Source organism: Lentzea sp. NPDC020367 (assembly GCF_044387305.1).
Lineage (GTDB): Bacteria > Actinomycetota > Actinomycetes > Mycobacteriales > Pseudonocardiaceae > Lentzea.
Genome location: NZ_JBIRVV010000003.1, coordinates 799,593 through 913,794, shown reverse-complemented (window position 1 = coordinate 913,794; position 114,202 = coordinate 799,593). Strand labels below are relative to the sequence as shown.

109 protein-coding genes, 3 tRNA genes and 2 pseudogenes (2 of these 114 only partly in view) are annotated in these 114,202 nt (G+C 68.1%); 58 read left to right on the top strand and 56 right to left on the bottom strand.

What is annotated here, in order from left to right; all coding sequences use genetic code 11:
* The 4 genes in view from ACH413_RS16795 to ACH413_RS16780 are tightly spaced (at most 45 nt apart) and all read left to right on the top strand, a layout consistent with a single transcriptional unit that may run on beyond the window.
* Positions 1-698 carry the end of a BTAD domain-containing putative transcriptional regulator gene (locus ACH413_RS16795; protein WP_360047127.1) on the top strand. It extends 2,092 nt beyond the left edge of the window, so only the last 698 of its 2,790 coding nucleotides appear in the window; its start codon lies off the left edge, out of view; its stop codon occupies positions 696-698.
* A gap of 39 nt (positions 699-737) precedes the next feature.
* The gene (locus tag ACH413_RS16790; protein WP_360047126.1) at positions 738-1,367 is read left to right on the top strand and encodes a hypothetical protein; all 630 of its coding nucleotides are present in this window, start codon (positions 738-740) and stop codon (positions 1,365-1,367) included.
* A 28-nt stretch (positions 1,368-1,395) separates the two neighbouring features.
* Positions 1,396-1,788 carry a contact-dependent growth inhibition system immunity protein gene (locus tag ACH413_RS16785; RefSeq protein WP_360047125.1) on the top strand — a complete coding sequence of 131 codons (393 nt, stop codon included), beginning with the start codon at positions 1,396-1,398 and terminating at the stop codon, positions 1,786-1,788.
* Positions 1,789-1,833: 45 nt separating this feature from the next.
* A complete protein-coding gene (locus ACH413_RS16780) occupies positions 1,834-2,190 on the top strand; it encodes a septal ring lytic transglycosylase RlpA family protein (protein WP_360047124.1) in 357 nt (118 codons plus the stop codon).
* Positions 2,191-2,320: 130 nt separating this feature from the next.
* On the opposite strand, the gene ACH413_RS16775 is transcribed toward ACH413_RS16780, so the two are convergent.
* Together ACH413_RS16775 and ACH413_RS16770 are read right to left on the bottom strand one after the other, a co-directional pair.
* Positions 2,321-2,614 carry a hypothetical protein gene (locus ACH413_RS16775; protein ID WP_360047123.1) on the bottom strand — a complete coding sequence of 98 codons (294 nt, stop codon included), beginning with the start codon at positions 2,612-2,614 and terminating at the stop codon, positions 2,321-2,323.
* Between the two features lie 28 nt (positions 2,615-2,642).
* Positions 2,643-3,605 carry a hypothetical protein gene (locus tag ACH413_RS16770; RefSeq protein ID WP_360047122.1) on the bottom strand — a complete coding sequence of 321 codons (963 nt, stop codon included), beginning with the start codon at positions 3,603-3,605 and terminating at the stop codon, positions 2,643-2,645.
* Positions 3,606-3,720: 115 nt separating this feature from the next.
* On the opposite strand from ACH413_RS16770, the gene ACH413_RS16765 reads away from it, so the two are divergent.
* The 8 genes from ACH413_RS16765 to ACH413_RS16730 all read left to right on the top strand — a co-directional run bounded on the left by ACH413_RS16765 (position 3,721) and on the right by ACH413_RS16730 (position 14,055).
* Positions 3,721-3,963, top strand: coding sequence for a type II toxin-antitoxin system prevent-host-death family antitoxin (locus tag ACH413_RS16765; RefSeq protein WP_360047121.1), 243 nt, complete (start codon positions 3,721-3,723; stop codon positions 3,961-3,963).
* Entirely contained in the window at positions 3,960-4,220 is a 261-nt protein-coding gene (locus tag ACH413_RS16760; RefSeq protein WP_360047120.1) for a Txe/YoeB family addiction module toxin, read from the top strand. Before ACH413_RS16765 ends, ACH413_RS16760 begins: the two co-directional genes overlap by 4 nt.
* A 252-nt stretch (positions 4,221-4,472) precedes the next feature.
* Positions 4,473-5,081, top strand: a complete 609-nt coding sequence (locus ACH413_RS16755) for a hypothetical protein (protein ID WP_360047119.1) — start codon at positions 4,473-4,475, stop codon at positions 5,079-5,081.
* Positions 5,078-5,968, top strand: coding sequence for a hypothetical protein (locus ACH413_RS16750; RefSeq protein ID WP_360047118.1), 891 nt, complete (start codon positions 5,078-5,080; stop codon positions 5,966-5,968). Before ACH413_RS16755 ends, ACH413_RS16750 begins: the two co-directional genes overlap by 4 nt.
* Entirely contained in the window at positions 5,968-7,053 is a 1,086-nt protein-coding gene (locus ACH413_RS16745; protein ID WP_360047117.1) for an acyltransferase, read from the top strand. The genes ACH413_RS16750 and ACH413_RS16745 overlap by 1 nt, the downstream gene beginning before the upstream one ends.
* Positions 7,050-9,413 (top strand): glycosyltransferase family 4 protein, encoded by a 2,364-nt coding sequence (locus ACH413_RS16740; RefSeq protein ID WP_360047116.1) that lies wholly within the window; start codon positions 7,050-7,052, stop codon positions 9,411-9,413. Before ACH413_RS16745 ends, ACH413_RS16740 begins: the two co-directional genes overlap by 4 nt.
* 90 nt (positions 9,414-9,503) lie before the next feature.
* Positions 9,504-10,610, top strand: coding sequence for a hypothetical protein (locus tag ACH413_RS16735; RefSeq protein ID WP_360047115.1), 1,107 nt, complete (start codon positions 9,504-9,506; stop codon positions 10,608-10,610).
* Position 10,611: 1 nt separating this feature from the next.
* Positions 10,612-14,055 (top strand): glycosyltransferase, encoded by a 3,444-nt coding sequence (locus ACH413_RS16730; RefSeq protein ID WP_360047114.1) that lies wholly within the window; start codon positions 10,612-10,614, stop codon positions 14,053-14,055.
* On the opposite strand, the gene ACH413_RS16725 is transcribed toward ACH413_RS16730, so the two are convergent.
* Complete coding sequence (locus ACH413_RS16725) at positions 14,052-15,323, bottom strand: glycosyltransferase family 2 protein (protein ID WP_360047113.1); 1,272 nt, start codon at positions 15,321-15,323, stop codon at positions 14,052-14,054. The genes ACH413_RS16730 and ACH413_RS16725 overlap by 4 nt on opposite strands.
* Positions 15,320-16,549 carry a hypothetical protein gene (locus ACH413_RS16720; protein ID WP_360047112.1) on the bottom strand — a complete coding sequence of 410 codons (1,230 nt, stop codon included), beginning with the start codon at positions 16,547-16,549 and terminating at the stop codon, positions 15,320-15,322. The genes ACH413_RS16725 and ACH413_RS16720 overlap by 4 nt, the downstream gene beginning before the upstream one ends.
* 354 nt (positions 16,550-16,903) lie before the next feature.
* Between ACH413_RS16720 and ACH413_RS16715 the strand changes: the two genes are divergently transcribed.
* The 3 genes from ACH413_RS16715 to ACH413_RS16705 all read left to right on the top strand — a co-directional run bounded on the left by ACH413_RS16715 (position 16,904) and on the right by ACH413_RS16705 (position 18,162).
* Positions 16,904-17,278, top strand: a complete 375-nt coding sequence (locus ACH413_RS16715) for a hypothetical protein (protein ID WP_360047111.1) — start codon at positions 16,904-16,906, stop codon at positions 17,276-17,278.
* Between the two features lie 235 nt (positions 17,279-17,513).
* Positions 17,514-17,858, top strand: a complete 345-nt coding sequence (locus tag ACH413_RS16710; RefSeq protein WP_360047110.1) for a hypothetical protein — start codon at positions 17,514-17,516, stop codon at positions 17,856-17,858.
* A 91-nt stretch (positions 17,859-17,949) separates the two neighbouring features.
* Positions 17,950-18,162, top strand: coding sequence for a hypothetical protein (locus ACH413_RS16705; RefSeq protein ID WP_360047109.1), 213 nt, complete (start codon positions 17,950-17,952; stop codon positions 18,160-18,162).
* Between the two features lie 2 nt (positions 18,163-18,164).
* Here the strand turns inward: ACH413_RS16705 and ACH413_RS16700 are convergent, their stop codons facing one another.
* On the bottom strand, positions 18,165-19,946 hold the full coding sequence (locus ACH413_RS16700) for a gamma-glutamyltransferase family protein (protein ID WP_360047108.1): 1,782 nt from the start codon (positions 19,944-19,946) through the stop codon (positions 18,165-18,167).
* 335 nt (positions 19,947-20,281) lie between these two features.
* Between ACH413_RS16700 and ACH413_RS16695 the strand changes: the two genes are divergently transcribed.
* A complete protein-coding gene (locus ACH413_RS16695) occupies positions 20,282-21,040 on the top strand; it encodes an SDR family NAD(P)-dependent oxidoreductase (RefSeq protein WP_319976311.1) in 759 nt (252 codons plus the stop codon).
* A gap of 10 nt (positions 21,041-21,050) precedes the next feature.
* Here ACH413_RS16695 and ACH413_RS16690 read toward each other — a convergent pair whose 3' ends face one another.
* Positions 21,051-22,694, bottom strand: a complete 1,644-nt coding sequence (locus ACH413_RS16690; RefSeq protein ID WP_360047107.1) for a TM0106 family RecB-like putative nuclease — start codon at positions 22,692-22,694, stop codon at positions 21,051-21,053.
* 82 nt (positions 22,695-22,776) lie between these two features.
* On the opposite strand from ACH413_RS16690, the gene ACH413_RS16685 reads away from it, so the two are divergent.
* Complete coding sequence (locus tag ACH413_RS16685; protein WP_360047106.1) at positions 22,777-23,211, top strand: DUF6474 family protein; 435 nt, start codon at positions 22,777-22,779, stop codon at positions 23,209-23,211.
* On the opposite strand, the gene ACH413_RS16680 is transcribed toward ACH413_RS16685, so the two are convergent.
* The gene (locus tag ACH413_RS16680; protein WP_360047105.1) at positions 23,189-24,838 is read right to left on the bottom strand and encodes a BCCT family transporter; all 1,650 of its coding nucleotides are present in this window, start codon (positions 24,836-24,838) and stop codon (positions 23,189-23,191) included. The genes ACH413_RS16685 and ACH413_RS16680 overlap by 23 nt on opposite strands.
* A 59-nt stretch (positions 24,839-24,897) precedes the next feature.
* On the opposite strand from ACH413_RS16680, the gene ACH413_RS16675 reads away from it, so the two are divergent.
* The 4 genes from ACH413_RS16675 to ACH413_RS16660 are packed head-to-tail and all read left to right on the top strand — an operon-like array spanning position 24,898 to position 27,737.
* Positions 24,898-25,413, top strand: coding sequence for a hypothetical protein (locus tag ACH413_RS16675; protein ID WP_360047104.1), 516 nt, complete (start codon positions 24,898-24,900; stop codon positions 25,411-25,413).
* Positions 25,414-25,462: 49 nt separating this feature from the next.
* Positions 25,463-26,194 (top strand): YcnI family protein, encoded by a 732-nt coding sequence (locus tag ACH413_RS16670; protein WP_360047103.1) that lies wholly within the window; start codon positions 25,463-25,465, stop codon positions 26,192-26,194.
* Positions 26,191-26,721 (top strand): copper resistance CopC family protein, encoded by a 531-nt coding sequence (locus ACH413_RS16665; RefSeq protein ID WP_360047102.1) that lies wholly within the window; start codon positions 26,191-26,193, stop codon positions 26,719-26,721. The genes ACH413_RS16670 and ACH413_RS16665 overlap by 4 nt, the downstream gene beginning before the upstream one ends.
* The gene (locus tag ACH413_RS16660; protein ID WP_360047101.1) at positions 26,718-27,737 is read left to right on the top strand and encodes a CopD family protein; all 1,020 of its coding nucleotides are present in this window, start codon (positions 26,718-26,720) and stop codon (positions 27,735-27,737) included. The genes ACH413_RS16665 and ACH413_RS16660 overlap by 4 nt, the downstream gene beginning before the upstream one ends.
* Here ACH413_RS16660 and ACH413_RS16655 read toward each other — a convergent pair.
* Positions 27,730-28,556, bottom strand: a pseudogene (locus tag ACH413_RS16655) (LysR family transcriptional regulator). The gene ACH413_RS16660 and the pseudogene ACH413_RS16655 sit on opposite strands and share 8 nt — an antisense overlap.
* Positions 28,557-28,643: 87 nt before the next feature.
* Between ACH413_RS16655 and ACH413_RS16650 the strand changes: the two are divergent.
* Entirely contained in the window at positions 28,644-29,354 is a 711-nt protein-coding gene (locus tag ACH413_RS16650; RefSeq protein WP_360047100.1) for an SDR family oxidoreductase, read from the top strand.
* 85 nt (positions 29,355-29,439) lie between these two features.
* Here the strand turns inward: ACH413_RS16650 and ACH413_RS16645 are convergent, their stop codons facing one another.
* Together ACH413_RS16645 and ACH413_RS16640 are read right to left on the bottom strand one after the other, a co-directional pair.
* Positions 29,440-29,721, bottom strand: coding sequence for a hypothetical protein (locus ACH413_RS16645; protein WP_093596166.1), 282 nt, complete (start codon positions 29,719-29,721; stop codon positions 29,440-29,442).
* Between the two features lie 153 nt (positions 29,722-29,874).
* Entirely contained in the window at positions 29,875-31,257 is a 1,383-nt protein-coding gene (locus tag ACH413_RS16640; protein ID WP_319976323.1) for a helix-turn-helix transcriptional regulator, read from the bottom strand.
* A gap of 191 nt (positions 31,258-31,448) precedes the next feature.
* Here ACH413_RS16640 and ACH413_RS16635 point away from each other — a divergent pair, with 191 nt between their 5' ends.
* The gene (locus ACH413_RS16635; protein ID WP_307790106.1) at positions 31,449-31,739 is read left to right on the top strand and encodes a hypothetical protein; all 291 of its coding nucleotides are present in this window, start codon (positions 31,449-31,451) and stop codon (positions 31,737-31,739) included.
* A 13-nt stretch (positions 31,740-31,752) separates the two neighbouring features.
* Positions 31,753-32,112 (top strand): hypothetical protein, encoded by a 360-nt coding sequence (locus tag ACH413_RS16630; RefSeq protein ID WP_030480258.1) that lies wholly within the window; start codon positions 31,753-31,755, stop codon positions 32,110-32,112.
* A gap of 247 nt (positions 32,113-32,359) precedes the next feature.
* Here ACH413_RS16630 and ACH413_RS16625 read toward each other — a convergent pair whose 3' ends face one another.
* From ACH413_RS16625 to ACH413_RS16615, 3 genes are read right to left on the bottom strand one after another with little or no spacing between them, the layout of a single operon-like run.
* A complete protein-coding gene (locus ACH413_RS16625) occupies positions 32,360-33,142 on the bottom strand; it encodes an SDR family NAD(P)-dependent oxidoreductase (RefSeq protein WP_360047099.1) in 783 nt (260 codons plus the stop codon).
* A complete protein-coding gene (locus ACH413_RS16620; protein WP_360047194.1) occupies positions 33,142-34,302 on the bottom strand; it encodes an MFS transporter in 1,161 nt (386 codons plus the stop codon). The genes ACH413_RS16625 and ACH413_RS16620 overlap by 1 nt, the downstream gene beginning before the upstream one ends.
* A gap of 40 nt (positions 34,303-34,342) precedes the next feature.
* Entirely contained in the window at positions 34,343-35,590 is a 1,248-nt protein-coding gene (locus tag ACH413_RS16615) for a GH1 family beta-glucosidase (protein WP_360047098.1), read from the bottom strand.
* Positions 35,591-35,672: 82 nt separating this feature from the next.
* On the opposite strand from ACH413_RS16615, the gene ACH413_RS16610 reads away from it, so the two are divergent.
* Positions 35,673-36,317, top strand: a complete 645-nt coding sequence (locus ACH413_RS16610; protein WP_396425002.1) for a TetR family transcriptional regulator — start codon at positions 35,673-35,675, stop codon at positions 36,315-36,317.
* On the opposite strand, the gene ACH413_RS16605 is transcribed toward ACH413_RS16610, so the two are convergent.
* Positions 36,314-37,495, bottom strand: coding sequence for an amino acid deaminase/aldolase (locus ACH413_RS16605; RefSeq protein ID WP_360047096.1), 1,182 nt, complete (start codon positions 37,493-37,495; stop codon positions 36,314-36,316). The two genes, ACH413_RS16610 and ACH413_RS16605, sit on opposite strands and share 4 nt — an antisense overlap.
* A gap of 86 nt (positions 37,496-37,581) precedes the next feature.
* Here ACH413_RS16605 and ACH413_RS16600 point away from each other — a divergent pair, with 86 nt between their 5' ends.
* Positions 37,582-38,862, top strand: a complete 1,281-nt coding sequence (locus ACH413_RS16600; protein ID WP_360047095.1) for a D-arabinono-1,4-lactone oxidase — start codon at positions 37,582-37,584, stop codon at positions 38,860-38,862.
* A gap of 450 nt (positions 38,863-39,312) precedes the next feature.
* Here the strand turns inward: ACH413_RS16600 and ACH413_RS16595 are convergent, their stop codons facing one another.
* The 4 genes from ACH413_RS16595 to ACH413_RS16580 all read right to left on the bottom strand — a co-directional run bounded on the left by ACH413_RS16595 (position 39,313) and on the right by ACH413_RS16580 (position 41,935).
* The gene (locus ACH413_RS16595; RefSeq protein ID WP_360047572.1) at positions 39,313-39,969 is read right to left on the bottom strand and encodes an NAD(P)H-binding protein; all 657 of its coding nucleotides are present in this window, start codon (positions 39,967-39,969) and stop codon (positions 39,313-39,315) included.
* A 46-nt stretch (positions 39,970-40,015) separates the two neighbouring features.
* Positions 40,016-40,633: a hypothetical protein gene (locus ACH413_RS16590; protein WP_360047570.1), complete on the bottom strand. Its 618-nt coding sequence runs from the start codon at positions 40,631-40,633 to the stop codon at positions 40,016-40,018.
* 316 nt (positions 40,634-40,949) lie between these two features.
* A complete protein-coding gene (locus ACH413_RS16585; protein ID WP_360047569.1) occupies positions 40,950-41,840 on the bottom strand; it encodes an NADP-dependent oxidoreductase in 891 nt (296 codons plus the stop codon).
* Between the two features lie 12 nt (positions 41,841-41,852).
* A tRNA-Leu gene (locus ACH413_RS16580) sits at positions 41,853-41,935 on the bottom strand.
* Between the two features lie 117 nt (positions 41,936-42,052).
* On the opposite strand from ACH413_RS16580, the gene ACH413_RS16575 reads away from it, so the two are divergent.
* The 7 genes from ACH413_RS16575 to pknB are packed head-to-tail and all read left to right on the top strand — an operon-like array spanning position 42,053 to position 51,785.
* Positions 42,053-43,318: a DUF3662 and FHA domain-containing protein gene (locus ACH413_RS16575; RefSeq protein ID WP_360047567.1), complete on the top strand. Its 1,266-nt coding sequence runs from the start codon at positions 42,053-42,055 to the stop codon at positions 43,316-43,318.
* A 51-nt stretch (positions 43,319-43,369) separates the two neighbouring features.
* Positions 43,370-43,831 carry an FHA domain-containing protein gene (locus ACH413_RS16570; protein WP_030465595.1) on the top strand — a complete coding sequence of 154 codons (462 nt, stop codon included), beginning with the start codon at positions 43,370-43,372 and terminating at the stop codon, positions 43,829-43,831.
* Positions 43,828-45,273, top strand: a complete 1,446-nt coding sequence (locus tag ACH413_RS16565) for a PP2C family serine/threonine-protein phosphatase (RefSeq protein WP_360047566.1) — start codon at positions 43,828-43,830, stop codon at positions 45,271-45,273. The genes ACH413_RS16570 and ACH413_RS16565 overlap by 4 nt, the downstream gene beginning before the upstream one ends.
* 3 nt (positions 45,274-45,276) lie before the next feature.
* Positions 45,277-46,749, top strand: coding sequence for an FtsW/RodA/SpoVE family cell cycle protein (locus ACH413_RS16560; protein WP_330271757.1), 1,473 nt, complete (start codon positions 45,277-45,279; stop codon positions 46,747-46,749).
* On the top strand, positions 46,746-48,218 hold the full coding sequence (locus tag ACH413_RS16555) for a penicillin-binding protein 2 (protein WP_360047565.1): 1,473 nt from the start codon (positions 46,746-46,748) through the stop codon (positions 48,216-48,218). The genes ACH413_RS16560 and ACH413_RS16555 overlap by 4 nt, the downstream gene beginning before the upstream one ends.
* Complete coding sequence (locus ACH413_RS16550) at positions 48,218-49,729, top strand: serine/threonine-protein kinase (protein WP_360047563.1); 1,512 nt, start codon at positions 48,218-48,220, stop codon at positions 49,727-49,729. The genes ACH413_RS16555 and ACH413_RS16550 overlap by 1 nt, the downstream gene beginning before the upstream one ends.
* A 55-nt stretch (positions 49,730-49,784) precedes the next feature.
* Positions 49,785-51,785 carry a Stk1 family PASTA domain-containing Ser/Thr kinase gene (gene pknB / locus ACH413_RS16545; protein ID WP_360047561.1) on the top strand — a complete coding sequence of 667 codons (2,001 nt, stop codon included), beginning with the start codon at positions 49,785-49,787 and terminating at the stop codon, positions 51,783-51,785.
* Between the two features lie 49 nt (positions 51,786-51,834).
* On the opposite strand, the gene ACH413_RS16540 is transcribed toward pknB, so the two are convergent.
* A complete protein-coding gene (locus tag ACH413_RS16540; protein WP_360047559.1) occupies positions 51,835-52,476 on the bottom strand; it encodes an aminodeoxychorismate/anthranilate synthase component II in 642 nt (213 codons plus the stop codon).
* Between the two features lie 77 nt (positions 52,477-52,553).
* On the opposite strand from ACH413_RS16540, the gene ACH413_RS16535 reads away from it, so the two are divergent.
* The 3 genes from ACH413_RS16535 (at position 52,554) to ACH413_RS16525 (ending at position 55,756) form a co-directional block, all read left to right on the top strand.
* On the top strand, positions 52,554-53,897 hold the full coding sequence (locus ACH413_RS16535; protein ID WP_360047557.1) for an FAD-dependent oxidoreductase: 1,344 nt from the start codon (positions 52,554-52,556) through the stop codon (positions 53,895-53,897).
* Between the two features lie 535 nt (positions 53,898-54,432).
* Positions 54,433-54,942, top strand: coding sequence for a hypothetical protein (locus ACH413_RS16530; protein ID WP_360047555.1), 510 nt, complete (start codon positions 54,433-54,435; stop codon positions 54,940-54,942).
* Positions 54,943-55,300: 358 nt separating this feature from the next.
* Positions 55,301-55,756: a hypothetical protein gene (locus ACH413_RS16525; protein WP_360047553.1), complete on the top strand. Its 456-nt coding sequence runs from the start codon at positions 55,301-55,303 to the stop codon at positions 55,754-55,756.
* On the opposite strand, the gene ACH413_RS16520 is transcribed toward ACH413_RS16525, so the two are convergent.
* Both ACH413_RS16520 and ACH413_RS16515 read right to left on the bottom strand, forming a co-directional pair.
* Positions 55,743-55,898, bottom strand: a complete 156-nt coding sequence (locus ACH413_RS16520) for a hypothetical protein (protein WP_360047551.1) — start codon at positions 55,896-55,898, stop codon at positions 55,743-55,745. The genes ACH413_RS16525 and ACH413_RS16520 overlap by 14 nt on opposite strands.
* Positions 55,898-56,839 (bottom strand): class E sortase, encoded by a 942-nt coding sequence (locus ACH413_RS16515; protein WP_360047550.1) that lies wholly within the window; start codon positions 56,837-56,839, stop codon positions 55,898-55,900. Before ACH413_RS16515 ends, ACH413_RS16520 begins: the two co-directional genes overlap by 1 nt.
* 452 nt (positions 56,840-57,291) lie before the next feature.
* Here ACH413_RS16515 and crgA point away from each other — a divergent pair, with 452 nt between their 5' ends.
* Both crgA and ACH413_RS16505 read left to right on the top strand, forming a co-directional pair.
* Positions 57,292-57,558, top strand: a complete 267-nt coding sequence (crgA, locus tag ACH413_RS16510; RefSeq protein WP_030465604.1) for a cell division protein CrgA — start codon at positions 57,292-57,294, stop codon at positions 57,556-57,558.
* Positions 57,559-57,792: 234 nt separating this feature from the next.
* A complete protein-coding gene (locus ACH413_RS16505; protein ID WP_360047548.1) occupies positions 57,793-58,188 on the top strand; it encodes a PH domain-containing protein in 396 nt (131 codons plus the stop codon).
* Between the two features lie 7 nt (positions 58,189-58,195).
* Here ACH413_RS16505 and ACH413_RS16500 read toward each other — a convergent pair whose 3' ends face one another.
* Both ACH413_RS16500 and ACH413_RS16495 read right to left on the bottom strand, forming a co-directional pair.
* Positions 58,196-59,113 (bottom strand): rhomboid family intramembrane serine protease, encoded by a 918-nt coding sequence (locus ACH413_RS16500; RefSeq protein ID WP_360047546.1) that lies wholly within the window; start codon positions 59,111-59,113, stop codon positions 58,196-58,198.
* Positions 59,110-59,658 carry a peptidylprolyl isomerase gene (locus ACH413_RS16495; protein WP_360047545.1) on the bottom strand — a complete coding sequence of 183 codons (549 nt, stop codon included), beginning with the start codon at positions 59,656-59,658 and terminating at the stop codon, positions 59,110-59,112. The genes ACH413_RS16500 and ACH413_RS16495 overlap by 4 nt, the downstream gene beginning before the upstream one ends.
* A 94-nt stretch (positions 59,659-59,752) precedes the next feature.
* Between ACH413_RS16495 and ACH413_RS16490 the strand changes: the two genes are divergently transcribed.
* Positions 59,753-60,319, top strand: coding sequence for a hypothetical protein (locus ACH413_RS16490; RefSeq protein WP_360047544.1), 567 nt, complete (start codon positions 59,753-59,755; stop codon positions 60,317-60,319).
* 1 nt (position 60,320) lies between these two features.
* On the opposite strand, the gene ACH413_RS16485 is transcribed toward ACH413_RS16490, so the two are convergent.
* Entirely contained in the window at positions 60,321-60,854 is a 534-nt protein-coding gene (locus tag ACH413_RS16485; protein ID WP_360047543.1) for a DUF2020 domain-containing protein, read from the bottom strand.
* A 109-nt stretch (positions 60,855-60,963) separates the two neighbouring features.
* On the opposite strand from ACH413_RS16485, the gene ACH413_RS16480 reads away from it, so the two are divergent.
* Positions 60,964-61,356 (top strand): DoxX family protein, encoded by a 393-nt coding sequence (locus ACH413_RS16480; protein ID WP_360047542.1) that lies wholly within the window; start codon positions 60,964-60,966, stop codon positions 61,354-61,356.
* 212 nt (positions 61,357-61,568) lie between these two features.
* Here the strand turns inward: ACH413_RS16480 and ACH413_RS16475 are convergent.
* From ACH413_RS16475 to dnaA, 11 genes and pseudogenes are all read right to left on the bottom strand, one after another.
* Positions 61,569-61,641: transfer RNA gene (locus tag ACH413_RS16475), tRNA-Ala, on the bottom strand.
* A gap of 40 nt (positions 61,642-61,681) precedes the next feature.
* Positions 61,682-61,801 (bottom strand): annotated as a pseudogene (locus tag ACH413_RS16470) (DLW-39 family protein); the annotation flags it as partial.
* Positions 61,802-61,936: 135 nt separating this feature from the next.
* Positions 61,937-62,010: transfer RNA gene (locus ACH413_RS16465), tRNA-Ile, on the bottom strand.
* A 73-nt stretch (positions 62,011-62,083) separates the two neighbouring features.
* Positions 62,084-63,154 carry a DUF3566 domain-containing protein gene (locus ACH413_RS16460; protein WP_396425001.1) on the bottom strand — a complete coding sequence of 357 codons (1,071 nt, stop codon included), beginning with the start codon at positions 63,152-63,154 and terminating at the stop codon, positions 62,084-62,086.
* Positions 63,155-63,188: 34 nt separating this feature from the next.
* Positions 63,189-65,732, bottom strand: coding sequence for a DNA gyrase subunit A (gene gyrA, locus ACH413_RS16455; protein WP_360047541.1), 2,544 nt, complete (start codon positions 65,730-65,732; stop codon positions 63,189-63,191).
* Positions 65,733-65,787: 55 nt separating this feature from the next.
* Positions 65,788-67,758: a DNA topoisomerase (ATP-hydrolyzing) subunit B gene (gene gyrB / locus ACH413_RS16450; RefSeq protein WP_360047539.1), complete on the bottom strand. Its 1,971-nt coding sequence runs from the start codon at positions 67,756-67,758 to the stop codon at positions 65,788-65,790.
* A gap of 227 nt (positions 67,759-67,985) precedes the next feature.
* Positions 67,986-68,519: a DciA family protein gene (locus ACH413_RS16445; RefSeq protein WP_360047538.1), complete on the bottom strand. Its 534-nt coding sequence runs from the start codon at positions 68,517-68,519 to the stop codon at positions 67,986-67,988.
* 118 nt (positions 68,520-68,637) lie between these two features.
* Entirely contained in the window at positions 68,638-69,744 is a 1,107-nt protein-coding gene (gene recF, locus ACH413_RS16440) for a DNA replication/repair protein RecF (RefSeq protein WP_360047536.1), read from the bottom strand.
* A gap of 5 nt (positions 69,745-69,749) precedes the next feature.
* The gene (gene gnd / locus ACH413_RS16435) at positions 69,750-70,631 is read right to left on the bottom strand and encodes a phosphogluconate dehydrogenase (NAD(+)-dependent, decarboxylating) (RefSeq protein WP_360047534.1); all 882 of its coding nucleotides are present in this window, start codon (positions 70,629-70,631) and stop codon (positions 69,750-69,752) included.
* A gap of 43 nt (positions 70,632-70,674) precedes the next feature.
* Complete coding sequence (dnaN, locus tag ACH413_RS16430; RefSeq protein ID WP_360047533.1) at positions 70,675-71,799, bottom strand: DNA polymerase III subunit beta; 1,125 nt, start codon at positions 71,797-71,799, stop codon at positions 70,675-70,677.
* An 836-nt stretch (positions 71,800-72,635) separates the two neighbouring features.
* The gene (dnaA, locus tag ACH413_RS16425; RefSeq protein WP_360047532.1) at positions 72,636-74,228 is read right to left on the bottom strand and encodes a chromosomal replication initiator protein DnaA; all 1,593 of its coding nucleotides are present in this window, start codon (positions 74,226-74,228) and stop codon (positions 72,636-72,638) included.
* A 349-nt stretch (positions 74,229-74,577) separates the two neighbouring features.
* Between dnaA and rpmH the strand changes: the two genes are divergently transcribed.
* From rpmH to ACH413_RS16400, 5 genes are read left to right on the top strand one after another with little or no spacing between them, the layout of a single operon-like run.
* Entirely contained in the window at positions 74,578-74,721 is a 144-nt protein-coding gene (gene rpmH / locus ACH413_RS16420) for a 50S ribosomal protein L34 (RefSeq protein WP_030465619.1), read from the top strand.
* 26 nt (positions 74,722-74,747) lie between these two features.
* A complete protein-coding gene (rnpA, locus tag ACH413_RS16415) occupies positions 74,748-75,089 on the top strand; it encodes a ribonuclease P protein component (RefSeq protein ID WP_360047530.1) in 342 nt (113 codons plus the stop codon).
* Positions 75,086-75,343 carry a membrane protein insertion efficiency factor YidD gene (gene yidD, locus ACH413_RS16410; RefSeq protein WP_030465621.1) on the top strand — a complete coding sequence of 86 codons (258 nt, stop codon included), beginning with the start codon at positions 75,086-75,088 and terminating at the stop codon, positions 75,341-75,343. The genes rnpA and yidD overlap by 4 nt, the downstream gene beginning before the upstream one ends.
* Positions 75,344-75,347: 4 nt before the next feature.
* Positions 75,348-76,382 carry a membrane protein insertase YidC gene (gene yidC / locus ACH413_RS16405; RefSeq protein WP_360047528.1) on the top strand — a complete coding sequence of 345 codons (1,035 nt, stop codon included), beginning with the start codon at positions 75,348-75,350 and terminating at the stop codon, positions 76,380-76,382.
* Between the two features lie 30 nt (positions 76,383-76,412).
* Positions 76,413-76,982 carry a R3H domain-containing nucleic acid-binding protein gene (locus tag ACH413_RS16400; protein ID WP_360047527.1) on the top strand — a complete coding sequence of 190 codons (570 nt, stop codon included), beginning with the start codon at positions 76,413-76,415 and terminating at the stop codon, positions 76,980-76,982.
* Positions 76,983-77,837: 855 nt separating this feature from the next.
* Here the strand turns inward: ACH413_RS16400 and ACH413_RS16395 are convergent.
* Positions 77,838-78,275: a hypothetical protein gene (locus ACH413_RS16395; protein WP_360047525.1), complete on the bottom strand. Its 438-nt coding sequence runs from the start codon at positions 78,273-78,275 to the stop codon at positions 77,838-77,840.
* A 209-nt stretch (positions 78,276-78,484) separates the two neighbouring features.
* On the opposite strand from ACH413_RS16395, the gene rsmG reads away from it, so the two are divergent.
* The 3 genes from rsmG (at position 78,485) to ACH413_RS16380 (ending at position 81,059) form a co-directional block, all read left to right on the top strand.
* Positions 78,485-79,132 carry a 16S rRNA (guanine(527)-N(7))-methyltransferase RsmG gene (rsmG, locus tag ACH413_RS16390; RefSeq protein ID WP_093596184.1) on the top strand — a complete coding sequence of 216 codons (648 nt, stop codon included), beginning with the start codon at positions 78,485-78,487 and terminating at the stop codon, positions 79,130-79,132.
* 95 nt (positions 79,133-79,227) lie between these two features.
* The gene (locus tag ACH413_RS16385; RefSeq protein WP_360047578.1) at positions 79,228-80,103 is read left to right on the top strand and encodes a ParA family protein; all 876 of its coding nucleotides are present in this window, start codon (positions 79,228-79,230) and stop codon (positions 80,101-80,103) included.
* Positions 80,100-81,059: a ParB/RepB/Spo0J family partition protein gene (locus ACH413_RS16380; RefSeq protein ID WP_360047523.1), complete on the top strand. Its 960-nt coding sequence runs from the start codon at positions 80,100-80,102 to the stop codon at positions 81,057-81,059. The genes ACH413_RS16385 and ACH413_RS16380 overlap by 4 nt, the downstream gene beginning before the upstream one ends.
* An 86-nt stretch (positions 81,060-81,145) precedes the next feature.
* On the opposite strand, the gene ACH413_RS16375 is transcribed toward ACH413_RS16380, so the two are convergent.
* From ACH413_RS16375 to ACH413_RS16365, 3 genes are read right to left on the bottom strand one after another with little or no spacing between them, the layout of a single operon-like run.
* A complete protein-coding gene (locus ACH413_RS16375) occupies positions 81,146-81,457 on the bottom strand; it encodes a hypothetical protein (protein ID WP_360047521.1) in 312 nt (103 codons plus the stop codon).
* A gap of 55 nt (positions 81,458-81,512) precedes the next feature.
* Complete coding sequence (locus ACH413_RS16370) at positions 81,513-82,457, bottom strand: D-alanine--D-alanine ligase (protein WP_319976360.1); 945 nt, start codon at positions 82,455-82,457, stop codon at positions 81,513-81,515.
* 21 nt (positions 82,458-82,478) lie between these two features.
* Positions 82,479-83,795, bottom strand: a complete 1,317-nt coding sequence (locus ACH413_RS16365; protein ID WP_360047519.1) for a PLP-dependent aminotransferase family protein — start codon at positions 83,793-83,795, stop codon at positions 82,479-82,481.
* A gap of 134 nt (positions 83,796-83,929) precedes the next feature.
* Here ACH413_RS16365 and ACH413_RS16360 point away from each other — a divergent pair, with 134 nt between their 5' ends.
* Positions 83,930-84,562, top strand: a complete 633-nt coding sequence (locus ACH413_RS16360) for a GNAT family N-acetyltransferase (RefSeq protein ID WP_093595118.1) — start codon at positions 83,930-83,932, stop codon at positions 84,560-84,562.
* Positions 84,563-84,632: 70 nt separating this feature from the next.
* On the opposite strand, the gene ACH413_RS16355 is transcribed toward ACH413_RS16360, so the two are convergent.
* The 9 genes from ACH413_RS16355 to ACH413_RS16315 form a co-directional block, all read right to left on the bottom strand.
* On the bottom strand, positions 84,633-85,772 hold the full coding sequence (locus ACH413_RS16355) for an N-acetylmuramoyl-L-alanine amidase (protein ID WP_093595121.1): 1,140 nt from the start codon (positions 85,770-85,772) through the stop codon (positions 84,633-84,635).
* A gap of 220 nt (positions 85,773-85,992) precedes the next feature.
* On the bottom strand, positions 85,993-86,322 hold the full coding sequence (gene trxA, locus ACH413_RS16350) for a thioredoxin (RefSeq protein WP_093595124.1): 330 nt from the start codon (positions 86,320-86,322) through the stop codon (positions 85,993-85,995).
* Positions 86,323-86,356: 34 nt separating this feature from the next.
* On the bottom strand, positions 86,357-87,331 hold the full coding sequence (trxB, locus tag ACH413_RS16345; protein WP_360047576.1) for a thioredoxin-disulfide reductase: 975 nt from the start codon (positions 87,329-87,331) through the stop codon (positions 86,357-86,359).
* Positions 87,332-87,414: 83 nt separating this feature from the next.
* Positions 87,415-88,155, bottom strand: a complete 741-nt coding sequence (locus ACH413_RS16340) for a hypothetical protein (protein WP_360047516.1) — start codon at positions 88,153-88,155, stop codon at positions 87,415-87,417.
* On the bottom strand, positions 88,152-88,769 hold the full coding sequence (sigM, locus tag ACH413_RS16335; protein ID WP_360047514.1) for an RNA polymerase sigma factor SigM: 618 nt from the start codon (positions 88,767-88,769) through the stop codon (positions 88,152-88,154). Before sigM ends, ACH413_RS16340 begins: the two co-directional genes overlap by 4 nt.
* A 67-nt stretch (positions 88,770-88,836) precedes the next feature.
* Complete coding sequence (locus tag ACH413_RS16330) at positions 88,837-90,354, bottom strand: protein kinase family protein (protein WP_360047513.1); 1,518 nt, start codon at positions 90,352-90,354, stop codon at positions 88,837-88,839.
* A gap of 37 nt (positions 90,355-90,391) precedes the next feature.
* On the bottom strand, positions 90,392-92,041 hold the full coding sequence (gene murJ / locus ACH413_RS16325; RefSeq protein ID WP_360047511.1) for a murein biosynthesis integral membrane protein MurJ: 1,650 nt from the start codon (positions 92,039-92,041) through the stop codon (positions 90,392-90,394).
* Positions 92,038-94,335 carry a DUF6049 family protein gene (locus ACH413_RS16320; RefSeq protein WP_360047510.1) on the bottom strand — a complete coding sequence of 766 codons (2,298 nt, stop codon included), beginning with the start codon at positions 94,333-94,335 and terminating at the stop codon, positions 92,038-92,040. The genes murJ and ACH413_RS16320 overlap by 4 nt, the downstream gene beginning before the upstream one ends.
* Complete coding sequence (locus ACH413_RS16315) at positions 94,332-94,847, bottom strand: NUDIX hydrolase (RefSeq protein WP_360047508.1); 516 nt, start codon at positions 94,845-94,847, stop codon at positions 94,332-94,334. Before ACH413_RS16315 ends, ACH413_RS16320 begins: the two co-directional genes overlap by 4 nt.
* Before the next feature lie 42 nt (positions 94,848-94,889).
* Between ACH413_RS16315 and ACH413_RS16310 the strand changes: the two genes are divergently transcribed.
* Both ACH413_RS16310 and ACH413_RS16305 read left to right on the top strand, forming a co-directional pair.
* Complete coding sequence (locus ACH413_RS16310; protein ID WP_360047507.1) at positions 94,890-96,326, top strand: CCA tRNA nucleotidyltransferase; 1,437 nt, start codon at positions 94,890-94,892, stop codon at positions 96,324-96,326.
* A 95-nt stretch (positions 96,327-96,421) separates the two neighbouring features.
* On the top strand, positions 96,422-96,676 hold the full coding sequence (locus ACH413_RS16305; protein WP_360047506.1) for a LuxR C-terminal-related transcriptional regulator: 255 nt from the start codon (positions 96,422-96,424) through the stop codon (positions 96,674-96,676).
* Here the strand turns inward: ACH413_RS16305 and ACH413_RS16300 are convergent.
* Positions 96,605-97,945 (bottom strand): MFS transporter, encoded by a 1,341-nt coding sequence (locus ACH413_RS16300; RefSeq protein WP_360047505.1) that lies wholly within the window; start codon positions 97,943-97,945, stop codon positions 96,605-96,607. The genes ACH413_RS16305 and ACH413_RS16300 overlap by 72 nt on opposite strands.
* 237 nt (positions 97,946-98,182) lie before the next feature.
* Between ACH413_RS16300 and ACH413_RS16295 the strand changes: the two genes are divergently transcribed.
* On the top strand, positions 98,183-98,761 hold the full coding sequence (locus ACH413_RS16295) for a YqgE/AlgH family protein (protein WP_360047504.1): 579 nt from the start codon (positions 98,183-98,185) through the stop codon (positions 98,759-98,761).
* 18 nt (positions 98,762-98,779) lie between these two features.
* Here ACH413_RS16295 and ACH413_RS16290 read toward each other — a convergent pair whose 3' ends face one another.
* Positions 98,780-99,184, bottom strand: coding sequence for an SdpI family protein (locus ACH413_RS16290; protein WP_360047503.1), 405 nt, complete (start codon positions 99,182-99,184; stop codon positions 98,780-98,782).
* A gap of 249 nt (positions 99,185-99,433) precedes the next feature.
* Between ACH413_RS16290 and leuS the strand changes: the two genes are divergently transcribed.
* Positions 99,434-102,211, top strand: coding sequence for a leucine--tRNA ligase (gene leuS / locus ACH413_RS16285; RefSeq protein WP_360047502.1), 2,778 nt, complete (start codon positions 99,434-99,436; stop codon positions 102,209-102,211).
* Positions 102,212-102,232: 21 nt separating this feature from the next.
* Here leuS and ACH413_RS16280 read toward each other — a convergent pair whose 3' ends face one another.
* Complete coding sequence (locus tag ACH413_RS16280) at positions 102,233-102,826, bottom strand: hypothetical protein (protein ID WP_360047501.1); 594 nt, start codon at positions 102,824-102,826, stop codon at positions 102,233-102,235.
* A 73-nt stretch (positions 102,827-102,899) separates the two neighbouring features.
* Positions 102,900-103,622: a TetR/AcrR family transcriptional regulator gene (locus tag ACH413_RS16275; RefSeq protein ID WP_360047500.1), complete on the bottom strand. Its 723-nt coding sequence runs from the start codon at positions 103,620-103,622 to the stop codon at positions 102,900-102,902.
* A gap of 112 nt (positions 103,623-103,734) precedes the next feature.
* Here ACH413_RS16275 and ACH413_RS16270 point away from each other — a divergent pair, with 112 nt between their 5' ends.
* Positions 103,735-105,858 carry an MMPL family transporter gene (locus ACH413_RS16270; RefSeq protein WP_360047499.1) on the top strand — a complete coding sequence of 708 codons (2,124 nt, stop codon included), beginning with the start codon at positions 103,735-103,737 and terminating at the stop codon, positions 105,856-105,858.
* Here ACH413_RS16270 and ACH413_RS16265 read toward each other — a convergent pair.
* From ACH413_RS16265 to ACH413_RS16250, 4 genes are all read right to left on the bottom strand, one after another.
* Positions 105,789-106,871, bottom strand: a complete 1,083-nt coding sequence (locus ACH413_RS16265) for a hypothetical protein (protein ID WP_360047498.1) — start codon at positions 106,869-106,871, stop codon at positions 105,789-105,791. The genes ACH413_RS16270 and ACH413_RS16265 overlap by 70 nt on opposite strands.
* An 86-nt stretch (positions 106,872-106,957) precedes the next feature.
* Complete coding sequence (locus tag ACH413_RS16260) at positions 106,958-107,533, bottom strand: nuclear transport factor 2 family protein (protein ID WP_360047497.1); 576 nt, start codon at positions 107,531-107,533, stop codon at positions 106,958-106,960.
* Between the two features lie 57 nt (positions 107,534-107,590).
* Complete coding sequence (locus ACH413_RS16255; RefSeq protein WP_360047496.1) at positions 107,591-108,292, bottom strand: WYL domain-containing protein; 702 nt, start codon at positions 108,290-108,292, stop codon at positions 107,591-107,593.
* Positions 108,289-110,301, bottom strand: a complete 2,013-nt coding sequence (locus ACH413_RS16250) for a DUF2339 domain-containing protein (RefSeq protein WP_360047495.1) — start codon at positions 110,299-110,301, stop codon at positions 108,289-108,291. The genes ACH413_RS16255 and ACH413_RS16250 overlap by 4 nt, the downstream gene beginning before the upstream one ends.
* Before the next feature lie 112 nt (positions 110,302-110,413).
* Between ACH413_RS16250 and ACH413_RS16245 the strand changes: the two genes are divergently transcribed.
* The 4 genes in view from ACH413_RS16245 to ACH413_RS16230 are tightly spaced (at most 28 nt apart) and all read left to right on the top strand, a layout consistent with a single transcriptional unit that may run on beyond the window.
* Complete coding sequence (locus tag ACH413_RS16245; protein WP_360047494.1) at positions 110,414-111,379, top strand: LacI family DNA-binding transcriptional regulator; 966 nt, start codon at positions 110,414-110,416, stop codon at positions 111,377-111,379.
* Positions 111,376-112,785 carry a sugar ABC transporter ATP-binding protein gene (locus ACH413_RS16240; protein ID WP_360047493.1) on the top strand — a complete coding sequence of 470 codons (1,410 nt, stop codon included), beginning with the start codon at positions 111,376-111,378 and terminating at the stop codon, positions 112,783-112,785. Before ACH413_RS16245 ends, ACH413_RS16240 begins: the two co-directional genes overlap by 4 nt.
* Positions 112,782-113,687, top strand: coding sequence for an ABC transporter permease (locus ACH413_RS16235; RefSeq protein ID WP_360047492.1), 906 nt, complete (start codon positions 112,782-112,784; stop codon positions 113,685-113,687). Before ACH413_RS16240 ends, ACH413_RS16235 begins: the two co-directional genes overlap by 4 nt.
* Positions 113,688-113,715: 28 nt before the next feature.
* Positions 113,716-114,202, top strand: partial view of a substrate-binding domain-containing protein gene (locus tag ACH413_RS16230; RefSeq protein WP_360047491.1) — the 5' portion only. Its footprint extends 434 nt past the window's final position; the window shows 487 of its 921 coding nt (coding positions 1-487); it begins with the start codon at positions 113,716-113,718; its stop codon lies off the right edge, out of view.

The following is a 114,202-nucleotide window of genomic DNA, read 5'->3' as shown; positions in this document are numbered from 1 at the left end:
GCAACACCTCCGCGGTGCCGGCGTTGCTGGAGCAGTGCCGTGCCGAGGCCGCGTTGCTGGAAGACGAGGACGCCGACGTCTACGCGACCTATGTGCAGGGCGCCGCAGCGGTGTTCGACGACGATCTGCCGTTGGGGGCGACGTTGCTGGCCGAGGCCGACCGCCGGCACGCCGCGCTCGGGCACATGGACAGCAACGTGGTCATGGCTCGGGTGGCGTTGGCGATCACCGTGGCGTTCGGCGGCGAACTCGACCGTGCGGCGGAGATCTGCGCCAAGGCACGGGACGTGTGTGAGGAGAACGGTGAGCTGTGGGCGCGCGCGTTCGCGTTGTACGTCCTGGCTTTTGTCGCGATGGGACGCGGTGACGTCGCCGAGGCCCGTGAGCTGGCTACTACCGCGCTGCGCATCAAGGAGAAGTTCAACGATCTGCTGGGCATCGCGGTGTCCGTGGAGCTGCTGGCGTTGATCTCGGTGGTCACCGGGTCCGCAGCGCATGCCGCGTTGTTGCTGGGTGGTGCGGACCGGGTCTGGCAGTCGGTCGGCTTGCCGCTGTTCGGATCCGCGAACTTCGCCGCATCGCACGACCAATGCGTGGCGTTGTGCCGGCAGGCGTTGGGACCGGAGTCGTACGAAGAACACTTCTCGCGCGGTGCGGCGATGACCGTGACCTCGGTGGTTGCGGCCGCGCAGTCGTGATGCAGGTTCCGCGCAACCGCTCGTGAGCAGGCTGTCCGGATGAGGACCAGCGTGCGCACGCCAGACGCGGGAACCGTCGAGGAAGTGCTGAAACTCGCCGCCAGGGCACCGTCGTTCGGCATCGTTCCGCCGTGGCGATGGCGAACCGGAAACGAGTGCCTTGAGCTCGTGACGACACGCAAGGACCAGACAGCGTTGCTCGCGTGCGGTGCCGTGCTGCACCACGTGCGGGTCGCGTTGTCGGCGATGGGCTGGGACTGTCACGTGCTGCGGACTCCTCAGCCGGACGGCCAGGTCGCGTCGGTGCACCCGCGCTGGGAGCTCGACCCGTTCTCGTGCGAGGTGGCCTCGGCGGCCGCGATCTCGTTGCGCAGGGCCGATCCGCGGCCCTACTCGGCCGACGAGGTGCCGGACTCCGCGCTGACGTGGCTGCTGCATGCGGCCCGCGCGGAGAACTGCGACATCGAACTGGTCGCGCGGCGCAACGGTGTCCTGCTGCGGATGCTCGGGAACGACTGGCTGAGCGTCGGCGAGGCCGTGAGCGGAGTGCTGCTGGCGTCGACGGTGTGGGGCCTGGCATCGCAGGTGCTGCTGCACGAGGGCGAGGTGCTCGTCCGCGTGGGCTGGCAGTCGCCCAATGCCGAACCGTTGCCTCAGTCAGCCCGCTAGGGCGTCCTTTTGCGTGGACCATGGGTGCGTGGACCGGGACAACACGCTCGCGCACCTGAGCGAAGACGACTGGCGCAGACCCGACTCGTCGTCGACCCAGCTCTACCGCGACCTCTGTGCGTTGCGCGACCTGCCGGTGGGACAGCTGACGCCGACGTCGTTGCACCTGCTCGTGACGCATCAGGTGGGGCTGGACGTGACCGCGCTGCTGGCGCTGGAACACGTCGAGGGCGACCCGCTGCGATCGGTCGCCCTGTACCCCGGTGACCTGCTCGCAGCTCTACTGAGAGTAGACCACTCCTTCTGGGCTGATCACCCTGCGTTACTGGCCAGGATGTCCGGAATCCTTGATCGGCTTCGCACGCTGCCGGACGGCGACTGGCACCTCCTGGTGTCCGCGGCCGAGCAGTTTCCCGGTTAGGCGCGCGTTAGGCGACTCTTTGCCGGGGCCTGAGTTCCTTGCAACATGGCAAAGACTCTCGCGGCCGCCGGCCTCACGCTGGCCTCCCTCGCCGCCACCGCTGTGCTCTTCTCCCCCGTGGCCTCTGCGGAGACCTGCAAGGCTTCCTACTACTCCGGCGGTGGCACGACGGCCAGCGGCGAGCGCTTCGACCCCAACAAGCTCACCGCCGCGCACAAGACGCTTCCGTTCGGCACGCGCGTGAAGGTGAAGAACCGGTCCAACGGCAAGACGGTGACCGTGCGGATCAACGACCGCGGCCCGTTCATCACCGGCCGATGCGTCGACCTGACCCCGAAGGCCTTCAAGACGATCGCGACCCTGTCACAGGGCGTAGTCGGCGTAACGGTCACCAAGGTTTGATTGAACCGAAAACAACCGGTTCGCTTGACCCAATCGAGTGAACGGGATAGGCAATCGGGGTGTTGGCGGCGATGAGTGGGCCTGGTCGGCTCGCAACCGGGGCTCTCCTAGGCGTTGTCGTCGCCGCGTTTTACGTGCTCGCACCGCTTGTCGGATCGCTCGCGTCGGGCGATCCGGCAGGGCCGGGAAGCGACAAACCGGCCCGTGTGTCGCTGATCAACACGCCATCTCTGATCCCGACGGAGTCCGAGAGTCCGTCACAGACAGTGGCGTCCAGCTCGTCGTCAGCGCCGTCTTCTTCTTCCAAGACAACGACTACGACGACAACCACGACCACCACAACGGTGACGACGACAACGACCACCAAGGCACCGCCGCCCGTCACCACGACGACCACCCGGCCGCCCACGACAACGACGACCACCAAGCAGTGTGGACTGATCTTCTGCTGATCAGACGGTCGCGCGCCGCTCGTAGATCGCGTCGAACCGGCTCGTGTCGCTGAGCCCGTGCCTGAGCAGCCGTGCGGCGTCCACGAGGTTCTTGTCTTCCCGCGCCATCGGTTCGCTGACGTGGTCAAGACACGCATCGACCAACTCGTCATGGCCGGGCAACGCGAGTTCCGGGTAAAGCTCGTCGATGCGCGCAGCGAACCCCGCACGCAGGTAAGCGATTTCCTTGGGCGTGTACACACCCTTCGCAACGCCGTGGTCCCACATCCAGAAGGCGAGCTCGACGAACACCGCTCGTTCCCGCACTTCGTCATGCGAAGCCGTGCGCCCCGCCAAAAGCCTTGCGCAATAACGCCACCACGACCGGAAGTCCTCCACCGGCCGGTCAGCCCAACGGATCCGCTCCGCCACGGACATCGAGGCAAGCGCTTTCACCTGCTGCCACACCACCCGATGATCGCCGTCGAACGAGATCGTCAGATCCTGCCCGAACGCCGTGAAGATCTTCCGCACGCTGCCGGGCGTGAACTCGGGATCCACCCCCACGTGAACCGTGACCTGAGCCTCCGGCTGCCAGTACGACTGATGCCCGAACTCCACCCCACCGACCGCGACCAGCCCGACCCCACGCCGCCCCAACTCGGCCGCGAGCTCGTCGAACATCACCACCCCACCGAACCGCCCGTACGCAGCGGCCACGGCGTCATCCAGCCAGTCGTCGCCGTACCCCAGCCGATGCGCCTGCACGGCAAGATGCTCGCCCTGCCAGCCCAGCTCACGTTCCCGCCAGTACCAGCCGACCTCGACCAGCCCGTACGACCGCCAGTACGTGCGCCCGCTGCGGTTCTCCCCGCCGAGCCCGCCCATGACCTCGGCCGCGACGTCCGGGCCCAGGTTCGCGTCGAGGCCGAGGACGGTGCCGGTCTGCACGACGTCGGCGAAGAAGCCGGTCCTGGCAGTCATCCGCCCGATCCTGCCAGGAAGGCGGCAGAGGTATGCCGTGCCACAAATCCTTGCCGCTCACCCCGCATCGACGTACAGTATCTTGTACGTCGAAGGGAGGGTGCTAGTGAAGACCATGAGCTACTCCGAGTCTCGCGCGAAGTACGCCGAGACGCTCGACTCCGTGGTCAACGACCGCGAAGAGGTCGTGATCACCCGTGCTGGGCACGAGCCTGTCGTGATCGTGTCGCTTGACGACTACCAGTCGCTCAAGGAGACCGCCTACCTGCTTCGCAGCCCGGAGAACGCGCGACGCCTGATCACGTCCATCGAGCGACTGGAGTCCGGCGGCGGATCACAGCACGAACTCGCTGAATGAAGCTGATCTGGGACGAGCTTTCCTGGGACGACTACCTCTGGTGGCAGACCGAGGACCGCAAGGTCCTCAAACGGATCAACGACCTGATCAAGGACGTCCAGCGGAACGGCAACGAGGGCATCGGCAAGCCTGAGCCCCTCAAACACGGCTTCCAGGGCTACTGGTCGCGCCGCATCACCGACGAGCACCGACTGGTCTACAAGGTCGCGGGCGATGAGATCAGGATCGCCGCATGTCGTTACCACTACGGCAAGTAGTGCAAGAGCGGCTGATCTGCTCCGGGCAGGGGCGGATCAGCCGCTTTTTCGCGTTGCGGGCCAGGGCCGCCGGGTAACGCGTCCGCGGCGGTCACCGACTGAACCGTCGGGCGACCGAACAGGGCCATGACCTGCATCGCAGGAACGCGGCACCGGTGATGTGAGTTAGCACATGAATCCATCTTGTTCGGACACCAGACGATGTGTTGATCAGCGAGAATCGCTGAAACGAGGTTTCTGGGGAGTTCCGTCATGTCCGCTCGCGCCCGCCGTGCCGCGCCTGTCGTGGCCGTGCTCGCGCTCCTCGCCGCCGTCAGCGGGGTGACGTGGGCGGTGTGGGGAGACGGATCGCGGTTCGAGAAGACGATGCAGGCCGCCGATCCGACGCCGCGGCTGCCCTACCTCGTGGACACCAACGTGCTGGTCAAGCTGAGCGGTCAGGTCGTGTTCGACCGGGACGGGCCGGTGGAGAGGTTCGCACGCGGCAACGTGCTGACGCCGGCCGAGATGGAGATCGTCGAAGAAGGTGGCGTGGCGGAGGTCGAGGCGACGATCACGCTGGACGAAGGCGTCACGCTCGGGCTGTGGCGATTCGGCGTTCAGCACGGTGACTCGCCGTGGGGGCTGTTCGGCGCGCTTGACGGTCTTTACGCCGCGGGCCAGCACGAACTGGTGAAGACCTCGCATCCCGACGTGTTGCTCCGCCGGAGCGGGAACACCTTCCACGCGCACTACGTGCGTGGTCAGGACGTGCTGCGGATCGAGGGGTACGGCGAGAACGGGGACGCGGTCACCGCACGGGTCATGAGCCTGCTGGACCGGCAGATCGAGCGGTCGCCGGCGGACGAGCAGCCGATATGACCATGACCGCACCCCAGCGCACGACGATCGCGCCTGCGGTCGCGTTGTTGCAGGCAGGCGCGGGTCTGCTGGCCGTCTACGCCTACCTGATCGGTCAGCACTTCGACCTCGCGGTCATCCGCGCCGTGCTCAACCGGCCGCTCGGGCTCGGTGAGGACTTCGGGCCGCTCGCGCTTCTCGTGCTGCTGGCGACCACCGGCTACACCGCGACGTTCGACCGGTCCCCGCTGGTCAGCAGGCTGCGGCGGACCTACCTGCCGGCCGGCATCGCGGTCGGGCTGGCCGCCGTCCTGGTCACGTTCGGAGTGCCGATCTGGACCTCACCGGACGCCGCCGACGCCTCGCTGCTGACGTTCGCGGGCAATCTTTCGCTGGTCAGCCAGCTCGTCACGGACGCACCGCTGCTCGTGCCGCTCGCCTGGGTGGTTCTGCTTCAACTGGTCGGTGTCGCGACGGCGGAACTCACACGCCGCTTCGGCGTCGTCGTCCCGATCGCCCAGATCATCGTCGTCACGGTCGTGGTGGCGGTCGCACCGACGAGCAGGGCGGCTCTGGTCCTGGTCTTCTACCCGCTCGTCGTCGTCGGTCAGGTCATCGCGCTGCACAGCCGGCGGGTGATCCCCACGTGGATCGCGTCCGGCACCGCGATGCTCTGCGCGATTCCGGTGCTGGGGCTGAACAACACCAACGAGGAGTTCGCGCAGTGGTGGTACCCGGTGGCCTCGCTGATCGCCGCGCTGCTCGTCGCGGTGGCCGTCGTGGTCAGCGGTGAGACCGCGCGACGGCTCGCCGGCCATGTGGCCGTGCGTTGGCTCGCCGACCACGCGATCTGGCTCGTGGTGCTGGCCGGTGTGATCGGCTACCCGCTGCTGGGTGGTGCGCCGTGATGAACAAGCCCGGGTACATGCACGGCCTGGACTTCATGCGCGTCCTGCTGAGCGTCGTCGTGATCTACAACCACTACGCGGGATGGATGCAGGTCGGCAACAGGCCCTGGGGTGCCAGTGAGGCCGTCGACGGCGTGCTGATCGGCCCGCTGCACCTGAACCCGAACCTAGGCTTCGTCGGCGTCAGCGTGTTCATGCTGATCAGCGGCCTGGTCGTCACGCAGGTCTCGTTCCGGGAGACCACCGGTCAGTTCCTGGGCGCCCGCGCCGCCAGGCTGCTGCCCTCCCTGTGGATCGCCACCCTGCTCGCCTGGGCGTTCGCGTCCTGGCAGTGGGTGAACATCAACCGGATCCCCGACTTCGACGACCTGTTCTGGAACCTCCTTCTGGTCCAGTACGCCGTCCCGGAGACCGCGCAGGTGCTCGCCGTCGTGTGGACCCTCATCGTCCAGGTGGTGTTCTACCTCTTCGTCGCCGCCACGATCCCGCTGCTGCGGCGGTGGCCGTGGTTGCCGCCCGCCCTGTCGGTGGCGCTGGTGTCGGTGCTGCTGTCCATCACCCCGCCGGACAACGCCGCGCCGAGCACCGCGGTGCGGATGATCGCGACCTTCCTGCCGGTGCTGTTCATCGGCCAGCTGATCTCGCTGGTGCGACTGGGTAAGCTGCCCGCAGGCGCCGGTGTCGCGTTCGGAACGCTGCACTTCCTGCTCTTCGTCCAGGCGGATCTGACCAGCAAGGTGTGGCCGAACGGGCAGGCGTTCCCGCGCACGCTGCTGATCGTCGTGCTGATCATGCTGCTGGCGATCCGCGCGGACGGGAAGCTCGTCCGGTCACCGGTGGTCGCGGCGATCGCCAAGCGGACCTACGCGGTCTACCTCGTGCACATCCCGATCAGCTTCGCGCTTTTCCACGCGATCACACCTGCTGTGGGATCGTGGCTGGCGATCGCATTCGCTTTGCTCTGTGTGGCAGTCGCGTCGGAATTGCTGTACCGGTTCGTGGAGGATCCGGTGGCGCGGTGGTACCGCCGCCGGACGAAGGCACGCACGGCCAAGCCCGAACTCGTGGGGAACTGGGGAACATGAACGCGGTCGCTTGCACGATCACCAGGGAGAGCGGTCTGCCGCTGGCGACGGTGCTCGCCAAGTCGTACCTGGAGCACCACCCCGGTAGCCGGTTCGTCATCGCCGTGCTCGACGCCGAACCCGGTGCCCGCTCGGAGGACGGCATCACGGTGCTGGGTCCCGGTGCGATCGGGGTGCCTGAGGACGACTACTTCGGGCTGGCCACGGCCTATCCGCCCGAGCAGCTCGCCGAGGCGTTGAAGCCGTTGCTGTTGCGGGAGCTTCTCCTCGAGGCCGACGTCGCCGTGCACCTCACGTCGTCGAGTTTCGTGCTGGCGCCGATGGGCGATCTGCTCGGTGGCGAGCACGCGCTCGTGGTGTCGCCGCACTTCCATCAGCCGTTCGACGACGTGAAGTCCGACGAGGGGCGGCTGGTCGGCACGGGGGTGTTCGACCCCGGGTTCGTCGTGGTCTCGCAGGGTGCGGTGGAGTTCCTGGACAGCTGGGCCCAGGCGGTGCGGACGTTCCACGCCATCGACCTCGGGCGGGGCGTTTGGGCTGATCAGGCGTGGTTCGACCAGGCCGTGAGCCAGCGCGCGCATCACGTCGCCCGCAAGACGATCGGCGTGTGGAACGCCTTCGAGCGGGAGGTCGACGGCGCTCAGGTGATCGACTTCCTCGGGTTCGACGCGACCAGGCCGTGGTTGCTGAGCACGTACCTCAACACGCGGCCTCGCACGTTGCTCTCCGCGCAGCCCGGACTGGCGCCGGTGGTCGCGCGGTACGCGGCGGCGTTGACCGAGGCCGGGTACATCGCGCCGGAGGACGTGGCGCCGTCGTGGCTCAGTGAGCTCTCCGACGGCACGGCGATCACGCCGCTGGTGCGCGCGATCTACCGGCAGGCCGCGGTCGAGGAGGACGAGGAGGTGCCGCACGCGTTCAGCGGCAAGGCCTTCCGCGCGTGGCTCACCGAACCCGAACTCGGCACGCTGAACCGGTGGGCCGCCGCGATCTGGCGCGATCGGGCGGACCTGCGCGGGTACTACAACGACTCGGCGAACCCCGGCTACCTGGACTGGTTGCGGGCGTTCGGCGTGCCGGGCGGCGACCTGCCCTCCTGGGCGATCCCGACGCCGCCCCCGCCGATCGCTCCCGCGGTGGACGAGTTCGGGGTCAACCTCCTCGGACACCTCACCGCGGTGCTCGGCGTCGGCGAACTGGGGCGGTCGCTGCACGACGCGCTCGCGGCGGCGAACGTGCCCACGGCGTCCGTGATCGAGGACGAGTTCGTGGTCAACGAACTGGGCATCGACGCACCCGAAGACGTCAGCAGGCCGCGGTTCCCGGTCAGCGTCCTTTGTGTGAACGCCGACCTCACGCAGGCGGTGCTGCACGCGCATCCCGAGGTCGCCGAGGGACGGCACAAGATCGGCGTGTGGTCGTGGGAGCTCGACGAGTTCCCCGAAGCGATGCACGCGTACGGCAGCGTCGACGAGATCTGGACGATCAGCGAGTTCTGCCGCGAGGCGATCGCCGCGCACACCGACAAGCCGGTGAAGGTGTTCCCCATTCCGGTCAGGAGCAGGGAGGCGGCCGCGAAGAAACCCGGCGGGCGCACCAGGTTCCTCTTCGCGATGGACTTCAACAGCGTCTTCCAGCGCAAGAACCCGCTCGGCACCATCGAAGCGTTCCGGCGCGCCTTCCCCGGCCGCGACGACGTCGAACTGGTGCTGAAGGTGATCAACGGCAAGCAGCACGTCCCCGCCGCCGAACGGTTGCGGGCCGCCGTCGCCGAGGACGACCGGATCACGTTGGTCGAGAAGTACCTGACGGCGCAGGAACTGCACGACCTCTACGCCGGCAGCGACTGCTACGTGTCGCTGCACCGCTCGGAGGGCTTCGGCTTCACGGTCGCCGAGGCGATGTCCATGGGCATCCCGGTGATCAGCACCGACTACTCGGGCACCACCGAGTTCCTGGACCCGGTGAACTGCTGGCCGGTGCCGTACGAGATCGTTGAGGTAGGGCCGGACGCCGCGCCGTATCCATCCGACGCGCACTGGGCCGAACCGGATCTCGACGCGGCCGCGCAGGCGATGCGCGAGGTCGCGGACGATCCCGCACGAGCAGCCGAACGCGGGCTGGCCGCGCGGGAACATCTGCGGCGCACGCGCGGCACCGAAGCCGCCGCGGAGTGGATCCGGGACCAGGTCGGGGAAGCGCTGCGGACCTGGCGGGAGCGCTCTCAACCGGCCGCGCCCGCCGCACCGGAGCCGGATCCGGCAGGGGCACAAGGCGTGACGCCAGTTCTGCGCAAGGCGATACTGCGAGTGGTCAGTCAGGTAGAGCGGTATAGGGCATCCGGCCCAAAGGTCCGGTAGGCCGGATCACGACTTGGCGGTTGGCCGGTCAGCTCTCAGGCACGACATGCACAATGGCCGGGTTCGTACTTGGAGAAAGGGGCTGTCAGCGTGAACTGGCAGGACGAACTGCGCAAGCTGGACGACGAGCTTGCGAGCGGCCGGATCTCGGCTGACGACTACCGGGTTCGCCGCGACCAGGTGCTGTCCTCCAGCAACACGAGCGGCCAACAGGCATCCGGGCAGCAGCCGCGCTGGCAGGCCCAGCCGCCGTCGGCGGGGCCGTCGACCGGTTCCCAGGCGACGCAGTACATCACCCCGGTCGGTGAGCCGCCGAAGCCGAACCCGGACGCGACCCAGGTCGTGACGCCGCGGCCGGCGGACGCGGACCGCACCCAGGTCGTGCCCGGCGGTGGCATGCCCACGCCGAACTACGGCCCGCCCTCACCGGCTCACGGCTTCCAGCAGCCTGGTCCTCCCCCGCCGTGGCAGGCCAGCGACCAGACGCCGCCGTGGGTGACGCCGTCGAACGACAACTGGATGCGCTCCGGTCCCGAGGTGTTCGACGAGAGTTCGTCGGGCAAGGGCAAGAAGGTCTTCGCGATCATCGGCGCGATCCTGGTGGTGGCGCTGATCGGCGGTTCGATCTGGTGGTTCGGCCTGCGTGGCGGCTCCGGTGGCGGCGAGAACACGACGGCCGGCGGCACGACGACGACCTCGTCCAGCGCCAAGCCGAAGACCGCGCTCGAACTGCTGCCCGCCGCGCCCGGCACGGCGGACCCGAACAACGGTGACGCGACGGCCGACAAGCTCGTCACGGCCGGCTTCCTGACCGCGGAGGACGCCGAGGCGCTGACCGCCGCGGGCGTGCAGAAGATCGCGTTCAAGGGCGGCAAGGAAGACGCGTTCGTCTACCACGCCGAGGTCTTCGAGGCCGACTCCGCGGAGAAGGCGACGAAGCTCGCCGCCGATCTCGCCGAAGCGGCGGGCAAGACCGGCATGGTCGAGGGCGCACGTGGCCTGTTGCCCGCGAAGTCCAAGGTGCTCCAGCTGATCAAGCAGAAGCAGAACGGCACGTACCAGATGGTGTACGCGTCCGGGAAGCAGGTCGTGCGCGCCACGACCGTCCAGGAGCCCATCGGCGACAGCGACGCCGACCTGATCAAGAAGTTCCAGGACTACGGCTTCGCGGTGTCGAAGAAGTTCCCGATCGCCTGACATGAGCAACGACGTCGTCGACTACGCGGACGGCGCCGAGGATTCCGTTCTCGAACGGCTCCGCGCGGCGGCGGACGTCAGCGGTGGTTCAGCGGAGCTCGCCACGAACCTCGGTGGTTCGTGGGAGCTCAGCTACCACTTCTCCCCCCAGCGGCTCGCGCTGCTCGCGCCGCTGAACATCCAGCCGGGGCAACGGGTTCTGGACGTCGGCTGCGGCAGCGGCGTCCTGAGCCGGGCCATGGCCGAGGCCGGTGCGGACGTCGTCGGCGTCGAGGGCGTGCCGTTGCGCGCGGCCGCGGCGCGGGAACGCTGCCGCGACCTGCCGGGCGTGCGGATCGTCGACAGTCCCGCCGTCGAACTGAGCAGGCACGGCAAGTTCGACCTCGCGATGGTCTGCGGGGTGCTGGAGTACTGCGACCCCGAGCAGCTGCTGGGTGACGTCGCGGACGCGCTGGACGACGACGGCGCGCTGGTGCTGGCGATCGAGAACCAGATGGGGCTCGGCTACCTGCTCGGCAGGGCGGAGGACCACCGCGGCAAGTCGTGGGTCGGTCCGGCCGGCTATCCGGGTTCCGGTGCGCGGACGTGGAACAGGCAACGGCTCGGTGAGCTGCTCGCGGACGCCGGTTTCACCGCCCAGCGCTGGCTGTTGCCGTACCCGGACTACAAGATCCCGCGGATCGTCGTGGACGCGGCGCTGCACGACCGTCCCGACGCACCCGAACTGATCGACAAGCTCGTGCGGGACCCGTTGCAGGGCGCGTTCGGTGGCACCACCGGCGCTGTGGCCGGAAGGCTGCCGCACCGGCTCGCCGTCGCGGACGGGTTCGGCGCGGCGGTTTCGCCGTCGTTCCTCGTCATCGCGGCGCGCTCGCAGAAGTCCGTCGAACGGACCCTGCGGCCGGGCCTGGCCTGGATGGTCAACAACGGCAGGCTCCCGCAGTGGCGACGCTCGCGGACGCTCACCGCCGACCTCGACCTCGTGATGTCCGACGGCCGCGAGACCGCAGCGGGCTGGCTGCGGCAGGTACTCGTCGAACGCGACCCGGTGTTACCCGGCGTCGCGCTGGACAGCCTGCTGCTCGATGCCTTGGCGGACAACGACCTTCCGGCGCTGCGCGACCGGTTGAAGCGGTGGCGCGAGTACTGCGCGGTCGACGCGCGGCCCGGCACCGACGCGGACTTGCGGCACCCGTTCCTGCCCGGCCGTGACGGCGTCGCGGTGCTGCCACCGGACTGCCTCGACGTACATCCTGGCAACTTCATCGTCGCCGAGGACGGGACGTACCACCGGATCGACCTGGAGTGGCAGGCCGAGTCGGGTGTGGACGCCGAACTGGCGCTGGTGCGGGCTTTGCTGGAGTTCGCTCGCGAGGTCCACCGCAGCGCCGCCGCGCATCCGTGGCCCGCGCAGTGGACGATCCGGCAGCTCACCGAGGAACTGACCGAGCTCGCCGCACTGCCCGCGCCGAGGTGGGACGACCTGCTCCCGGCCGAGGCGACGCTGCAGGAGCTGGTCAGCGGCACGGCGGCGGACGAGGTGCACGCCGCGCTGCTCAGCGAGCTCGACGTGCCCGGCAAGCCCAGGCTCTGGGAAGGGCCCGCGCTCACCGAACTGCAGGACATCGCGAACTCGGTGCCGCAGTTGCACGAGCAGATCACCGACCTGAACGCACAAGCGGTCGAGCTGAACGCGCATGCCGTCGAGCTGACGGAGAAGCTGCACGAACGCTCCCTCGAACTGGACGAGCTGCACGAGCAGTCGAACGCGGCCGCGGACACGCTGCGCAAGGAGATCAGCAGGCTGGACGAGCTGGCCGGCAACTCGCTGATCGAGCTCGCCGACACCGACGCACGCCTCGTCGAGCAGACGGCACGTGCCGAACAGCTCGCCCAGGAGAACGCGGAACTGCGGGCACGCCTGGACAAGCTCAACTCGTCGTCGATCGTCCACATCGGACGCGACTACGTCTGGCCCGCCGCCCGTGCGGTGCGCGGCACGCGTGACCTCCTGCTCGGCAGGGGCGGCGAGGAGACCGACGCGGTGCTGCGCCGGCTGGGCCCGATCGCACCGCTGGTCGGAGGCCGGATCCGCGAGGTGAGCAAGCAGAACCGCGTCGAGCGCATGCGCTACGAGGTCGAGGTGCCGACCGACGAGATCGCGGTCGGCCGCGGCCAGGTCGTCGAGCTCGAAGGCACTGCCGTGCACGACGACCTGCCGGTGCACGCCGTCGCCGTCCGCGCGGACGGCAGGACCTACCCCGGCACGATCGGCCACCCCGGCAACGGAATCCGGCTGCGCGTGCCGGTCCGGGCACGCACGTCACCTGGTTCTGTCACGCTCGAGCTCCTGGTGACGCTGGCGGACGGCACGATCTTCCGCTGCGACCTGCCGCCGTTGCGCGTCCGTCCACAGTCGACAGTGGAGCGCGTTGAGGCCGTCTGGCCCGCCACCGGGCCCAAGGTCGCGCTCTGTCTCGCCACCTACAACCCGCCGCGGCACCACTTCGCCGCCCAGCTCGACTCGATCCGCGCGCAGACCCACGAGAACTGGGTGTGCGTCATCAGCGACGACAGCTCGGACGAGGCCGGCTTGGCCACGTTGCACGACGTCGTGGGCGACGACCCCCGGTTCATCGTCGTCGAGCACGAGAAGAACGCCGGTTTCTACCGCAACTTCGAGCAGGCGCTGCAACTCGTGCCGGCGGACGCGGAGTTCGTCGCGCTGTCCGACCAGGACGACCTGTGGGACGCCGACAAGATCGAGACGATGCTGGCGGAGTTCGCCGACCCGTCGGTGCTGCTGGCGTACTGCAACATGCGGCTGGTCGACGACGACGGCACGGTGATCACCGACCGCGTGTGGAAGGACCGGCCGGACCAGATCACCGATCTGGAGCAGTTGTTGCTGCTCAACACGGTGACCGGCGCGGCGAGCATGGTGCGTGCGGACGTGCTGGCGCAGCGGATGCTGCCGTTGCCGCCGAGCACCCCGGCGTCGTATCACGACCAGTGGCTGGCCGCGTGCGCGTTGTCGATCGGCCGGATCGCGTTCGTCGACCGCGCGCTGCACTCCTACCGCCAGCACGGTGCGAACGTCACCGGCTGGCAGGTGCCGCGTCTCGCCGACGGCCTGCCCGGTCTCAAGGGATTGGCCAGGTACGCGCTCGGCCTGGACCAGAACGCGTTGGCGCACAAGCAACCCGAGCTCGACCACATCGTCGAGCACGAGACGCGCCGGATCGCGCAGTTCGCCACGGTGCTGCTGATGCGCAACCACGACCTGATGCCGCCGGACACGGTCCAGCACGTCTCCCGGCTGACCACGGCCGAACGCCGGCTGTGGCCGCTGGTCCGTCTCGCGCTCGAAGGCGACCGCCCGGACACGGCCGGTGCCGAACGGAGGCTGCTCGCGGCCGCGTTGCTGCGGCGCGCCCAGCGTTAGCGGGTTCGAGCGGGTGCCAGACCGCATTCGACGAGCACGTCGTCCAGCACGTCGTCGCCCGCGCGCATGACGATCTGCGCCCACTCCTCCGCGCTCGCGAGCCGGGCGCGTTCGACGCCCGCACGCACGGCGTCCTCGCGCTTGCGGTCGCGTGCGTACCGCTTCTCCCACTTGAGGTGTGGCAGCACGTCCAGGCGCAGCACCCGGACGGCCTGGGGCTGCCACTCGGTGATCTCCTCCGCGGGCGTGGCAGGGCCGAGCGCGAGGACGACGTCGTAGAGGCCGACGCGTTCGCGGCTCCACGTCGCCGGTTCGGCGTCGGACACGACCTCGATCCCGGCCGATCGCCAGTCCTGCTCGGGTTCCTCCGGCACGAACAGCGTGACGGCGGCCTCGCGGTCCCGTTCCCTGAGCTCGGTGAGCAGGGCGTCGTCGAGTTCCTCGCCGGCGACCACCAGGATCCGCGCGGAGGCGGGGTGGTCGCGCAGCCACCACAGCCGGTGGGTGTGCTCGTGGACGCCCAGCGACGGCGGGCGGTCCGCCAGGTCTTCGGCGTGACGCTTGCGGAACACCTCCCGGTTGATGTCGGAGAGGCGTTCGGCCGTGGCCGTCGAACTGGTGCCGTGCCGCACGTGCAGCACGCGTGACGCGGGCTGGACCCACACCTGCCAGCCGTGCCTGCGCAGCATGAACTGCAGATCGGTGTCCTCGTAGTAGGCGATGTGGTACTCCGGCGAGAACCCGCCGACCTCGTAGAACGCCTTGCGCCGCAACACCAGGCACGCGGCCGACGCGTAGTCGACGACGCGCGGGTAGAACGAGTCGACGTCGTACTGCCCGTCGCCCCAGCCCCTGCTGTACGCGTCACCGCCGAGGAGACTGCCCGCCTCCTGCACCCGTCCGTCGGGGAACACCATCAGCGGCGCGACGGCCGCGGCCTCCGGCCTGCCGTCCAGGAACTCGAGCAGCGGCGGCAGCCAGCCCTCGGTCACCTCGACGTCGGCGTTGAGGAAGCAGACGAACTCGGTACCCGCGTGCTCGACGCCGACGTTGCAGCCGGCACCGAACCCGAGGTTGGTGTCGAGCCGGACGACAGTCGCGTTCGTGAGGTTGTCCTCCAGCCACTGCCCGGTGCCGTCGGGCGACGCGCTGTCGACGACCACGACCTCGTACGGCTGGTCGGTGTGCTCGGCGAGAACCTCCAGGCAGCGCGCGGCCATCGGCCCACCGCCGTAGGTGACCAGCACGAACGTGACGCGCGGGCTCACCGTCCGCGCAGCTTTCCGTAGACGACGCGGGGCAGCCGCGTCCACCGGTAGAGCTTGGTGCCGCGCATCGCCGCGAGCTCGGCCCGTTCCGCGGCCAGCGCGGCGAGCACGTCGCGGTGCCGTTCCGCCAGCTCGGTGTGCAGCCGTCGTTCGGTGGCGAGGTCCGGTCCGACGTCGCCGCTGCGGCTGAGCATGTGCTCGATGACGGCCTCGCGTTCGGCGATCAAGCGCGCGTGCAGCTGCTGGTGCGCCTTGCGCAGCGCACGGTTCTCTGCGGCGAGCATCGCGATGCGCGGTTCGACGGCACCTGTCCGTGCGAACGCATCCTCCGCAAGCCGCGCCACGGCGTTGAGGTGCTCGTCCAGCACCCGGACGGCCTTGGCGGACCTCTCCACCTTGAGCGCGCGCCGCATGGCCGTGACGAGCCTGCTGGGGGCGGTGGCGATCTGCTCCGCGCTGCCGAACTGCTCGACTGCGGGCCGGTCGACGCCCTTCGGGTCGAAGAGCACCCAGGTCCGTTCGAACGACTGCGCGGCCGCCGCGACGTGCTCGTCGCCGGCCACCACCGCGGCCGCGTTCGCGATCAGGGCCAGCCGGTCCTCGACCACCGCGTCGTGCGGCAGCTCCGGCCAGCCGGTGTCCTCGGGTTTCGTGCCGGTGGGCATGACCACGACGTGGTCGATGGCCAGCAGTTCGGCGGCCTTGGCGACCGCGGGCCGCAACCGGACCAGTGGCGTGCTCTCGGTGACGTGCCACAGCAGGTACCGCTGCTCTGGCAGCCTGCCGAGCTGCTGGAGGTGCTGCACGCGAGCCGTGAGGACCTCGGGCTCCACGAGCCGGTTGGCGAGCACGCCGAGGTTCGGCACGGCCTCCGCGTTCGGCCCGCCGTCCCTGGTCGACAGCACCTTGATGCCGGTCTGCCCGCCGCTCCTGACCGCGACCGCCACCGCGTTGCCGGGCAGTTCGGCGATCTCGACCGGCTCGGACGGCGACACGACGATCAGGTGGAAGTCGTCCGGCCCGACCGAGCTGATCGGCAACGCGCCCAGCCCGCCGTCGGCCCGGTGCGAGTGCTCCCGCCGGGCGAGCGGACTGATCCGCCAATCACCGAGGCGTTCGCGCAGCTCCCGTCCGAGGACGCGCACAGGCAACTGGTCGCCAAGCCCGTCCAGCTCGGTGCTGCACAACAAGCCGAGTGCTCCCCCAATGGCGGTTTCTTCACGCACCGGTCGGACTCTACTGGTCAGACCCCGCCAAGACCGGCGAGTCGCCAAGGTGCAACCCAGGACGAGTGCTACACGTCTAGTACGGGTGTAGGAGCCACTCGGAGGCGACACATGTTGATCAGCGTGACATTAGTCACATTGGGCGGTTTGGCGTTCTTGGTGCGAACCGTAGCGGTCCTCCTGGCCGTTTCCTCAACCAAGAAGGCCAACGATTACCCTGCGCCACAAACGTCCGCCAATTGAGATACTCGTTCGGAGTACGTCTTACGGCGGAACGTTGACTTAACGTACGATCCTTTCGGGTCGTATGACTGATCAGTCACCCGAAGGGGACCTCACAGGGGTAGGTGCGCCATGGACCACGCACTGAACAAGGTCATCGAGCTGCGCGAGAGTGGCTTTCAGTTCCTCCACCTGAGGGACGACGCCGGGCAGCTCGACCGAATCATGGCGTTCAAGCAGCGCAGAGGCTTCATCGACTCGATCCTGTTCTGGTCGGAGACGGAAGCGCGCGCAGGACGCCTGCCAGCGGTTCGCGACTCGGCCAGGCCGGCTCAGGCCGTGTGGATTTACGAGGGCCCGTTGGTCGAGGCCGTGGACAGGCTGCTGGACCTGCCTGAGCCCGGCGCTCGCAACGCTCCCATGTTGATGAAGGCGACCGCGTCCGATCTGGCTGTCGTGACAACGCTGCCGTTCAAGCTGAAGCTGCCGCCAGGGGCCATCGCCTAGGTCGGTCAGTCATTTTCAAAGTCGTCGCGGATTGCGGCGACTTTGAACCATGTCCGGGATCAGGCACCTGACAGCCCCGCTCGTCCTGTTCGTCAGTGGACCTCGTGTGTCCAATACGACCAGAATCATGACGTTCGGTAGCAAGCCGTGTTGCGCCCCTAAAGGATGAAGAACTTCCCTCGCCTGAGTTACGCAGCTTGATGTAGAGGGCCCGGACCCAGAAACGTTCGCGCCCATGAACCTCAGGAAGACCGTCGCGGGGGCCGCTGTTGCCCTCGGCAGCGCTACCGTCATGCTCGGCCTGGGTGGTATCGCACATGCGGACACCGGGTCCGCCGCCGCTCACACCGCGCCCGACCTGGGTGGCCAGCTGGGCGACATCGCGCAGGCAGGCGACCTCGCGCACGTCAACACCGCCGACGCCGCGGGCAAGATCCAGGCGATCAACGCGCAGGACGTGGACGTCAACGCGCTCGTCGAGAACGTCGACGCTGGTGCGACCGGCCTTCCGGCCTCCACGCTGCTCGGCCTGAACGAGCCGGCCGGCGTGCCGACCGGTGCCGCGTCCGTCGACATCTGATCTGACTGACCAGCACTTCCTGGCCGGGGCGGCGCCCGATTCCCTCCCCCTCGAATCGGGCGCCGTTCCACTTTTCTAGGAGCGGAACGTCTTGAGCATCAAGAAGATCGTCGCTTCCGCCGGTATCGCCGCGGGTGCGATCGCCGCCATGGCGGGCACCGCGAGTGCCGCGCCGCAGCTTCCCGACGTCGACCCGATCGGCAAGGTCAGCGAGCTCGGCGACAGCGCAGGCGTCAGCACGCTGCACAACTTCGGTGGCAACGTGGAGATGATCCACGACGGCACCCACGTCATCGGCGGCTAGAGCTACCGGCCTGCCGCGTAGCCCTGCGCGCCGCGTGCGTTCGCGCCGGCGCGCAGCAGTCCGTCGAAGGCGTCCCTCGCCACGGCGGACATCCGGCCGAGAGTCCACTCGCCGGCGTCCACGACCTGGTGGCCACGCGACCGCAACGCATCCAGGACGTCCGCGCCGGCGCGGGACTCGATGACGAGTTCACCCGGCGTCCAGGCCCTCGGGTAGAACGAGCTCGGGAACGCGTTCGAGTGCCACATCGGCGAGTCGATCGCCTCCTGCAGGTTCAGGCCCGCGCGGTGCGCCAGCCAGAACCCGAGCTGCCACTGGTCCTGCTGGTCGCCGCCGGGAGTGCCGAACGCCAGCGCCGGACGGCCGTCGCGCAACGCCATCGACGGCGACAGCGTGGTCCGCGGGCGCTTGCCGGGAGCCAGTGAGTTCGGCAGATCCTTGTCCAGCCAGAACATCTGGGCGCGGCTGCCCAGGCAGAAGCCGAGCGACGGGATAGTCGGCGACGACTGCAGCCAGCCGCCGGACGGGGTCGCGGAGACCATGTTGCCCCAGCGGTCCACAACGTCCACGTGCACGGTGTCGCCGCGCGTCACGCCGGAGCGTTCCACGGTCGGTTCGCCGATCGCACCCGTCGGGTCGGAGATCGCGACCGACGGGCCGCTGACGATGTGCTGGGGCAGCAACGGTTCCCGGCCGTCCGGCGAGCCCGGCCGAAGCTCGAGGGACGCCGAGTCGGAGATCAGCGCACGGCGTTCGGAGGCGTAAGCCCGCGACAGCAGGGTTTCCAGCGGCACGTCCGGAGCGTCGCCGTACCAGGCCTCGCGATCGGCGAACGCCAGCTTCGCGGCCTCGACGGCGAGGTGCACGGTCTCGGCGGTGGGCTTGCCGTCCACATAGGACAGGTCGTAGCCCTCCAGCAACCGCAGCTGCTGCGCCAGAACGGGTCCCTGCGTCCACGCGCCGGCCTTGACGAGCGACCACTCACCGAAGTCGGCGACGACCGCGTCCTCGTACGACGCCTCCCACGACGCCATGTCGGCACCGGTCAGCACACCCGCGTGGTCACGACCCGAGTCGTCGCGGAACTCCGAACGGCAGAACTCGTCGATCTGCGCAGCGACGAACCCCTGCGACCACGCCCGGCGCGCGGCCTCGATCTGCGCCTCGCGGTCGGAGCCGGCGGCCTCGGCGGCGGCCAGCAGCCACTCCCAGGTGTCGGCGAGCTTCGGGTTGCGGAAACGGCCGCCGGGAGCCGGCAGGACGCCGTCGGGCATCCACTGCGCGGCGGACGTCGGCCAGTGGTCGCGGAAGAGGTCCGAGACGAGTCCGATGGTGTGCACGGCGCGTTCGACCAGCGGAAAGCCGTCGCGGGCGTACCCGATCGCCCGGTCGAGCACCTCACGCAACGACTTGGTGCCGTGGTCACGCAGCAGAGTGAGCCAGCCGTCCCACGCGCCGGGCACCGTCGCGGCCAGCAGCCCGCTGCCCGGCACCAGCGAAAGACCCAGATCCGTGTAGTGCTCGATCGACGCTCCGGCGGGCGCCACGCCCTGCCCGCAGAGCACGCGCGGGGCCGCTCCAGCAGCCGAGAAGATGATCGGCACCTCGCCGCCGGGGCCGTTGAGGTGGGGTTCCACCACCTGCAACACGAAGCCGGCGGTCACGGCGGCGTCGAAGGCGTTGCCGCCGTCCTCCAGCACCGCCATGGCCGACGCGGAGGCCAGCCAGTGGGTCGAAGCGACCATGCCGAAGGTGCCGACGAGTTCGGGGCGCGTGGTGAACACCCAATAAAGGTATGCGACGCTAACTATTTTGTGTGACTCCAAGTGACGTATGCCCTAGACCCGAACGGAGCAGCACCCGGAGAACGTACGACTTTGGTCGTAGCGGACCGTGACAGATCTCCTACCAGAGGTCTACCGGCGCGGACGATGTTTCGAACACGTTCGAACGGCACAGTTCAGGGCATGGGAATTCTGGGTGTCGCGACGATCTTCATCGGCCTCGCGCTCGTGGCAGCGGTGCCGTTGGTGGCCCTGCTCCACTGGACCGACCGTTGAGTTCGAGGTAACGAGCGTTAACCTCCTCGCGAGCAGTTCGCTTCGAGGAGGATGAAGGCATGGAGATCTCGGGTACCGCGGCCATCGTCACCGGTGGCGCGTCCGGTCTCGGCGGCGCGACCGCACGTGCGCTGGCGGCGCGTGGAGCGCAGGTGTTCGCTCTCGACCTGCCGAGCGCCATCGCGAACGCCGACGCGATCGAGAACGTCACCTACCTGGCCGCCGACGTGACCTCGGGCGAAGAGGTCCAGGCCGCCGTCGACACCGCGGCCGGTTCCGGCGCCCCGCTGCGCATCACGGTGAACTGCGCGGGCATCGGCCCGTCGTCCCGCACCGTCGGCAAGACCGGCCCGCACGACCTCGACCTCTACCGCAAGGTCATCGAGGTCAACCTCATCGGCTCGTTCAACGTCCTGCGCCTGGCCGCCGCGGCCATGGGCAAGACCGAGGAACTGGAGCACGGCGCGCGCGGCGTCATCATCAACACCGCGTCGATCGCCGCGTTCGACGGCCAGATCGGCCAGGTCGCCTACGCCTCGTCCAAGGGCGGCGTCGTCGGCATGACCCTCCCGGCCGCCCGCGACCTGAGCAACGTCGGCATCCGCGTGCTCACCATCGCGCCCGGCATCGTCGACACCCCGATGCTCGCCACGGTCTCCGACGAGTTCCGCGCGGGCCTCGCCGCCGGCGTGCCGTTCCCGAAGCGCCTGGCCCAGCCGTCCGAGTACGCGCAGCTCGCGCTCTCGATCATCGAGCACGACTACCTGAACGGAGAGGTCATCCGCATGGACGGCGCTCTCCGCATGGCACCCCGCTAAAGCTCTCTCGCTAGAGCTCTCCCGCAAACGGCAGACGCGACATGGCGTCCGAGGTCATCCACTCGCGCAGGCGATGGGTGGCCCGGACGTCGTCCTCGTTGTACTCCAGCAACCGCCGCCGCTGATCGGTGTCGAGCGCGTCGCCGTTCATCCCGACCGCGGACCGGTACCAGCGCATGGAGTTCTCGCCGCCGGCCTCGGGATCCCGCCACGAGAACCCGGCCACCGGCGCGATCACCTTCAGGCCCTTGCCGTGCGCGCACAGGAACTGCTCGCGGACGATCCCGAACAGGTCGACCCACGAGTCCGAGTTGATGAACTCCTTGATCTGCGCGATCGTCGGAATGCCGGGCTTGCCCGCGAACCGTTCCGCGGACGCCAGCAGCCAGCGGTTCTCCGCCAGCTCGTTGTAGCAGTAGGCGCGGAACGACAGCCCGCGTGCCTTGGCCCGCAACCGGATCCCGGTCAGCCAGGTCCAGAACTCGGCGAACGACCGTGCCTCGTCGTCGCACGGCAGCGGGTCCCACGTGACGAAGGCGCGGTAGCCGTGCTCCTCGTCGATGTCCTTTCCGGACAGCAGGCAGCCCCACATGTACGCGCCGAGATCGCCGAAGCTCTCCATGTCGACGTCGACCTCGACGTCCGCGCGCGGCACGTTCATCTCGGGCACCCTGCGCACCAGCGTCAGGTCGCGCAGCCACGCCCGCGCCAGCACCACGGCGTCGCCGAACGGCATGCCGACGAGCTGGATCGGACCGGTCGCCGTGGGGTCGAGCTCGGCCAGCTCGTCCACAGTGGACAAGCCGATCTTCCGCAACGCCACCGCGTCCTCGCCGCGCACGACGAGGCTGACGTCCCGGCCACGCCGGAGATCGTTGTCGCAGGTGGGCCACCACGGACAGGTCTTGCAGTCGACGATCCGCGACGGCCGGGCGAGCGGTTCCTGCTCGTTCGCGGCCGCCAGCGCCACGGCCAGCCGGTCGCTGAACCGGGCGTCGTACTCGGCCAGCGCGTTGCGGCCTCCCGGCCACGTCGGCGCCTCCAGGTCGTGCCACAGCACCACGTCGGCGTCCATGCCGATCACGCCACCCGTGGCGCGGCCGTTGCGCGCGTATCCGGCGGCCTGCAGCTGCCGTTGCGCGTGGGCCAGCCGCAGCTGGTCACGGGGCTGGGGACGGACCTTGCGATGCGGGTCCGTGCGGCTGCCGTCGGGCAACGGCATCGTCAACGGGCTCGTGCGCGCGCCCTGGCCGGGATCGGTGATCTTGTGCCGGACCACGAGCACCGGCACGTACCCGGAGGAATCCTTGACCAGCAGGTCGATTCCGCCACGACGGCCACCGCGTGGGTCACGGGGCAGGGCGGCGCCCCAGATGTACTGGGCGCCCATCTCCATCGCCGCGAGCGTCACCCGTTCCCGGTCGGCACTGCGCACATCGGGTCCGCTCGGCACCTCGAAGAGGTTCGAGCCGACGATCCTGCCGAGCGCGTCCGCCACCGCACGCCGATGGTTGGTCGCGTCCGCTTTCCGTTGTTCCGAAGCCGGATCTGGCGCCGCCCTGGGAACGTCGCGCATGTCCGGATCGTTTTCGAGGTGCACCCGCCGCCGACAACGAGTGACCACGCCGGCGTCTAGCTGCACCTGGAAAGTCACAGGACGAGGGTATGTCGCGCGTCGAGGAGATGTGTCGGCAACCTGGGCAGTAAGTTTCACGTGACGGAGGAGGTGTACCCGAATGGCGCGCAAAGCGAAGGCCGGCTTCACGCCCAGCAGGGCCAAGAGCCTGGTCGGTGTCGCGAAGGTGGTGGCGCCCGCGCTCATTCCGGTGCTGGCCCCGGTGATCGCCCGCGGAGCTGGGGTTTTGAGCGAGCAGTACGACCGCTATCGGGCGCGCCGGCTCGGTATCGACGTCGCGGACATCGGTAAGTACTCCGGTTACGGCGCCCGGCTGCACGCGCGAATTGTCGGCTTCTCCGAGTCGTTGGAGACATTGCGGGCGACTGATTCCGATTGGGTTTCGAAGACCGAGTCGCGCCTTGCTCAGCTCCTCGCCGCGGTGCGCGCCTCCGAGCGCATGCCGACGGCCCGGCGCAAAGCGGCGCACCGGGCCGTCGGAACTGATCTGGAGATGCTGGAGCAGGAGTTGCTCAGGCGCCTGAACGTGCGCTGACGTCCGGTTTCCTGCCGGTCACCTCGGCCACGGCCTTGACCGCCGCCTCCTCGACCACCTGACCGGGGTCGAGGTGCGCGGTGACCTCCTCCATCACCTCGGCGACCCGTTCCTCACGCCTGATCATCGGGTCGGAGCGCAGGTCCTTGGCCAGCGAGACGCAGAGCCCGATCATGACGACCATGAACGGCAGCGCCGCGATGATCGTCAGGTTCTGCAGCCCTGTCAGCGCATCGGACCCGCCGACCAGCAGCATCACGGCGGCGACGGCACCGGTCACCACACCCCAGAAGATCACCACGGGCTTCGTCGGCCGGATGGTGCCCTCCTGCGAGAGCGTTCCCATCACGATCGACGCGGCGTCGGCGCCGGACACGAAGAAGATCGCCACCAGGAGCATCACGACGACGCCGGCGACGGCGGCGAGCGGGAACTGGTCCAGCAGCGAGAACAACTGCGATTCCGGAGTGGACTGACCGGCGAGGTCGACGCCGTTGCGCTGTTCGAAGATGGCCGTGCCACCCAGGATCGCGAACCACACCAGCGACACCGCGGACGGCACCAGGATCACGCCGGCGACGAACTGCTTGATCGTGCGGCCACGCGAGATGCGCGCGATGAACATGCCGACGAACGGCGTCCACGAGATCCACCACGCCCAGTAGAAGATCGTCCAGCCGGACAGCCAGGTCTCGGTCGCGTCGCCACCGGAGGCAGCGGTGCGGCCGGCCATCGTCGCGAGCTCGCGGAAGTAGTCACCGAGGGCCGTGGGCAGCAGGTTCAGGATGAACACGGTCGGTCCGACGACGAACAGGAACAGCGCCAGCGTCACGGCCAGCACCATGTTGATGTTCGACAGCCACTGGATGCCCTTCGAGACACCCGAGACGGCGGACGCGACGAACGCGACGGTCAGGATCGCGATGATCGCGACCAGCACGCCCTTGCCGACCTGACCGGCCCAGCCGGCCGCCTCCAGCCCGCTCCCGATCTGCAGGGCGCCGAGACCGAGGGAGGCGGCCGAGCCGAAGAGAGTCGCGAAGATCGCCATGACGTCGATCGCACGACCCCAGCCGCTGGCGGCCCGCCTGCCCAGCAGGGGGGCGAAGGCCGAGCTGATCAGCGAGGACCGTCCCCGGCGGAAGCTGCTGTAGGCGATCGCGATGCCGACGATGGCGTAGATCGCCCACGGATGCAGCGTCCAGTGGAAGAGCGTGGTCGCCATCGCGGTCTCCAACGGATCTCCGTCGGAACCGGGCGGCGGCTTCACGAAGTGCGTCAGCGGCTCGTTGACGCCGTAGAACATCAGGCCGATGCCCATGCCCGCGCTGAACATCATCGCGACCCAGGACACGGTCTTGAACTCGGGTTTCTCGTCGTCCTGACCGAGCGGGATCTTGCCGTAACGGCTGAACGCGAGCCACAGCGCGAAGACCACGAAGCCGGTGGCGGAGAGCACGAAGGCCCATCCCAGATGCTGGATGATCCAGCCGAGCGCCGCCTTCGAGGCAGACGCCAAACTCTCGGTACCGACGATTCCCCAGGTCACGAACGCAAGCGTGAGACCTGCGGCAACGCCGAACACAACCCGGTCGGTACGGCCCGGCTTGTCGCATTGAACGGTCATGCGGCCCTAGATACCCACTCATAGACCGGGGCAAACTCCTCCGATTACCCTCAACCCTCGTGAGCACCCGGACGAGTGAGTTGCGCACCCTTCGCGGTGCCGCACTCGCGCTGACGTCTGCCGCGCTCACCATCACCGCCCACGGGCTGGGCGGCGGCGAGATCTCCGAGTTCATCCACGCCTTGCCACTGGTGGCGCTGATCGCGTTCGCGGCAGCCTCACTGGCCGACAAGCGCACCGGACGGCTCTCGGTCATCGCCGGGCTCGGCACGGCCCAGCTCGCCCAGCACCTGCTGCTGACCTGGGTCAACCACGAGCACACCAACACGCTGACCGGCCAGATGTTCGTGGCGCACCTCGTGGCCGCGACACTGACCGGGCTGTTGCTGTTCCACGCCGAGAACGCCCTGTTCAGGCTGTTCGCCGCCGTCACCCGCCTGATCCCCCGCAGGCTCACGCCGCTGCCGGTCAGCACGCCGATGCGGACGTTCCCCCGCACGCCGTACCTCCAGAACGCTCACCACCTGGAGATTTCGCGTGCGAATGGGCGGCGCGGCCCGCCCTGTGACTCCTGATCATCCGTATCCCTCTGCAGACCCCTTTGGCATCAGGAGCCACAACTTCATGTCTACAAATCGATTTGGTGTGCGCACGCTCGCCGTTGTCGCCGTTGCCGGATTCGCCGTGCTCGGCACCCCGACCATCGCATCGGCGCACGTCAGCGCCCAGCCGGCCGAGTTCACCCAGGGCGGCCGCGCCACCTTCGCGTTCCGCGTCCCGAACGAGCGCGACAACGCCGGCACCACCAAGATCGAGGTGACCCTGCCGCAGGACACCCCGCTCACGTCGGTGCGCACCAAGCCGCTGGCCGGCTGGAAGGCCGAGGTCGTCAAGGGCAAGCTCGACAAGCCCGTGACGCTCGCCGGCAAGGAGGTCACCGAGGCGTTCAAGACGATCACCTGGACCGCCGAGCCCGGTGCGAAGATCAACGTCAACGAGTACCAGGAGTTCTTCGTCGCCATCGGCACGCTGCCGGAGGGCAAGGACAAGCTCGAGCTCCCGACCAAGCAGACCTACGAGAACGGCGAGGTCGTGGACTGGGCCCAGGCCGCCGGTGCGGACGGCAAGGAGCCGGAGCACCCGGCGCCCGCGCTGAAGCTCGCCCCGAAGGCCGCCGCCGGTGACGACCACGGCCACGGCACGACCCCGGCCGCCAACAGCACCGAGACGCACGAGGCGTCCGCTGCCGGTTCCGACAAGACCGCCCGCTACCTCGGTGGCGCCGGCCTGGCCGTCGGTGCGCTCGGCCTGGGCTTCGGTGTCGGCGCGATCCTCCGTTCGAGGCGCAAGGCATGAAGCGCGCTCTGATCGCGTTCCTGTTCGCTGGTGCGGCCGTGCTCGCCACGGCCGCCCCCGCGGCGGCGCACAACGCGTTGATCGGCAGTGACCCGAAGGACAAGACCTCGCTGGAGGTCGGCCCGTCGACCGTCACGCTGACGTTCGACCAGGACGTGCAGGGTGGCCAGGGCATCAACGCCATCTCGGTCGTCGACGCGAACGGCGGCCACTACGAGGTCGCGGGCGACCCGACGATCAAGGACACCGCGGTCTCCGCGAAGGTCAACGCCCTGGGCAAGGCCGGCGAGTACAAGATCGGCTACCGCATCCTGTCCGCGGACGGGCACCCCGTCTCCGGTGAGCTGACGTTCACGCTCACGAAGGACGGCACCGGCACGCCCACCGCCGCGACGAACGACGCCGCGACCGGCGACTCGGGTTCGAGCGACGGCCTGCCCATCTGGGTGTGGATCGTCGGCGCCGTGGTGCTGCTCGGCGGTGGCGTGTTCTTCGCGCTGCGCGGTGGCGGAGGCGCGAAGGCATGAGCGACGTCCGGACCGCCGCCCCCACCCACTACCGCGTGCTCGCCGGACTCGTGTTCGGCGCACTCGGAGGCATCGCGCTCGGCCTCGTGCTGGCACCACCCGTCGTGGTCGCCGGGGTCGTCGACGCCGGGGCGGCGGTCCGGTACGGCCTGCCGGTCACACGGGTGTTGCTCGACATCTCGGCGACGATCGTCGTCGGGCTGTCGATCCTGCCGAAGCTGCTCGGCTTCGACCGGCCCACGCACACCGAACCGGTCATGCGTCTCGCCCGGCCGGCCGCGGTCATCGCCGCCGCCGTCTGGGTGGTCGCCGCGCTGATGGCGATCGTCCTGCAGGCCGCTGAACTGCGGCCGGGCAGCGACGTCAGCATCGGCAACGCCGTCGACTACATCGCGAACGTGGGCGCCGGGAAGGGCCTGCTGTTCAGCGCCTCCTGCGCGTTCGTCTACCTGATCATCGGCGTGATGGCCGTGCGCGGCGGCGAGTCCGTACCCGCTGAGCTGCGGATTCTCGTCTCGATGTTCGGGCTGCTGCCGATCCCGGTGACCGGGCACGCCTCCAACTGGAAGTACCACGACTACTCGATGGTCTCCATGGAGCTGCACGTGCTGGGCGCCGCCGCGTGGACCGGCGGGCTCGGCGCGTTGATGGCGCTGGTCGCCTACCGCAAGGGGCTGCTGGCGATCGCGCTGCCGAGGTTCTCGAAGATCGCGACCGTCAGCCTGGTCGTCGTCGCGGTCACCGGCCTGTTCAACGGGTTGCTGGAGCTGATCCTCAACCCGATCGTGCCGTTCCCGCAGTCGCTGTTCACGACCGGCTACGGCCTGCTGTTCCTGGGCAAGGCCGTGTGCGCGGGACTGATCGCGCTGCTCGGCGCGCACATCCGGTGGCGGTTGCTGCCGAAGATCTCCCAGCACAAGGTCACCGCGATCGTGCAGTGGGCGATCCTGGAGGTGACCATCATGGGCGTCGCGTTCGGCCTCGCCGTGATCCTGAGCCGCGCCCCGGTCAGCTGAACCCGGTCGCGACCCTGACCAGGTCGGCGACCGCACGCGACCTGCTGTGCGGCGGCCACGCGATCACCGTCGTCACCTTCTGCGCGTCCACCACGGGTACCGCGGCCAGGCCCTCGAGCAGGCCGGAGCGGACGACCTCCGGCATGACCGCGACCGCACGGCCGAGCGCGATCATCTGGAACAGCTGCGTCAGGTTGTGCACCTCCATGCCGGGACCGGGGAGGTAGCTGCCGTCGGGCTCCGGCCAGCGCGCGAGTTCCGGCAGGTCGATGACGTCGGCCATCCGCAACCGACCGGCGCCGGCCAGCGGGTGCGAGCTCGCGAGGATCGCGAACTGGCTCTCGGTGCGCAGCGGCTCGACGTCGAGTCCGGCGGTCGAGTCGTACGGCTCGTGCATGATCGCCACGTCCGCCCGCCCGTCGAGCAGCGGCTGCCGGGTGTGGGCCTCGCACAACAGCAGGTCGACGGCGACCGCACCGGGTTCGGCGGCGTAGGCGTCGAGCAGTTTCGCCAGCAGTTCGCTGGAGCCACCCGCCTTGGCGGCCAGCACCAGCGCAGGCCTTCGACGTTGCGGGTGCGCCTCTCCGCCGCGGCGACCGCCCCGAGGATCGCCCTGGCCTCCGCGAGCAGCACCGCGCCGGCGTCGGTGAGCGAGACCTTGCGACTGGTGCGGGTCAGCAGCGCGACGCCGAGCCGGTGTTCGAGCTGAGCGATCGTCCGGGAGAGCGGTGGCTGAGCGATGCCGAGACGGTCGGCGGCGCGGCCGAAGTGCAGTTCTTCCGCCACCGCGACGAAGTACCGGAGCTCTCTGGTCTCCACCCCGCCACCGTATCGATATCCGCCGGGTATCGGTGCCAGACCGAAGTGATGTTGGTTCTGACGACGCCGCCGACCACGATCAAATGCATGAGCGAACAGACGATTGCGCTGGTCACCGGCGCGAACAAGGGAATCGGCTACGAGATCGCGGCGGGCCTCGGGATGACCGTCGGAGTCGGCGCGAGGGATGCGCAGCGTGGCGAGGAGGCCGCGGCGAAACTGCGCGCGAACGGCGTCGACGCGTTCTTCGTGCCGTTGGACGTGACCGACGACGAGAGCGTCCAGGCAGCGGTGGCACTGCTCGAGGAACGGTTCGGCCGCCTCGACGTGCTGGTCAACAACGCGGCGATCGCCGGAGCGTGGCCCGCGGCGCCGTCCGCCGCCACACCGGAAAGCCTGCGGGAGGTGCTGGAGACCAACGTGATCGGCGTCGTCCGGGTCACCAACGCGATGCTGCCGCTGCTGGCCCGTTCCGCACGGCCGCGGATCGTCAACCAGTCGAGCCACCTGGCGTCGCTGACGCTGCAGACCAACCCTGAAGTGGAGTTCGGCGAGGTCAACGGGACCTACACGCCGGCGAAGACGTTCCTGAACGCGCTGACCGTCCAGTACGCGAAGGAGCTCACGAACATCAAGGTCAACGCCGTCTGCCCCGGTTACGTGGCGACCGACCTCAACGGTTTCCAGGGGACCAGCACACCCGCGGACGGCGCCAAGGCGGCGATCAGGCTGGCCACGCTGCCCGACGACGGCCCCACCGGCGGTCTCTTCGACGACGCCGGGACTGTGCCCTGGTGAGGCAAATGTTCAACGTGAAACATCCACAACTTCGACCGGACTCGGCGAGTGGTCCGATCGGCGCGACGAGCTGCGCACGAACGGACTAGTCGGTGATCAGTCGGGCTGAAGATTCTTCCCGCATTCGCGCCAGCCGGTTCATCGTCCGCTGACCGCGGCGGTCCAGCTCACGGCTGTCGATCCAGCCGTTGGCGTAGTAGCGGTAGTCCTGAGCCAGCGCCACGAGCTCGGCGAGGTAGTCGGCGGATCGTCGCCGTCGCTCCTCGTCAAAGCCCGCCAGCAGCGGTAGCTGGGTGTCCACCACCTCGTCGAGCAACTGCGCGGACCGCAGCGCTCTCCTGGAACGCCACCTCCGAGTAAGGCTCACGCGCCGCACCTCGTCCTTCGCCCCGACCTGCCGCACCTTAGGCGTGGATTTCTCGCCCGTCGATGCTGCATTCGTGTGCGAAGGTCCTGGCGTTACCGGTTCGTGTCCCACGCCATCCGATCGTGGTGCTATAGGACCCAAACGAGATTGCCACTAGGCGGCGCTGTCAGCTCCGGTGAAGCGTGCGACGCGCTCGGCCAGTTCACGGGCCTCGGGGTTGTTGCGGCGCTTCTCGGCCTCCTGGCGAAGCGGCTCCATGCGCTGCTTCGTGCGGACCGACTTCAGGCCTTCGGACAGGTCGACGGCCTGGCCACCGACCTTGGCGCCGTGGTCGACGTCGCCCTGGATGAGGTGGTTGATCGACATCGAGGTGAGGTTGAACGACCGGCTGCGGGCCATGTCGTCGCCGAAGCTGTTGATCGCCTTCGAGAGGTAGGGAATCGCGGTGCGGGCGTACTTGACGTCCACGGACTGCGCGAGTTCCGTGTGCACGGTACCGATCATCGACGAGAGGTCGATCTCGTTGAAGAACCGCGCCCAGGCGGGTGCTTCGACGACGTCCGCGCGGGAGAACTCGTCACGCGCGCGGCCGAGCAGCTTGAGCGCCTGCTCGTCGGAACCCATCTTCGCGTAGGCCCAGGCCTCGTTCGCGCACAGGATGCCCACCGCCAGTTCGGAACCGGAGTTCTGCGCGGCCAGCTGCCCCAGCTGGAACACCTTCAGCGCGTCGTCCGGGGCGTTCTGGTGCAAGTAGACGCGGCCCATGCGGTACAGGATGTTCGCCATCAGGGCCTCGTTCTCGCCCTGCTTCGCGAGGTCGAGCGCCTGGCCGAAGTGGTTGCGGGCCGAGTCCATCAGGCCCGTGTCGAACGACGTCCAGCCGGCGAGGTTGTGCAGGTCTGCCAGGGCCACGAAGAGCCGCTGGCGAACGATGTCCGTGGAGCTCGCGCCGAGCATCTGCTGTCCCCAGGACAGCTGGGCGACCACGGCGTCACGGCAGGAGCCGCCGCCGTACTGGTAGTCGAGGGCACGCAGAGCACGGGTGGCCGCTTCGACCTGCCGCACGTCCGTCATGCCGATGCGTCCCGGAGCCGGAGTCTGTGTGGGGTGTGAAACCCACGACCCGGAGTCCGCTCCGAACACGGCCGCGCCCACTGTCACGGCGGCGGCGTGCGCGAGGAACTTCCGACGCTTCACCGACTCTTCCTCCTCCGGATGGGGTGAGTCCGCAGCTGCGGCCACCCTTACTGCCGTTGTCTCGTCATAGGCGAGACCCATGTATCCACGTGGGACACCCAAGCCGATGGCGATCCTCGTCAGGACGTCGTACGCCATCACCTGGCGTCCCTTGAGAATCTCCGAGACTTCGGACTGCGACTGCCCAGTGAGCGCCGCGATCTGGCGCTGGGACACGCCGTGCCTTCGGAGCAGCCGGTAGACCGAGCTGATCTCTCGTCGGGCAAGTGCGTCCCGCATCTCCTGGTGGTCCCACACCTCGGTGGGGATCGGAGAGCCCTGGGAACTCATGGTGTTCATCGCGCACCCTCACAGTCCGTTGGGCGTCATCGGCAGACTAGGGGCAGGTCCCCGAGCCCGAGAAGTCCTCTTCGGCGGAGCTGATCGGCTCTACCGAACACCGCTTACCGCTCACCGTAAGACTTCCACCGGTGGGCGCTGTGACGTCCCGTTCCGGCATGAATCATCGCAATCTAGATTCCGGTAAGCGAGTGAGCACGGAGAGGAACGACCTAATAGTGGACAGCTCCTCCTCAGGCTCCACCTCCATTGTGGAGACGGGTGACACCGAATCCACATGGCGCGGCATGACCGGGCAACGTCGGACGTGGCAGATCAGCTGCGGCGACGTGGTCGACCGGGACCGCCAGCTCACCGTGAAGGTCGTTCAGGGCCAAGTGGTCCTGGTAGGCCCTCCCGGGGAGACGGCAGTCTTGTCCCACGACCAGCTCGTACAGCTCAGGGCTGCGCTACGCGAAGCCGCCGACCAGGCGGAAAGGTGACGGTGACGTTTCGATGGACGCGATCCTCGGACAGGTTCTTCGCAACGCTGTGTGGGAACGCCTCGACCTGCTCACAGAGCTGGCGAGCCGCGCTGACGCCCCGTCCCTCCTGTCGGTGGCTCGATCCGAGCTCCCTCGGCTGACCGAGGGATGGCGTGCACTTCTGGCAGCGCACGAGCCGGACGAGAAGGGCAACTGCCCTGAATGTTCCGGCCGTTGGCGCCAGCAGAAGTCACCTTGCTCGGTGTGGCGCGCCGCGTACGAACACCTGGTTGCGGGCGGACTCGCCCCGCGCCCGGCTCGCCATCTGCGCGAGGCCCCGGTGACTCCTCCTGTCACCCGGTCCCGCCGCGCGGTGGCTCGAGCCCACTAACGGGCGTTTGCGACTGACCTGGCGTCCCCCCGACACGACCAGGTCTGCAAACCGCCTACTGACCGGTGGCCCGCGATGTGCGAACCCCCGACCGCTACATCGCGGGCCCCGGTCAGCTTTACAACTCCACAGATTCCCGCGGGCCGGTGACGTGCACCTTCCCTCCCCGACCGTTACTGGTCCGCGGTCACCAACCACGGCCCCTGTCTGCACCTCCCGCGCAGATAGGGGCCGTTTTCATGCCCTTCTAGCGGTGCGTGCCCGTCTTCCAGGCCAGGTACGAGGTCAGGCCGGGAAACAGCCGGCCGGAGAGTTCGAACGCCTTGAGCTGCCACGGGAACAGGTGCTCGGCACGTTCCTTCTCCACCGCGTCCACGATCGCCTTCGCGCACTGCTCCGGCGTGACCGTGGGGATCATCAGCCGGGCGATGGCCGGGATTCGTTCTTCCGCACCGGGGTTGTTGTTGAAGTACTCGCTGGAAACCTTGCCCGGCACCACTTCGCTGATCCCGACGCCGGTTCCGCGCAGGTCGAGGCGCAGTGACGCGGTCAGCCCGCGCAGCGCCCAGCGCGACGACTGGTAGCCGACGCAGCCGGGAATCGGCAGGCGGGACACCGGCGAGTTCACGTTGACGATCCAGCCGGAACCCCTGGAACGCATGGCGCCCAGGTACTCCCTGGTCAGCAGCAACGCCGCCAGGTACGGCACGGCGGTCATGGTGACCAGCTCGTCCGCCGACGTGTCGTCGAGGAAGAGCCATCGCCCGACACCCGCGTTGTTGACCAGCACATCCGGCGTCGGCACGTCTTCCGCGAGTGCGCGAATCTGCTCGGCGTCCGCCAGATCCGCCGGATGAGCGGTCGCCGAGCCGCCGAACTCGGTGATCCGTTTGACCTGTAGATCGAGCAGTTCGGCGCTCCGGGCCACAAGGTGGACATGAGCGCCGTGAGCGGCGAACCGGAACGCCGCCTCCGCGCCGATTCCCTGGGACGCCCCCGTGACCAGAACTTTCTTGCCCGACAGCTGCATCAGACCACCGATCGCACTCGACTCATCAACACCGCGGCCAGCGTCGTCGCCAGCGCGGAGACCGCGAACAGACCGCGGTAACCGCCCAGGTTGGCGAGGATCAACGCGGTCAGCAAGGGGGCGATGACCTGCGGTAACGCGTTGGCCACGTTGAGCACGCCCAGGTCCTTGGCCCGGTCGGACGCGGCCGGCAGCACCTGGGTGAGCAGCGCGATCGCGACGGCCCAGTACGTGCCGAAGCCGACGCCGAGCAGCGGAGAGGCGATCAGCACGGCGGTCCAGGTAGGCCAGATCACCAGGATCAACGCCGCCAGGGCCATCACGGCCGCGGCGCCGTACACATACGGCTTTCGGCGACCAGAACGATCACTCCGTGCGCCGAACAGCACTGCTCCTGCGGCGAGCGCCACCCCGTACAGCGCCATGAGCACCAGCAGACCGTCCTCCGGCGACTCGTGGTGCACCACGTCGCCGAGGAAGTAGAGGAGGTAGAGCGTGCCGAAGGCGTTGCCGAGGTTGATCATCAGGTGCCCGCCCCACGCCCACGCGAAGTCGGGGTGCTGCTTCGGCGAGATCCAGAACGTCGGCCGCACGGGCTTCGTGATGAGCTGCGTGTCGGGTGTGCGCAGGACGAAGAAGATGGCGCCGGCCAGCACGATGACCGCGCACGCCAGATAGCCCGCCTGAAGTCCGCTGACCAGCAGCGTCACCACGACCGCGCCCAGCACGGTGCCGAGCATCTGGCTGATCCCGATGAGCCCGCCGACCTGGGCCCGTTGCTCGACCGGCACCCGGTCGGGCACGGCCGAGGTCAGCGCGGCGAGCATTCCGCCGATGCCGGCCTGCACGAGGCACCAGCCGATGGTCATCACGACCACCGACGGCGCGTTGGCGAGCACGGCCAGGCCGATGGCACCGACGACAGCGCCGGCCAGCGTCCACGGGTGGCGGCGGCCGAACCGCGAGGTCGTGCGGTCGGACAGGAACCCGATCAACGGCACGACCAGCAGCGACACCAGGCCGCCGAAGCCGGTGACGATGCCGAACACCAGCTCCTTGTTCGCCTTGTTCAGCAGCTCGGCCTGTTGCGGCAGCAGCACCTGGATCGGCGCGTAGACCGCCAGCCACAACCCGAGGTTCGCGCAGAACAACCAGGCCATCCAGCCGCGGCGAACCCGCACCACCGGCTCAGCGAGGGCTTCACTCACCGCTGATCACCTTTCTGTACCAGTGGAACGAGTCGCGCGGCGTGCGTCGCTGCGTCTCGTAGTCGACCTGGACCAGGCCGAACCGCTGTGAATATCCGGCTTCCCACTCGAAGTTGTCGAGCAGCGACCACACGAAGTACCCGGAGACGTCCGCTGCCTGCGCGGCTTTGAGGTGTCCGTCGAGGTAGGAGATCCGGTCGGCGTCCGCGATCTCGTCGGGGAAGCTGCAACCGCTCTCGGTCACGTGCACCGGCGGCAGGCCGGGGTGTCGCTCACGCAGTGCGTTGATCATCTCGGTCAGCCCTGCCGGAACGATCGGCCAGCCGAAGCCGGTGAGCGGGTACTCGTCGATCTCCGCCAGTTCGAACGGCAGCGGGTTGCCCTCGGACGGCGCCCTGAGCCGCGTCGGGTTGTAGTAGTTCACGCCGTAGAAGTCGAGCGGCTGGTGGATCGTGGCCAGGTCACCATCGGCGATAGGCAGAAGGTCGGCGACTGCGTCGGGATATCGGCCCGACAACATGGGATCCGCGTAGATCCAGTTGTGAATTTCGCTGTAGGCCTCGGCGGCTGCTACGTCATTCGGCCCAACCGGCCAGGCCGGCGTGTGGTTGTTCGCCGTGCCAACCGCTTGCGCGTTGTACGAACGGAGCACGTCGACCGCACGGCCGTGAGCGAGATTCAGGTGGTGGGCGGTCGGCAACGCGTCGAAAAGCAGCGTCTTGCCGGGAGCGTGTTCACCGATCGCATAGCCCTGCAACGTCACCATCGCGGGTTCGTTGATCGGGATCCACAGCTTCACGCGGTCGGCGAGCCGGTCCGCGACCAGCGCCGTGTAGTCGGCGAACCGGTCGGCGATGTCCCGGTTCAGCCATCCGCCCTCCGCTTCCAGCTCCATGGGCGTGTCCCAGTGGTACAAAGTCACCACGGGGGCGATATCGATATCGACGAGCGCGTCGACCAGGCGGTCGTAGAAGTCGAGTCCCTCGGTGTTGACAGGTCCCTTGCCGGACGGCTGGATGCGCGGCCACGCGATCGAGAACCGATACGCGTTCACGCCGAGCTGCGCCATGAGCGCAACGTCCTCGCGCCACCGGTTGTAGTGGTCGCACGCAACGGAAGCGTCCTGGTTCTCGTGTACTGGAGAGAAGTCGTCCCACACGGAGGGGCCACGGCCGCCGGCGGTGAACGCGCCCTCGATCTGGAACGCGGACGTCGACACTCCCCAAAGGAAGTCGCTCATCGATCCTCCAAATGTGAAACTTGTTCGGATCGTAGGCGTGTTGACAGGTTCAGGGAAGTGAAAGAGCCGTACAACAGGCAAGATGGAAGTACCCGAACTACTGGGAGTCGCCGTGACGAGCACCACCCCGCTTCGCCGTCAGCCCGTCCAGCAGCGCAGCGCCAAGAGAGTCGAGCGCATGCTCGAGGCGTGCGCGACTCTCATCGACGAGGTGGGCTACGACGGCGTGACCACGACGTTGATCGCGGAGAGAGCGGGAGTGGCCGTCGGCTCGCTCTACCAGTTCTTCCCAGACAAGAGAGCCGTCGTGCAGGCACTGACGCTGCGCAACGTCGACAAGTTCTCCCAGGGCATCACCGAACGGCTCGAGCAGGCGACACTCGAGCACTGGTGGGACGCCGTGGACACGGTGTTCGACGTCTACGTGACGATGCACCGCGAGATCCCCGCGTTCGGGAAGCTGCACTTCGGTGACGTCGTGGACATGCGCCTGCTCGACGACCGCCGCGACAACAACGCCGTCATCTCCGACAAGATCTCGGAGCTGATCTCGGGCAAGTTCAGCATCCCGTTCGGCGAGGTGGGCCTGCCGATCGCGATCGCCGTCGAGGCCGCCGACGCCGTGCTGAAGATGGCCTTCCGCAACAACCCGAACGGCGACCAGGCGATCCTGATCGAGGCCAAGGCACTGGTCAGGGGCTACCTGTCGTCGCGCCTGCCGGCCTAGCCGAAGTTGCGGCGCTCGCCGCGGTACGTGGGCACGGTGCGCTCGATGCGGTCACCGTGCACCAGGTGCACCTCGTCGAACCGCTCGAACAGCTCGCCGGCCTTGGCGTGCCGCATCCAGACGCGGTCGCCGATCTTCAGCTGCTCCGCCGCCTTGCCGGTGACCGGCGTCTGCACCTCGCCCGCGCCTTCGAGGCCGAGCGTCTTCAGCCCTTCAGGCAGGTACGGCGACGGCTGGCGGTCGGGCGTCGGCGTGCCGGACGCGATGTAACCGCCGACGAAGAGCGTGGCGACCCGCTTGGTCGGCTTGCGCACCACCGACAACGCGAACAGCGCGGCGGGTTCCGGCTTGAAGCCCTGGTACCCGTCGAACAGGGTCGGCCCGAAGAGCCCGGACCCGGCCGCGAGCTCGGTGACCGACGGGTCGGACCCGGTCAGTTCCAGACTTCCGGTGCCACCACCGTTGACGAACTCCAGGTCGGCGACCTGCCGAACCGCACTGACCACGGCAGTCCTGCGCTGGATCAGCTCGGGCCCGGACTTGGACTGGATGAACCGGATCCCGAGCGCCCGCAGCGGCTGACCGGGCGGGTTGTCGCCGAGCCCGGCGATCTGCCCTTCGTACGCCATGACGCCGACCAGCTTGAAGCCCGCGCGTTGGGTGATCTTGCCGGCCAGCGCCTTGGCCTGCAGCGGCGTGTGGATCGACGACCGGCGCGGCCCGATGTGCACGCCCGGCAACGGCCGCCACGACACGTCCAGCTCCAGGCAGACCCGGATGTCGGCGTGCGGCCCGATGGCAGCGTCGACGAAGTCGAGGTGCTCGACCGAGTCGACCATGATCGTGACGCGCTGACGTGCGGTTTCGTTGGCCGCGAGCTTCTGCAACGACGCGCGGTCCGTAGTCGGATACGCCACGAGGAGGTCCTCGCTGACGTTCTGCTCCGACAACCACAGCGCCTCGGCCAGCGAGTAGCACATGACCCCGGCGTAACCGGGCCGTTCGAGCGCCCGGCTCACCAGGTCGCGCACCCGGATCGACTTGCTCGCCACCCGGATCGGATGACCGGCAGCGCGACGGGCGAGGTCCGCCGCGTTGTGGTCGAAGGCATCCAGGTCGACGATCGCGAACGGAGGATCCAGATCCTTCGTCGCGGCATCGAGTCGAGTTCTGCGCATGCTCTGACGGTACGTGCTGAACCCTTGAAACGTGAAGAGCTTTCACTTACGTTACTCGCAGGTCACACTCTCTCGTGGAGGTTCGCGTGTGGACGAACTGGGCTAAAACGGCTTCGTGCACGCCTACGCGCGTCGTCCGTCCGTCCAGCACGGACGAGATCGCCACGGCGGTCCTCTCCGCCTCCCGCGTACGAGCGCGAGGCAGCGGCCACTCGTTCAACGACATCGCCGTAGCGCCAGAAGTAGCACTCGACCTGGACCGATGGACGGGAATCGTACGCGCGGACGCGGAAACGGGCCTGGTAACAGTCCGCTCCGGCACTCCCCTCTGGGCCTTCAACGCCGACCTGCACCGCCTGGGCCTGGCAATGCCGAACCTGGGCGACATCGACGCCCAAACAGTCGCCGGCGCAGTCTCCACCTCAACCCACGGCACCGGCGGCAAACTGGGCGTACTAGCCACCGCAATCGTGGAACTCGAACTGGTCCTGGCCGACGGCTCGGTGGTGACCTGCAACCGCACCGAACGCCCAGACCTCTTCAACGCAGCACGGGTAGGCCTGGGCGCACTAGGCATCATCAGCACGCTAACTCTCCAGTGCGTCCCATCGTTCGTACTGCAAGCCCAGGAATCCCCAGGCCGCCTGGACGCCGTTCTAGAACAGTTCGACGACCTCTGCGCCATCGAGGACCACGTCGAGTTCCACTGGTTCACCCACTCAGACCGAGTGATCCTCAAGCGCAACAACAGGATCACCGACCCCGCCCGCCCACTCTCCAAGCTCAGGCAGGCCTGGGAGTACGAGGTGATGGAGAACGCAGCGTTCGGCGCGGTGACCAAGGTGGCCAAGACCTTCCCGCGCTACACCAAGCGCCTCAACGAACTCTGCGGCTCGCTGATCTCCGAACGGTCCTATTCGGACTACTCGCACAACGTCTTCGTGACCCCAAGACGAGTCCGCTTCGTGGAGACCGAGTTCTCCATCCCCCGCGAAACCCTGATGGACGTGATCGGCGAACTCCGCGCCGTAGCGAACAAACTGGGCGAACGCGACCACCTCATCGTCCCGTGCGAAGTACGCATCGCCCAGGCAGACGACATCTGGCTCTCCACGGCAAACGGCCGAGACACCGCATACATCTCAATGCACCAGGCACTAGGCATGCAGTACAAGGCGTTCTTCGACGCGTACGCAAGCATCGCGGCGTCGGTAGGCGGCCGCCCACACTGGGGCAAGATGCACGACCTCACCGCAACCGAGCTCCGCCCGCTGTACCCGCACTTCGACGACTTCCTACGGGTACGGGACGAGGTCGATCCGGGCAGGACGTTCACCAACGCCTACCTGGACCGCGTACTCGGCTAACAACCAGCCACCCGCGAAGCCGAAGGCGAGCCGTCTTTACCAAGCGGGCTGGGCGGTGGGGTCCCGTCACGAGTCGCGCCACAGCTCTTGCTGCATGTGAAGAGGAGGGTCAAGTCGACACGCTTTTCGTCGACTTGACCCTCCTCTTCACATGTGGCCCGCTCTTGGCTCGGCTCGTGACGGGACCCCACCGCCAACGCACACATCTACGCAACAGGCAGCCGCCCAACGCAACAGGCGTGCCATCAACCCGCGAGTGGCGCGGACCCCCCGATCAGATTGCCGGGGGTCTGGGGGCAGAGCCCCCAGGGGAAGCACGCAACGCAACCCGGCCGCCCGCAAGGTGACCCACCCGCAAGGTCGCGGATCGCAAGAACGCGCACGCTGACGCAGGGGTCCCCCCGATCTGGGAACCCCTACATCACAACGTACTCAGAGGGTCCGACAAGATCAGAGAACAGCCCGAACAGCCTCAGCAACGGGAGTTTCCCCGTTGACCAACTCAAGCGTCTTCCCAACAGTCCCAGGCGCCCCGAGCAACTCCGCCAACACAGCAGCAACATCAGCCCGGGTAACAGAAGCCCGAGGCAACCGAGGCGCAGCCAACGTGACCAGCCCAGTAGCCGGATCGTCAACCAACGGCCCAGGCCGCAGGATCGTCCAATCCAGATCCCGAGCCTTCAAATCATCCTCGGCCAACTTCTTGGCCTTGAGATACACCGCGAACTCAGGATCCACCGAAGGCGAGTCAGCAGCCTCAATCCCCACGGTGGAAACCTGGACAAACCGCCGCACCCCAGCCTCCACAGCAGCAGAAGCGAAGAGCGCAGCGGCCCCGTAGTCCACGGTGTCCTTGCGGGCGGCACCAGATCCGGCACCAGCTCCAGCGGCGAACACAGCCGCGTCAGCACCGTTCAAATACGCGGCGACCGAGTCCAGATCAGCGGACTCCAGGTCGCACAACACCGGAACGGCTCCGGCTTCCTGCACGTCACCAAAATGATCGGGGTTCCGGACCAGCGCGGTGGCGGCGTCTCCACGGGTGGCCAGCTGCTGCTCGAGAAGCAGCGCGATCTGCCCGTGTCCGCCGGCTATTACTACTCGCATGACCCGACCGTAGATCAGTGAGGCGTGGCCAGCACGACTCGGCGGATCAGGACGCGGTGGCGAGCACCTGCTCGTAGACCAGTTCGTTGACCCAGCGGGTGATGGCGGTGTCCTCGGAGGGCACGTTCTCCTGGCGGCCGGACACGTCGACCGAGAGGTCCTTCTCGTCGTCGGCCAGCAGGACGGAGACGCCGTAGCGGCGGACGCGCGGCAGGCAGTTCGCGAGGTAGTCGTGCGAGAACGCGACCGACTCCGGGAGGACGACCGCGGCGTTGCCGTAGCGGGCGAAGGGGACGGCGGAGGCCAGCGCGGTGCGCCAGTGGCGGGCGACGGCCAGGACGCCGACGATGCGCACGGCGGCCGGCGGGACGCGGCCTTCCATCTCCGGCCACACCCACGTGGAGACGGTGGTCTTGTCGGCCTCAGGGCCCGCACCCACGCACACGCGCTCGGCGTGGGCATCGGCCAGGAGTTCGGCCACGACGACGACCTTGCGGCCCATCAGGACCATTTCGGGGAGAACCACGCCGTGCCAGCCGAGGCGGATCGCCGCAGCGGCTGCCAACTCCTCGACGGACGCGGGCAGTTCCGGAACCGGGACCGGGGTGGTCGACAGACCGCTCGAGCTGTCGAGTGCCGCGATCCTTGCTGGGGTGCTGCTCACGCCAGTGCCTCCTCGTCACCCGCGGCGGGAGATCCGCCGCGTTTCGACTCGTGCTCTGGATAAAGAATTAGCAGTAAGCGCGCGGCCCGCCCCCAGGCCACAGGACCCCCTGCGATCGACGGCGCCGACCGGTCGGTGACCGGTCGAGGAGTGGCGAGGAGAGTTCGGTCCTACGGTGCTGCCGTCTGGGTGACGTTAATCCGTATGGACGCACCAAAAGACCTGCTCAGGGTGTGTGCGCCAGGCGTGGGGGCAAAAAGCCGGTCAGCGGTACCGGTCACCGTCCGTCGACCGTTCACCGCGCCAGAACGACCACCTACATGATGATCACGGTCTTGCCAGGCTTGTGACCTGCGAAAACATCGGTCGCCTCGCGCAACGGCACGCGCCGGGCGATCGGTACTTCCAGGTCCCCCGCCTGCACCATCGACGCCAGGCGCACCAACGTTTCGCGCGAGCCCTTCATGCCGAAGTTCTGCGCCTGATCTGCGGAAACGTAGTTGGTGTTGAAGGCCAGCGGCGCATAGCGCGCGTTCGCCTCGAACGACGAACGGTCGGCGCTGACGAGGTCGATCAGGGCGTCGGCCTCGACGAGGGAGTCGCCGCGGCCGATCGGGATGACCCGCTTGCCCGCCGCACGGGCGATCTGGACCGCGAACGACCCCACCCCACCGGAAGCACCGACGATCAACACGGATTCCGCGGTCCCGAGCGACTCGACCAACTGCAAAGCGGTCATTCCCGCGGTCGGCAATGCGGCGGCGACGGCGGGATCCATGTCGTCCGGCAACGGAGCCAACGCGTTCCCGGCCGGAACTGTGACGTACTCGGCGTATGTTCCGGCGCCGACGGGACGGTGGAAGAACGTGCCGAAAATCCTCTCTCCGGAACCTTCCACCTCACCCGCACCATCAGTTCCGGGAACCAACGGGAACTGATGAGGCGCGGAACTCCGGAGCATCCCGTTCACGACTTTGCGGTCGAAGGGGTTCACGCTCGCCGCGAACAACCGCACCTTCAACTCGTTCGGGCCCGCCACCGGCTCCGGAACCTCGACCAGCTCGAGCTCCGCACCGAAATCCGCCGCCGCTATCGCCCACATGCCGACCCCCGAACGAGTGACAGACATCACCTGTTGGATCAAGGAATCCGATACTGCCGTTCCAACGAAAGAACCCCCCTCGCGATTCCGCGAGGAGGGTTCCATCTGTCTTTTCTATGGGCAAGGGGGGAGTTGAACCCCCACGTCCTTTCGGACACACGGACCTGAACCGTGCGCGTCTGCCATTCCGCCACTTGCCCCTGGAGACGTTGGAAACACTAGCACGCGCCCAAACCAGGTTCCTAATCGCCCCCTGTAGGAGCGGTCGTACCCGGATACGATCGGTACAGGAGCCCGGCCGAGCGGAAGGAGTCGACATGGGCCTGCAACGCTTCGAGCGCAAGCTCGAAGGTCTCGTCGGCAACACCTTCGCGCGCGTGTTCGGCGGCAGCGTTGTGCCCCAAGAGGTGGCACAGGCACTGCAACGGGAGGGTGACAGCAACATCCGCGAGCTCGCGGGTGGCAGACTGCTAGCCCCCAACCACTACAAGGTGCTCCTCGGACCTCAGGACCACGAACGTCTTGCGGGCGACGAGCAGGATGAACTACGCATCACACAGCTTCTCGCAGAGGGCCTGCGAGAGCACCTGGCCGAGTCCGGATGGGATACCTATGGTGACGTCGTAGTCTCCCTGGAGCGCTCCGAGGCGCTGCACACCGGACAGTTCCGAACCAGCTCGTCCGTCGACCCCGACGTGAAAGCGGCCAGCCGACGGTCAGCACCACCTCGCACCGCAGGAGACCGATCCATGAGCCAGCCACCCGGCTACGGACAAGGACAGGGCCAGCCCGGCCAGGACCCTTATGGTCAGGGCGGCTACGGCCAGCAGGGCTACGACCAGCAGCAGCAGGGCTATGACCAGCAGGGTTATGGCCAGCAGCAGGGTTACGGCCAGCAAGGACAAGACCAGGGCTACGGCCAGCAGCAGGGCTATGGCCAGCAGGGCTACGACCAGGGTTACGGCCAGCAGCAGGGCTATGGCCAGGACCAGGGTTACGGCCAGCAGCAGCAGGGCTACGACCAGGGTTACGCAGGCGGTGGCCAGCAGGGCTACGGCCAGGACCAGGGTTATGGCCAGCAGCAGGGCTACGGCCAGCAGGGCTACGACCAGGGTTACGCCGGCGGCGGCCAGCAGGGCGGCGGCGGTTACGACCAGGGTTACGGCCAGCAGCCGGCCGGCGGTTATGACCAGGGTTACGGCCAGCAGCAGGGCTACGGCCAGCAGGGCGGCTACGACCAGGGCTACAACCAGGGCGGATACGCCCCGCCGGCGACCCAGGGCGCCAACCGTCAGCTCAACGCGACGTTGCACCTCGACGACGGTTCCAACCGCACGTACAACCTGAAGCAGGGTGGAAACGTCGTAGGACGTGGGCAGGAAGCCGACTTCCGCCTCCCGGACACCGGAGTCTCCAGGCGCCACCTGGAAATTTCGTGGGACGGGCAGAATGCGATGCTCGCTGATCTCGGTTCGACCAACGGCACCACGGTGAACGGCACGCCAGTGCAGACTTGGCAGCTCGCGGAGGGCGACGTCGTCCGCATCGGCCACTCGTCGCTGGTTTTCCGCACCGCGGGCTAGAGGTCGACACGGGCGTCGGTAAGCAACTCAAGGCAGGAGCGGTTACAACCGGTGCCAGAGCTGGTGATGCAGCTGACCAGAGCGGGCTTTCTCGTGCTCCTCTGGCTCTTTGTGCTGGCCGCCCTACGTGTGGTCCGCTCTGATCTCTACGCAGCCTCAGGGCTCCGGGCTTCAGGTCTGCCCGGTTTCCGGAGGTCCGAGAAGTCGGCGAGGGGAAGCAAGGCGCCTCGGCAACTCGTGGTCACCCACGGGGCGCTGACCGGCACCCGAATCTCACTCGACGGCAGGCCGATCCTGATCGGCCGTGCTGACGACTCCACTCTCGTGCTGGACGACGACTTCGCGTCGACCAGGCACGCGAGGCTGTCCATGCGCGGCACCGACTGGTACGTGGAGGATCTCGGCTCCACGAACGGCACCTACCTAGACCGAGCCAAGGTCACCGCACCCCTGCGCGTACCTCTCGGCACCCCGATCCGCATTGGCAAAACGGTGATCGAGCTGCGCTCATGACCTTGGTTCTTCGATACGCGGCCCGAAGCGACAGGGGCCTGGTTCGCAACAACAACCAGGACTCCGTGTACGCGGGCCCCCGCCTGCTCGCAGTAGCCGACGGCATGGGTGGCCACGCCGCCGGTGAGGTCGCGAGCAAGGTGGTCATCGCCTCGCTGGCCCACGTCGACGACGACGAGCCGGGCGACGACCTCCTCGGCAAGCTGCGCGACGCGGTCGCGAGTGGCAACGGCGCCATCTCCGAGCTCGTGACGAGCGACCCGGACCTGGAGGGCATGGGCACCACGCTCACGGCCATCCTGTTCGCGGGCAACCGTCTCGGGCTCGTGCACATCGGCGACTCGCGCGCGTACCTCCTGAGGGAGGGCTCCTTCGCGCAGATCACGCACGACGACACGTTCGTCCAGTCGTTGATCGACGAGGGCCGGATCACCCCGGACGAGGCCGCCACGCACCCGCAACGCTCGTTGCTGCTGCGCGCCCTCACCGGGCACGACTTCGAGCCCAGCCTCACGGTGCGCGAAGCGCGTGCCGGCGACCGGTTCCTGCTCTGCTCGGACGGTCTGTCCGGTGTCGTGAGCCTGGAGACGCTCGACGAGGCGATCCGCATCCCGGACCCGCAGGCCTGCGCGGACCGGATGATCGAGCTCGCGCTCAAGGGCGGCGGTCCCGACAACGTCACGGTCATCGTGGCGGACGTCCAGGACGTCGCTTTCGGCGACGACTACCCGATCGTCGGCGGCGCGGCCGGTGACGGCAGCGAGGACCACACTCCTCCGCCGGACTCCGCGGCCTCGCGAGCGGCGACGATCACGCAGCAGCGCCCGCCCATGCAGCAACGCATGGACGCGCCTCCCCCGCCCCCGCAGGACCCGAAGCGCAAGAAGCGCAGCGCCATCAAGGCGTTCGCGATCATCTTCGTGCTGCTCCTGCTGACCGCGGTGGTGGCTGTCGGCGGCAAGCTGTGGCTCAACACCCAGTACTACGTCGGCGCCACCGAGGACGGCCAGGTCGCGATCTTCCGCGGCCTCAACGGCAGCGTCATCGGCTTCAAGCTGTCGTCCAAGGTCGAGGACTCCTGCCCGCCCGGATCCACGGGCTGCACCCCGATCACGCTGAAGGACCTGCAGGAAGCCGGTCGCAAGACCATCACCGCGGGCATCCGCAGCGACAACGGCCTCGACGGCGCCCGCGCCGCGGTCCGGTTGCTGCGCACCGAGCACATGCTGCCGCTGTGCAAGGACACCTCGTCGACGTCGACCAGCTCGACGCCCACGACGACGCCGTCCACGCCGAGCAGCAGCACCTCGAGCAGTGCTTCGAGCAGTGCGTCCAGCACGCCGCCCGCGAACGGTTCCCCGAACCCGGAGACCGGTTCCACCGAGCCTTCGCTCACCCCCTCCCAGCAAAAGCCGGGTGTGGAATGCCGGGAGGGTCCGTAGTTGATGGGCTCGCCCGTCCCCTCCGGGGAAGGTTCACCAGGTGCGTCGGCGGCGACCAACACGTCGCCAGGCCTGAAGGCGCCGACGCGACGCGGCACCGAACTGGTGATGCTGTCGTTCGCCGCCGGTCTCGTGACGCTCGCTCTCATCCTGGTCGAACTGAACCAGGAGCGCTCGCTGAGCCTGAGGATCCTCTACCTCGGTCTCGCGTACCTCGGACTCTTCGCTTGTGCCCACCTCGCCGTGCGCAGGTGGGCGCCGTACGCCGACCCGGCGATCCTGCCGTGCGTCGCGCTGCTCAACGGGCTCGGCCTGGTGGTCATCCACCGGATCGACCTGGCTCTCGAGGGCACCGTCTTCCCGGACGGCTCGACCTGGGACCCGGTGGCCTTCAAGCAGGTCATCTGGACCGGCATCGGGTTGTTGCTGTTCGCGGCCACGCTGAAGTTCCTGCCCGACCACCGGATGCTCGCGCGGTTCGGCTACACGTTCGGCCTCGTCGGACTGGTCGCGCTGCTGCTTCCCGGTGTGCTGCCCGGTTTCATCGCGCCGACGATCAACGGCGCGAAGATCTGGCTGCGCATCGGACCGTTGTCCATCCAGCCGGGTGAGTTCGCCAAGATCCTGCTGATGGTCTTCTTCGCCGCGTTCCTCGTGTCGAAGCGGGACCTCTTCACCGTGGCGGGCCGCCGGTTCCTCGGCATGGACCTGCCCCGTGCCCGTGACCTAGGCCCGCTGTTCGCGGCCTGGGGCGTCACGGTCGCGGTCATGGTGCTGCAGAAGGACCTCGGCTCGTCGCTGCTGTTCTTCGGCATCGTGCTCGTGCTGCTCTACATCGCCACCGAACGCGCGGCGTGGGTCGTTCTCGGCCTCGGCATGTTCTCCGGTGGCGCGATCATCGCGTGGAAGCTGTTCACGCACGTCCAGCAGCGCGTGGCGAACTGGCAGGACCCGATCGCGCGCTACGACGTGGTCGGCGGTGGCTACCAGATCTCGCAGTCGCTGTTCGCTCTCGCGACCGGCGGCATCGGCGGCGCGGGTCTCGGCGCCGGCCGTCCGGAGATGATCCCCGAGGCGAACACCGACTTCATCACCGCCGTGATCGGCGAGGAGCTCGGCTTCGTCGGCTTCGCGGCGTTGCTGCTGGTCTACATGGTCTTCGCGTTGCGCGGCCTGCGCGGCGCCATCGCCGTGCGCGACAGCTTCGGCAAGCTCCTGGGCGGCGGTCTCGCGTTCGCGGTCTGCTTCCAGGTGTTCATCGTCGTCGGCGGTATCACCAAGCTGATCCCGATGACGGGTATCACCGCGCCGTTCCTGTCCTACGGCGGTTCTTCCCTTCTCGCGAACTACATCCTGGTCGCGTTGCTACTGCGAATTTCTGCGGCGGCCAGGGCCCCGCAGCGGGTCGCGAAGCCGAAACCGCAACAACCGGCTATCGCCGACCAGCACACTGTGATGGTGGAGCGTCCCAAATGAACACACCGCTCCGCCGCGTCGGCATGGCCATGATGGTGATGATCCTGCTTCTGCTGGGCAACGCCACGTGGGTGCAGGTGATCAACGCCGACGAGTGGCGCAAGAACGCCTACAACCGCCGGGTGCTGCTCGACGAGTACGCCCGCAAGCGCGGTCTGATCACGGTCGCCGACGGCACGGTGATCGCGGACGTCAAGGAGACGAGCGACCGTCTCCGGTTCCTGCGCACCTACAACAACGGACCGGTGTACGCACCGGTCACCGGCTACCTCTCGGTCACCTACGGCACCTCCGGCATGGAGCGCGCCGAGAACGACCTCCTCAACGGCTCGGACGACAGGCTGTTCGCGCGCCGGGTCTCCGCGTTGATCACCGGTCGTGACCCGGTCGGCGGCAACGTGCAGCTCACCCTGAACGCCAAGGTGCAGCAGACCGCGTACGACCAGCTGACGGCGAAGGGCTTCACCGGCTCGGTCGTCGCGATCAAGCCGGACACCGGCGAGATCCTCGCGATGGCGAGCACGCCGTCCTACGACCCGAACCTGCTCGCGAGCCACGACGTGAACGAGCAGGCGTCGGCGTGGAAGCAGCTCACCGCCAAGGACTCGAACGACCCGCTGGTCAACCGCGCGACGCAGGCCCTCTACCCGGCCGGCTCGACGCTGAAGGTCGTCGTCGCGGCGGCGGCGCTCGCCGACGGCAAGAACAAGGACACGCAGTACACCGCCAAGGGATCGATCACGCTGCCGGGCAGCCAGACCCAGCTGCCGAACTTCAACGGCACCCCGTGCGGCCCCGGCGAGACGGTGCCGATGGAGACCGCGCTCGCCAAGTCGTGCAACACGGCGTTCGGTGAGATGGCGGGCCAGCTCGGCGCGAACAAGCTGCGCAGGCAGGCGGAGAAGTTCGGCTTCAACGACCCCGACCTCGCGGTGCCGCTGGTCGTCGAGACCTCGACGCTCGGCCCGATCCCCGACGACGCGTCGCTCTACCAGACCGGCATCGGCCAGCGCGACGTGCAGATCACGCCGCTGGAGAACGCGGTGGTGGCGGCGACGATCGCGAACAACGGCAAGCGCATGCAGCCGTACCTGGTGTCGAAGATCCTCGGCCCGGACCTGAAGTCGATCGACGACACCTCGCCCGACGAGGTCGACACCGCGATGAGCACGGCCAACGCCAACGCCCTGCGCGACATGATGATCCAGTCCGAGATCAACACCGGTGGCGAGGGCCGTCTGCAGAACGTGCAGGTGGCGTCGAAGACCGGTACCGCCGAGCACGGCACCGACGCGCTGAAGAACAACCCGCACGCCTGGTACATCGCGTTCGCGCCGGCGCAGAAGCCGGAGATCGCGATCGCGGTCATCGTGGAGGACGGTGGCGACCGCGGTCTGGGTGCCACCGGCGGCAAGGTCGCGGCCCCGATCGGGCGCGCCGTGATGAACGCGTACCTGGCAGGCCGCTGATGCTGACCAAGGGCCAGCTCCTCGCCGACCGCTACCGCCTGAGCAGGCGGATCGCGGTCGGCGGCATGGGCGAGGTCTGGGAAGCCGCGGACGACCGGCTCGACCGCCGCGTCGCGGTGAAGGTGCTCAAGGCGGAGCTCTCCGGAGACCCCGAGTTCCTGCACCGGTTCCGCGTCGAGGCGCGGATGACCGCGTCGCTGAACCACCCCGGCATCGCGTCGGTGCACGACTACGGCGAGACCGCGTCCGTCACCGACGGGCCGGAGGACACGGCGTACCTGGTGATGGAACTCGTCGAGGGCGAACCGCTCGCGACGATCATCTCCCGCGGCCGGTTGACCGCCGAGGTGACGCTCGACCTGCTGGAGCAGACCGGGAACGCGTTGCAGGCGGCCCACGAACGCGGGCTCGTGCACCGCGACGTGAAGCCCGGCAACATCATGGTCACGCCGTCGGGGAAGGTGAAGATCACCGACTTCGGCATCGCGAAGGCCGTGGACGCGGCACCCGTGACGCGGTCCGGCATGGTGATGGGCACCGCGCACTACATCGCTCCCGAGCAGGCACTTGGGGGCGAGGCCGAACCGGCGAGCGATGTTTACTCGTTGGCAGTGTGTGGCTACGAGTGCCTGGCCGGTCACCGGCCGTTTCTTTCGGACAACGCGGTGACCGTCGCGATGATGCACATCCGCGACATCGCGCCGCCGTTGCCGCCGGACGTTCCGCCTGGTGCGCGGGCGTTGATCGAGGCGACGCTGGTGAAGGACCCGCGGCAGCGCTACCGGACCGGCGGAGAGTTCGCCGCGGCCGTCAGCGCGGTGCGGGTGGGTCAGCCGCTGCCGACGCCGTCCGGGTTCACGATGCCTCCGGTGATTCCGCAGCAGGTGCAGGTGCAGGCGCCACCACCTCCGCCCCAGGTGTCGCAGCCGCTGCAGATTCCACCGCAGATGGCGCACCACCCGGGAGGACCGGGGCGTCCCAACACCCATCCGGCGATGCAGCCGGCGCACCAGACGGGCATGCAGCCGGTGCACCAAACCGGAATGCAACCGGTGCACCAAACCGGAACGTTCACTCCCATGCCGACACCACCGGGGAGAAACCGGACCGGCGTCTGGGTTATGGTCGCTCTCCTGGTGGCAGTGCTGCTGATCCTTGGCGTGTTCCTCCTGTGGAAGTTCACCGTCAAGCAGAACGACAGCACCGGGCAAGGCGGCAGGCCGACGACGTCCAGCTCGGCGAACTCGAACGCCCCGGCGAACGGTCAGGCGAAGCCCGACTCCGCCGACCGGATTCCGGGCAGTTCGCCGAAGCGGATCAACGAGGACGACTACATCGGCCGTTCCGGCGACGAGGTCAGCATCGCGCTGATCGATCAAGGCTTTGAACCCAAGGTGCAGAGCGCGCAGGGCACGCCGCCGGGCGACTTGAAGAAGTGCCGAGTCACCGCCATCGCGCCCACAGGCGATGTGCCGGTCGGCTCGCAGGTGAAGGTGACGTGCGCGCCATGAGCAACACAAGAACCGAGTTCGGAACACCGTCGACGAGGAGCGGGACGAAGCACCGATGAGCACTCCGCGACTGCTCTCAAACCGCTACGAACTGGGCGAGACTCTCGGGTACGGCGGCATGTCCGAGGTCCACAAGGGGCGGGACGTCCGCCTCGGCAGAGACGTGGCGATCAAGGTGCTGCGAGCCGACCTCGCCCGTGACGCCCAGTTCCAGGAAAGGTTCAAGCGCGAGGCCCAGAACTCGGCCGCCCTGAACCACCCGGCGATCGTCGCGGTGTACGACACCGGCGAGACGCAGACCGAGTACGGCCCGCTGCCGTACATCGTGATGGAGTTCGTCGACGGCCGGACACTGCGTGACATCGTGAAGACGCAGGGCCCGCTGTCGGGCAAGCGCGCGATGGAGGTCATGGCCGACGTCTCGGCCGCGCTCGACTTCAGCCACCGGCACGGGATCGTCCACCGCGACGTGAAGCCGGCGAACGTGATGATCACCAAGTCCGGCGCCGTGAAGGTGATGGACTTCGGCATCGCCCGTGCGCTGCACGACGGTCAGGCCGCGGTCACCCAGACCGCCGCGGTGATCGGCACGGCCCAGTACCTGTCGCCGGAGCAGGCGCGCGGTGAGTCCGTCGACGGCCGTTCCGACGTCTACGCGGCCGGTTGCGTGCTGTTCGAACTGCTGACCGGCGAGCCCCCGTTCACCGGTGACTCTCCCGTCGCGGTCGCGTACCAGCACGTGCGGGAAGACCCGAAGGCTCCGTCGCAGCTCAACCCGAAGGTGTCGCCGCAGCTCGACGCGATCGTGCTGAAGGCGATGTCGAAGGGTCCGGCGAACCGCTACCAGTCGGCCGCGGAGATGCGCGCCGACCTGGTGCGCGTGCTGTCGGGTCAGCGCCCGTCCGCGCCGGCCGTGATGACGGCCGAGGACCGCACCGCCGTGATGAACGAGCAGGCGGCGCGTTCACCGCGCACGCAGGTCGTGTCCGGCGGAAGGCACCGCCCGGCGGCGTTGAAGTCGGAGCCGGACGACGACTACGACCCGATCGCCGACGAGGAAGAAGAGCGTCGCGCGAGGCGCAAGAAGGCCATCATGGTCACGTTGGTGGTGATCCTGTGCGTGGCCGTGCTCGGCCTCGCCGCGTGGATCACCGCGAACGTCATGAACTCCGGCAACGAGGCGACGGAGAAGGTCCCCGTCCCGTCGATCGTGGGCCTGAGCCCCGTGGAAGCCTCGGAGAAGATCACGAAGGCCGGCCTCGTGCCGTCCCAGGAGACGGTGGCCTGCGAGCCCGGTCCGAACGGCGCCGCGGCGAAGTGCACGGCCGACCAGATCAACAAGGTGATCGGCACGAACCCGCCGGAGGGCACCCAGGTGGCCAAGGGCGGGCAGGTCACCATCTCCGTCGGCGCGCCTCCCGGCGAGGGCGTCGCCCCCGACCTGAAGGGCAAGACCCCGCAGGAGGCCCAGGCGATCCTGGACAAGGATCCCAACGGCTTCAAGCTGCAGCAGAGCGACCAGACCACCGAGGTCGACGACGCGACCAAGGTCGGCAAGGTCGCTTCGCAGAACCCCGACGTCGGCGTGAAGCTGAAGAAGGGTGGCACGATCACCATCCAGCTCGGCAGGGCGCCGGAGAAGCAGAACGTGCCGAACGTCGTCGGTGACGACCAGGCCGACGCGCGCCAGACGCTGGAGGGTTCGGGCTTCAAGGTCGTCATCGAACCGACCGACAGCGCCAAGCCCGAGGGTCAGGTCCTCTCGCAGACCCCGGCGCCGAACAGCAAGGCCGCCAAGGACACGACGGTGACGCTGAAGGTCTCGAAGGGCAACCAGATCGAGATGCCCGACCTGAACGGCCTGACCGAGAACGAGGCGTCGAACAAGCTGAAGTCGCTGGGCTGGAACGGAAACCTCAACGTCCAGGAACAGCAGGTCGGCAGCCCGGATCAGAACAGGAAGATCCAGTCGCAGAACCCGGCCAAGGGCTCCGCGATCACCAAGGGGTCGACGGTGACGATCACCGTCGGCAAGTTCGGGATCATCACGTCGTAAAGCGCGGGTTTCGGGGCGGCTTCCCTTCGGGGGAGCCGCCCCTTTTGCTTTACAGGCGGGCAGCGGCGGCGAGCGTGCGCATGCCGTTCTCGAGCTGCGCGACCGTGGCTTCCGGAACCTCGAAGCCGCAGACCTTGAGCCAGTTCGCGAGCATCCGGTGGCCGCCGTCGGTCAACACCGACTCGGGGTGGAACTGCACACCCTCGACCGGGAGTTCCTTGTGGCGCATGGCCATCACGATGCCGGTCTCGGTCTTGCCGGTGACCTCGAACTCCGCGGGGATCGTCTCCGGCAGCACCGTCAGCGAGTGGTAGCGGGTCGCGATGAACGGCTGCGGCACACCGCCGAGAACACCCTTGCCCTCGTGAAAAACGATGCTCGTCTTGCCGTGCAACAACTCGGGCGCGCGGTCGACCGTGCCACCCCAGACCACACCGATCGCCTGATGGCCGAGACACACGCCGAACACGGGCTTGCCGATGTCGGCGCATTTCTTGATGACGTCGATGCTGGCGCCGGCGCGCTCCGGCGTACCGGGCCCGGGGCTGATGAGCACACCGTCGACCTTGTCGATCTCGTCGAGGTCCACCTCGTCGTTGCGCCGCACGACGCACTCGGCACCCAGCTGAGCCAGGTACTGGACGAGGTTGTAGACGAAGCTGTCGTAGTTGTCGACCACGAGCACGCGCATGAAGAGAGCCTAGTCGGTCGAGTCGAGTGAGTTAGCTCTCGTCCGCATTCAGGTTAGGCTACCCTAAAATAGGTGTCATGAGTCGCCCCTTGCGCGTCGCGGTAGTCGGCGCCGGACCGGCCGGCGTGTACGCCGCCGACATCCTGACCAAGTCCGACGTCGACGCGCAGATCGACCTGTTCGAAAAGCTGCCCGCGCCCTACGGCCTGGTCCGCTACGGCGTCGCGCCGGACCACCCCCGCATCAAGGGCATCGTGGGCGCACTGCAGAAGGTGCTGGACCGCCCGTCGGTCCGCTTCTTCGGCAACGTCGAGTACGGCGTCGACATCAAGCTCGACGACCTGCGCCAGTTCTACGACGCCGTCATCTTCTCGACCGGCGCCTCCGCCGACCGCGCGATGAACGTCCCAGGCATCGACCTGCCGGGCAGCTACGGCGCCGCCGACTTCGTGTCCTGGTACGACGGCCACCCGGACGTCCCGCGCACCTGGCCGCTGACAGCCACCTCGGTAGCCGTGCTCGGTGTCGGCAACGTGGCCCTGGACGTAGCCCGAGTCCTGGCCAAGACCGCAGACGAACTGCTCGTGACCGAAATCCCGCCGAACGTCTACGAGGGCCTTTCGTCATCCCCCGTGACCGACGTGCACGTCTTCGGCCGCCGAGGCCCGGCGCAAGCCAAGTTCACGCCCCTGGAACTGCGCGAACTCGACCACTCGCCGAACGTGGAGGTGATCGTCCACGCCGAGGGCATCGAGTTCGACGAGGCCTCGATGCACGCGATCAGGACCAACAAGCAGGTCGAAATGATCGTCAAAACCCTCCAGGAGTGGGCGATCCGCGACGTCGGCACCCGCCCCCGCCGCCTGCACCTGCACTTCCTCGAAGCACCGGTGGAAGTGCTCGGCTCGACCTGCGTGACGGGCCTGCGCACCGAAACCCAGGAACTGACCGGCGACGGCAACGTCCGAGGCACCGGCGTCTACACCGACTGGGACGTCCAGGCCGTGTACCGCGCGGTCGGCTACCTCTCGACGCACCTGGCCGACATCCCGTTCGACCACGTCTCAGGCACGATCCCCCACCAGGCAGGCCGCGTGCTGGACCTGGACGAGGTGCCAATCCCCGGCGTCTACACGACCGGCTGGATCAAGCGCGGCCCGATCGGCCTCATCGGCCACACCAAGGGCGACGCCCTGGAGACCATCACGAGCCTCCTCGAAGACGCGGCGGCGTTGCCCCGCGCCACTTCGCCCGCACCGGACTCGGTGGTCGAGTTCCTCGAGCAGCGCGGCGTGCCGTTCGTGACCAACGAGGGATGGAGCCGGCTCGACGCGCACGAGATCGCGCTGGGTGCGGCGCACGGGCGTGAGCGCGTGAAGGTCGTGTCGCGCGAGGAGATGACCTCGGTGTCGAACGGTTGAGACCGAGCGGGCCGAGCGTGGACGGCTGAGATCGAGCAGTCCGAACGTCGACGGCCGAGGCCGAGCAGCCGGAGCGTGAACAGCTGAGACCAAGCGGCCCGGCCTTCAACGATTGGAACCGAGCGGCCCGAGCATGAACGGTCCAAACATGGACGGCCCGAGCATGGACGGCCCGCGCGTCGACGGCCCAAGCATGGACGGCCCGAGCATGGGCGGCTCGCGCGTCGACGGCCCAAGCGTCGACGGCCCAAGCATGGACGCTGAAGGCTTGAACGGCTGAAACCGAGCGGCTCGAGCGTGAGCGGCCTGAGCGTGGACGGCCCGAGTGAGGACGGCCCGAGCATGGACGGCCCGAGTGTGGACGGCTGAAGGCTTGGACGGCTGAAGGCTTGGACGGCTGAAGGCGTGAACGACCGCGGCGTGAACGACCGAAGGCTTGAACGGCTGACCGCCGTTCCCCGATGAAGCCGCCATCGCGCGTGGGCGCGGTGGCGGTTTCACTTATCTCGGTCGCGCCCGCCCGGACACTGGACGAGTGAGCCCTGACCTGCGCGACCGCCTGCTGCACCTCAACGCCCAACTCGCCTACGGCGGGGTCGAGGCGGACGCGGCGGTGTGGCTCGCCTGCGACCTGCTGCTCGCCGGCGTCGAGTCCCCCGCGGTGGTCGAACTGGCCGGCGAGTCGCCGACACAGCTGCGCTCCGAGGAAGCCGCGGCGCTCTTCGAACAGTCGCTGGCCGAACTCGGCCTCCCGAAGCTGTCCCAGGAGCAGGCGGACTGGATCGGGTATCGCGACGTCGCGCTCGACGTGATCAGCGGCAGGCTCACCCCGGACCACTGGGCTTGTTGCGCGGCGCCGATGGGCGGGCTCGGGCGCGGCGAGGAGCTCGACGCGTTGCGCGCTGCCGCGGTCCACAACCCCGGCGAGGTGGCCGGCCAGATGCTCGAACTCGCCCGCGACCTGGTGCGGACCGCCGACGAACGGATCAACTCGTGGTTGCCACGAGCGGCCGTTGTCGGCCCCCACCTGAACGAACAGCTGTAGCACCCGGTCGAGCAAGAGCGAGAGACCGAGCCTTCTGCCCGCTGCCCCCGCGCGCCTTCCTTTTGCGCAACGACGGCGGCCGGTTTTCGGTTCCCGCGGCGTCCGGAATCCTGTGGACAACTCCCCCGCCGACAAGTCAAAGCTACCTGTCCAACCAGCTGAACTGCGCAAACAGCGGCTTCAAGGCCATGATCGCGGCCGCACATCACCCGGTCAGGTGACCTGGATCAGACGATCATGGCGCGGCATCGAGTGGTGGAATCGAGAGGCGAAGTGGCGGAGTGGCGACCTCCGACAGCGCACCGGCGTCTCTCGGGCTCGCACAATTTTCGGTCGCGCCCGCCTGGACACTGGTCACGTGGAACCGTCGCTGCGCGAGAAACTGCTGCGCCTCAACCTGGACCAGGCCGACTCCACGATCGAGCCGGACCGGGTCGTGTGGCTCGCGTGCGACCTGCTGATCGCCGGCCTCGACTCCCCAGCACTGCAGGAACTCGCGGGCGAGTCTCCCGCCCGCTTGGCGCAGAGCGACGCCACCGAGCTGGTCAGACAGGTGCTCGTGGAGCTCGACGTCGTGTTGATGACCGAGGAGGAAGCCGACTGGTTCCTCGGCCGCGAAGCAGCTCTCCAGATCCTGCGCGACGCACCCCGCGCCGAGTGGAAGAACAAGACCTGGCGCATCACCACGAGGGTGAACGACGAGAACGACGGGGTCTACGCGGCCTTGAACACCTACGAACACGACCCGGAGCCGTTCCTCGGCTACGTGCGGGAGTACCTGCGACGAGCCGAGGAGCAGCTCACTGAGTGGTGACGTTGTTGAACGGCAGCTTCGGTTCCGCCCACGGGAACACCACGAACATCAGCAGCCCGACGATGGCGACGACCAGCACCACGGCCTCGATGACCCGCAGGTACAGCGGGCCCGGCAGGTGCCGCCAGATCCAGCCGTACATCAGCCCTCCGTCATCTCGGGCGGCACGAAGCCGTCGGCCACCGGGTAGCTCTTGGTCTCGATGGCGTGCACGATCAGGCGCTGCTTGTCGGAGAAGCGCGGGTGGCAGGTCGTGAGCGTGAGCAGACGGGCCTGCTTGTCGGCCGGGACCGCGGCGCCGACCTGGTGTGGGATCGGGGCGATGACCTCGCCCTGGGTCGGGACGACGATCTCCTGGCCGACGGTCTTGGAGTAGGCGTCGCCCAACGTCGTGGAGAGCGGTGCCACGCCGGTGCAGGCCGCTTCCTTCGCCTTTGGGTTCGTGGCCCAGCCGCCGACCTCGCTGCTCATCGGCAGTACGCGGTAGACGAACCACTGGGTCTGGGTCTGCACGACGACCGCGTTGCAGGACTCGAGCAGGTCGAGGTCGTTGAACGGTGCGCCCTTGCCGACGCGGTGGCCGGCGATGGAGAAGTTGCCGGCCTCGCCTGGCTGGGCGGTGTCCTTGTAGTGGCCGGGGCCGATTTCCAGGTGCTTGTCGGTGGTGCCCTCGACCACGGAGAACTTCCAGTCGTTGCCGAAGACCGGGATGTACATCTTCGCGAAGGCCTTGCCCTCGATGAGGTTGAGCTTCGACTGGCGGTTCGGGTCTGCGGGCGGGGGCGTGACGACGTTCGAGTTCCATTCGGAGTCGAGCGCGGCGGTCGCGTCCTGCTGCTTCTCTGCGGAGAGCAGGTCGGTCACGTAGACCTCGTAGACGACGAAAAGCAGGACGACCAGGCCCATCGTGATGAGGGCTTCGCCGAAGCCGCGCACCGCTTTGCGCGCCATGCTGTCCGGCGGCAACTCGTCCTTGGCCGCGGGCTCGTCGTAGTACTCGTCATCGTCGTAGTCGTCGTAATCGTCCTCGACGCGCGGGATCACCTCGGTGGCCGGATCGACCGGGCGGGGACGCGGCGGCATCGGGCGCGGAGGCATTCCCCGAGGCGGCGTTCCAGGCGGTGCGGGCGGCATTCCGGGAGGCGGACCGGGACGGCCCGGCACCGGGATTCCGCGCACGGGAGTGCCCGGCGGCGGGGTCCACGGAGGCGGGCCCTGGCGGTGCTGCGCCTGGCCGTTCGGAGGCAGACTTCCGGAGAAAGCGCTGGTGAACTGGGTTGCTTCCGGTGGAGGCAGCGGGCGGGGAGCAGGGGTGGCCCGTGGGTGCTGAAGGTCATCACGACGGGGTGCAGGACGCCGTGGTGGCGGCTGCTGCGGTCCCGAGTTCACCTGAGAACCTCCGCGCGCACTGTGAACTGAAAACAACTGCGTCTACAAGGATGGTTCGCTGACCACCGCCGCTACGTTAACGTGTCTCCTGAGTAGTGCACGTAAACTCGCGTCACTCACGGATATCCACGTCAGGCGAGGACAGCATGCCCAAGTCGAAGGTCCGGAAGAAGGCGGTCTACACCGCACCCACTGACCGCCGCACGCCGGTCAAGGTCAAGGCAGCGGGGCCGTCTCACCCGGTCTACGTCGTTGTCATGCTCGGCTTCATGCTGCTGGGCCTCGCGTGGCTGGTCGTCAACTACATCGCGGCCGAGAAGATCCCGTTCATGCTCGAGCTGGGCGCGTGGAACTTCGCCATCGGCTTCGCGCTGATGATCATCGGTCTGCTGATGACGATGCGCTGGCGCTAGGCGCCCCGCAACTCACTGTTCGTAGAGGTCGGCCCGGACGTCACACGTCCGGGCCGACCTTTGTTCGCTCCTGGTTCACCTGGTTCACCCGAGCGTCACCGAAGCACACAGCTGTAAGTCATCCCCATTGGGGACAAGTCCTGTGGACAACTTTGCACCAAAATGCACAAGCGACGGTTTTCCCTCATGCGGACCCGTTCAGTTGTCCACATTTCATGCGGGACACTCGACAGTGTGACTCGTACCTGGTCCACACCCGCCCCGTTGGTCGCCGTCGCGTGGGTGGTCGCCCTCGCCCTCGCCTTCGCGGCGCTGACCGTCGACGACAACGCGGGCCGTCTCCTCATCGGACTGGCATCGCTGCTGGTCACCTACCTCGCGGCGTTCGCGACGATCGCGCGTCCGAGGCTCACGGCGGACGTCGACGGCCTGGCCGTGCGAGGGTTCGCGAGCACGACGCGGCTGCCGTGGCACGAGGTGAAGGTCAAGCTGCAGACCACCCGCCGGCTCGGCAGGGAACAGCAGACATTGGAACTCGACGCCGACGACCGTCTCGTGGTGCTCACGAGAGTGGACCTCGGCGCCGATCCCGAAGAAGTCGCCGGAGTGCTCCACGCACTGCGGCCGTGAATCGGTTCTAGCGGCACGTCCTGGCGTACTCCAGGACGAGTTCGGCCGCCGTGTCGAGTTCTGCGGCGCGCAACGCGAACATGCCGCCGAGCAACAGCAGCGCCACCGCGACCGCACCGATCTGGTACAGGTTGCGGTTCTTCTGCGGCGCTTTGACCATGGCGAGCGTCAGCAGGCCGCCGATGACGAACCCGCCGAGGTGCCCGAGCAGCGAGGCGTTGGTGAAGAGGTTCGACACCAGGTTGATTCCGACGATCACGACGATCGTCGAGATGTCCCGCTTCTGCCGCTTGAACACGATCAGCAGGGCGCCCATCAGGCCGAACACCGCGCCGGACGCGCCGGCGAGCTGCTGGCAGACGGTGCCGAAGTAGAACGCCGCCGCACTGCCGCCGAGCAGCGACAGGAAGTACACGGCGCTGTACCGCAGCTTGCCCAGTTCCTGCTCGACGACAGGGCCCACCACGAAGAGCGCGGCCATGTTGAGAGCGAGGTGGATCAGGCCGAAGTGCATGAAGCCCGACGTGAGGATGCGCCACCACTCACCGTTGGCGGTGAGCTCCGGGATCATCGACGTCGCCGTGAACAGGCCGGCCCGCTGGTTGTTCATCGGGCTGCCGGACTGGAAGACCGTGACGACGTACGCCAGCACGTTGAGCGCGATCATCACCTGCGTGATGATCGGCCTGCCGGTCGAGACCACCGCACCCGCGGACGTGCGGGCTTGGCGGACCGTGCGGGCACCCTCGTTCACGCAGTCGACGCACTGCATGCCGACTGAGGCGTCGCGCAGACATTCCGGGCAGGCCGGACGGTCGCACCTGGTGCAGCGCAGCCGGGTGGGCCGATCGGAATGACGTGCGCAGACCGGGGTCTCCGGCTGCGCTCCGATCGGCCCGTCCGGTGGCACGGGGGCGTTGCTCACGCGCGTTCGATCGTGATCCGCTCGATCTTGATGTCGTTGACCGGACGGTCGCCCGCGCCGGTCGTGGTGTTGCCGATCGCGTCGACGACGTCGCGCGACTCCTGGTCCGCGACCTCACCGAAGATCGTGTGCTTGAAGTTCAGCCACGTCGTCGGCGCCACGGTCACGAAGAACTGCGAGCCGTTGGTGTTGGGCCCGGCGTTCGCCATCGCGAGCAGGTAGGGCTTGTTGAACTGCAGTTCCGGGTGGAACTCGTCGCCGAAGCGGTAGCCGGGGCCACCGCGGCCGGTGCCGGTCGGGTCGCCGGTCTGGAGCATGAAGCCCGCGATGACGCGGTGGAACAGGGTGCCGTCGTAGAACGGGCCCGAGTTCGTGCCACTCGCGTTCGCCTCGGTGTAGGTCTTCGTGCCCTCGGCGAGAGTCACGAAGTTCGCCACCGTCTTGGGGGCGTGGTCGGGGAACAGGTTGATGCGGATGTCGCCCTGCGTGGTGTGCAGGGTCGCCGTCACCTTGGTCCCGACGAAGGATTCGTTGCTGTCAGCCACCACCCCATCGTGCCATCCACGGGCGGCGATGTTCAGAAAGGGGCACGATGGGTACCTCTATGACATCACCGGACGACAACGTGTGGAGCACAGGATGGACGAGGTGGACGTCATGACCCGCGCCGGCGAGAACGTTGGCAAGGCTGTCGGCACCAGCCTGAAGGCCGCGCGGCAGGGTGTCGTTCGCGCTGGTCACGCGGCCGAGGCCAAGCTCGCTGACCGCGGTATCACCACTGACCAGGTTCGCGGCGCACTCGTGGAGCGGGCCGACACGCTCATGGGCAAGGCCGAGGACTGGGAGAAGCAGACTCGTCGCTCTCGCAAGCGCCTCGCCAAGAAGAGCGCGCAGACCCGCGCCGACCTCATCAGCAAGGCCGAGGTCGTGCGCAAGGAAGTGAAGAAGGCGGCCAAGGGCGCCCGCAAGGACGCGAAGGTGCGCGCCAAGGAGATCCGCAAGGCCGCAGCGCAGCTCGGTGCGGACGCACCGAAGCGTCGCCGCTGGCCGTGGGTGCTCGGTCTCCTGATCGCGGCCGCAGCGGCCGGCTACGTCGCGATGACGCGCAGGCCGCAGGAGGTCCACCTGCAGGACGAGGAGCAGGCCCCGCACGCGGAGCCCGTCCTCAACGGGCAGGTGCCCTCGCAGAAGGAGCCGATCAAGTAGTTCAGAGCTTCAGGCCCTTGATCGCCTCTTCGGCGATGCGGCGGGCCTTGATGGACTGCTTCTGATTGCTCGTGACGACCACAGCGGCGTCGCTCTTCGCCACGGCGTAGACGACGCCGCTGTCGTTGTTCACGTACCCTCCGGTCCAGCCGGTGGGCGAGTTCGCGGGCTGTGAACCGTCCGGCGCCGCCTCGTTCACGATGAGCTTGGCAACTTTTTCGTCACCGACGTAGACCCTCACGGTCAACTGGATCTCAGTTGCGTTCGCGTAAAAAAAACACGCAGGGTGAGGCTCGTCCGTTGACAGTTTCACTCTGGGTACAAGCTGTCCGTTCGCCTGTGCGACGAAACTGGTCGCCAGGTACGGGCAGGTGCCTTCTTTTGCGGGCTGGGGCGCGGGCGGCACCGTTGCAGCCGCGCTGGTAGTGGCAGGGGCCTGCTGGTTCTGGGGCGCGGCCACCGGCTTGCTGGGGACGACATCTGGGCCACATGCGGCGAGCAGGCCGAGCAGGGGCAGCAACAGTGCTCGTTTCATAGGGGCAACAGTCAACCAGATACCTAAAGCGCCTTGAGCGGCACACTCTAAATTGGTCCATACCTTTTGTGCCCTCTCCCCTGCCCCGCGCCCTGGAAGGACCCTGATCATGGAGTTCCTGGAGCAACGACGTGAGCACGCAGTTGCGCTCTTCCGCATCGTCATCGGACTGTTCTTCGTTTTCCACGGGGTGCAGAAGCTGTCCAAGGGAGTCGAGCTGCTGTCCTGGCCCGCCGGCCCGATGGCCCTCATCGAGCTGATCGGTGGCGGCCTCATCCTGATCGGCCTGTGGACGCGCTGGGCGGCGCTGCTCAGCTCCGGCGCCATGGCCTACGCCTACTTCGTGGTGCACCAGCCCCAGGGACTGCTGCCGATCGAGAACGGCGGCGAGCTCGCGGCCGTCTACTCGTGGGCGTTCCTGCTGCTCGCGTTCACAGGTGCCGGCGCCTGGAGCATCGACACGCTTCGCAAGTCACCGAAGAAGTCACTCGCCGCGGCGTGACGTGATGCGCGGAATGCACTGATGCCCCGTTCGCAGCGGCGCGAACGGGGCATCAGCCACTCGGAACGTCTGAGATTGGGCCTGCCGACGCCGGAGGCGAGGCGGCCGGGGTCCGGGGCTTGGCCCCGGCGTGGGGCCTGGGGGCTCGGCCCCCAGAAAGCACTCGGAACGTAAAAGGCTCGCGCTCTTTGCGAGCACGAGCCATAGATACGTGGAGACGAGGGGAATCGAACCCCTAACCCCCGCCTTGCAAAGGCGGTGCTCTGCCAATTGAGCTACGTCCCCAAGCCTGGGGGCGGCGGACCGCCCGTCAGAGCGAAGATCAGTCGGTGGGAGCGGTGGCCTCGCGCCACAGGTCCGCGTCGGCCTTCGCCGAACGGCTGCGCTTCACGAAGAACAGGACCGCACCGGCGACCACGACGAGTGCGATGATCTTCTTAGCCACTCTGAACCCCTCCAAAGACGGTTATGCCCCGACTACCAGACCAGCCTACAGGCTTCTTGGGTCTTCGGCCGGGGCTCCGGAACTGAACGTCCGGACAGAATCGAGATAGTGATTCGAGATAACTTTCGAATCGAGTGGGCCTAGGAGGACTTGAACCTCCGACCTCTTCATTATCAGTGAAGCGCTCTAACCGCCTGAGCTATAGGCCCTCGATCAACTGTCACCCCTTGGGGCGACGAGAAGAACCTTACAGGATCGTCCTCGCCGCCCCCAAATCGGGGGTCACTCACGCTCGGAGAGCGTCAACTCCAAGCCGCCGGCCAGATCCGCGGACACGTTGTAGACGAACGCGCCAACGGTTGCGAGAGCCGTGAACAGCACGATGTTGACCGCGCCGATGATCGCCGAGACGCCGAAGACGCGACCGGCACTGATCAGCGGTTCGCCCGGCTCGTTGGCCTGGAGCAGGTCGTTCGCGGTGCTGTTGATCTTGTCCCAGACGCCCATGCCGTGCAGGACGCCGTAGAGCACGCCGACCGCCACGAGCCAGACGAAGAACAACGCGACGCCGAGCACCAGGGCGAGCTTGAGCACCGACCACGGGTCGACGCGCTTCACCTGGAGCGAGGCGCGACGCGGACCGCGGCCGGGGCGGCGAGCCGACGGGGTGGACGCGGCGGGGCGAGCGGCGTTGCCCATGTTCACCGACGTGCGGCTGCTGCCCAGGCCCGCCGGCACCGCCGAGCCCGTGACCACGGGCTTCTGCACCTTGACGGTGTCCGGGTCGGTGACCGGGAAGGCCGGCGACGGTTCAGCCGCGGACGGGGTGGGCGGCGCGGACGGAGCCACGTACGTCTCCGTCGCGTCGTGCTGAGTGGCCTCCGTGTCGTTCGTCACTCGCTGCCAGGGCGGCGGTGCCGAGACGACGACCGGCTCGTCGGCGACGGGCGCGGCCGGAGCCGCGGGTGCCGCGGGCGCCGGCGTGCTGAGCGAGACCGTCTTCTCCTCGACCGGAGCGGCCGGGGCGGGAGCGGGTGCCGGGGTGGGCGCCGGAGTCGCGGCAGGTGCCGGAGTCGCGGCTGCCGGAGCAGGAGTCGCGGCCGGAGCTGCCGGAGCAGCGGGCTTGGCCGGCTTCTCCTTCTCCTTCTCCTGAGCCGGTGCGGCGGGAGCGGCGGCCTCGGCCGCCTTCTCCGCCGACACGGGCTTGGTCTTGTCCTGCGCGTTTCCACCCGAGGAACCGGAGGCCGCCGAAGCGGTCGAGTCCGCCTTCTCCGCAGTTTTCTGGGGAGTCGGTTTGGTGATCACCGCGGTCTTGTCCGCGTCCCGACCTTCGCGGTTCTCGGGTGGAGTCACGAGCTTGTCCTTGACCTCTCGCTAGCGATTCCGACTACTCAGCCGAGTCGGTGGGGGTGGCTGCCTGGTCGGCGGCAGAATCCTCCGCAGCAGACGCTTCACTGATAGTGACGTCGCTGGGCTCATCCGCGTTGCGTGCGACGGCGATCAAAGTGGTGCTCTCGCCGAGGTTCATCAGCCGCACGCCCTTCGTCTGCCGTCCAGCCTTGCGCACCTGCTCGGCTCGGGTCCGGATGACCCCTCCGGTCGAGGTGATGGCGTAGAGCTCGTCGTCGACGTCGACGATGAGCGCGCCCACCAGCCTGCCACGTCGGCGGTCGTGCTGAATGGTCAGCACACCCTTGCCGCCACGGCCCTGGACCGGGTAGTCCTCGATCGGAGTTCGCTTCGAGTACCCACCGTCCGTCGCGACCAAAACGAACAGGCCCTCCTGGACGACGCCGACGGAAAGAAGCTCGTCATCGGCGTTGAACCGCATGCCCTGCACACCTGACGTGGCACGACCCATCGGGCGCAGCACGTCGTCGGTCGCGTGGAAGCGGATCGACTGGCCGTCGGCGGACACCATGAGCAGGTCGTCGTCCGCCGAGCAGAGCACCGCTCCGACCAGCTCGTCGTCCTCGCGCAGGTTGATGCCGATAAGTCCACCCGATCGGTTGGAATCGAAGTCGGACAGCTTCGACTTCTTCACCAGCCCCTTGCGAGTGGCGAGCACCAGGTACGGCGACACGAGGTAGTTCGGGATCTGGATGACCTGTGCGATTTCCTCATCGGGCTGGAACGCGAGGAGGTTCGCGACGTGCTGGCCACGGGCGTTGCGGTTCGCCTCAGGCAGTTCGTACGCCTTCGTGCGGTACACGCGGCCCTTGTTCGTGAAGAACAGGATCCAGTCGTGCGTCGAGCACACGAAGAAGTGCGCGACGATGTCGTCCTGCTTGAGCTGCGCGCCCTGAACGCCCTTGCCGCCGCGCTTCTGCGCCCGGTAGAGGTCGGTCTTGGTGCGCTTCGCGTAGCCGGTGCGCGTGATCGTGACGACCACGTCCTCGACCGCGATCAGGTCCTCCATGGACACGTCGCCGTCGAACGGGATGATCTTCGTGCGGCGGTCGTCGCCGAACTTGTCCACGATCGCCGTGAGCTCGTCGCGCACGATCTTGCGCTGCCGCTCCGGCTTTTCGAGGATGTCCTTCAGGTCCGCGATCTCGACCTCGATCTCGGCCAACTGGTCGATGATCTTCTGGCGCTCCAGGGCCGCGAGGCGGCGGAGCTGCATCTCCAGGATCGCGTTGGCCTGGATCTCGTCGACCTCGAGGAGCGACATCAGGCCCGAGCGCGCGATGTCCGGCGTCTCGGACCGGCGGATCAACGCGATGACGGCGTCGAGCTGGTCGAGCGCCTTCACCAAGCCGCGCAGGATGTGCGCGCGCTCTTCGGCCTTGCGCAGGCGGAACTTCGTCCGCCGGATGATGACCTCGATCTGGTGCTTCACGTAGTGGCGGATCATCTGGTCGAGGCGCAGCGTGCGCGGCACACCGTCGACCAGCGACAACATGTTCACACCGAACGAGTACTGCAGCTGGGTGTGCTTGTAGAGGTTGTTCAGCACGACCTTCGCCACCGCGTCGCGCTTGAGCGTGACGACGATGCGCATGCCGATGCGGCGGTTCGACTCGTCCGCGATGTTCGCGATGCCGGTGAGCTTGGCGTCGCGCACGAGCGAGGCGATGTTCTCGACCAGGTTGTCCGGGTTGACCTGATACGGCAGCTCGGTGACGACCAGGATCGTGCGGCCCTTGGCGTCCTCGTCCATCTCGACGACGGCGCGCATGCGGACCGAGCCGCGGCCGGTGCGGTACGCGTCCTCGATGCCGGAGGTGCCGAGGATCTGGCCGTACGTCGGGAAGTCCGGGCCCTTGATCCGGGCGATCATCGCCTCGAGGGTCTCCTCGTCGGAGGCCTCGTGGTTGTCCAGCGCCCAGACAACGCCCTCCGCGACCTCGCGGAGGTTGTGCGGCGGGATGTTGGTCGCCATGCCGACGGCGATGCCGGAGCTGCCGTTGATCAGCAGGTTCGGGACGCGCGACGGCAGGACGGTCGGCTCCTGGATGCGACCGTCGTAGTTGTCGCGGAAGTCGACCGTGTCTTCCTCGATGTCGGCCAGCATGTGCATGGCCAGCGGGGAGAGCCGGCACTCGGTGTACCGCATGGCGGCGGCGGGGTCGTTGCCCACCGAGCCGAAGTTGCCCTGGCCCTGGATCAACGGGTAGCGCAGCGCCCACGGCTGGGCGAGACGCACCAACGCGTCGTAGATCGCCGAGTCACCGTGGGGGTGGTAGTTGCCCATCACGTCGCCGACGACGCGAGCGCACTTGTTGAAGCCGCGGTCGGGGCGGAAGCCGGAGTCGAACATCGAGTACAGCACCCGGACGTGCACGGGCTTGAGCCCGTCACGCACGTCCGGCAGCGCACGACCCACGATGACGGACATCGCGTAGTTGATGTACGAGTTCTGCATCTCCTGCTGGATCTCGACCGGCTCGATGCGGTCGTGCTGCGGGGGCAGAGTCGTATCGGTCACTGTTCTCTTTCCTTCTCGCCAGAAACGCCAGGATGCCTAGGGACCAAGACCGGACTCAGATGTCCAGGAACTTGATGCTCTTGGCGTTGCGGGTGATGAACGAACGGCGTGCCTCGACGTCCTCGCCCATGAGCACGCTGAACAGCTCGTCGGCGGTGGCCGCGTCGTCCATGGTGACCTGTCGCAGGATCCGGTTCGCCGGGTCCATGGTGGTCTCCCACAGCTCCTCGGCGTTCATCTCGCCAAGACCCTTGTACCGCTGGATGTTGTCTTCCTTGCCGAGCCGCTTGCCGCCGGCGAGGCCGTCCTTGATCACGGCGTCGCGCTCGCGGTCGGAGTAGGCGTACTCCGGGTCGGTGCGCTGCCACTTGATCTTGTAGAGCGGCGGCTGCGCGAGGTACACGTGGTTGTGCTCGATGAGCGGCTGCATGAAGCGGAACAGCAGCGTGAGCAGCAGCGTGCGGATGTGCTGGCCGTCGACGTCGGCGTCGGCCATCAGCACGATCTTGTGATAGCGCAGCTTCGTCAGGTCGAACTCGTCGTGGATGCCGGTGCCCAGCGCCGTGATCAGCGACTGGACCTCGGTGTTCTTCAGGACGCGGTCGATGCGCGCCTTCTCGACGTTGATGATCTTGCCACGGATCGGCAGGATCGCCTGGTACATCGAGTCGCGGCCTTCCTTGGCCGAACCGCCTGCCGAGTCGCCCTCGACGATGTAGAGCTCGCAACGCTCCGGCTCGGTCGAGCGGCAGTCCTTCAGCTTGCCGGGCAGGCCGCCGATGTCGAGCGCGCCCTTGCGGCGCACCAGCTCGCGGGCCTTGCGGGCGGCGATGCGGGCCTGCGCGGACGACACCGACTTGGTGACGATCGTCTTGGCCTCGTTGGGGTGGCGCTCGAACCAGTCGGCCAGGTGCTCGTTCGTCGACTTCTGCACGAACGACTTGGCCTCGCTGTTGCCCAGCTTGGTCTTCGTCTGGCCCTCGAACTGGGGCTCCTTCAACTTCACCGAGATGATCGCGGCGAGACCCTCGCGGATGTCGTCACCGGTGAGGTTGGTGTCCTTCTCCTTGAGGAGCTTCTTCTCGCGCGCGTACTCGTTGACGACTCGCGTCAGCGCGGCGCGGAAGCCCTCCTCGTGCGTGCCGCCCTCGTGCGTGTTGATCGTGTTCGCGAAGGTGTAGACCGAGGCCGTGTAGCCGGTGTTCCACTGCATCGCGACCTCGACCTCGAGGTCCTCGCCCTTCGCCTCGAAGCCGATCACCTTCTGGTGCACGGCCTCGCGCGTGTGGTTGATGTGGCGGACGAAGTCCTCCAGACCACCGGGGTAGTGGAAGACGCGCTCCTTCACCGCGGCCTTGTGGCCCTCGGCGTCGGCTTCCTCGTCCGCCTCCGAGACCCGCTCGTCGCGCAGGACGATGGTGATCCCCTTGTTGAGGAACGCCATTTCCTGCAGGCGGCGCGCGATCGTCTCGACGTTGTACTCGGTGGTCTCGAAGATCTCCGGGTCCGCCCAGAACGTGACCGTGGTGCCGGTCTCCGTCGTGGCCTCGCCGCGGCGCAGCTCGTGCGCGGGCTTCGAGGCCTCGTAGCGCTGGTTCCAGACGTAGCCGGCGTTCTTGATCTCCAGCTCGACGACGGTGGACAGCGCGTTCACCACGGAGATGCCGACGCCGTGCAGACCGCCGGACACCGCGTAGGAGTCGCTGTCGAACTTGCCGCCCGCGTGCAGCTTGGTCATGACGACCTCGACGGTCGGCACGCCCTCGACGGGGTGGATGCCGGTCGGGATGCCACGGCCGTCGTCGATCACCCGGACGCCGCCGTTGGCCAGCAGGGTTACGTCGACGGTGGTCGCGTAGCCGGCCATGGCCTCGTCGACCGAGTTGTCCACGACCTCTTGGACCAGGTGGTGCAGACCGCGCTCGCCGGTCGAGCCGATGTACATACCCGGCCTCTTGCGCACTGCCTCGAGGCCTTCGAGGACGGTGATCGAGGACGCGTCGTACTCATTCTTCTTAGCTGACACGGGCCTGGAGTCTCCTCGCTGATGCGGGCAGAACCCGCACGGTGATGGGTGACGCTCCTGTGATTCTACCGGTGCACCCCGACAGAACGGGGTCAAGGACACCTTTGATTCGGTCACAGAGCGCCTCAAGCGGCGCAGGACGGGTCGGGACGGCTGAAACGGGGGTTCAAATCCGCAGGTGAACGCTCATTGAGCCGCAGAATCGCCGCTGAGCCCTTGACAGGACCTCACCCGTAGGTGTCACGCGGACCGCGCCCAGGCGCGTGCCTGGGGCCGTGTCGCCAGCTTGGCGCGTCCGGTCCCTTGATCTTGAGCCTTTTGACGACGCCGTTGCCGACGCCCGCGGCGATCTTCTTGATCAGCTCGCGCTGCAGAAGGCGCAGCTGAGTGGCCCACGCCGTCGACGACGCCTGGACCGTCAGTTCCCCGTCACTGAGCGCGATCGGTTTCGCGTGCTCGGCGACGTCCTCACCTACCAATTTTGCCCAACGACCGAAGACCTGGCCACCCTGGAGTTGCTCGACCCAGCCGCGGTCCGCCGCGATCCTGGACGCGATCCGCCCAAGCGGCTGGGGGTCGCGATCGTCCGGTCCCGCGCCCGACCAACGACGTCGGCGGCGATCGGCCGGACGGCCCCTCGACTTGCTCCCCGGCACCCGTCCACGGGCCTTCGCGCTCGCTTTCGCGGCCTCCAGGGCTGCCCTCGCGAGGTCAGAACCCTTCAGTGGCTCACCCTCAGGTGTGAATGAACCTGTGGACAAGTCCGGATTTGTGACGGAGTTATCCACACCATCCACAGACTTGTCCCCAGATGTGTGGGCGGACACACCCGATCGAGCTACATGTGGGGGCTTTGAACCCCCTGAGTCAGTCTCCGAGTCAGACACGCCGCACCTCCCCGCCGTGGACCTCGAACCGGGCCCCGGTCAGCTCGTCGGGAACGTCCTCCGCCACCGCCGCGGTGATCAGCACCTGCTCGGCGGCGGCCGCCACCTTGGCCAGTTGGCGACGCCGGCCGCGGTCGAGTTCCGCGAAGACATCGTCCAGCACGAGCACCGGTTCGATGCCGTCGACACGCATCAGTTCGTACCCGCCGAGCCTCAGCGCGAGCGCGAATGACCATGACTCTCCGTGACTGGCGTAGCCCTTCGCGGGGAGTTCACCGAGCGTCAGGTCGAGGTCGTCCCGGTGGGGACCGACGAGACAGACGCCGCGTTCGATCTCCTGCCGCCGCACCCGGTCGAGCTCGGCCAGCAGCAGATCCTCGATGCTCTCCCTGTCCTCCGGGATGTCGCCGACGCTCGACCGGTACGAGATGAGCGCCGGGCGTGACTCCGGAGCGACCTCCGCGTACGCCGAGGTCACGTGGTCCTTCATGTCGCGGACCAGCTTCAACCGCGCGGCCAGCAGCTCCGCGCCGTGCTTGGCGAGATGCCCGTCCCAGACGTCCAGCGTCGAGAGATCGGCCGACCGCGAGTGCTTCACCGTCTTCAACAACGCGCTGCGCTGCTTGAGGACGCGGTCGTAGTCACTGCGGACTCCGGCGTACCGGGGCGCGCGCAGCACCAGCATCTCGTCGAGGAACCGCCGCCGGTCGCTCGGATCGCCCCTCACAAGAGAGAGGTCCTCCGGTGCGAACAACACGGTCCGCAGAATCCCGAGCACGTCGCGCGGCCGCGGCACCGGACCCCGGTTGATCCGCGCCCGGTTCGCCTTGCCGGCCGTGATCTCCAGTTCGACGAGCAGCTCGCGGTCCTCGTTGACCACGGCCGTCCGCACGACGGCGCGCTGGGCGCCGTGCCGGATCAGCGGTGCGTCGCTGGAAACGCGGTGCGAACCCAGCGTCGCCACGTACCCGATCGCCTCGACCAGGTTCGTCTTGCCCTGGCCGTTGCGCCCGACGAGCACCGACGCGCCGGGCTCGAGCTCCAGGTCGGCGAGCTCCCAGGAACGGAAGTCGCTGACCTGGAGGTGTCTGACGTGCACCTACCTCATGCCTTCTGGACCGAGTGGCCGCCGAACTGGTTGCGCAGCGCGGCGACGGCACGCATCGCCGGCGAGTCCTCCTGGCGTGACTGGAACCGCGCGAAGAGCGCTGCGGAGATCACCGGGAGCGGCACCGCGTTGTTGATGCCCTCCTCGACGGTCCACCGGCCCTCGCCCGAGTCCTCGACGTAACCACGCAGGTCGTCGAGTTCGGGGTCGGACTCCAGCGCGCGCACCAGCAGGTCGAGCAGCCACGACCGAACAACGGTTCCGCGCTGCCACGCCGTGATGACCGCGCCCACGTTGTCGACGACGTCGGTCTTGTCGAGCAGCTCGAAGCCCTCGGCGTACGCCTGCATCAGGCCGTACTCGATGCCGTTGTGCACCATCTTCGAGTAGTGGCCGGCGCCGACCTTGCCCGCGTGCGCGAAGCCTTCCTCGCGCGGGCCCTCCGGACGAAGTGCGTCGAAGATCGGCTGCGCCTGCTCGACGTGCTTCGCGTCGCCGCCGACCATCAGCGCGTAGCCGTTGTCGAGGCCCCACACGCCGCCGGAGACACCGCAGTCGAGGTAGCCGATCTCCTTCTCCGCCAACAGGTCCGCGTGGATCCGGTCGTCGGTGAACTTGGAGTTGCCGCCGTCGACCACCAGGTCGCCGGGCGCCAGCAGCTCGGACAGCTCCTGCACCGTGTTACGGGTGATCTCGCCGGCGGGCACCATGACCCACACGACGCGCGGCGCTTCGAGCTTGGACACCATGTCCGCCAACGACTCCGAGTCGCTGACCTCCGGGTTGCGGTCGTAGCCGATCACCTCGTGACCGGCACGGCGCACCCGCTCGCGCATGTTGAAACCCATCTTGCCGAGGCCGACGAGTCCGAGCTGCACGGTGTTCTCCCCTACGTTCTTCTGGTACCCGGTAAGGGTTTTCTCAGCCGGGAAGGCGAACGGGCATGAGCAGGTACAGGTAGCCCGGCGCCACGTTCCCATCCTCGTCCACCGGCTTCAGCAATGCCGGGCGACTGGGTGTGGTGAAGGACAAGTGGACTTTCTGCGTGCGGACGGCTCCGAGTCCGTCGAGCAGGTAGCCCGGGTTGAACGCGATGGTGACCGCGTCGCCGGTGTACTCGACCGGAAGTTCTTCCTCGGCCGAACCTTCGTCGTCGCCACCGGCGGACAGGCGCAGGCCGCCGTCCACGAACTCGAGGCGGACCTGCGTGCCGCGCTCGGCGACGAGCGACACGCGCTTGATCGCCTGCTGCAGCGCGTCGATGTCGATGATCGCCGCGGCCGAGTGCTCGGAGGGCAGCAACTGGCGGTACTTCGGGAAGTCCGCGTCGAGCAAGCGGGTGGTCGTCCGCTTGCCGGAACCGGACAGACCGAGCAGTCCGTCGTTGGCGGCGAGCGACATCTCGACCTTGCCGCCGTTCGAGCCGAGCGTCTTGGCGGCGTCGCCGAGGGTGCGGGCCGGGACGAGGACGGCGACCTCGCCGAGCGTGGCGTCCGGTTCCCACGGGAACTCGCGCATCGCCAGGCGGAACCGGTCGGTGGCGACGAGGGTCAGCTTGCCCTCGCCGATCTCGACGCGGACGCCGGTCAGCATCGGGAGCGTGTCGTCCTTGCCGGCCGCGACGGCGACCTGGCTCACGGCCTCGCCGAAGATCTCGCCGGGAAGCTCACCGATCAACTGCGGCATCGACGGCAGAGCCGGGTAGTCCTCGACCGGCATCGTCGGGAGGCTGAACCTGGCGCTGCCGCAGCTGATCATCATCCGGGAGCCGTCGACCGCGATCTCGACGGGGTGGTTCGGCAGCGCCTTGGTGATGTCGGCGAGAAGACGCCCGGAGACCAGAGCGCGGCCACCGTCGGCGATCGTGGCGGGGACGCCGACCTGAGCCGAGACCTCGTAGTCGAACCCGGAGACCGTCAGCGAGTCGTCCGACTCCGCGTCGAGCAGCACGCCGCCCAGCACGGGAACCGGTGGACGGGACGGAAGGCTGCGAGCGACCCAGGCGACTGCGTCGGCCAGGCCGTCGCGTTCGACGCGGATCTTCATGAGGCGTCCTTTCCTCGACAGTCGACAAGCCCAACCACGACAACGTGCCAGTGGGGGTTAGGGAGCCTCGACCTCGGCTGACCGAGCTGACCGAGGTGCGGAGCAACAACGTTAGAGCGTCCTGGCCCTTCCCGTCACTTCGGGGTTCGGCACCGATCCCCGGGAACCATCCACCGCTGTTTTGCTTTTGAGTTCTCTCTAGAAGAGATCAAACAGCAGTAACAGTAAGGGTTGTGGATTGTGGGGACAGCCGTTAAACCTGCAGGTCAAGGTGTCACCCACCATGTGGACTAAGGGGGGATGGCACCCGGGGACAGATCGGCGCACCCGGGGACAGCCAGTTGTGCACAGCTCTCGATCCACAGATCGTCCACAGTTGTCCCCGGGTGCGTCCCCGGGTGCGGGCCAGTTGTACCCGGGTGTTCAACAGGCTTCTGTGGCCAGATCGTGGCCGGGGCCACAGACTTTTCCAGTTGTCCCCACCCCTTCGAGTGCCTGGGGTCAACAGAAAGCCTCGGCGGGCGGCCGATCGAGCCTCGTCTACCCGGGTACGTGTGCGGCGCGTGGTGGTGGTTGGAGCCGCACGCACTGATGCAGTCCCATGTCCTCGCCCGAGGCGTCCCCGGGTGCTCGACGTCAGGTCACAGCTCCGTCCCCGGGTGTCCGCCGCCGAGTCGTCCGGTCGCGTCCGGAGCGGTCGCCCGCCGCCGTTCGCCGTCCCCGGGTGCTGCCGCCGGACTGCGGTCGCGTCCCCGGGTGCTCGGCGGCCGGATCGAGCGCGAACGAAAAAAGGGGCCCTCCGCGGTGGAGGACCCCTTCGTCGGTACCCGGGTGGATCAGGGAGTGTGGCGGGCGCGCTGCTTGATCCGGGACGTGAGCTCCTGGACCTGGTCGTAGATCCGCCGGCGCTCTGCCATCTCCTTGCGGATCTTCTTGTCCGCGTGCATGACCGTCGTGTGGTCGCGGCCGCCGAACGTCTGGCCGATCTTCGGCAGCGACAGGTCCGTCAGTTCGCGGCACAGGTACATGGAGATCTGCCGTGCCTGCGCGAGCGCCTTCGTCTTGCCGGGGCCGCACAGGTCGTCGATCGACACCCCGAAGAACTCGGCGGTGACCGCCATGATCATCGGTGCGGTGATCTCCGGTGCGTGCGAGTCCGGGATCAGGTCGCGCAGGACGATCTCGGCGAGCTGGATGTCGACCGGCTGGCGGTTGAGCGACGCGAACGCCGTGACGCGGATGAGCGCGCCCTCGAGTTCGCGGATGTTGCGTTCTATGCGGGAGGCGATGAACTCCAGCACGTCGGCCGGAGCCGCGAGCCGGTCCTGGGCCGCCTTCTTGCGCAGGATCGCGATCCGGGTCTCCAGCTCGGGCGGCTGGATGTCCGTGATCAGGCCCCACTCGAACCGCGTGCGCAGGCGGTCTTCCAGCGTCTCCAGCCGCTTGGGCGGCCGGTCGCTCGACACCACGATCTGCTTGTTCGTGTTGTGGAGCGTGTTGAACGTGTGGAAGAACTCCTCCTGCGTACCTTCCTTGCCCTCCAGGAACTGGATGTCGTCGACGAGAAGAACGTCGATGTCCCGGTAGCGGCGCTGGAAGGCGACCTTGCGGTCGTCACGCAGCGAGTTGATGAAGTCGTTGGTGAACTCCTCGGTCGACACGTACCGCACGCGCATCCCTGGGAACAGGCGCTGGGCGTAGTGCCCGACGGCGTGCAGCAGGTGCGTCTTGCCGAGGCCGCTCTCGCCCCAGATGAAGAGCGGGTTGTACGCACGGGCCGGCGCTTCGGCCACCGCGACGGCCGCGGCGTGCGCGAACCGGTTCGAGGCGCCGATGACGAACGTGTCGAAGTTGTACTTCTCGTTCAGCCGCGTCTGCGACGGCGACGGGTTCGCGGGCCGCGTGTACGGCAGGTTCGCGTTCGGCGTCGCACCCATCGCGGCGTTGGCCGTGTTGAAGGTGGGCCAGATCTCGGTGACGGCGGCGAGCGCGTCGCCGGCTTCGTCGACCTCTTCTTCCGCGCCGTCGGCGGTCAGACCCGGAACCTCGTCCACGAGGCCGGGCGTGTCGCCGCCGGAAATGCCGGGCATCGGCTGGAGCTGGGGCACCGGCTGCACTGCCTGGACGGGAATCGGTGTGGTCGGCGGACTGACCGGGCTGACCGGTTCAGGAGAGTCGACCTTCACCGCGAGCGACACCGTGCGACCCAGCCTGCGGGACAGCGCGGCGGTGATCGGGTCGCGCAGTGCGCGTTCGATCGCCTCTTTCGCGAAGTCACTCGGGGCTGCGAGCAGTGCCGTTCCGTCCAGCAATCCGATCGGACGAGTGACCCTCATCCACGCGCGCTGCTGAGGGGACAGGTGGCTGGTCGCCAGTTCCTGCACCACCTCGGCCCACACAAGACCAAGATCGACCTGCTGGTTCGACACCTCCGCCGTCCCCTCCCCTCCGCCGGAGCCAAAGACTCCACATGTGGACACGGAGGATAGAGGTATCCACAGAGTTATCCACAACTGTGCACTAAAAGGTGCGTTGTGTTGCCGGTCCGGCGGCGGCTCCCACACCAGCCCCGGCACGCGCGAAGGGAGAACGGTAACAAGGGCGGGGACGGCTCACAAGACGTGGCGAGGGCCACCCCGATTTGGTCGCGGCACCCGGGCATGCGTACCCTCGTACGAGTCTCCCGCTTGCGACGGGCGCCTTTCGCGCGCCTACGTCCACTGTTGTCGGGGACAACCACACAGGCTTTGTCAGCAGTGAAGCACCGGGAGACCGACCGTGAGCAAGGGTAAGCGCACCTTCCAGCCCAACAACCGCCGCCGCGCGAAGACGCACGGCTTCCGGCTGCGCATGCGGACCCGCGCCGGCCGCGCCATTCTGGCCGCGCGCCGCAGCAAGGGCCGTGCCACTCTGTCCGCCTGACCGCGGCTGGTAAGCGCAGCGTCGTCGTGCTCCCACCGGCCGCCCGGCTCACCCGCAGCCAGGACTTCGGCCTGGTGGTCCGCCGAGGCCGCCGCGCCGGACGGCCCCGGTTGGTCGTCCACGTCTTGAAGCCCGACGTGCCCACCTTGGATTCGTCCAAGGTGGGCTTCGTCGTGAGCAAGGCAGTTGGCAACTCGGTGGTCCGCCACCGTGTCTATCGACGTCTGCGTCACGTCGTGCGCCCGGCACTGGAAGAACTGCCGCCGGGAACTCTCGTCGTGGTGCGCGCGTTGGCTCCAGCAGCCGAAGCGTCGAGCTCGGAGCTCGCCGCTGATTTCACTTCCGCCCTGCGCAAGGTGCTGCGATGACCACGTTGCCCGCGAAGGTCGCGCTGCTGCCGGTGCACTTCTACCGGCGGTTCATCTCACCGCTGCTGCCGCCGACCTGTCGCTTCTACCCGAGCTGCAGCGCGTACGCGGTGGAGGCGTTGACCGTCCACGGTGCGCTGCGCGGAACCTGGCTGACCATCCGCCGGTTGCTGCGCTGCGGACCCTGGCACCCTGGAGGCCTGGACCCCGTTCCGCCGAGGCGGCAGGTCCCCGACGTATCCACCGAGGAGTAGCTCCGTGCTCAACTTCATCTACTACCCGGTGTCCTTCATCTTGTGGTGTTGGCACTGGGTGTTCGGCAAAGTCTTCGGTGAGTCGAGCGGCTTCGCCTGGGCCCTGGCCGTCATCTTCCTGGTCTTCACCCTCCGCGCCATCCTCTTCAAGCCGTTCGTCGGCCAGGTGCGCTCCATGCGAAAGATGCAGGAGTTCGCGCCGGAGATGCAGAAGATCAAGAAGAAGTTCCCGAACGACCGCCAGCGCCAGGCGCAGGAGATGCAGAAGCTGCAGTCCGAGCACGGCGTCAACCCGCTCGGCGGCTGCCTGCCCATGCTGGTGCAGATCCCGGTGTTCATCGGTCTGTTCCACGTGCTGCGCTCGTTCAAGCCCGGTTGGGGCGAGGTCTACTTCTTCGACAAGCAGGGCGTCGACTCGTTCGTCAACGCCAAGCTCTTCGGCACGAACCTCTCGACGTTCATCACGATGCCCGCCGACCAGCTGGCCCAGTACGGCACCGAGCGCCTGAACGTCATCCTGCTGTCGGTGCCGCTGATGATCGTGGCGTCCATCGCGACCCACTTCACGGCCCGCCACTCGGTCGCCCGCCAGAACGCGTCCGCGCTGGACAACCCGCAGACGGCGATCATGAACAAGCTGACGCTGTGGGTCTTCCCCCTGGGCGTCCTCGCCGGCGGTTTCTTCTTCCCGGTCGCGATCCTGCTGTACTGGCTGTCCAACAACGCGTGGACCCTCGGCCAGCAGCACTTCGTGTACAAGCGCATCGACTCCGAGGAAGAGGAGAAGAAGGCGACGGTCGTCGAGACCCGCCAGGCCCTCGCCCCGAAGCCGGGCGCCAAGCCGGTGAACCCGAAGAAGCCCGCACCGGGAGCCAAGCCGGCCAACGGAGCCAAGCGCATGCCGACCGCGGGCCCGAGCGGCCCCTCGTCGTCGGCGTCGTCGGAGACAGCCAGCAACGGCAACTCCAACACCGAGATCCCCGGCCTGACCCCAGGCCGATCCACCAGCAAGAAGCCGGGCAGCAAGAAGCGCCGCTGATTTCGGGCGTTGCCCCGGAGAGGAGACATCGTGTCGGAGACCTTGCAGGCGACCGACGACGTGGAGGCGTCGTCTGATGCCGCGGCCTCGGCCGAGTCCGAGGCCGCGGCAGAGCCGCAGTCGCAGAGCAAGACCGAGGACCTGCTCGTCCAGGAAGGCGACATCGCGGGCGACTACCTCGAGCGCCTGCTCGACCTGCTCGACTACGACGGCGACATCGACCTGGACGTGGAAAGCGGCCGGGCCATCGTCAGCATCGACGGAGGCGAAGACCTCGCCAAGCTGGTGGGCCCCCGAGGCAACGTCCTCGAATCACTCCAGGAACTCACCCGCCTCGCCGTGCAGCAGGAAACGGGAGTCCGCTCCCGCCTGATGCTCGACATCGCCCAGTGGCGAGCGGGCCGCCGTGCCGAACTGGCAGAGATGGGCCGCACCACCGCGGAGAAGGTGGCCGCCTCAGGCGAGCGCGCCCGCCTGCACCCGATGACCCCGTTCGAGCGCAAGGTCGTCCACGACGCCGTTGCCGCGGTCGCGGGCGTGCACAGCGAGAGCGAGGGTGAGGAGCCGCAGCGGCGGGTCATCATCTTCACCAAGCCCTGACGGCTCAGCTTCACCAACGGCCCCTGTTCCCGCCGGAACCAGGGGCCGTTTGCTGTCCCGGGCAAGACGGCAGGGAGGAGTTCGCCTAGCGCGGCCACAGGCGGCGGCAGCGAGAACGATTCGAGCGCCCGCCGACACGGGAAGCTCGGCCATCGCGCATGGCATCCGGTGGCGACATGTCGACTCGGCATGATGACGCCAGGGAAGAGCCTCGTGAGCCCTGAGCCGCGCCGCTGCACTTGCTCTCCGCATGGCGAAGCGAAGGCGAAGCCGAGCCGTCCCTCCGCGCGCTCAAGGCAACGGCGAAGCCGAGCCCTCTGCCGCCAACGGCAATGGCGAAGCCGAGGCGTGTGAACCTGGGCCTGCCGGTCAAGCGGTGATGACGCAACCGACCCGGCGATTGGGGCTTGACCTTGAGTGGGCGGGATGCTCCCCTCATGGGCACGGCCGGGCGCTTTTCAGCCCGGCCTTTTCCGGCCGTCAAGCATCCCGCCAGAGGCTCAAGGTCAAGCCCCAATCGCTATCGTCGCGAAGCGGCGATGACCGGCACCGGCTCGGTACTGCCCGCCCGGCCACCCTCGCAAGGCGACCACCCGCCCGCCAGGTGACCGCTCCGCTGGAACGCGACAGGCCAACGCAAGCCGCCCCGCGCGCTGCCCGCCCGGCCACTCTCGCAAGGCGACCACCCGCCCGCCAGATGACCACCTCGCTGGAACGCAACAAGCCAACGCAACCCGACCCGCGCAGCACCCCCGCCCGCACGCGCAAGGCGACCACTAGCCCGGCAGGCGCCCCCAGCCGGAGCGGACCCCCGAGCCAGCCCCCAGCCAGCCCCCCACGTTCCACGTGAAACACCTACCCCCGCGCCGCCCACCACTCAGCCAGCCACTCCCGCTGCGCCGCCGTGTCCGGCACAGGAAACCCCCGAGCCGACGCGATCAACCGCCAAGCCTCCCCCGGCTCAACCCCATCCATCCCCAACAACAACCCAGCCAACAACGACGACCGCCCAATCCCAGCCCAACAGTGGAACACCACATGCGCCCCCCGCTGATACAGCGCATGCAGCGGCGAAACCACAGCGACAGTCGCCCCCACCTCCGGCACCGACCGATCCTCAATCGGGAAGCACACGTACCGCAGTCCCGCGGCAAGAACCACCCGCTCCTCATCCGCCAGATCGCACTCGACCCTCTCGGAGTCGGTCTGAGCCGACACGAGCACGTCGACCCCAAGCCGGCGCAGCTCGCGAATCTTCCCCTCCAGATACACGCCGCCTGCCGGATGACCCATCGTCGAAACGGTGCCCGGACCCGGTCGAGCGACTGTGTAGAGCGTCGGACGCAACTTTCCCCCAAGTTTCACGTGAAACGGCGCTCAGGATTTGGCAGAGCGCACGGTGGATCCGTCATGATGGTGCCCTGGCATTCGCCAGCTTTTCCACCGGCCGCCGGAACGTCGCCGCCGCGTGGTTTCACGTGAAACGCTCACGGACGGAGAACATGGCCGGGGAGTTGCCCGACAACGCGAAGCTCGTTTTCGGCGAGCACGTTGAGCGTGCTGCCGAGTTCGTCAGGCTCCTGGAGGAGCACGGCGTGGAGCGCGGACTTATTGGTCCTCGTGAAGTCGAGAAGATTTGGGATCGGCACGTGCTCAACTCGGCAGTGATCGAGGAGCTGTTCGAACCCAACGAACGTGTCGTTGACGTGGGCTCAGGCGCCGGGCTGCCGGGGGTGCCGCTCGCCATTGCGCGGCCCGACCTGAGGATCACACTTCTTGAGCCGATGGCTCGCCGCATCGCGTGGCTTGAGGAAGTGAAGGAACGGCTCCAGCTCGACAACGTGACGGTCCTCCGCGGGCGCGCGGAGGAAGGACCGATTCGCAAGCAGCTGCTCAACTGCGACGCGGCTACTGCGAGGGCGGTGGCTCCGCTGGAGAAGCTGACGAAGTGGTGCCTCCCGCTCCTCCGGGGTGGTGGGCGGATGGTCGCGCTCAAGGGTGAGCGTGCGCAGGAGGAGTTGGAACGCGACGGCGCGGCGGTGCTCAAAGCTGGGGGCGCCAACGCCAAGGTCGTCGTCGTGGGAGCGGACGTACTTGAGGTGCCTACGACGGTGCTCATCGTGGAGCGCCAGACGCGGAGGGATCGGTGAGCGTGTATCCGGAGTTCCAGGCCGCCGATGTTCCACGTGAAACGAAGCCCTCCAAACCCAAAGCCAAGCCGACCAACAACGGAGATGACAGCGCCGTGGTGTGGACCCCGATTGCAGAAGAGGCGGCTCGTGCGGCAAGCGTGCTGCACCCCGACGAGTCCCTGCTCCCCCGCCCGACTCATCGCCGGGTGATGACCGTCGCCAACCAGAAGGGTGGCGTCGGCAAGACCACGAGCACGGTGAACCTCGCCGCCGCGCTCGCCATTCACGGGCTCAAGACGCTCGTGATCGACCTCGACCCGCAGGGCAACGCCAGCACGGCGCTCTCGGTTGAGCACCGCAGCGGCACGCCGTCCGTCTACGAGGTGCTGATCGGCGAGATCTCCATCGCCGAGGCGGCTCAGGTCAGCCCGACGTCGCCGAACCTGTTCTGCGTGCCCGCGACGATCGACCTCGCCGGCGCCGAGATCGAGCTCGTCTCGATGGTCGCCCGCGAGTCGCGGCTCAAGGAGGCGCTCTCCCCCGAGGCGCTCGACCAGTTGCAGCCCGACTACGTCTTCATCGACTGCCCGCCGAGCCTCGGCCTGCTGACCGTCAACGCGATGGTCGCGGCCCAGGAGGTCCTCATCCCGATCCAGTGCGAGTACTACGCGCTGGAGGGGCTGAGCCAGCTGCTGCGCAACATCGAGCTCGTGCAGCAGCACCTCAACCCCGACCTGTTGATCTCGACGATCCTCCTCACGATGTACGACGGCCGCACGAAGCTCGCGGACCAGGTGACCAGTGAGGTGCGTGGCCACTTCGGCGACGTCGCCCTCAAGACCGTGATTCCGCGCAGCGTGAAGGTCTCCGAGGCACCAGGATTCGGGCAGACGGTGTTGACGTACGACCCGGGCTCGCGCGGGTCGATGAGCTACCTCGACGCTGCCAAGGAGATCGCGATCCGCGGGGCCAAGAAGGAGGGCGCATGACGGAGCAGCGCAAGGGCGGACTCGGGCGCGGCCTGGCCGCACTCATCCCGCAGGGTCCGCCTGCCGGTGCACCCAGCACCATCCGGCCCGCCGTGGCCGGCAACGGAACCAAGACCCAGCAGCCCATCGGCGAGGTCGCGGGAGCGGTGTACCGCGAGATCGCGGTCACCGCGATCCGCACGAACGCCAAGCAGCCGCGCCAGGTGTTCGACCAGGATGCGATCGACGAGCTCTCGTTCTCCATCAAGGAGTTCGGGCTCATGCAGCCGATCGTGGTCCGCGAGCTCACCGCGGACACGTTCGAACTCGTCATGGGCGAGCGCCGGTGGCGTGCCACGCAGCAGGCCGGGCTCAAGACGATCCCGGCCATCGTGCGGCAGACCGCCGACGACGTCATGCTGCGCGACGCGTTGCTGGAGAACATCCACCGCGTCCAGCTCAACCCCCTCGAAGAGGCGTCGGCCTACCAGCAGCTGCTGGAGGAGTTCGGCGTCACGCACGAGGAACTCGCCGACCGCATCGGCCGCAGCCGCCCCGTCGTCACCAACACCATCCGGCTGCTGAAGCTCCCCCTCGCCGTTCAGCGACGGGTCGCGGCGGGCGTGCTGAGCGCCGGGCACGCGCGGGCACTTCTCGGTCTGGACGAGGCGGGAGCGCAGGAAGACCTCGCGGCACGGATCATCGCCGAGGGCATGTCGGTCCGCGCGACCGAAGAAGCGGTCACGATCGCCAAGAACGAGAAGCCGGCGAAACCGAAGCAGGCTCCGCGCAAGCAGCTGCACGCGCCCGGTCTTCAGGAGCTCGCCGAGCGCCTCTCGGACAACTTCGACACCCGCGTGAAGGTCGAACTCGGGCAGCGAAAGGGCCGGATCGTGGTCGAATTCGGGTCAGTTGATGATCTTCAAAGGATCATCGGCATGATGAGCCCAGAAACGACAATTCGGACATCGGAGTAGGCCCACAGGATCACCCACGGGCCTTATGTCACGGTGACGATGACGCCCCGCATCCAATCGGATACGGGGCGTCACCTATTTCTCGATCAGTAGATGCGGACCCGCGTGACCGTCAGACCACCGATCTGGACGATCTGTCCGCTGTCGAGCAGACGACGAACGGTCCGGCCGTCCCTCTCCGTGTACTCGACCCACCCGAAGTTGTCGCCGGGCTCGACGCTCGACGAACGCGGGAGCGTGACCCCGAGTTCGCCGATCTCGCCGTAGCAGCTCGCCCGCTGCGCGCCGGACCCGTCCACCCAGTTGATCTTCACGACGTCACCCGTCGAGCACGAGACCTGGTCGGTCGCGAACGCCGGAGCGGTGACGCAGAAGGTCGTCGCCAAGATTTTCGGCACAAACAAAAAGTGCGGCACCGAGAGGCTCGGCGCCGCACTCAGAACCGGGACGAACTCAGCGAGCGACAGCCCGCTCGATCAACCCGGCGTAGATCTCACCCAACGACTCCCCTGCCGCCTCGACCGCCATCGGCAGCAGCGACGTCTCGGTCAGCCCCGGCGACACGTTCACTTCGAGGAAGTAGACGGTCCCGTCCTCCGCCACGATGGCGTCGGTCCGCGACACGTCCCGCAACCCGAGCAGCCGGTGCGCCGCGACCGCGAGCTCCCCGACCGACTTCGCGGCGGCCGCGTCCAACCGAGCCGGCGCGTGGAAGTCCGTCAGGCCCGCGGTGTACCGAGCCGTGTAGTCGTAGACCCCGGTCTCCGGAACGATCTCGACGGCCGGCAGCGCGTACGGGCCGTCCGGACCGTCGACGACCGCCACCGCCACCTCCACGCCGGAGATGAACTGCTCGGCCAGGACGGTGTCGCCGTACGCCAGGCACCCGACCATCGCGGGCGGCAGTTCGGCGGCGTCCCTGACGACCTGAGCGCCCAGTGCCGACCCACCCTGGTCCGGCTTCAGCATCAACGGCAGCCCCAGCGTCGAGACCATCGCGTCGAGCACCGGCTTGGCACCCAGCTCCCGGAACGTCGCGTGCGGCAGCACGATCCACTCCGGCGTCGTCAGCCCGGCGCGGGCGAGCTCGGCCTTCGCGGTCGGCTTGTCCCACGCGCGCCGGCACGCCCGCGAGTCCGTGCCCACGTACGGGACGCCGAACATCTCGAGGATCGCCTGCACCGACCCGTTCTCGCCCTCACCGCCGTGCAGGGCGACGACGACGGCGTCCGGGCGGTGGTCCCGCAGCCGCGTCAACAGAGACGCGTCGGCGTCCCACTCCTCCACCGTCACGCCCGCCGACCGCAGGGCAGCCGACAGACGGCGGCCGGAGCGGATCGAGACCTCGCGTTCGTGGGAGAGCCCACCGGACAGCACAGCGACCATGCGGTCAGCCACAGCACAACTCCAAAGTAAAGATCAGGCGGTGTCAGGCGAGGGGGTCTGCGGACCGGACAGCTGACGGCCCGGTGTCGCCCCGAAGGTCGCGGCCAGCTGCATCTCGTCCTCGATGACGTTCGCCAGGCGGCGGACGCCCTCACGGATGCGCTCCGGCGTCGGGTAGCAGTACGAGATCCGCAGCTGCCGGGAGCCGAAGCCGTCCGCGTAGAAACCGGTGCCGGACGCGTAGGCCACACGGGCCGTCACGGCGCGGGGCAGCATCGCCTTCGTGTCGATGCCCTCTGGCACCGTCACCCAGACGTAGAAGCCGCCATCCGGAATGTTCCACGTGGAACCTTGCGGCATGTGCTGCTCGAGAGCCGAGATCGCGGCGTCCCGGCGTTCCCGGTACGCCTCTCGGTACGTCTTGATCTGCCCCTTCCAGTCCTGCGTCGACAGGTACCGGGACACGATCATCTGGTTCAGGGTCGGCGGGCACAGGGTGGCCGACTCGGCCGCCAGCACCAGCTTCTCGCGGACGGCGTGCGGCGCCAGCACCCAGCCGACCCGCAGTCCGGCGGCGAACGTCTTCGAGAACGACCCGAGGTACACCACGTTGTCCGGGTCGAGAGACCGCAGCGCCGGGTACGTCTGGCCGTCGAACCCGAGCAGCCCGTATGGGTTGTCCTCCACGACCAGCACGCCGTAGGTGCGGCAGATCTCCAGGATCTCTGCCCGCCGCGACACCGCCAGCGTCACGCCGGCCGGATTGTGGAAGTTCGGGATCGTGTACAGGAACTTGACCCGCTGCCCCGCGCGCTTGCAGGCCTCGAGGGCCTCACGCAGCAACGACGGCACGAGCCCGTCCGCGTCCATCGCCACGTGCACGACCTGAGCCTGGTACGCCGTGAACGAGCCGAGAGCGCCCACGTAGGAGGGTCCCTCCGCGATCACCACGTCACCGGGGTCGCAGAAGATCCGGGTGACCATGTCGAGGCCCATCTGCGAGCCGACGGTCACCACCACGTCGTCCGGGTGGCCGTTGATGCCCTCCAGCGCCATGACGTCGCAGATCTGTTCGCGCAGCAACGGGACGCCGTGCGCCGAGCCGTACTGCAGCGCCACCAGCCCGTCGGTGGCCACCAGCTGACCGATCTCCGCGGACAGCGACTCCAGCGGCAGCGCGGCCAGGTGCGGCATGCCGCCGGCCAGCGAGACGACCTCCGGACGGGACGCCACTGCGAAGAGTGCCCGGATCTCCGATGCCGTCATCCCTGCCGTGCGCGCTGCGTAGCGGCGGAGGTGGGGGTCAAGGCTTCTGGGGCCCTGCTTCGCGGGCTGTCCGGGCACAGTCATGTGGGACTCCTGTATAGGAAATGTCCCGAGCGAGTGTAACCGTCGTCCCGTTCAGGGCACGCGCCTTCCGGGTTCCGTCACATTCGCCTACCCTCGTATGGGTTCACTGTGTGTGTTAACGGGTGGAGGTTGGGGTGTCCCGTCGCGTCGTGGGCGTCACGCTGGACAACCTGGAGCATCTCTCCAAGCACAGCAGGACGTGCGTTTTCTGGGAGCTGGCTCCTCACCTGCGAGAACAGGCTGAGGAATACGGCGACACCGAGTTCGAGAAGGAAGCCTGGGTCTCCAGCGTCCTGCTCGAGTGGGGTTCGTGCGGTCGCATGATCTACTGCGACGGCATCCCCGCTGGTTCGGTCTTCTACGCACCACCGGCCGCCGTTCCGCGCAGCGCCGCCTTCCCCACCTCTCCGGTGAGCCCGGACGCCGTCCTCATGACGTCGCTGGACGTTCTCCCGGAGTTCCGAGGGGGAGGACTCGCGCGCGTGCTCGTGCAGGCCGTGGCGAAGGATCTGACGCGTCGTGGCGTGAAGGCCATCGAGGCGTTCGGCGACATGCGCCCGGACGACGAAGAGTCGAGTTGCGTCACGCCCGCCGAGTTCCTCACGAGCGTGGGCTTCAAGACCGTGCGCCCGCACCCGCGCTGGCCGCGGTTGCGCCTGGAACTGCGCAGCGCCATCACGTGGAAGGAAGACGTCGAGGCAGCTCTCGAACGGCTTCTCAACAGCGTCACCGTCTCCACCGCGGAACCGAGCTTCCGCCCGGTCTGAGACAGCGAAAAAGGCCCCCTCGCCGACAGCGAGGGGGCCTTTTTCGTCAGTCAGTGCGGTGAACCGGAGATCAGCCCTTGGCCATCTCGTAGCGCAGCAGGTCGTTGAACGTGAACGTGCCCGTCGGCTGGTCGTCCTTGCCGAGCAGGTAGAGCCGCTTCACGGCCACGAGGATGCCCTCGGCCACGATGTCGCGGAAACCGGGCGTCGCCAGCCGGGCGCGGTCCTCGGTGTTCGTCAGGTAGCCCACCTCGACGCGGACGGCCGTGCAGCGGGTGAGCCGCAGCAGGTCCCACGTCTTCGGGTGCGAACCGCAGTTCGACATCGACGTGCGGGCGGTGACCTCGCGCTGGATGAACCCCGCGAGCGCCTCACCGACCGTGGACGACGCGCCGTTGCCCGTGCCGTAGTGGAACGTCGACACGCCCTGCGCGTTCGGCGACGAGTTGCCGTCGCTGTGCAGCGACAGGATCAGGTCGGCGCCCGCCTCGTTCGCGAACCTGGCGCGCTCCGCCTCGTCCGGGCAGTTGTCCGGACCGCGCGTGAGCAACGCCTCCATGCCGGTGGCGGCCATCTTGCCTTCGAGACGGCGGGCCAGGTCCAGCATCAGCTCGGCCTCGGACAGCCCGTCCACGACCACGCCGCGGTCCTGGCCGCCGTGACCGGGGTCGATGACGATGCGCTTGCCGGACAGCCGCGAGCCGGCGCCGCGGAGCTTCTCCTGCTCACGCAGCAGCTGCGGACGGCCGCCGCGGACCTTCGGCTGGAGCTGGCGCAACGCGCGCACGGTGTCCGGGCCGCACATGCCGTCGACGATCAGGCCGTAGTCGCGCTGGAAGTTCTTCAGCGCCTGTTCGGTCTGCTGGCCGAACACGCCGTTGGCGCGACCGGCGTCGTACCCGAGCTCCAGCATGCGTTCCTGCAGTGCGAGCACGTCGTCACCGGTCGTCGGCTGCGACATCAGGAACGCGAGCGGCCGGTCCCCCAACCGGAACGTCGCGTCACGCAGCGAGCGGTAGGTCGCCGGGCCGACGATGCCATCGATGATCAGCCCCCGCTGCTGCTGGAACGCGCGCACGGCGTGCTCGACCTGCTGGTCGAACACCGGCGGCGCCTGTGGGTCGGCCGGCGGAAGCAGTCCGAGCCTGGTCAGGGTCGACCGGATCTCGGCAACATCACTTCCGACGTCCCCGCGGCGGAGCAGCTGCATGCACCCTCGCTCGACTATGGCGCCGAACCTGGTCGGCGCGTCAGTTGGGAAGTCCTCATTGTGCCCTGCCGCGCTGAGTGATCGATGCAGGGCTACTCACAGTCGTACCGGGATCACCGTCCCGGCACCAAAACGAACGTGACCCGCTCGTCTTATCGATAGACGGGCGGGTCACGTTGCGCGTTGCAAAGAACTTCTCAGCTCCGTGCAACTTTCTGGCTCAGGCCAGGACGTCCTGCAGGTCCTTCAGCAGCGCGGCCTTGGGCTTCGCGCCGACGATCTGCTTCACCGGACGGCCGCCCTGGAACAGGATCAGCGTCGGCACGGACATGATCTGGTAGTCGCGGGCGATCGACGGGTTGGCGTCGATGTCGACCTTGGCGACGGTGATCTTCTCGCCGTGCTCGGCCGCGATCTCCTCCAGCACCGGCGCAACCATCTTGCACGGGCCGCACCAGGTCGCCCAGAAGTCGACCAGCACGGGCTTCTCGCTGGTCAGAACGTCGTCCGCGAACGACTTGTCGGTCACCGTGACGGTGGCGCCTGCCATGTTGATCTCCCTAGAACTTTCTCGCAGCAGTGGGTCAGTTGCTCTTGCCGTAGCCGCCACCGACGGCCTCGGCGGCGATCTCGGCGTGCTCGTTGCCGTGCTCGGCGAGCCACCGTTCCGCGTCGATCGCAGCGCTGCAACCGGAGCCGGCGGCGGTGATCGCCTGGCGGTATTCGTGGTCCACGAGGTCGCCGGCGGCGAACACGCCGTCCAGGTTCGTGTAGGAGGACTTGTCCCTGGTCAGGACGTAACCCTCCTCGTCGAGGTCGACCTGGCCCTTGACCAGCGCCGAGCGCGGGTCGTGGCCGATCGCGAGGAAGAAGCCGGTGACGGGCATCTCGGACTCGGCGCCGGTCTGGGTGTCCTTGACCTTGATCGAGGACACGGTGCCGTCACCCAGAACGTCGGTGACCTGCGTGTTCAGCTGCCACTTGATCTTCTCATTGGCACGGGCGCGCTCCAGCATGACCTTCGAGGCGCGGAACTCCTCGCGGCGGTGGATGACCGTCACGGACTTGGCGAAGCGCGTGAGGAACGTCGCCTCCTCCATGGCCGTGTCGCCGCCGCCGACCACCGCGATGTCGTGGTCGCGGAAGAAGAAGCCGTCGCACGTCGCACAGGCGGACACACCGCGGCCGAGCAGCTCCTGCTCGCCGGGGATGTTCAGGTAACGGGCAGCGGCACCCATCGCGAGGATGACGGCCCTGGCCTCGTACTCGACGCCGTTCGCGACGACCTTCTTGATCTCACCGGTCAGCTCGACCGACTCGACGTCCTCGGCGCGCAGTTCGGCACCGAAGCGGATGGCCTGCTCGCGCATCTGCTCCATGAGCTCGGGGCCCATGATGCCGTCGCGGAAGCCGGGGTAGTTCTCGACCTCGGTCGTCGTCATGAGGGCGCCGCCGTACTGCGAACCCTCGAAGACCAGGGGCTCCAGCTGCGCGCGTGCCGCGTAGACCGCCGCGGTGTAGCCCGCCGGTCCCGATCCAATGATGATCACGTTGCGCACGCTCACGGCTCTGCAACTCCTCGATCTCGTCGTCTGACTGGCTCAACGGATCGTAGGTGCAGCTAATTCCGTGACTTGAGCGACTACCTCTGGCCCACTGTCGTGTCGGCGAGAACGCCCTCGGGCTTGTCCGGTCCGCAGGTCGCCGGGTCCAGCACGACCAGCCGGTACTTCCCGATACCGGCGGGCAGGATCGCCATCACGGCGTCCTTGCCCTCCAGGTTGACCGGGCTGATGCCGAGGGGGTTGCCCGAACTGGTGATGCCGCCGCCCTGCAGGCAGCCTGCCAGCCGGTCGGGGGTCTCCAGCGGTCCGTAGTTCTGCGCCTTGAGCACTTCGCCGACCGCGGAGCCCAGTTCGGCCTTCGTCAGCGACTGCAGGGCGCCCGAGCTCGGCTTGGACGTCGCCTGCGGAGGCTGCGCGCTGTCGTTCGTGGGGGTCTGCGAGCCCGGCGACACGGCCAGCACGATGCCGAACGCCGCGGCGGCGGCCACCAGCACGCCACCGCCGAGGCCCAGCCTGCGGTTGCGGCGCTTGCGGGCGTCGTTGAGGGACACGACCGGCGCGATGCCGGGACGGGCCTCCGCGGCCAGTGCGGCGTCGATCCGCGCGGCCACGTGGTCGGGCATCGCGATGGGCGGCAAGGACTGCAGGTCCATCAGCGTCGCGTCCAGCGCCTGCAGGATCTCCCTGGCCTCCGCGTCCGCCTCGACCCTCGGACGCAGCTGTGCGGCGACCTCAGGGGGCAGCACGCCCGCGTGCAGGTCCGCGATGAGGTCAACAGACCACGGCGGACCCATCGGCACGCGCTCCATGCCGGTCATCGGCCCTCCCACTGACGTTGCTCTTGCACATTCACACCGTCAGCTGGGACGTTCGCATCTGCGATTCGGTTCCTGAGGTGCCCGAGAACTTTGGCCAGCTTGGCGCGACCTCGCGCACACCGGCTCTTGACCGTGCCCTCCGCGATGCCGAGGATCTTCGCCGTCTCGGCGACGGAATACCCCTCGACGTCGACCAGCACGATGGGCGCCCGCTGCTCTTCCGGCAGCTCCATCAACGCCTGCTGCACCATCAGGCTGGTCTCGCGGTCGCTCATCGCGTCACGGGGAGCGACGGGCTCGCCAGGACCAGCCTCGGGCAACGGCACTGTCGGTCTGGTTTGTCGCCGTCTCATCCGGTCGAGGCACGCGTTCACCACGATCCGGTGAAGCCAGGTGGTGACCTGTGACTCCGCGCGGAACGAGGACGCCGCCCGGAAGGCCGAGATGAACGCCTCCTGGAGCGCGTCCGCCGCCTCTTCCGGGTCACGCAGCGTGCGCAACGCCACCGCCCACATCCGGTCGCGGTGCCGTTTCACCAGCTCCGAGAACGCATACGGGTCACCTGCGGCGTGGGCCGAGATGAGATCGGCGTCCGAGCTGGCTGCGGCGGTCACGGGACGCACTTTAGCGAGGGTGATCACAGATCACCCGGACAGGTCTACTCAGCGTGCCCGCGTAGTTCTACTGGGCGCGGGTGTAGAGGACCTCGCGGATCTCCGACTGGTTCTTGCCGCCGCCGGAGTTCGTCAGCTGCGTGATCCAGATCAGGACGTGACCGGTCGGTTCGTGGTCGTTGAGCTGGATCTGCGTCTGCCCGTCGGACAGGTCCGCGACGCCGATGACCTTGGTCTCCTCGATCGGCGAGTCCAGCGCGGACGCCACCCGGATCTCGACCTTCGTGCCCTTGCTGGGCGAGGTGATCGTGACCGAGGCCAGCTTCACCGGCTCCGCGAACGACGCCATCAGCCCGATGCCGGGCTTGAGCGTCGGGAACGGCTGGAAGTAGTTGTCGGTCCGCCAGAACGTGCCCGCGTTGTTGTCGACCGCCCGGCTCGCCTGGTTCGCGTTGTCGGGCTGGTTCGTGACGTCGTAGACGCCGATCTGGCCCGGCTGCACCGGTCCGGCCGGCGCGGGAGGAGGCGCGGTCTGGCCGTTCGACCCCGGCTGGTTGATCACCACGGTCGGGCCGCCGCCCTTGGACGGCTCGTCGCTGAAGAATCCGACGATCTGCACGCTCAGCCACACGATCACGGTCAGCGTCGCCACGGCGAGCACGCCGACGCTGATCCACAGCTTCTTCTTCTGCTGCTTGTCCTGCCGCGGCCGCTGAGTCGTCCACACGACCTGGTCGTCGTCATCGCGCGACGCCGACACGGCGGGGATCAGCGAGGTCTGGGCTTCCTCGGCCGCGATCTGGTCGAGGACCTGGAGGATCGCCGCGGACGTGCGGATGCCGCCGACCGACGTGTCCTCCAGCGACCGCACCGCGACGGACGACAGGTCGTGCGGCAGGTACGGGTGCAACGCGTTCGGTGCGACCACGGACCCGTCGGGCCCGGTCGGTGCGACCGGCACGCCCTGAGGGCCGCCCGGCAGCGCCCACCGGCCGGTGAGCAGCAGGTACAGGATCGCGCCGAGGCCCTTGACGTCGTCGCGCGCGATCGCGTCCGGCCGAGGACCGGGGAACGCGAGGCGCAGGCGGCCGTCCGAGGTGACCCGGATGCGCTGCGGGTGGTCGGCGCCCAGCACGAGACCGGCGTGGTGCGCGCCCTCGATGGCGGCGCCGAGCGGTTCGAGCAGACGGGTCGCGGCGCCCGCCGGCAGCGGGCCCTCCGCGATGAGGTCCATCAGGTCGGTGCCCTGGGTCCACTCGGCGATGACGATGCCGAGGATGCCCTCGTCTCCCCGGATGCCGGTGCCGGGCGTCAACACGTCGATCACCCGCGAAACGCCCGGATGTGTGAACGACGCCGCGTGCATCGCGCGTTCGACCGTACGGCGGGCACGGGCTGCCGCCTCGTTGTCCGCCAGATCGCCCAGCAGCACCGTCAGCGCGACGTCCCGGTTGAGCTGACCGTCCCGCGCGCGCCACAGCTCCGCGTTGGACCTGGCGTCGGCGCCGGATTTCGCGAGCAGCCGGTAGCGGCCATTGCCGATGACGCCGCCGGGAACCAGCGCGGCGTGAACTCCGCTACTCACGGAGACGAGGGTACGGGACGGCGCTCACGGACTGGAGTCACCTTCGCCGCACCAAACGGTTGATCTTGTCGATCGCCGGCTTCATCTCGGGTACCCGGAACGCGGCCAAAAGGCCGAACGCGAGCGGCAGACCGATCAACGTCACCACGACGAGCTCCACCCAGCTCGACACGTACACGTTGGAGATCGAGAACAGGTTCTGGACCAGCCAGTTCACGCCCGCGGCGACACCGAAGGCGAGCGAGGAGGCGACGACCGTGAGACAGACCGTCCAGATGGTGAAACCAGTGCGCAACCGGCCGAGCCGGACCCGCAGCCACACCTGGCCGACGATCGCGCCGAAGACGAAGCTCAGCGACATCGCGAGCGACACACCGACGGCGAGCTGGTCGGCGTTGCCCGGCGTCGAGATGCCGAGGAACAGGTAGAGCAGCCCGATGCGCACCGCCACGATCAACGCCTGGATGAGCGTCGGCGTGCGGGCGTCCTTCATCGCGTAGAAGACCCGCAGCTGCAGCAACGTGATCGCGTAGGGCACGAGGCCGAACGCCGACAGCGCCAGCGCGAGACCGATCCTCGTACCGCCCTGGATGCCCGAGGCGCCCAGGGCGAAGATGCCGAGACCGACGGCCAGGCCGGACACCGTCAGCAGCGCGCTGAACGGCATCAGCAGGATCGCCGACATGCGGTTGCCGAACAGCAGGTCCCGCACGATCGACTCGTTGTCGTTGTTCGCAGCCGCCCGGCTCATCTTCGGCATCAACGCGGTCAGCAGCGAAACACCCAGCACGCCGTAGGGCACCTGCGCGATCAGCCACTGGTAGTTGAACGCCGTCAGCGCGCCCTGGGCGCTCGTCGCCACGTTCGTCAGCACGGTCATGCTGGCGAGGCCCAGGCCGACGTAGATCAGCACCCAGAACGCGAGGCTGCCGAACTCCGACAGCCGCGAGTCCCAGCCGAGCCGCCACTTGAACCGGAAGCCCGTCTTCTTCAGTGCCGGGAACAGCACGAACGCCTGCACCGCCACACCGAGCGCGGTGCCGAGACCGAGGACCAGCAGGTGCAGGTCGGTCATGCGGACCGGGTTGAGCGTGATGTCGCCCGGCAGCAGCGCGTAGACGCCCAGCACGAGGATCACGACGACGTTGTTCAGCACCGGCGCCCACGTGGGGATGCCGAACACGTGCCGTGCGTTGAGCACGGCGCTGAGCAGCGCCGTCAGTCCGTAGAACACGATGCCCGGCAGCACCAGGTACGCGAACGCGGTGACCAGCGCGGGGTTCGCCTTGTCCGAGTCCGAGATGTAGAGGTCCGTGAGCAACGGCGCGCAGGCCATCGCGATGACGGTGCCGATGCCGAGGATCAGCGTGCCCATGCTGATCAGCCACTGGGCGTACGACTCACCGCCGTCGCCGTCCTCCTTCTCGGCCCTGACCAGCAGCGGGATCGCCACGCTGGTCAGGATGCCGCCGAGGAGCAGCTCGTTGATCATCGTCGGCAGCGTGGAGGCCGCCTGGTACGAGTCGCCGAGGACCTCGGCGCCGATCACCGCGATGAGCAGCACCTTCGACAGCAGGCCGGTGCCTCGGCTGACGATCGTCGCGATCGCCATCGAGCCGCTCGCCTTGGCGACCGACGGTGCTTGCTTCTGCTGCTCTGGCTGGGTGGTCGTGGCTGTCTCGCTCACGCGCTCGACTTCTCCGGTGTGACGTTCTCGATGGACGGGGCGTCGCCGTTCTCGCCGTTGCGAGCGCGGACCCTCTTGTAGATCCGGCGCCCGGAAAGCAGGACGAGCGCGATGCCCGCGATCACGGTGATGATCACCGTGATGGTGCCGTACGCGGACGACGACACCTCCAGCTTGACAGTGTCACCGAGCGGGACGCCCTCGGGAGTGGTCAGGCGCACGCTGACCGGGAACCGGCCGGAGCGCAGCACCTCGACCGGAACCCGCACGACTCGTTCGCCGCGGGCGGGAAGCACCTGGTCGGCGAGGTCGAGCTTGCGGATGCCCGGGGTGTCGGCGAGGTTGATCCGAACCGTCACGCGGACGTCGAGCTTGTTCGTGATCGTGATCGGGATCGGGCTGTCGCCGGAACCGAGCAGGATCGGGCTGTTCGGCTGGGTCACGCCGACCATGCCGGTCAGCGCGTTCAGCTCGCCCTGGCTGACCTCGGCCGCGGAACGGGCGCCCTGCTCGTTGCCCCGCCACGCGCCGGACATGGCCCGCAGCAGCCCGAGCCACAGCGGGTCGGCCAGGTCGGCGGGCGAGGCGTGCTCGCTGTCCTCCTGCTGCATGGCCGCGACCAGGCCGTTGAGCTCGACGCTCTGGCTCGTCACGGAGCTGGAGATGATCTCCGAGATCTCCCGCGCACCGGCCTCCGGCGGGTAGGCGATCTTGGCGTTCGTCACCGACGGCGTGGCCCTGGTGAGCTCCTCGAGCCCGGTCTGGGCCGCGTAACCTCCGGTCAGCAGCTTCTGGGCGGTGGCGAGGAACTCGTTCATCTCCGAGAGCGGCGCGTGCCAGCGACGCGGTGGCGCGATCAGCACGTTGCGTCCGTCGCCCTGCCAGCCGGCGCGGAACACCAGCACCGCCAGCGCGTTCTGCACGGACACCGGCTGGCTCTCGAACGGCGCGGTGACGCCGGACAGCGTGCGGGGCCGGGACTCACTGCCCTGCAGCGCGTCCGAGACCATCGAGTCGATCTTGACCGCGGTCACCGGGTTCTTGCCGCCGACACCGACGGGCTCGGTGCCCGGCGCGTCGGCGAGTCCGGTCGGGTCGAGCAGCATGGACTTCGCGCCGGGGTAGCGCTTGTCCGGCTGCGGCGTGACCAGCTCGTCGAACGTCGACTGGTCGAGCACGCCGTCCTCCGGCCACACCAGGTCGGGCAGCGGCTGCACGGACAGGACGTCCTGGATGAGCTTGGGGCCGTCGGTCACCGCGAGCGTGCGCATGGTGCCGAGCTTCGCCCTGTTCAACGCCACGAGGTCGGCGTCGGCGTACGGCAGCGCGACGACGCAACGGCCGGTGACGGCGAGCTTGAGCCGGTCGAGCCACAGCTCGGCCTCGGCCTGGCCCTTGCCCTCCGACCCGCCACGCACCCGGTAGCCGTTGCCCATGGCCTGCACGGTCCGCAGCAGGTCGGGGTCGATGGCCAGGCACATGGCCGTGCTCATCGACGGAATCGCCTGTTCGTAGGCCTGCAACAGGCCGTAGAGCCGGCCGTTGACCGACAGCGACGTCGCGAGCTCGTCGTCGATCAGCTCGGAGTCGCCCTCGCCGCCGAGCCTGACCAGCCGCGGGCGGTCCGCGATCGGCCACAGCACCGTCAGCTTCGCGGGCACACCCGGCTTGCCCTTGGTCTCGCCGCCGGGGACGCCGAGCACGGGCAGCAGCGTCGACAGCGCCGCGAGACGTGCCTGGCCGCCGTAGTCGGGCCTGCCGTTGACGTTGGCGAGGATCGGGTAGATGCCGGGCTGCTCGATTTCCAGCGAGGTCGGCTCGGTACCGCGCAGCGGCACCTCCAGCGTGAAGTCCTTCTGCTGGCCGGACTCGAGCTCGCCGGCGACAGGGGTGAACTTGGGCTGCACGGCCTCGGCAGCCGCGGGCTCCCGCAACGCCTTGCGCAGGTCGTCCTCGGTGCCGAGCGGCTCGCCGCGCTCCAGGCGCAGCACGATGTCGGACACCTTGCGGTCGCCGACGTTGACGATCCTGCCGGTGATCTTGACGGTCGCCGGGGAGTCGCTCGTGACGAAGCGAGGGGTGAGCTGGTCGATGTCGAGCCGCAGGAACTGCTGCTGGGCTTGCCCCGGCTGGGCGGAGAGCGATCTGGTCGCCCACACCTGGGTGGCGGGAGCGGGCATGAAGGGCAACGCGTCGATCTCGTCTGGCTGCGCCTGCTGCGCGCCGGCGGGCGGCGCTGTGATCACCACGAACGCGGCGACAGCGGCTGTGCAGACGAGCTTCCTCAGGCTCACGCCGTCTCCGCCCCGTTGCGGCAGCGGTCGGCGAGCAGTTCGGCGGCTCGGCGGACCAGACGGCGCTCATCGGCATACGCGAGTCGCTCGTCCAGCTCGCCGAGGGGCACCCACGCCACCTCGGTGACCTCCACGTCTTCGTCGGAAAGCTCTCCCCCCGTCGCTTCGAGGAGGAAGTGGTGAACCGTCTTGTGCACCCGGCGGTCGTCAGCGACGAACCAGTAGTCGATCGACCCCAACGGGCGCAGCACCCTGCTATGAATACCGGTCTCCTCGGCGACCTCGCGCACCGCGGTCTGTTCCGCGGTCTCGCCGGCCTCGATGTGACCCTTGGGCAAAGACCACAGCAACCGGCCTCGCCGGTCAAGTCTGCCGATCACCGCGGCCCGTTGCTCGGAGTCGAGCACCAGGCCACCCGCCGACGTCTCGTCGACGGTCTTGAGCCTCCTGCCCCGGCGCCTCTTCCGGCGCCCCGGTTTGGGGCTCCCGGAACGTGCGGCTGACGAGGGCATACGGCCGATCGTACTTACGAACCTTGAGTACGCTGGTTTCTCGTGTCTCGATCGCTCCAGCAGAATGCGGTGGTGGAAGCTCCCGCAATTACACCAGTCGTCGCTGAGCTCGCCGCTCGGTTCGCAGCCGAGGGCAAGCGCCTCTACCTCGTGGGTGGAAGTGTGCGCGACGCCGTGCTGGGGCGCCCGACGAACGACTTCGACTTCACCACGGACGCGCGACCTGCGGAGATCCAGAAGCTGCTGAGCGGCTGGGCCGAGGCGCAGTGGGACACCGGCATCGCCTTCGGGACGGTCGGCGCGTCGAAGCACGGCGAGATCATCGAGATCACGACCTTCCGCGCGGACGTCTACGACGGCGTCACCCGCAATCCCGAGGTGACGTTCGGCGACAACATCGACGGCGACCTGGTCCGGCGCGACTTCACGGTCAACGCGATGGCGTACGACATCGCGGCGAGTGAGTTCGTGGACCCGACCGGCGGCCTCCAGGCGGCGCGGGACGGCGTGCTGGACACGCCGGCGACCCCGCAGGAGTCGTTCGGCGACGACCCGCTGCGCATGCTGCGCGCCGCCCGGTTCGTCTCCCAGCTCGGCTTCGCCGCGGCGCCCAGGGTGATCGAGGCGATGCGATCGATGGCAGGCGAACTCGCCCGCATCACGCCGGAGCGCGTGCAGGTGGAGCTCTCGAAGCTCCTGTGCGGCGCGCACCCGCGCCGCGGCATCGAGCTCATGGTGGAGACCGGGCTGGCCGACATCGTGTTGCCCGAGCTCACGGCCATGAAGCTGGAGATCGACGAACATCATCAACACAAGGACGTCTTCGACCACTCGCTGGTTGTGCTGGAACAGGCAATTGATCTTGAAGAAGTTGATCAATCACCCGATCTGGTGCTGAGGATCGCCGCGCTCCTGCACGACATCGGCAAGCCGGCGACCCGGAAGTTCGAATCCGGCGGCGGCGTCTCGTTCCACCACCACGAGGTCGTGGGCGCGAAGATGGTCCGCAAGCGCTTGCGGGCGTTGCGGTACTCGAAGGAGATCACCGAGGACGTCGCGAAGCTCGTCTACCTGCACCTCCGCTTCCACGGGTACGGCAACGGCGAGTGGACCGACTCGGCCGTGCGCCGGTACGTGACGGACGCCGGTGACCTGCTGACGCGGCTGCACAAGCTCGTCCGTGCCGACTGCACGACCCGCAACAAGCGCAAGGCGAACCTGCTGAAGCGGACCTACGACTCTCTCGAGGAACGCATCGCGCGCATCGCGGCCGAGGAAGACCTCGCGCGCGTACGCCCGGACCTCGACGGCAACGAGATCATGAAGCTGCTCGGCCTGGCGCCGGGTCGTGAGGTCGGTGCCGCGTGGAAGTTCCTCAAGGAACTCAGGCTCGACCGGGGGCCGCTGGACCGCGACGAGGCCGAGGCCGCGTTGCTCGACTGGGCGCGCGAACAGGGCATCACCCCGCCCGCTCCGTGACGCATAGTGAGTGAATGGAATCCCCGCGTTAGCGAAGTGTCAGCGCGGGGATGCACCATGGGACGTGCGCTAGGGGGCGCATGGGGGTGGTGCAGATGTTCACTTGGGGACTTTCCGCAGGTCCTGCCGTACGGGACCTGGACGTCCTGACCGACGACCAACGGGCCGTGCTGAGGTGTCTCGCGCGTGGTCACGCCGACCACGAGATCGCGCGGGTGCTCAGCATCGGGCAGCAACGCGTGGCCGACGAGGTGGCCGACATCCTGGTGCGCCTGGAACTACCCGATCGTGTGGCGGCTGTCGTCTTCGCGCACGAGGCCGGCATGTTGCACCTGCCGTTTCCGCGCTGACAGGAGCAGGTAGGCGGCCATGCCGACCAGGTAGAGGCTCGCGGCGACGAGGATCAGGCCGGGCGAGCGTCCGTCCAGGGGGATCACCGTCGCCGTGATGGTCACCGCGGTGACCTGCGCGATGTTGAAGAGGGTGTCGTAGAGGGCGAACACGCGCCCGCGCACCTCGTCGCCGACGTCGTGCTGCACCGCGGTGTCCACGCAGAGCTTGACGATCTGACCGGCGAAGATGATCACGAAGCTGGCCATCAGGATGGACGGCAGCGTCATCGGCAGCCCGAGCCCGACCTGGGCCGCGGCCGTGAGCAGCAACGCGCCGCAGATCGTTCGCTTGACGCCGAACCTGTCGACGATCCGGTCGGTCAGGATCCCGGCGAGCAGCACACCCGCGCCACCGGCGACCGCGACCTCGCCGAGCCCTCCGATGCCGGCCTTGAGGATGCCGACGTCCTCCAGGCTGTAGCGCATCAGCAGCAGCGTGATCATCAGGCTCATGCCGAACGCCGCCCGGTGCGCGAGCAACGCGGCCAGGCCGGCCGTGACGCTCGGCGTGCGCCAGGTGGCCTTGGCGCCGTCCAGCAGCCCGCGGGCGACGGCCGTGATCGCGTTGTGCGGCTCGTCGACCTCGTCCGGCCCGAGCACGCCCGGCTTGAACCGGCTGGCGATGAACGCGCTGAGCAGCAACCCGACCATCGCGATGCTGGTGGTCCACGCCGAACCGCCGTCGCCGGCGCCGAGCAGCGTGCGGAACCCGATCGCACAGGCGGCGCCGATCACGGCCATGACCGCACCGGCCGTCGTGGTCAGCGCGTTCGCCTCGACCAGGTGATCTTCGTCGACGACGTGCGGCAGTGACGCGGACAGCCCGGAACCGACGAATCTGCCGATGCCCATGACGACGAGCGCGGACACGTAGAGAGGCAACCCGCTCAGCCCCGCACCGACCGCCAAGGCCGTGAACAGCACGAACGTGGCCCGCGCGATGTTCGCGACGACGATGACCTTCTTGCGGTCCCACCGGTCGAGCAACGCGCCCGTGAACGGTCCGATCAGCGAGTACGGCAGCAACAGCACCGCGAACCCGGCCGCGATCGCCGCCGGATCGGCCTGCCGTTCGGGGTTGAAGAGCACAGCGCCGGCGAGACCGGCCTGGAAGAGCCCGTCGCCCCACTGCGAGGCGAGCCGGGTGGCGAGGAGCCTGCGGTAGGCGGGGATGCCGAGGAACCGGCGTGATCCCCAGTGGTGCTTCTCCACCGCAAGCGTTGTCACCGTTGCACTCTATGCGCGTAGTGGTGAAAACCACGAAAGCCGGACCTCACGGTCCGGCTCTCTTGGATCGGATGCCAGGTCGCCTCACGGCGCGGCGCACTACGCGGCTCCAGCCGAACGGTATTCCGCGAAGGCGGTTGTCTGTTGAGCCCGGGGGACACAAAGACATCCGACACCTGAGTCTAACGGGACGCGGGCCTGAGTTGTTCCGGCGATCACGGGTGATTTCATGGTGACGTGCGTCCCGATGACGAAGTCGAAGTCGAGCCAGGCTCCCTGTTGGTAGCCGCTCCGAGCCTCAACGACCCGAACTTCACACGCACCGTCGTCTACATCATCGACCAACGTCCAGAGGGGACCCTCGGCGTCGTGCTGAACCGCCCCTCCGAGATGGCGGTCTACGACGTGCTGCCACCGTGGGGCTCCCACGTCACGAAGCCGCAGTGCATCTACGTAGGCGGCCCGGTCGAACAGAAGACGGCGTTGTGCCTGGCAGCGTTGAAGGTGGGCACCGATCCGTCCACCGTGGAGGGACTGGTCGGCGTGCAGGGCCCGGTCGCCCTGGTGGACCTCGACGCCGAACCGGAGGACCTGATGCCGCTGGTACGAGGCCTGCGGGTGTTCGCGGGCTACAGCGGGTGGGGCGAGGGCCAGCTCCAGGGCGAGATCGACCGCGGCGACTGGATCGTCGTGACCGGCCTGGCCGACGACGTGCTGGTCGGCGCGAACGTCGACCTGTGGGGACGGGTGCTGCGCCGCCAGGGCATGCCGCTGGCGCTGCTGTCGACCTACCCGAAGGACGTCCGAGACAACTGATTCACGTGAAACGTCGGATTACAGCCCCGCGAGCGGGGAGCAGCCGCCGCCACCGCAGGCGCACCCGCCGCAGCCCTTCGGCTTGACCGGCTCGGGCAGCGCCTCGGCCGCACGGCTACCGACGAGCCCACCGGCGAAGGCGATGGTGAGCGCGCCGATCAGTCCGATGATCCCAGCGGTGACGGCCAGGTCGGCCATGACGAACGCCATCGCGCCCGACACGATCGCCACGACACCCGCGGCGACGTTCGGCACCCCGGCGACGCGGTTGGCCAGCGCGAACGTCTCCTCGTCACGCACGGCGGCGGCGGTGCGCACGCCGACGAAGCGGTTGCGGCGCAGCTTGCCCTGCAGACCCAGCAGACCGACCGCGCCGAGAGCGACGCCGAGCACACCCAGGACGACCGACAGCACGATGTTCACTCCATGAGGGTAAGACGGGACCGGGGTTCAGCTCTCGGTCACCCCGGTCTGATGTGCCGCAGGCCACCGCCGGTTCATCGCGCTTGCGGTCCGCTGATACCGTTGACGACATGAGCACGGCCCGCCTGCTCCTTATCTAGCCGCGACGACCTGATCGCAAGACGGTCGGCGCGGCCGCCCTCCATGCCCTGTCTGGGCTGGGGGGTTTCGTCATGTCAGGGGCAGGAACGACGTGAGAGGGACCTTGAAATGAGCACGGACGCGGCGGAGATTCCCGCCTACCGCTACACCGCCGAACTGGCGAACCAGATCGAGGAGCGGTGGCAGCGGTACTGGGAGGACCACGGCACCTACCACGCGCCCAACCCCGTTGGAGCGCTCAAGGGTGACGTGCCCGCGGACAAGCTGTTCGTGCAGGACATGTTCCCGTACCCGAGCGGTGCCGGCCTGCACGTCGGCCACCCGCTGGGCTTCATCGGCACGGACGTCTTCGCGCGGTACCACCGCATGAACGGCCGCAACGTGCTGCACACCATGGGTTTCGACGCGTTCGGCCTGCCCGCGGAGCAGTACGCGGTGCAGACCGGGCAGCACCCGCGCAAGACCACCGAAGAGAACATCGACACGTACCTGCGTCAGATCCGCAGGCTGGGTCTGGGCCACGACGAGCGTCGCCGGATCTCGACGATCGACCCCGAGTACTACAAGTGGACTCAGTGGATCTTCCTGCAGATCTTCAACTCCTGGTACGACGTCGACGCGCGCAAGGCTCGTCCGATCGCCGAGTTGATCTCCCAGTTCGAGTCTGGAGAGCGGGACGTCGAGGGTGGTCGCAAGTGGTCTGAGCTGTCTTTTGCCGACCAGCAAAGGATCTTGGGCGAATTCCGGCTGGCCTACATGTCGGAGGCGCCCGTCAACTGGTGTCCCGGACTGGGTACTGTGCTGGCGAACGAAGAGGTCACCGCGGACGGTCGCAGTGAGCGTGGCAACTTCCCGGTGTTCAGGAAAAGCCTGCGCCAGTGGATGATGCGCATCACCGCGTACTCGGACCGGCTGATCGACGACTTGGACCGGCTGGACTGGCCGGACAAGGTCAAGGCCATGCAGCGCAACTGGATCGGGCGCTCGCATGGCGCCCGAGTCCGATTCGCGGTGGGAGACGAGAGCATTGAGGTCTTCACGACCCGTCCGGACACGCTGTTCGGTGCGACCTACATGGTCCTGGCACCGGAACACCAGCTGGTGGACCAGATTGCGACGCCCGATCGCGTGGCAGACATCGCCGCGTACCGGCGCGCAGCGTCCCTGAAGTCCGAACTGGACCGTCAGGAGAACAAGGAGAAGACCGGCGTCTTCATCGGGGCATATGCGACAAACCCGGTGAACGGCAAGGAGATTCCGGTCTACATCGCCGACTACGTGCTGATGGGCTACGGCACGGGCGCGATCATGGCCGTGCCCGGCCAGGACCAGCGCGACTGGGACTTCGCCGTCAAGTTCGACCTGCCCATCATCCGCACGGTCCAGCCGTCCGAGGGCTTCGAGGGCGACGCCTACACGGGCGACGGACCTGCGGTGAACAGCGGGTTCCTGGACGGCATGGCGATCGACGACGCCAAGAAGACGATGATCGGCTGGCTGGAGGAGAACGACCACGGCCACGGCACCGTCCAGTTCAAGCTGCGCGACTGGCTGTTCAGCCGCCAGCGCTACTGGGGCGAGCCGTTCCCGGTCGTCTACGACGAGGCCGGCACCGCCATCGCGCTGCCAGAGTCGATGCTGCCGATCGAACTGCCCGAGGTCGACGACTACTCGCCGCGCACCTTCGACCCGGAGGACGCGAACACCGAGCCGTCGCCGCCGCTGTCACGTGCCACCGAGTGGACGACGATCGAGCTGGACCTGGGCGACGGCCTGAAGACGTACCGCCGCGACACGAACACCATGCCGAACTGGGCGGGTTCGTGCTGGTACCAGCTGCGCTACGTCGACCCGGTCGAGACCGAGCGGTTCGTCAACCCGGAGAACGAGAAGTACTGGCTGGGCCCGCGCACGGCCGAGCACGGCCCGACCGACCCCGGCGGCGTCGACCTGTACATCGGCGGCGTCGAGCACGCGGTGCTGCACCTGCTGTACTCGCGCTTCTGGCAGAAGGTCCTGTTCGACCTGGGCCACCTGTCCGGCGACGAGCCGTACCGCCGCCTGTTCAACCAGGGCTACATCCAGGCGTACGCGTACGTCGACCCGCGCGGCGTCTACGTGCCGGCCGACGAGGTCGTCGAGGCCGATGGCAAGTTCACGTACAACGGCGAGGAAGTCCGCCGTGAGTACGGAAAGATGGGCAAGAGCCTGAAGAACGTCGTCACGCCGGACCAGATGTGCGAGACGTACGGCGCCGACACCTTCCGTTTCTACGAGATGTCCATGGGCCCGATGGACGTGTCCCGCCCGTGGGCGACCAAGGACGTCGTCGGCGCGCAACGCTTCATGCAGCGTCTGTGGCGCAACCTGGTCGACGAGACCGACGGCTCGCTGCGCGTCACGGACGAAGAAGCGTCCGTAGAGGCACTGCGCCTGCTGAACAAGACGATCGCCGGCGTGCACGACGACTACGCCAACCTGCGCTACAACACGGCGGGCGCGAAGCTGATCGAGCTGAACAACTACGTCACCAAGCACTACGCGTCCGGCACGCCCCGCACGCTGGCCGAGGCCCTGGTGCTGATGCTGGCTCCGCAGGCCCCGCACGTGGCCGAGGAACTGTGGTCGAAGCTGGGCAACGACGGCTCGCTGGCGCACGGCCCGTTCCCGAAGGCCGACGAGCAGTACCTGGTCGAGGACACGGTCGAGTACCCGATCCAGGTCAACGGCAAGGTCCGCTCGCGGATCGTCGTGTCGGCGTCCGCGTCGCAGGACGAGATCAAGGCCGCGGCGCTGTCCGAGGAGAAGATCGCCGAGCTGGTCGCCGGTGGCGAACCGCGCAAGGTGATCGTCGTCCCCGGCCGCCTGGTGAACATCGTTCTGTAGCAACGAGGAGGGCCGGCGTGGCTACAGCTGCGCCGGCCACGACTCGGGTGCTGGGCCGAACGCACGCCGGGCTGTTCTGACGGCGATAGCGGCCATGGCGGCGTTGGCGCCAGCGCCGATCAAGGCACCGATGCCGAACGGGACCACACGTCCGAGGACGACGACTCCCTGCCGGGTGCCGTACTTAGTGATGAAGTTCGGCGCCAAGACCTTGTTGATCCGCTTCAGGGTCGCCGTGGGCACCGCTTTGACGAACTGGCGCGCCCAGTGCTGACCGGTGCGCTCGGCCATCTTGTTGATGGTCTTGGAACCGGACTCACCGAGCAGGATCCCCAGCACCAGGGTGTGGCGGCGTTCGATCTCGTCGAGCGTGACCCCGTGGACCTCGGCGACCGAGAGCACGAACAGGGCGCTCAGTTCGAATGACGTGAGCAGCTCGCCCGCCGACAGCGCCAGCGCGATCCCGGTGCCGACGCCGGGCGCGGCTGCGGCACCTCCGACTGCGGCCCCCGTGCTCGCCAGGGTGCTGACGTAGATCTTCTCCAGAGTGCCGATGACCTCTTCGGGCGTCGCCTCCGGGTTGCGCTCACGAGCGCGGGCGATGTTCTTGCGCACCAGCGGCGTCTGCAGGCCGATGGCCTTGTCCAGCAGGTCGAGGATGGCTTGGCCTGGTCCGCCCGGCGCTACATCACTGAACCGCCACGTCCTCGGCGAACCCGATGTCCGACAGCATCTGGTCCAGCATGGTGTCGAACATCGGCTCCGGGTTGCTCACCGCGAACGGGAACCGCCCGAACACCTCCAAAGCCACGTGCCCGTACAACCGCACCCACGACTGCACGACGTGGTAGATCTTCCCGAGGTTCAGGACCGAGTCCGACAGCGTCACCCCGTGCTCGGCCACCGCGTCCCGCAGCACCTGTTGAAAACGAACCAGGTCCTCGTGCAGCACAGTGGGCACCGGCGAGTCCGCGTGGTTCGCCGCCTGATTGGACGCAATCAGCGGGCCGGCCAGCTGGAGGAACACCGACCCGAACTGGTCCGCGCCGATCGGGTCCCGCGGTGACGCGAACACCAGGGCGAACTCCTGCGGGTGGGCCAGGGCCCAGCGGCGGAACGCGTGGCACACCGCCCTCACCTTGCATCCGACCTGGCCTGACGTCTCCGCGGCGAGGTCGGCGTACAGCGCTGCCGCCATGTCCGCGCAGATGTCGTCGCAGAGCTGTCGCAGCAGCGCGTCGTGCGAGTCGTAGTAGCGGTACAGCGCCGGCGCGGTGATTCCGAGTTTACGTGCAATCGCACGCAGGGTAACCGCGTCGCGGCCGCTCTCCACCAAAAGGGCGCGGGCCGCTTGCCGAATCTCACGCTCGGTTTCGGCGCGGAGTCGTTCTCGGCGAGTGGCCTCGGTCATATGTCACTCCATCGGGTTGTAGACCCCGTCCACGGCCCCGTACGGTTTCAGTGAACGGTGTTTACAAGAGTTCACGGGATTTACAGAACGGTAACCCAGGAGGCCGTCGCCGATGTTCGCGAAGTGGGGCTCGATCGCATATCGCCGCCGGTGGGTGGTGTTGGTCGCGACGGTGCTGCTCGCCGTGGTGGGCGGCATCTGGGGGCTGGGGGTGTTCGACAAGCTCAGCCAGGGCGGCTACGAGGCTCCCTCCAGTGAGGCGGCGCGGGCCGACAAGGTAGCCGAGGAGGCGTTCGGGCGGCAGAACGGTGACGTGATCGTCATTTATCGCGGCGATTTCGCGAACCCGCTCGAACTCAAGAAGATCGCCGACCACATCAGCGGCTTCCCGAAGGACGACGTGCTCAAGGCCGTCGGGCCGGTGCCGTCGGACGACAAGCAGCAGGCGCTCGTCGCCATCACGCTGAGCAGCGGTGACTCGAACGAGCAGATCAAGCAGTTCCAGGACATCCAAAAGCAGCTCAAGATCGACGGGTTCAGCGAGCAGGTCGGCGGGCTCGTGCCCACCCAGAAGGCCATCAACGACATGTCCCAGGAGGACCTGACGCGCGCGGAGATGTTCTCGCTGCCGCTGGTCCTGCTGCTGCTCGTGATCATCTTCGGTGGCCTGGTCGCAGCCAGCCTCCCGGTCGTCGTCGGCGGTCTCGCCATCATGGGTGCGCTCGGTGTGCTGCACGCGGTCGCGCTTTTCGCCGAGGTCAACTCGTTCGCGGTCAACGTCGCCTCGCTGCTCGGCCTGGGCATGGCGATCGACTACGGCCTGTTCATGGTCGGCCGGTTCCGCGAGGAACTCGCCCAGGGCCGCACGACCGAACAAGCCGTCGGACGCACGGTCGCCAGCGCCGGCCGCACCGTCGTCTTCAGCGCGACGCTGCTGGTCATCGCCCTGGCCGGACTGCTGCTCTTCCCGCACGGCTTCCTGAAGTCCCTCGCGTACGGCGGTGTGTCGTCGGTCGCGATCGCGGCGCTGGTCTCGGTCACGCTGCTGCCCGCGTTGCTCGGCGTGCTCGGCCACCGGGTCGACAAGCTCGCCATGCCGTGGCGCAAGAAGGAGCCCAGCGAACGCGGCTGGCGCAAGCTCAGCACCAAGGTCATGAAGCGACCGGTGCTGATCGCCGTGCCGATCATCGGGGTGCTGCTCGCGCTCGGCTCGCCGTTCCTCGGCGTGCAGTTCGGCCAGGTCACCGAGAAGGTCCTGCCCGAGGGCAACGCCGTGCGCGTGGCCACCGAGAACATCAACCAGAACTTCTCCGCGCTCTCCAACACCGGCTTCAAGATCGTCGTCAAGGGCGGTGACCAGGCCGCGGTCCAGGAGTACCTGGGCAAGGTCAAGGACGTGCCTGGCATCGGCGAGGTCCAGCCGACGGGCGCGGACAAGGGCGTCACGGCGGCCATGGCCGGTCTGGAGCACGACGCGCTCAGCGACGAGTCGAAGCAGGCTCTCAAGGACGTTCGCGCGATCACCCCGCCGAACGGCGCCGAGGTGCTGGTCGGCGGCAACACCGCGACGGTCAGCGACTCGCTCGACGCCATCGCGGACGGGCTGCCGTTGATGGTCACGCTGCTGGTCGGCGCGACGCTGATCCTGATGTTCCTGGCGTTCGGCTCCGTCGTGCTGCCGATCAAGGCCGTGCTGATGAGCGCGCTGTCGCTCTCGGCGACGTTCGGCGTGCTCGTGTGGATCTTCCAGGAGGGTCATGGCGCCGACCTCCTCGGCGTGACGCCAGGACCGTTGGAGTCCGGCATCGTCGTGCTGATGGCGGCCATCGTGTTCGGTCTGTCGACGGACTACGAGGTCTTCCTGCTCAGCAGGATGGTCGAGGCCCGCGGCCAGGGCGCGACGACGGAAGAGGCGGTGACCACCGGCCTCGCGAAGACCGGCCGGGTGATCACCTCGGCCGCGCTGCTGCTGATCGTGGTGACGGGTGCGTTCGCGTTCTCGCAGGTCGCGATGATGCGGTTCGTCGGCGTCGGCATGATCCTGGCGTTGGCGCTCGACGCCACGATCGTCCGGATGCTGCTCGTGCCCGCCGTGCTCAAGCTGCTCGGCAACGCCGCGTGGTGGTCACCTGGCCCGCTCAAGCGGATCCAGGAACGCCTCGCGCTTCACGACGAGCCGGTGGACGACTTCGACGACTTCGACGACGAGGTCCGCAAGCCGGTCCCCGTCGGCTGACCGGGCGGGAAGGCGATCATGGCCGCGTCGAACTGGCGCGGCCTCGCCTCCTGCAGTTCGCCCGTCTTCATCCGGTACGTGGTCAGCACCGCGTTCGTGCTGTCCAGGACCGTCGTCGTCGTGCCGGTGGCGAGGAAGACCCTCGTGTCCCCCGGTGCGATGGCGACGCTCGGCGAGTCGATCCGCAAGCGTTCGCGCACCGTCATCGTCGCCGCGTCGACGACCACGACCGACCGTTCCTTCGGCAGCGTCAGGTAGACCGTGGCGCCGTCCGGGGTGACGGCGATGCTGCCCGCTCCCCTGCCGGACTCCAGCGTGCCGACGACCTGGTTCGTGGCCGTGTCGATCACCGTCAGCGTGCCGGGCGTCTTGTCGCCGAGGCGCATGCCGCTCACGTAGAGGCGCTTGCCGTCCGGTGAGATCGCCAGGTGCTGCGGCAGCCCGCCGACCTGCACCGTCGACGTCTGGAACGCCGTCGCCGTGTCGACCAGGCCGACCGTGCCGTCCTGGGAGTTCGCGACGTAGAGGATCTTGTTGTCCGGGTGGACGGCGAGGCCCTGCGGCTGCCCGCCCGCCTTGATCACCGCGACCATCTGGAAGTTCTCGGGGTTCACCACGGCGATGCCGCCCGCGGCCGAGACGTAGAGCCGCTGGCCGTCCGGGCGCATCGCCGCGTGCGAGAGCTGGACCTGGGTGAAGAGCCGATCGAGGATCTCGCCACTGCTCGGGTCGACCACGGTGATCGCGCCGGTCCACCCGTTGATCACGTAGAGCCGGCGTCCGTCGGGAGAAACGGCGACACCCGTCGCGCGGCCCCCGGTGTCCGCCTGCACGAGAACGGCACCGTTGCGGGTGTCCACGACCTGCACGAGACCGGTCTTGCCCACCACGTACGCGAGCGGTGCGACCGATGCCGAAGAAGTGGTTGTGTACTCGTGCCCTTGGTGAACACCCGTCGCCGCGAAGGCCGCTGAGAGCGCTATAACCGCGGCCACGAGGCGTGGCTTTGCCATACGCCCGATGGGACCACTTCCGGGTGCTTTCGATCTACTTCCGTCACTCTGTCGAGGGAAATCTTTGCCTGGTTGTAGTACGACGGTCAGTAGCGGAAAGGCCTCGTGCCGGTCAGGGACCAGGAGCAGGTGACCCTGCCGTCCCGCACGGCCAGCAGGTCGGCTCCGCTGACCGCGGGTCCGGTCCACAGGAACGCGATGGTGCCGCGGACGAGGTCCAGGACCGGCTCCCGGTGCAGGGTCAGGGACCGCGTGTCGAGCCAGCCGTCGAGGACCTGCCGCAGATCACCGCCGTCGGCGGGCGGGAGGTCGGGCGTCGTGTCGCGCTCACCCACGAACGTCCAGTTCTCCGCGATCTTGTCGCCAGGCAGGACGTTGAAGTCGAAGCCGGTCTTCACGGTGCCGTCGGGCTTGCGCACGTCCCACAGGTAGGCGAACTGATCGCCGTCGTCGGCGAGCGTCCGCGCGGTGAAGACGTTGACGTGCTGGGCGCGATAGCCCTCGATGAACCTCACCTGGTCCGCAGGACCGACCACGTCGTCCAGCCCCTCGGTCTGTGCGGACCACTGAACGCAGTCGGGAGTCATCAGCTCGTGGGCCAGCGTCGGGTCCTCGCTCCACATACGGCACCACTGCTGCATTCGTTCTTCGTTGTTGTTCATGTACGAGATGGTTCCAACGGACCGCGACACCGTTATGTCGGTGTTCGGCGTCACATTTCAGCGCAGGGCCTCGGCGTCCAAGCGGTCGAGTTCCGCCGCCCACTCCGCCTCGCGGGGACTGAACCGCTCATCGGTCAGCACGGCGGTGGCGATTCGGTCCAACTGGAACCCGCGCACCCCGTCCCGCAGTCGGCACCACGCGACCACGTACCAGCCGTGCGGTCCCCACAGCAGGCCCATCGGCTCGACGTCACGGCTCGAGGTCGCCTCCGCCCTGTCGGTGTAGGCCAGGTGCAGCACCCGACCGGTCACCAGGGCGTCCTCGACGGTGTCGGCCACCTGACCACTGATCGCGGGGAGATCGGGGTGTGGACCGACCCGGTGCACCCGCGCGGCCAGCGCGTCCTCCCGTTGCCGCACGTCGGGAGGCAGCACGGCCAGCACCTTCTGCGCCGCCTGTCGTGCCGCATCAGCGAACGGAGTGGCGGACGCGGCTCGCAACGCGACGCTGATCGCCAACGCCTCGCGTGCGGTCAACGTCACGGGCGGCAGCGTGCGCTCGCGGTCCAGGCTGTACCCGCCGTTGCGTCCGGTGTCGCTGCGGATCGCGACACCGGACTGCCGCAACGCGTCGAGGTCCCGTTCGACGGTGCGGGCGCTGACCTCGAACCGCCGCGCCAGCCAGGCGGCGCTGCGCGGCCTCGGCGAGACGGCCCGGAGCTCCTCGACCAGCGCGTACAGCCGTTCGGTGCGGTTCACACCGACTTCTTGGCCGTCGTCACCAGTTTCGCGTAACGGGTACCGGCGGTGAGCAGGACCAGACCGGCCCCGAGGAACGCCAGCACGCGGGCGATCCCGTCGAGCGCGGAGAGGTCGAACAGCACCAGCTTCACGACCGCGGCACCGACCAGGATCAGGCCGGAGATCCGCAGCGCCTTGTTGTTGATGCCCCTGACCAGCAGGAACAACGCGGCGATCGTCCACGAGACCGTGACCACAGAGTGTCCGAAGAGGAACCCGGTCTCGTCCGGCGACACCAGCAGCGCCGCGCACAGCACCGCACCCGCCGCGCCGTAGAGCAGCACGAGCCCGGACACGATCCACGGGAACGGGTGCCTGGCCGGCTCGCGCAGCACCTGCATCTTGAGCGCGGCCCACGGCAGCACGGCCGCGAAGACACCCAGGACGACCGCCGTCACCAGGCCCGCCGCGTAGTCGCCGGGCTCGACGTCGTTGAAGAACCGCGGCTCCTCCACCAGCCAGGTGATCGGCACGGCCTGCCCGATCGCCATGAAGAACCCGAGCACGCCGAACGCCGCCGACCCGACCAGCGCGCTCTTCTTGTTCAGGCGCGCCGCGAGGACCGCCAGCAGCACGGCCTCGGCCAGCACGATCGCCGTGCGGACGTTGCCGTCGAGCGCGATCACCGTGGTCTGGAACAACGCGAGCATGCCCGTCGCACCGGCCGCCGTCGTGAACCCGCGCGGCAGGTCGGGGACCATCCAGATCGCCAGCAGCACGGCGGCGACCACCCCGGCGAGGATCGAGTTGGCCGGGTCCTTCAGCAACGTCGTCGCGAACAGGGCCGGCAGTGCCGAACCGGCGATCAACGCCACCGCGACGATGTCGTCCGGCCGCTTGCGGATCGTGAGGAACGCGACGGCGATGCCGACGACGGTCGTGGCCGCCGTGACGCCGACCACGGTCCACTCGTAGGAGCGCGGGATGGCGTTCGCGGTGGTGAGCAGCGAGGCGAGGATCGCGGGGAAGCCGCCGGCGATCGCGAGGCCCGGCCAGTTGCGGTTGATCTGGACCGGCGTGCTGGCCATCTTCAGCACCAGCAGGAAGCCGACGAGCAGGACCGTGAAGCCCTCGGTGATGATCGGCGAACACAGGGCACAGGCTGCGACAACGCTGACCGCGAGCGCTTGCGAGTCCCACTTCAGCGCGAGCACGACACCGGCCGCCGCGACGGCGAGTCCGACGACCAGGCCCACGCCTTCCGGCACGTAGCCGTACAGGCTCGTCGCGGCGATCACGTCCAGGTAGAGACCGGCGAAACCGGTGAAGGCCAGCGCCATCGCACCGGTACGACCGGCGGGGTTGCGGTGCAGCCACATGCCGATGCCGACCATCGCGCCGCTGAACACCGCGCCGCCGATCACGCGCGGCAGCGGGCCGAGCCAGCCGCGCTGCACGGCGAGGATCAGCAGCAACACGAAGCCGAGCACGGTGATCGCGCCACCGACCCAGGCCAGCAGCTTCGCGCCGGCGCCGTCCTTGCCGAGCTTCTCGAACACGGTCTCGCGCGGCGGCAGCGGCTGCTGTGGCCACGGCTGCTGCTGCGGGTGGGGCCACTGCGCCTGGGGAGGCGGCGGGAAGTTCCGGCCGGGGAACTGCGGGCCGGGAGGCGGCGGCGCCTGGGTCGAGGCAGCGGCGTGCTGCGACCACGGGTTCGGCTGCTGCGGCACGCCAACGGGCGGCGACGGCACACCGACGGGCTGCTGCGGCGCAGGTCCAGGACCTTGCTGCGGCACACCGGCCGGCTGCTGCGGACCCTGCTGCGGCACTCCGGCGGGCGGCGTCGGGACGGTCGTGGCCGGCGGCTGCGGCACCTCACCGGGCCGTGCCACCTCAGGTGCGTCGAGCACCGCGGTCGAGGTGGAGCGCTCACGCAACTCCGAGCTGATCGTCGTCAGCCGCTGCCCGATGGCCGCGAGCTCCAGCGCAAGGCGCTGCTCGTCTCCGAGGCGATCCTGTCCGTCCATGTGATCAGAGTGAGGCAGAGCACGCCCAGTGACATCCGTACACCTACTCATCCACAGGTCTCGGCTTGACTACATACATGTGTAATCGATTAACTACGCCCTCGTGACGACCATGAAGGACGTTGCGCAGCACGCCGGCGTCTCCACGGCCACCGTGTCGCGCGTGCTCAACGGCCATGCCGCACCGACGCCCGAGACCCGTGAGCGCGTGCTCGCCGCGATCGAGGAGCTCGGCTACCGGCCCAACGCCCTGGCGCGATCCCTCAGGACCACCAGCACCCAGACCCTCGGTCTGGTCATCAGCGATCTGCTGAACCCGTTCTTCGCCGAGATCGCGCGAGCGGTCGAGGACGAAGCCCGGTCACACGGCTACTGCGTCGTGATCGGGAACGCCGACGAGAGCGCCGAGCAGGAAGCGACCTACGTGCGCACCCTGCTCGACCGCCGGGTGGACGGCCTCCTGCTGTGCCCCGCGACCGACGACCCGAGTCTGGTTCGCGAAGTGAGCGCAGGCGGCGTACCGCTAGTTCTGCTCGACCGGACGGTCAGGGGCGCGACATGCCCCGTCGTCCGCGCTGACGGCAGCGAGGCATTGACCGCGCTCGCCCGGCGGCTCGTCGGCGCCGGCCACACCCGCATCGGAGTGATCGCGGGTCCGCCGAACACCTCCACTGGAAGAGAACGAACCGACGTGCTCACGGGGTCGCTCGGCGGCCTCGCGCAGGTCGTGCACGGCGACTTCCGCCAGGAGAGCGGCAGTCAGGCCGCGGCCAAGCTGATCGATGGCGGCGCCACCGCGCTCGTCGCGATGGACAACCTGATGGGCCTCGGCGCGTTGGGCGAGGTCAGGGCACGCGGCCTGCAGATCCCGCACGACATCGCGCTCGCGGTGTTCGACGACCAGCCGTGGTTCCCGCTGCTCGACCCGCCGATCACGGTCATCGCGCAGCCGACCGTGGAGATGGGGCGCGCCGCTGCCCGCAGCCTGCTGGCCCTGATCAACGGCCAGCAGCCCGACGACGTCCGCCTCACCGCGAAGCTCGTGCTGCGCGGTTCGCTCGGGGAGGCCGAGCTGTGAACACCCTGATCACCGCCCGCGGGATCACCAAGCACTTCGGCGCCACGAAGGCGTTGGACGGCGTCGACCTCGACATCAACGCGGGCGAGGTCCACGTCCTGCTCGGCGAGAACGGCGCGGGCAAGTCCACGCTGGTCAAGGTGCTGGCGGGCATCCACGGCCAGGACGCAGGAACGATCGAGGGTCACACCAGCCTCGCCGTCATCCACCAGGAACTGGCGTTGGTCCCCGAACTCAGCGTCGCCGAGAACCTGTTCCTCAACCGGCTTCCGCGCAGGTACGGCTTCGTCGACCGCGCCGAGATGCGCCGCAGGGCCCCGAGGCTGCTGGACCGGGTCGGGCTGAACGTCGACCCAGACGCCAAGGTCAAAGACCTCGGCATCGCCCAGCAGCAGATGATCGAGATCGCCCGCGCGCTCGACAAGAACGCCGGCGTGCTGATCCTGGACGAGCCGACCGCGGTCCTCACCGAGACCGAGACCGACCGCCTGCTGCAGATCATGGCCCAGCTGCGCGACAACGGCGTCGGCCTCGTCTTCATCACCCACCACCTCGACGAGATCCAGCGCGTCGCCGACCGCATCACGATCCTCCGCGACGGCCGGAGCGTCGGAGTTCTGGGTCCGAAGGCCACCACTCAGCACATGATCGAGCTGATGGTCGGCCGCCCGATCGACGAGCAGTACCCACGCGCGCGACAACGTCCTGGCCAGCCCCTGCTGAGCATCCAGGGCCTGACCAAGCGCGGCGTCTTCGAGAACATCAGCATCGAGGTCCACGCGGGCGAGGTCGTCGGCATCGCGGGCCTGGTCGGAGCGGGACGAACGGAAGTCGCGCGAGCGGCGTTCGGCGTCGACGGCTACGACCACGGCACGGTCGCGGTCGACGGGAAACCGTTGCCCCGCCACGACGTCCAGGCCGCCATCAGGGCAGGCCTCGGCCTGGTGCCTGAGGACCGCAAGGGCCAGGGCCTCGTCCTGACGGCCACCGTCGGCCAGAACCTCGAACTCGTCACCCTCGACAACCGCGACGAGAAACGCCTGCACGACATCGCGGGCAAGCTCCGGATCAAGGGCCGCGTCGAGCAACCGGTCAAGGAACTCTCCGGCGGCAACCAGCAGAAGGTCGTCATCGGCAAGTGGCTGCTGGCCGACCCGAAGGTGCTGATCCTCGACGAACCGACCAGGGGCGTCGACGTCGGCGCCAAGGTCGAGATCTACGAGCTGATCAACCGCATGACCGCGCAGGGCCGGGCCGTGCTGCTCGTGTCCAGCGACCTGCCCGAGGTGATCGGGATGAGCGACCGCGTCGTCGTGATGGCCCACGGCCGGGTGGCCGGTGAGCTGCCCAAGGGCGCGACTCAAGACCAGGTGATGGCACTCGCCGTGCAGGAGATTTCGGCATGACCACGATCAGCATTCGCAAGTACGCAAGCGAGAACGGTGCCCTGGCAGGGCTCGTCATCCTCGCCCTGGTCATCGCGATCATGCAGCCCGCGTTCCTCAACGCGCAGAACCTGCTCAACGTCGGCGTGCAGGCCGCGGTCATCGCGATCATGGCGTTCGGCATGACGTTCGTGGTGGTGGCGGGCGGGATCGACCTGTCCGTCGGCAGCATCGCCGCACTGGCCGCGATGGTCGGCGCGCTCACCGCCGGACCGGTTGGGCTCCTGGTCGGCGCGCTCTGCGGCCTCGTCAACGGCGCGCTGGTCAGCTACGGCAAGCTGCCGCCGTTCATCGCGACGCTCGCCATGCTCAGCGTCGCCCGCGGCCTCACGCTGGTGTTCTCCGAAGGCCAGCCGCACGAGACCGACGCACTGGTCACGTTCCTCGGCTCGAACCTCGCGCCGATGGTTCCGTTGCCACTGCTGCTGATGCTGGCGTTCTTCGGCATCACCGGCCTGATCCTCACGCGCACCAACCTCGGCCGTCGCATGTACGCGATCGGCGGCAACGAGGAAGCAGCCAAGCTCAGCGGCATCGACGTCCGGAAGCAGAAGCTCTGGATCTACGCGCTGAGCGGCCTGTTCGCCGCCGCCGCGGGCCTCGTGCTCGCGGGACGGCTCGGGTCCGCCGGTCCGCAGGCAGCGGCCGGCTACGAGCTCGACGCCATCGCCGCTGTCGTCATCGGTGGTGCGTCGTTGTCCGGTGGCGTTGGCCGCGCCACCGGGACGTTGGTCGGCGCACTTGTGCTCGCCGTCCTGCGCAACGGCCTCAACCTGCTGCAAGTGCCGCCGTTCTGGCAGCAGGTCGTCATCGGCGTGGTGATCGCTCTCGCCGCGCTGCTCGACTCACTTCGCCGTCGCTGAAAACCCGCAACAGGTAAGGAAGACACCAATGAAGGTGACCCGACGGATCGCGTTGACGCTCGGTGCCGCTGCTCTTGTGGCGACCGGGTGCAGCGGAACTGGGGCGTCCGGAGGAAACGGCATCACCATCGGCCTCGCCGTGTCCACTTTGAACAACCCGTTCTTCGTGGAACTGCAGCAGGGCGCGCAGGAGATGGCGGACCAGCTCGGCGCCAAGCTCACCGTGGTCGACGCGCAGAACGACGCGACGAACCAGATCAACCAGGTGCAGACGCTGGTGACGCAGGGCGTCAAGGCGATCCTGCTGAACCCGGTCGACTCCAAGCAGTCCGCGCCCGCCGCCAAGGCCGCCGAGATGGCGAACATCCCGCTGATCTCCGTCGACCGCGCGGTCGAGGGCGGCAAGGTCGCCGCCGAGGTCGCCTCGAACAACGTGTCGGGCGGCAGCCTCGCGGCCATCGAACTGGGCCGCGCCGCCTCCGGCGAGGTCGCGCACCTCAAGGGCATTCCCGGCG

Bases quoted from the DNA above. Each gene is read 5' to 3' on its own strand.
- ACH413_RS16790 (WP_360047126.1), top strand. From the start codon at position 738: ATGAGGACCAGCGTGCGCACGCCAGACGCGGGAACCGTCGAGGAAGTG.
- ACH413_RS16780 (WP_360047124.1), top strand. From the start codon at position 1,834: ATGGCAAAGACTCTCGCGGCCGCCGGCCTCACGCTGGCCTCCCTCGCC.
- ACH413_RS16770 (WP_360047122.1), bottom strand. From the start codon at position 3,605: ATGACTGCCAGGACCGGCTTCTTCGCCGACGTCGTGCAGACCGGCACC.
- ACH413_RS16765 (WP_360047121.1), top strand. From the start codon at position 3,721: ATGAGCTACTCCGAGTCTCGCGCGAAGTACGCCGAGACGCTCGACTCC.
- ACH413_RS16760 (WP_360047120.1), top strand. From the start codon at position 3,960: ATGAAGCTGATCTGGGACGAGCTTTCCTGGGACGACTACCTCTGGTGG.
- ACH413_RS16755 (WP_360047119.1), top strand. From the start codon at position 4,473: ATGTCCGCTCGCGCCCGCCGTGCCGCGCCTGTCGTGGCCGTGCTCGCG.
- ACH413_RS16750 (WP_360047118.1), top strand. From the start codon at position 5,078: ATGACCATGACCGCACCCCAGCGCACGACGATCGCGCCTGCGGTCGCG.
- ACH413_RS16745 (WP_360047117.1), top strand. From the start codon at position 5,968: ATGAACAAGCCCGGGTACATGCACGGCCTGGACTTCATGCGCGTCCTG.
- ACH413_RS16740 (WP_360047116.1), top strand. From the start codon at position 7,050: ATGAACGCGGTCGCTTGCACGATCACCAGGGAGAGCGGTCTGCCGCTG.
- ACH413_RS16730 (WP_360047114.1), top strand. From the start codon at position 10,612: ATGAGCAACGACGTCGTCGACTACGCGGACGGCGCCGAGGATTCCGTT.
- ACH413_RS16715 (WP_360047111.1), top strand. From the start codon at position 16,904: ATGGACCACGCACTGAACAAGGTCATCGAGCTGCGCGAGAGTGGCTTT.
- ACH413_RS16710 (WP_360047110.1), top strand. From the start codon at position 17,514: ATGAACCTCAGGAAGACCGTCGCGGGGGCCGCTGTTGCCCTCGGCAGC.
- ACH413_RS16695 (WP_319976311.1), top strand. From the start codon at position 20,282: ATGGAGATCTCGGGTACCGCGGCCATCGTCACCGGTGGCGCGTCCGGT.
- ACH413_RS16685 (WP_360047106.1), top strand. From the start codon at position 22,777: ATGGCGCGCAAAGCGAAGGCCGGCTTCACGCCCAGCAGGGCCAAGAGC.
- ACH413_RS16680 (WP_360047105.1), bottom strand. From the start codon at position 24,838: ATGACCGTTCAATGCGACAAGCCGGGCCGTACCGACCGGGTTGTGTTC.
- ACH413_RS16670 (WP_360047103.1), top strand. From the start codon at position 25,463: ATGTCTACAAATCGATTTGGTGTGCGCACGCTCGCCGTTGTCGCCGTT.
- ACH413_RS16665 (WP_360047102.1), top strand. From the start codon at position 26,191: ATGAAGCGCGCTCTGATCGCGTTCCTGTTCGCTGGTGCGGCCGTGCTC.
- ACH413_RS16660 (WP_360047101.1), top strand. From the start codon at position 26,718: ATGAGCGACGTCCGGACCGCCGCCCCCACCCACTACCGCGTGCTCGCC.
- ACH413_RS16650 (WP_360047100.1), top strand. From the start codon at position 28,644: ATGAGCGAACAGACGATTGCGCTGGTCACCGGCGCGAACAAGGGAATC.
- ACH413_RS16640 (WP_319976323.1), bottom strand. From the start codon at position 31,257: ATGAACACCATGAGTTCCCAGGGCTCTCCGATCCCCACCGAGGTGTGG.
- ACH413_RS16630 (WP_030480258.1), top strand. From the start codon at position 31,753: ATGGACGCGATCCTCGGACAGGTTCTTCGCAACGCTGTGTGGGAACGC.
- ACH413_RS16625 (WP_360047099.1), bottom strand. From the start codon at position 33,142: ATGCAGCTGTCGGGCAAGAAAGTTCTGGTCACGGGGGCGTCCCAGGGA.
- ACH413_RS16620 (WP_360047194.1), bottom strand. From the start codon at position 34,302: ATGGCCTGGTTGTTCTGCGCGAACCTCGGGTTGTGGCTGGCGGTCTAC.
- ACH413_RS16615 (WP_360047098.1), bottom strand. From the start codon at position 35,590: ATGAGCGACTTCCTTTGGGGAGTGTCGACGTCCGCGTTCCAGATCGAG.
- ACH413_RS16610 (WP_396425002.1), top strand. From the start codon at position 35,673: ATGGAAGTACCCGAACTACTGGGAGTCGCCGTGACGAGCACCACCCCG.
- ACH413_RS16605 (WP_360047096.1), bottom strand. From the start codon at position 37,495: ATGCGCAGAACTCGACTCGATGCCGCGACGAAGGATCTGGATCCTCCG.
- ACH413_RS16595 (WP_360047572.1), bottom strand. From the start codon at position 39,969: ATGCGAGTAGTAATAGCCGGCGGACACGGGCAGATCGCGCTGCTTCTC.
- ACH413_RS16585 (WP_360047569.1), bottom strand. From the start codon at position 41,840: ATGGAACCCTCCTCGCGGAATCGCGAGGGGGGTTCTTTCGTTGGAACG.
- ACH413_RS16575 (WP_360047567.1), top strand. From the start codon at position 42,053: ATGGGCCTGCAACGCTTCGAGCGCAAGCTCGAAGGTCTCGTCGGCAAC.
- ACH413_RS16565 (WP_360047566.1), top strand. From the start codon at position 43,828: ATGACCTTGGTTCTTCGATACGCGGCCCGAAGCGACAGGGGCCTGGTT.
- ACH413_RS16560 (WP_330271757.1), top strand. From the start codon at position 45,277: ATGGGCTCGCCCGTCCCCTCCGGGGAAGGTTCACCAGGTGCGTCGGCG.
- ACH413_RS16555 (WP_360047565.1), top strand. From the start codon at position 46,746: ATGAACACACCGCTCCGCCGCGTCGGCATGGCCATGATGGTGATGATC.
- ACH413_RS16550 (WP_360047563.1), top strand. From the start codon at position 48,218: ATGCTGACCAAGGGCCAGCTCCTCGCCGACCGCTACCGCCTGAGCAGG.
- pknB (WP_360047561.1), top strand. From the start codon at position 49,785: ATGAGCACTCCGCGACTGCTCTCAAACCGCTACGAACTGGGCGAGACT.
- ACH413_RS16540 (WP_360047559.1), bottom strand. From the start codon at position 52,476: ATGCGCGTGCTCGTGGTCGACAACTACGACAGCTTCGTCTACAACCTC.
- ACH413_RS16535 (WP_360047557.1), top strand. From the start codon at position 52,554: ATGAGTCGCCCCTTGCGCGTCGCGGTAGTCGGCGCCGGACCGGCCGGC.
- ACH413_RS16520 (WP_360047551.1), bottom strand. From the start codon at position 55,898: ATGTACGGCTGGATCTGGCGGCACCTGCCGGGCCCGCTGTACCTGCGG.
- ACH413_RS16515 (WP_360047550.1), bottom strand. From the start codon at position 56,839: ATGCCGCCGCGTCCCCGCCCGGTCGATCCGGCCACCGAGGTGATCCCG.
- crgA (WP_030465604.1), top strand. From the start codon at position 57,292: ATGCCCAAGTCGAAGGTCCGGAAGAAGGCGGTCTACACCGCACCCACT.
- ACH413_RS16490 (WP_360047544.1), top strand. From the start codon at position 59,753: ATGGACGAGGTGGACGTCATGACCCGCGCCGGCGAGAACGTTGGCAAG.
- ACH413_RS16485 (WP_360047543.1), bottom strand. From the start codon at position 60,854: ATGAAACGAGCACTGTTGCTGCCCCTGCTCGGCCTGCTCGCCGCATGT.
- ACH413_RS16480 (WP_360047542.1), top strand. From the start codon at position 60,964: ATGGAGTTCCTGGAGCAACGACGTGAGCACGCAGTTGCGCTCTTCCGC.
- dnaN (WP_360047533.1), bottom strand. From the start codon at position 71,799: ATGAAGATCCGCGTCGAACGCGACGGCCTGGCCGACGCAGTCGCCTGG.
- yidD (WP_030465621.1), top strand. From the start codon at position 75,086: ATGACCACGTTGCCCGCGAAGGTCGCGCTGCTGCCGGTGCACTTCTAC.
- ACH413_RS16395 (WP_360047525.1), bottom strand. From the start codon at position 78,275: ATGGGTCATCCGGCAGGCGGCGTGTATCTGGAGGGGAAGATTCGCGAG.
- rsmG (WP_093596184.1), top strand. From the start codon at position 78,485: ATGGCCGGGGAGTTGCCCGACAACGCGAAGCTCGTTTTCGGCGAGCAC.
- ACH413_RS16380 (WP_360047523.1), top strand. From the start codon at position 80,100: ATGACGGAGCAGCGCAAGGGCGGACTCGGGCGCGGCCTGGCCGCACTC.
- ACH413_RS16365 (WP_360047519.1), bottom strand. From the start codon at position 83,795: ATGACTGTGCCCGGACAGCCCGCGAAGCAGGGCCCCAGAAGCCTTGAC.
- ACH413_RS16355 (WP_093595121.1), bottom strand. From the start codon at position 85,772: ATGCAGCTGCTCCGCCGCGGGGACGTCGGAAGTGATGTTGCCGAGATC.
- trxA (WP_093595124.1), bottom strand. From the start codon at position 86,322: ATGGCAGGCGCCACCGTCACGGTGACCGACAAGTCGTTCGCGGACGAC.
- ACH413_RS16340 (WP_360047516.1), bottom strand. From the start codon at position 88,155: ATGACCGGCATGGAGCGCGTGCCGATGGGTCCGCCGTGGTCTGTTGAC.
- ACH413_RS16315 (WP_360047508.1), bottom strand. From the start codon at position 94,847: ATGCCCTCGTCAGCCGCACGTTCCGGGAGCCCCAAACCGGGGCGCCGG.
- ACH413_RS16305 (WP_360047506.1), top strand. From the start codon at position 96,422: ATGTTCACTTGGGGACTTTCCGCAGGTCCTGCCGTACGGGACCTGGAC.
- leuS (WP_360047502.1), top strand. From the start codon at position 99,434: ATGAGCACGGACGCGGCGGAGATTCCCGCCTACCGCTACACCGCCGAA.
- ACH413_RS16275 (WP_360047500.1), bottom strand. From the start codon at position 103,622: ATGACCGAGGCCACTCGCCGAGAACGACTCCGCGCCGAAACCGAGCGT.
- ACH413_RS16270 (WP_360047499.1), top strand. From the start codon at position 103,735: ATGTTCGCGAAGTGGGGCTCGATCGCATATCGCCGCCGGTGGGTGGTG.
- ACH413_RS16265 (WP_360047498.1), bottom strand. From the start codon at position 106,871: ATGGCAAAGCCACGCCTCGTGGCCGCGGTTATAGCGCTCTCAGCGGCC.
- ACH413_RS16260 (WP_360047497.1), bottom strand. From the start codon at position 107,533: ATGAACAACAACGAAGAACGAATGCAGCAGTGGTGCCGTATGTGGAGC.
- ACH413_RS16250 (WP_360047495.1), bottom strand. From the start codon at position 110,301: ATGGACGGACAGGATCGCCTCGGAGACGAGCAGCGCCTTGCGCTGGAG.
- ACH413_RS16245 (WP_360047494.1), top strand. From the start codon at position 110,414: ATGAAGGACGTTGCGCAGCACGCCGGCGTCTCCACGGCCACCGTGTCG.
- ACH413_RS16235 (WP_360047492.1), top strand. From the start codon at position 112,782: ATGACCACGATCAGCATTCGCAAGTACGCAAGCGAGAACGGTGCCCTG.